Source organism: Pauljensenia sp. C0254C2 (assembly GCF_056583835.1).
The window spans coordinates 115,344-230,686 of sequence record NZ_JBWPJO010000003.1 but is presented as its reverse complement, the minus strand read 5'-3'; the positions used below and the strand labels follow the sequence as shown (position 1 = coordinate 230,686).

Below are 115,343 nucleotides of genomic sequence, written 5' to 3'. Positions count from 1 at the left end.
CGCCGCGCTCAGATGGCACAACACCTGGACAAAGCCCGAAACCTCAACCCCTCTCCTTCACAGCACCTGCTCATCGACGTGCTCAGTGACTTGGCAGATGATCTGCCCGGAGATGGATCTGACGCCGGCACACGCCTGACACGCTGGGTTAGAAACGTTCCCACGTCTCGCTTCCAGAGCGTCGCAGCCGTTTTGCTCTTCATTCAGGCGGTCGGAGACGTCGCACGCGCCGTGACTGCCCTCGTGTCGTACGCATCGGGACATGCCATGCTCGACCAGGTCGTTCCCGATGTGACACAAGACGGCTGGACGGGCACATTGTCAATCGCAGCTGTCATCGGCGGCGTTATCGCGGGTGCGCTTGCCGTGGTTGCAGGAGTCATGATGCTCCCGAAGCGCTCCTCCATCAAGATTCCATTCGGCATCGCCTTCGCGGCGGTAGGCATTGACCTCGTTGTGGTCAACTCGCTTGCCTCCTACACCAACCAATTCTTCATCCTGGCGATCGCCGCCTACCTATCGGTGTCAATGTCGGTGATCATCATGTGGCGTCGCTCGAATTCTGCCGATCGACTACTACAGTAGGAAATATGAGACTTGGAGTAGATTTCGGTACGACACGCACCACTGTTGCGGCAGCTGATCGAGGCAACTACCCTATTGTAGCTTTCAGTGACGCCGACGACGACGTGTGTGAATACATCCCCTCCCTCATGGCGCTTGACGGTGACCATCGCGTCTACGGCTTCGACGCGGTAGAACTGGCGCGCCAGGGTGCTCCGCATCTGCGCTCCTTCAAACGCCTGATCTCCGATCCAGCTGTCACGAGCGAAACAACGGTGCGAGTTGACCGCCGCGACATCAACGTCCTCACGCTCCTGACCGAGTTCCTCACCTACGTGGCCCACGAAATTCGCACGAACTCGTCAGTGAGTCAGATCCCAGACGAAGAACCACTGGAAGCCGTCATCGGTATTCCCGCCCACGCCTACTCGGCACAACGTTTCCTGACGCTGGAAGCATTCCGGGCAGCCGGCTTCACCACTCTTGCCATGATCAACGAGCCGTCAGCAGCAGGCTTCGAATACACCAGTCGACATCGCGCTTCGCTATCGACCAACCGGCAACAGATCCTCGTATATGACCTCGGTGGCGGAACCTTCGACGCCTCACTGGTCAGCGTGGAAGGAACCTCTCACGAGATCCTCGGATCACACGGCAATAACCTGCTCGGCGGGGACGACTTTGATCAAGTACTCGCCCAGTGCGCACTGGCCGCAGCCGGCGCAACCTCTGCCGATCTGTGCGACTCCGATATGGACGACCTGCTCGAACAGGCACGCGACGCAAAGGAAGCACTGACACCTCAGACCAGGCGAATCTCATTGACGGTGGGCGCACGCGATGTCACAGTGCCGGTCGCGGACTTCTATGCTCACTGCATCGACCTGATCGATTCCACCGTCGAAACAATGAAGCCGCTGCTCGCCATTGATTCAGAAGGCGGAGAGGAACTGGGACCCCACGTTGCGGGATTGTACGTCGTGGGTGGTGGGTCCCAACTGCCGCACGTCCTGCGCGAACTGCGACGCCGCTTCGGGCGACGTGTCCACCGCTCCCCTCACACCGCAGCATCAACCGCGATCGGCCTGGCCATCGCAGCTGATCCCGAGTCCGGCTTCACCCTGCGTGAACAGCTTTCACGTGGAGTCGGCGTATTCCGCGAAATGCAGTCAGGGCAGATGGTGTCGTTTGATCCTCTGCTGGATGCTCACCTGAGAGTCTCCACACAGGACTCCGTCAGCGTCACGCGTCGCTACCGTGCCGCTCACAATATCGGGTGGTTCCGCTTCGTTGAATACACTGCAACCGACGACCAAGGCGTGCCGCGAGGCGACGTCTTGCCGTATGGCGAGCTGATTTTCCCCTTCGCCCGCGAACTGCAGGATATGGGCGACGCCCTCGACCCCCATGCCGTGAGTGTGCGCCGCACGGAGGACGGACCCTTAATCGAAGAAAAGTACACGGTGGATCGGCACGGTATCGTTCACGTCGCCATCACCGACTGCGACACGGGTTACACTGTCTCGCAATCACTGGGAAGTAAATAACACTGCAGGAGCTCCTCAAACGTTAGACAATGTAATGTGTCTACTTTTCTGCGTCAGTTAGGTGCCGCCTGCGCGCGCCACGGGATCCGCACGCTCCTCGTGTGGATTGCCGTCCTGCTGATTGGCGGAATCGGGGTGTGGCAGGCAGGCCCGCAACTGTCCAATGATTTCAAGATTCCCGGCACAGAGGCCCAAGACGGCCTCGACATTATTTCGGAACGATTCCCCGAACTGGCCGGACTGACCGCACAGGTCATCGTGGAATCTCCTGATGACTACCCCATCGAGACACACCGCGACCAGGTGCAGCGCGTCGTCGATCAGTTGAGCGCCGTCCCTCACGTCACTCAGGCAGCCGACCCGTGGTCAGAATTGCTGCGCACTCCCACAATCAGTACGGACGGACGATTCGCCCTGATCAACGTCCAACTTGACCTGGCGCTCGGGCAAGATGACGACGGCGCACTGGACACTATCGAAACGGTCGCTGCCGACAGCACAAAGGCCGGGATGCCGGCATCGGTCGGAGGCCAGATCTACCAGATAACATCAGTGCCCCTCTCCCCTCTTGAACTGGTTGGTGTGGCCATTGCGCTCATCATCCTTGCGATCACCTTCCGCGCACTGCTGCCTGCAGTCCTGCCCGTGATCACCGGACTGCTCGGCGTGAGCATCGCGATGACAGGTGTACTCATTGTTGCGCAGTGGGTGGACATTTCCACCACTACTCCCACGCTGGCGATCATGATCGGTCTGGCGGTCGGCATTGACTACTGTCTTTTTATCGTCTCCCGCCATCGTTCCCAGCTGGCTCACGGCTGGAACGTCGTTGATTCCATTGCGATGGCCAATGCGACATCAGGTGGTGCCGTAATCTTCGCCGCCATCACCGTTGTGATCGCACTATGCGGTCTGATCGTCTCCGGCATCCCCTTCCTGGCAGTGATGGGTCTATGTGCCGCGGCCGCTGTGGCCGTGTCCGCTGTGATTGCGGTGACGGCCATCCCGGCTCTGATGGGTTTGATGGGTGAGCGACTGCGCCCACGCCACGCACGCGCATCGCGGCGCTCCGGTCAGGAAGAGACTCGCAGACATGCAGCGAAGCACTCGAAGCAGAGTGCTTCCCAATGGTGGGTATCAGTGATCACTGCCCGCCCGTGGATCACGATCGGTGTCGTCCTGGTTTTCCTGTCCGCCGTCGTCATTCCTGCCAAAGATCTGCGCCTGTCCCTTCCCGACAATGGAACCGAGCCGGTGGGCACTCCCGCACGGGACACATACGAGCTGGTGGCGAACGAATTCGGAGACGGAGCCAACGCTCCCCTGCTGATCATCGGTGGCATCATCCAGTCTGAGGACCCGCTCGGTCTGGTCGATGAACTTGCCGACCGGGTTGAACAGGTTGATGGCATCAGGTCAATTCAGATAGCCACCCCGAACAGGAACGCTGACCTTGCTGCCGTCATTGCGATCCCCGAGGCCGCGTCGAACGATCCTGCAACCGAAAAAGCACTGGAGAACCTGCGCGAAGCTGCCGACACGTGGGAGCGTGAACTGGGCGTCGAGGATATTCATGTGACCGGCATGGTTGCCGCCAGAATGGATGTGACCGCTCGCCTGACGGATGCGCTGGTGCCGTTTGCCTCACTGGTGGTGGGGCTGGCGTTGATTGTGCTGACAGTAGTCTTCAGGTCACTGTGGGTGCCGCTGACCGCAACGATCGGATACCTCCTGTCGATCGGCGCAGCATTCGGCGTTACGTCCATGATCTTTTCGTGGGGATGGTTCACCGGACCGCTGCGCATCTCCAATACCGGGCCGGTCATCTGCTTCATGCCGATCATGGCGTTGGGTGTGCTCTTCGGCCTGGCGATGGACTACCAGGTCTTCCTCGTCACCCGCATGCGCGAATACTGGACTCACGGCGAGGATGCACGGCAGGCAGTCAAGAAGGGATTCGCCTCTTCCGCACCTGTTGTGGTGGCTGCAGCGCTGATCATGGTGTCGGTTTTCCTCGGATTCATTCCCTCAGGTTCGTTCTACGTCCAGCCCATCGCACTGGCGCTGGCGGTTGGCGTTGCTATTGACGCATTCATCGTGCGCATGACGCTCATTCCAGCGGTCATGATGGTGCTTGGTAAGCGAGCCTGGTGTTTTCCGCGCGCACTGGACCGGGTGGTGCCTCACGTCGACGTCGAGGGCGTCGCTATGGATCACCTCAGCGATCACATGGAGTGGAAACGTGTCAACGGACCGGCAATCTTGCGCATGGAAGATGTCCGCATTGACGAGGGTGGCCAGACCGTGGCCTCGTGCGATGAGCTGATTGTCTGGCCCGGTGAGGTCATCCAACTGGACGGGCCACCCAGCCAGGTGCGCACACTCATGTGCGCGGCTGCGGGCCTTATCCGCGCTGACCAGGGAATTATCGTGGTGCGCGATAACGACGCGCGCGATCGATCCAGCTGGATGCGCGCTAACATTCCGATCATGTTGCGAGCCTCATGGGCCCACATGATTGCGTCGGATGCTAAAGAGTCGGACAAGAACCTGGTACTCGTGGACTGCCCGGTAACCGAACAGGTGCGAGACCAGCTCATCAGTGCGACAGTGGAACAAGAAGGTGCACTGATTGTGGGACCTCAGGCCGGCAACAGTGGCTTTGTGATCACACGGACCGTCAAGATTGGAGGCGACGCATAAATGCGATTACGAGATGCACGCCTATTGCTGGTCGCCGTCATCGTACCGATCTTGCTCGCCGCGTTGTCCATGTGGTCAATCGGTGGGAACAGTACAGGCTCGGACATTACACGCCTGAAAGCGGCGATCGTAAACCTGGACAAGGGCGCGGAAATGACGCTGCCCGACGGCTCAACCCAATTTGTCCCTTTCGGACGCCAACTGTCCGCCGAACTGCTCAAACCGCACGATGGAACCGCAACGTTCCAATGGGAGCTGATGCAGGTCAACAGTGCGCACGACGCAATTAAGAACGGTGACGTTGCTGCAATCGTGACCATTCCGGAAAACTTCTCGACAGCGGTGGCAACGATCGGGCAAACTGACGCAAATCCCGGCATTGTCTCACTGACCAGCTCTGATGCGACTGCACCTATGATGAACGAACTGGCCCATGCGGTGACGGAAGCCGCCGCGCGATCCTTGGGCCAGACGCTGGGCACGCAGGTTCTCAACGGTGTCTATCTGGGATTCGACCAGCTGAAAGACCAGCTGGGAGCAGCTGCAAACGGAGCCAGGCAACTCGATTCCGGTATCGGGTCCTTGGGACAGGGTGCCCATCAGCTGGCCGACGGTGTCCACCAGAGCACGGATGGCACCTATGAACTTGCCGGAGGACTTGCCCAACTTGCCGACGGCACGGCAGCACTGGAGAGCGGTGTGGCAGGATTTTCGGGCGGTATCGGACAGCTCCATGCCGGTGCGGAACAACTGTCAGGCGGCATCCACCAGATGCGCGACGGAATCGCCGGATCAGCCTCCTCCCCCGGTCTGACCGGCGGCGTCGACCAGCTGGCGGACGGCATCCTGGGAAACGGTACGACGCCGGGGCTGGCCAGTGGCTCACTCCAGCTGGCAGAAGGAACCGAACAGCTGGCCGACGGTATCGCGCGACTTGACAACGGGTTGGACACGATCCGTGCCCTCATTCCCGAGGATTTCGATCCTGCTGACCTGCCAACGATCACCATCGATCTTCAGCAAATTGTCGATGTGATGAAACAGGTGGCTCGGGATGCGCGCGATGTGCTCAGCAGGCTTGAACCAATCATGACCGATCAGGATGTCATTAACGAGCTACGTAGCTCGCTGCTCGGCCTTATCGATCGATGCCCCGCTGAAACGTTCCCACAATACTGTGCCGATATGAAGGAGTTTGGGCAGTTGATTGTGCCTTTCATTGATGGCCTGCCCACGGTTGCAACCGATTCCCTCGCTGCCCTCGACGATTTCCTGGCGAAGATTTCCAGTGACGAATTCGCGGACGGCCTTGCCGACGCGCAACATTTCGTTGACCACTACAACGAGTACATCGCCCAGATTGTCGGTCCGGATGGTTTACTCGCAGGGGTGAGCCAACTGGCCACAGGATCCCAACAGCTTGCCAGTGCAGCGCGTCAAATGGCGGATGGCATCAATGGAACAGACTCGACGATAGGCCTCGTTCAGGGCGTCACACAGCTACAGAACGGGGTGCATCAGCTCCAGGACGGATTTGACGGCACAGAAGGCCAGCCTGGACTCGTCACCGGAGCCGATCGCCTAGCCGACGGCTTGGCACAATTGTCGGCTGGAGTGGGCCGCTTCTCGGGTGGCATTAGCCAGCTCAACGAGGGAGCCCAGGGAGCGGCTGACGGCTCCAGCCAACTGGCAGACGGACTCGGACAGCTCGGAAACGGAGCCGATCAGCTTTCCACAGGCATCGACCAGCTACGCGACGGATCGTCCCAGCTCGCGGATGGCCTGGACGAGGGCGTCTCGCAAATCCCCGTCTATTCAGATGCGGAACGCACTCGGATTGTGTCCATGGCGATGCGTCCGGTGCAAACAGAGCAGGATGCCACGATGCAGAGCACCATCGGAACAGCTTTCCCGTTTACCGCTGCAGTCCTGATCTGGATCAGTGCGTTTGGTGCATTCTTGATGATGCCGGGCCTTCGCGGTCGCGTCTTGGCTCGTCCAGTCGGTGCAGTTCGGGCGGTCATTGATTCGCTGCGCGCCCCGTCCGGCGTAGTGGCAATCTCCGTGCTGGGCGTGATCTGTGTAGCGCTGCTGTTCAAGGTCTCCCCTGTCAGTCTCGCTGGTACAGGTGCACTGATCATAGTCGGCGCAATTGTGGCAGTCCTGGTCCACCAGATGCTATTGGCAGTGTGCGGTGCCCGGATCGGGCGTGTCGTCTCGCTCCTGTTCTTCACGTTGCAGGTCGTTGCCCTCATCGGGCTGATGCCCTACCAGGATTCACCTGACGCCTTATCTACAATGAACGCGCTGCTGCCGTTGGGAGAACTTGCCGGAGGCCTGCAGACCAGCGTTCTGGGTGTGGGATCCTCGTGGGTGCCCCCGCTCCTGTCGCTGATCGGATGGGGCCTGGTGAGCTTCATTGGTTCGGCGGTGGCGGTTACGCAGCGCCGAACGCTCTCGCCCGAGAAGGTTCGCGAAGCGTTGAACGTTGTTCCGATGTGAACTTAGGAAACGGAACGGTGCCTGCGGCGACGGCGTTCAGCTAGATCGTCAATAACCGTGTCATCTTCGTCGCGCCGCTCGACTGGCAGTTCAGCCAGGGAGCCTTCAACTTCGCGCCACACGCGCCCCACTGCGATACCGAACACGCCCTGTCCGCCTTGGAGCAAGTCAATCACCTCATCGGATGACGTGCATTCATACACGGATGCGCCGTCACTCATCAGCGTGATCGACGCGAGGTCATCGATTCCACGGTTACCGAGCTGCGTGACTGCCTGGCGGACTTGCTGGAGTGACACGCCGGCGTCAAGAAGCTTCCTGACGACTTTCAGGACGAGGATGTCGCGAAATGAGTACAAGCGCTGTGAACCGGATCCATGCGCAGCGCGCACCGACGGCTGGAGTAACCCTGTGCGAGCCCAGTAGTCGAGCTGACGGTAGGTGATGCCGGCCGCGGAGCACGCAACCGGGCCGCGATAGCCGGTTTCGTCTTCGTTGAGGCCTTCAAGAGGGTCGCCGAAGAGCATGGCCTGTCGTGGTTGTGGGGCTACTGAATCAGCCGGATTCGCGCTCACGTATGCTCCTAGGACTCTTAGCCACTGAATGGGCTCACTGTGTGTACTCTCTAACGCTAATTCCCGAACGGTCGTCGGTCAACAATTCAAACGGCGAGCCTCAAGTTCAACTTGAAGGTGAGTCGCCGTTGAGCCTCGACAATGAAATGCGCAATAGTTCCCGGTGCAGGTCAGCGAGCTTTTCACCAAATTCCATTGAGCGTGCGTGTGCACGCTCACGATCGGTGGCGCGTTGGCGTGACAGCTGTGAGGACACGACTTGATCAATCACATCCGCACTGCGCTCGGCACCTGTGCGCACAGAACGCAAGATCCTCGCATTCATGCCCTCAGCTTCAAGGGCCACCAGCAGGTGCACGACGTGAACCGTGCGAGATGGAAAATAGCCAGCAATGTCTGGAGCGATCAATCCGAGTGCAGTGTAGCGTTCAAGAGTCTCGACAGTGGCGCCTGTCAGATCAGCCAAGTCACGCGTGGAAATCGTTGACTGGTTCGCAGGGACAACTACTTCCCCATCGGAAGCAACAATGCGTGCGCTCGGAGCAGGATCCACGTCATGGCCGGCGTCCAATGCCCGCAGCTCATCGCGAATGGCATTGAGGGGCGAATAGGAATCGCGCTGGCGCCGCAGGATATAGCGCAGTCGCTCACGGTCGGACTCGGAAAACTTTCGGTAACCCGCACTCGTACGGCTCGGACAGATGAGTCCCTGATCCTCCAGAAAACGAATCTTTGACACTGAGACGGTGGGGAACTCTTTTTGCAGAGCTTCTGTGACCTGGCCGATGGCCATTGTCGGCTCTGCACTCAAGCCACGTGGCCACTGTCCCTGTTGTGGATTCTCCTCGAGTGCGTATGCGTGGGCAGTGTTCATGCCTGCTGCGGGGACGGCTGGTAGGTCATGCGGTACTTGCCGATCTGGACTTCATCGCCTTCTTGCAGATGTGCCTCATCGACACGTTCACGATTGACATAAGTGCCGTTCAGGGAGCCTGAATCGCGGACAATGTAGCCACCGTCCTGTGCGATGAACTGGCAATGTTTGCGGGACACAGTCACGTCGTCAAGAAAAATGTCCGACTTGGGTGAGCGTCCGGCGTTAGTTGTGCCTGGATCGAGCAGGAAGCGCGCACCGGAGTTCGGGCCACGCTGAACGATGAGCAGTGCGGAACCGGCAGGAAGGGCCTCGACTGCCTCGCGGTCGCGAGCAGACAACGGCAGCGGTTGAGCAGTTTCCTCTTCTTCCTCCGAGCCTGGCAGGCCGAAGACCGAGGTTGCCGTCGGGTCAAAGTCACTGTGATCTTCCATCATTTCCCTCTTCCGCGAGTACACCGGAATTCAGATGCACCCCAGTGTACGCAAAAAAGGTACGCCGGCGCATTGCTGTTTCATTGATAACAATTATGTCACGCCTCTATTTTTCTGTCGCATATTGAGGGATCGGAGTAGGAGCAACTTCATCGATCACGACTTGCTGGGATTTGATGATCTCCACGTCCGCATTCTTGGAACGCATCTGCCAAGCCGCACCTGCAGAAATCTCCAGTGCAGTGGCAATCGTGTCCGAATCTCCAATCACTTTCCACTGGTAGGGCGAGTGGATCACCTGACCGTTCATGATGATGCCCACATCCGACATGGAAAACCAGGTCTGCGCGTTGGCACGGATACCGTTGATGCTCACAGCTTCAGCTCCGGCGTTGCGCAGTTCCCCAAGGGTCATGACGAACTGGACTGCATTGACACCTCCCTGCGGATCGGTAACGATCATGGTGAGGCCTTCGCCTTCAACAGGGACCGTTCCGGCATTGATGCGTGCCTGCTCGACACTCTTGCGGGCCGCTTCGTCGGCAGCCTGCTGCTGGGAGACAGCATTCTCCAGGTCAGCCAGCTCAGACTCGAGCTCAGCCTTCTCGCCGCGCAGTGTTTCCTCGCGTCCAGACAGCTCATCGAGCAGCACCACCAGGTCTTGCTCGGTCATCTGGTCGAGCGGGTCGGCACGCTGGGCGCGCACCTGAGTTACCAATGCGATACCGAGCATCATGCAGATGACGACAAGAAGAATATGGATCGGCCTCGGACTGGCCAAAAGAGCCTCTCGCAGCCGTGAACCGCGCGATATCTGGGGTTTGTTCGCAGAATTACGTGCCATTGTCGTGCACCTACGCCTTGAAAATAAGACGACGGATGGACGCGGCGTTGGAGAAGATACGGATACCGAGAACGACGACGACAGCGGTCGTCATGGCGGATCCGACGCCGAGCTGCTGTCCTAGGAATACCAACAGACAGGCTACGAGGACATTCCAGAAGAACGACATGATGAAGACACGGTCGGAGAAGACACCTTCGAGCCACGCGCGCCCGGCGCCGAAAAGAGCGTCAAGCCCAGCGACAACGGCAACGGGAAGGAATGGCTGAATCCACACCGGGATCGTGGGATCGACCATGAATCCAATGACGATTCCTGCAATCAGTCCAAGGACAGCAATCATGTTTAGCCTCCAGCACCATCTCGAGTTTCAGCGTAGCGCGTCGAGCGCTGATCAACGCCCTGCATCTCAATGGAGTTTGCGGCCCGTGTCGTGATCTGTATACCTCGAGCTGACTGGGCGGTAGACAGATAATCACCGGTGCCGCCACGAACCAGTGCCACCGACAGATCCGACCCGTCTCCGATGGCATTGATGACGTAGGGAGACTGGATGGCCGTGGTGTTGACCAGGATCGTTGAACCTGCGGTGCGGATGAAGGTGCCCGACCCGATGCGAATGCCGTTGACGTCAATGGCTTCAGCTCCGCCCGCCCACATGGCATTGACCACCATTCGCAAGTCCTGATCGCGCACAACCGCCTGGGGTCGTTCAGTTTTGGAATCTGTGGCGTCGCTGAGGGCAACAGTCAGACCCGGTCCGTGCACGGAGTGAGCCGCACTGGCCATCGCCACGCTTGCCTCCAGTTGCGGTGCAGATGTCGGGGCGATATCGGCAGCTGAGCGCATCGTGGAGGACAGGTCGGACACTTCCTGGCTGAGCGAGTCAACCTGCGTCTGGACGGTTTCGATGCGCGAGGTCAATGAGTTTCGCACTGTCGTATCAGCGGGGGCGCGTAAGTATCGCACTGCGATTCCGGAGGCGATCCCCAGCGCGATCGCCATGATGATGACGAGGACGCGCATTGCCGGGCCGGATCGGCGGGCATTCGGATCGGCTGCGTATGCGTGGTAGGCAGCATCGAGCGGATTGCGAAGAAGCTGGTTGAGCTGCGACATCGATGCGGCAGGGTCCTTTCGGGGCGAGGCAGTGCTCATAGCGTCTCCTCCCAAAGTTCCTGGACGCGTTGAGCACGCTGAACGTCGTCAAAGTTCTCGATTACGAGCCGTCGCAGGGCAGCAGGTGCATCCGTATTGCCCTCCAGCCATTGTTCATATTCATTGACGAGGGTGGCTACCGCATCCGGATCATCGCAGTCGACGTGATGTGGAGCGCCAGCACGCACGAAGCGAATACCCATGCCGATGGAGTGGGTGGCCCAAAAATCAGCGAGGTGCGCGAAGAACTCACGGTCGAGCTCATCGCCCTCCCACGTGGACTCCGCCAGGCCGAAGAGGATCGCTGAGGTTTCCTCGTTGGAAATGTCCCCGGTGAGAACTCGTTTCCATGACTGTTCACGGATAGTGGCTGTGGGCAGAGCAGCCACAGCGCGAGCGTGGAAAATGGTAGTCTCCCCTGTGCGTTCGTTGTCCAGCCACTGGTCGAGGCGAGCGCGGTCGACATCGCCGCGCGCAGCAAGCGCGCGGCGTGCACGCCAGGCAAGTTCGGGACCGATTTCCAGTCCATGAATACTGTGCCGGCCCGCCACGGCTGTGATCGTGCTGGTCGCTGCAGGTGACAAGGGGCACCAGGGTGCTGAGCTGAGCAACGCTCCGAGCCACAGACGCTGGGGGTCCACGGTAGTGGTGTGTGAGAGGATGTCGAGTGCAGTGGCGACGACCTGTTCGTGCAATGCTGCTCGTTGTGAGCGCGGGCAGTAATGCGCGATGGCGTACTGAACACTGGACAGCAGTCTGTCCACAACCGCGTCGTGATCTTCGGTGAGTGCCTGCGTGAGTACTGCGCGAACATAGCGGTCTGCGCGCATGAGCCCATCGCGCACCATATTCCATAGGTTCGCCCACACAACGGCGCGCGTGAGCGGATCAGGGCAGGTTCCGATGTAAGCCAATGCCGTGTCCGCGCTGTGCGCATCAAACCTGCAGATCGCATACGTCAGATCGTGGTCGTTCAACACGATCAAATCGCATTCCCCGCGTGAAAGTGTGTCGTCTGTGATGCGGATACGGGCGGCCTCAGTATGCAGGCTATAGGTGTGGGTGCGCCTCAGGGCTCCCTCGTCAATCGCCCACGTGGATACCTCAAGTGTGTGTGGACGAACGAGGCGGTCCTGGACCAGGTCGAAGCGGGAAAGACGGCCCGAATGGTCGAATTGCACGTCGACGGAGAGCCTGGATGGGCCGCTGGTTTCCAGCCATAGCCTGCTCCACTCAGTCAGATCCTTCCCGGACGTTTCTTCCAGGGCTTTCAGAAGGTCGGTCAGCTTCGTCGCACCGTTGGCGTGGCGGGTGAAGTAGAGTCGTGCACCGGCAAAAAACGCGTCCTCACCAAGGGTGACGAACAGTTGCTTGAGGACGGCTGCACCCTTGGCGTAGGTGATGCCGTCGAAATTGTTCTTGGCTGCCTCCACGTCCGGGATATCTGCAGCGATGGGGTGGGTGGTTGGATACTGGTCCTGCTCGTAGGCCCAGGCTTTGCGGCCAATGGCGAATGACGTCCACTCCCCTGTGTAGGCGGTGGCGTGAGCAGCCGTGTTGGTGCCCTGGTGGTCAGCAAAGGATTCTTTGAGCCACAGGTCATCCCACCATGCGGGCGTGACGAGATCACCGAACCACATGTGGCACATTTCGTGAAGGATCGTGTTGGCACGGAGCTGACGCTGCGCGAATGTGGGGGTGTCGCGCGACAGGAGATGCTCGTTGAACGTGACGCACCCGGGATTCTCCATTGCGCCAAGGTTGTATTCAGGCACGAATACCTGATCGTAGGATCCCCACGGAAATGTCACACCGTAGTGCTGATGATAAAAGTTGAGGCCCTGTCGGGTGACAGTCAGAATATCGTCGTCGTCCATGAAAGGCGCGAGGGCGGCGCGACACATCAGACGCAGCGGGATTGCGACATGTGTGCCGTCGCCGGCTCCACCTTCCCAGGTACCGCCGTCAACTACGGCCCACTGGCCTGCAACAACTGCGGTGATGTAGGAGGACAGAGGTGGTGTGGTGAAAAAGTCGTGCCGAATGAAGGTGCCGGCATCCGTCGGTGTGTCGATGCCGTTGGACGTGACAGTCCATTCTTTCGGCGCGAGGACGTGGAAGGTCCAGCGCGGCTTGATATCGGGCTGATCCATACACGGCCAGGCCCTGCGCGCATCGGTGGGCTCAAACTGTGTGTACAGGTAGATGCGGTGATCTTCAGGATCGAGATAGCGGTGGAGCCCCTCCCCTGTGCGTGAAAAGCTGCAGTGGGCGCGCACGGTGAGCGTGATCGGACGTGATATTGGAAGGTCATCAAGGTCAAGGCGAGATCCGTCATGGTGGAACGCATGCGGAGCGTCATCGACCAGAACCTCGTCCACCGTTCCCACCACGTCAACAAATGTTGAGGGACGGTTGAGCGTCATTGTGAACACAGAGGTGACAGGATAATGTGTCTCGTCAAGATCACCTGCACGCGTCAGATCCACCGTCACGTCAATGTGGGACACTGAGACTGTCTGAGCACGCTGACGTGCCTGGGATCGCGTGAGGTTAAACATGTCTCGATTGTAAGAGCGCGCGCGAGTTGAGGCATTGGGGCGCGCCCGAGTAGTAAAGTGTGCGCCATGACTACCATTAATGAACTGCGTCCTCGCACATCAGCGATTACTTTTCGTGAACTGGTCCGCGACCTCGATGTTCATCAATGGGTGAATGAAGACAAGGCCACCTGTGCCGTCACTGGCGTGACGGTCTCTTCCAGCGACATTGATGCCGGATGGGTGTTCGTGGCAATCCCCGGATACTCCCACCACGGCGCCGAATTTGCCGCAGGTGCGCTTGAGGCTGGCGCGGCCGGCGTCATCACTGATGAGAAAGGTGCGCGGATCCTGCGTGACAGTGGCGCGAGCGTCCCTATTGCAGTTGTCGACGACCCTCGCCAGGCGGCAGCGTTCGTATCTGCACGAGTGGTCGGAAACCCCGATCAGTCACTGACGACCGCAGCAGTGACCGGCACAAACGGAAAGACCACCACAACCTATCTGGTCAGCGCCGCGTTGGGCGCCATACACGATGTTCCTGCGCTGTGCGGCACCGTGGAAACCCGCATCGGTGACATGACGATCTTGGCGACGCGCACCACGAACGAGGCACCGGTCCTGCATCGCTTTCTTGCCTGCGCACAGCAACAAGGCGCTGACAATGCGGTCATCGAAGTGTCCTCTCATGCATTGAGCTTGAATCGTGTTGACGGCATTGTCTTTGACGTCGCCATTTTTACGAATCTGCAGCACGATCACCTGGACTTCTATCACGACATGGAGCACTACTTCCAGGCCAAAGCATCCCTGTTCACGCCCGAGCATGCCCTGCGTGGAATCGTGTGCGTGGACGATGAATGGGGCCAGCGACTGGCACGTGAGGCCACGATCCCGATCACGACTGTTGCGGCCTTGAGCTCGCAACAGGCAGACTGGCACGTCAGTGATATTCATCCGGATCCGCAGACCGCACAAACCGTTTTCTCCCTGACCGATCCGGCGGGGCACACCCACCAGGTTCACAGCCCGGTGCTCGGTGAAGTGAACGTGCAAAACTGCGCTGTGGCAATCGCAGCGGCGACGGCAGTGGGTGCGGATCCAGATCAGGCGGTCACTGCCCTCGAGCGGGCACCGCAGGTTCCTGGGCGTATGGAGAAAATCAATCCGGACTGTGACGATCAGCCGCTCGTGATCGTTGATTACGCGCACACCCCCGAAGCTCTGGAATGGATTCTCAAGGATGCGCGCGAACTGGCTGGCGGCCGCGTCGTCCTGGTCTTTGGCACGGACGGTGACCGGGATGCCTCCAAACGCATACCGCTGGCTGAAGTTGCGGCGAGACACGCGGACGTGTTGTGGGTGACAGATGAGAACCCCCGAACCGAGGACGCGGCGGCAATTCGCGCCGAGCTGATGGAGGGAATCCGCAACGTGCGTCCCGACCTGACCAACGTCACGGAGGTTACAACGTGCCGCCGGGATGCGGTACGGTGCGCGATTCAGGACGCCAGTGCGAATGACATCGTCCTGATCACCGGGAAGGGTGCCGAGTGGTATCAGGAGATAGATCATGTCTATCACCGATACAATGACGTGCCGGTTGCACGCGAAGTGCTGGAATACAGTGAACCCCGCAAGCGAGGATGACAAACGTGAGCGAAGAGCAGGATATTGACACAGGTGAAGCCCGCGCACGCTCGATGCGGTCGTCACTGGACAACTATGAGCTCAGTGAATCCGACTTGCAGATCCTTGACGATCACGAGGGCGACCTGCCCTCCAGCACTGAGATGGACGGCTTACCGGTCCTTGCTGTGATCGGGCGACCCAACGTCGGCAAGTCCACGCTGGTGAACCGCATCCTGGGGCGCCGCGAAGCGGTTGTGCAGGATACGCCGGGTGTCACGCGTGACCGTGTCACCTACCAGGCAGAATGGGCTGGTCGCGAATTCCTCGTCGTTGACACGGGCGGCTGGGAAGTCGACGTGCGCGGACTGGATCGCAATGTGGCCGACCAGGCCGAGGTGGCGATCGACCTGTCAGATGCAGTGCTGCTGGTGGTCGACGCGACGGTGGGAATTACCACCACTGATGAACGTATCGTGGAGTTGCTGCGCCGCAGCGGCAAGCCGGTCATTCTGGCGGCTAACAAGGTGGATTCCGCCATGCAGGAAGCAGACGCTGCCTACCTGTGGGGTTTGGGTATGGGCGAACCATACGCCATCTCCGCTTTGCACGGTCGAGGCACGGGTGACCTGCTGGATCGAGTGCTGGCAGTTCTCCCTGAGCGCTCGGCACGAGCCGGTCAACCACGCGATCCCAACATTCGCCGCGTGGCTCTGGTGGGACGACCGAACGTCGGCAAGTCCTCACTGCTCAATGCGCTCGTTGGACATGAGCGCGTCGTCGTAGACTCAACAGCTGGCACTACGCGTGACCCGGTCGATGAGATCGTCACTTTGGGCGACCGCCAGTGGCAATTTGTGGATACGGCCGGTGTGCGCCGCAAAATGCACCGAACAACGGGAGCTGATTTCTACGCGTCGATCAGAACACAGGCTGCGATTGAAAAAGCCGAAGTCGCCCTCGTCCTTTTTGATGCCTCGGAAGTATTGACCGAGCAGGACGTGCGCGTCGTGCAGCAGGTTGTTGATGCCGGGCGGGCACTCGTGATCGTCAACAACAAGTGGGACCTGGTGGACGAGGAACGCCAAAAGGAACTCAAATCTGAACTCGAACGCGAACTCGTGCAGGTCGCGTGGGCGCCGCGCATCAATGTTTCGGCGGCAACGACGTGGCATACGAACAGAATCGTGCAGGCGTTGGATACGGCCCTGGCCGGGTGGGAAACACGAATTTCGACAGGTAAGCTGAACGCTTTTCTGGGGCAGCTTGTGGCCGCACACCCGCATCCGCTGCGCGGTGGCAAACAGCCCAGGATCCTGTTCGGAACGCAGGTGTCATCCGCTCCCCCACGCTTCGTGCTCTTCACGACCGGTTTCCTCGACCCCGGATATCGACGTTTCATTGAGAGGCGTCTGCGTGAGGACTTCGGTTTCGCCGGCTCCCCCGTTCAGATATCTGTGCGCGTGCGGGAGCGGCGCAGGAAATAAACTCAGGGCGATGCTCTATTTACTCTTGACTTCGGTCGAACAGGCGGATAACGTACCTTTCATTCGCTACTAGGTGAGGATGCCATGTCTCGACGCGAAAATTCGAATCAACTGCCCGTCGCGCCTCTCTTGGCGACGAAGAAGCTGCCACTGGGTGCGCAGGTTATATGGACGTTTGCGTTCGCCGCTTTTTGGGCTCTGATGGCCTACCTGACTTGGCGCTGGTTTGTCGTCCTGACTGTTGTTTTCGGCATGTATGGCATCTATCTGTCGATCTGCTATGTGCAGTGTCGTCACGCAACGCGCATGAAGGAGTGAATTGACGAGGGTGACCCGTGCGGGAGGCCGGTCGATGATACAGTCATGACCGGACAAGAACGGAGAGCCGACGTGAACGATACGCCCATGATGACACTGCCCGATGGGCCAATTGACATTCGACTGATCGCCAGCGACATGGACGGGACGCTGCTGGATGGCAACTCGAATCTACCGGACGAGTTCTGGCCGCTCATGCATGAACTGGCTGTACGTGACATTGCGTTCGTGCCCGCGTCAGGCCGTCAGCTCGCCACCCTCGACACCATGTTTTCCGGCACAGACGCCGGTCACTCCTACATTGCTGAAAATGGCTCCATCGTCACGTTCCACGGGCAGGTTGTGTCGACCACTTGCATCGACATGCCGACAGTCAATGAAATGATCGATGTGACGCGGCGTGTGAGCTCTGACGGAAGCTACAACCTCGGTCTGGTCGTGTGCGGGCAGAACAGCGCGTATGTTGAACGCACAGATGCCGAGTTTTACGCTGAAGCCCACAAATACTATGCACAACTGGAAGTCGTCGACGACTTGAAGCAGGCCGCGGCGCACGATAACGTCCTGAAACTCGCAACGTATGACTTCACGGATATTTCTGCCTTCGTTGATGATCAGGTTCCCCACTTGCGTCAATCGCATCAGGTGGCAGAATCTTCGCGCCACTGGGTCGATATGATGAATCCTGTGGCGAATAAAGGACGAGGGTTGACTGCCCTGCAGGAATCGCTGGGGATCGGTCCGGAGCACACGGTTGTGTTTGGCGACTTCCTGAACGACCTGGAGCTCTTCGACCATGCCGACTATTCGTACGCGATGGCTAACGCTCATCCGGATGTGACAGCACGAGCCCGATACCGCGCGCCGTCAAATATTGATCACGGTGTCATGACTGTGGTACGCGCGCTACTGGCGCTTTAACGGTGGGCCCGGCCGGTCTCGAACCGACGACCTCTGCGGTGTAAACGCAGCGCTCTGGCCAACTGAGCTACAGGCCCGACACGTGCCACTGACGTGGCACGAGGCATACTTTAACGCACACAGGTACGCAGACGCACTTGAGACGTGCGTGAGATGTCTTACCGGTGTGCGCGCGGACGAGCCGTGACGCAGATTCCGGTCCACGTGTCCCCCATTGAGAACGCGGACGTAGAATGCAGACCTGCCACACTGGCTGCTTCGGCAATGTCCGCCACGGGCACAGTGTTCGGATCAGAAGGCTTGGGGAAAAGAACCCAGATCATGCCGCCGTCGTCAAGGTTTGACGCAACATCGACCAGAACGTCACCGAGGTCTTCCTCTTCAGCGTCGTCAGCGCGCCACCATACCAGTGCGCCGTCGACAACGTCGCCATAATCGACATCGACCAGTTCGTGACCAGTCTCGCGTGCAACCGCATCGCGAACAGCTTCATCGCTGTCATCGTCTACGTAGAATTCCTGGACAACCTGATTTTGGGTGAATCCGAGGCTGATCGCCACGTTGTGTAACCACCTTCCACACGCGAACCCGCTGGGCTCGTGAACTATCTAACGGCACTATAGTAGAGCAGATCTGCACCTGGGAAGAATATTTGCGCCGAAAGTCGCCGCCGATGTGGCTTGACGGGACCTGCGAGTACGGGCGGAAGGCGTCACCCTCGTCAATGAATCAAAATTGAGGCGATTCTCATGGGTCTTAAGCCCTAAAGAAGTCGCAAATCTGGGACTTTCGGGTGAGAATAGAACCACCAGGACATTGGCGACCTACAGGTCTGTCAGCACGAGATAAAAAGGGGTATCTGTGAGCACAAACCAAAAGCATCCCGTCATCAACGGATTGCTCAGTCAAATTCCGGACAACGATCCTGACGAAACCCAGGAATGGATCGACTCGCTCACCAGCCTGATCGATGAAAAAGGCGGACCTCGCGCACGCTACATCCTGCTGCACATGATGGACGAGGCTCGCAAACGCGATGTGCAGCTGCCTCAGGAATACACCACGCCCTACGTCAACACGATCCCCGTTGACCAGGAACCCTACTTCCCCGGCGATGAAGCGATGGAGCGTCAGTACCGCCGCTGGATCAGGTGGAATGCCGCCGTTCAGGTCACGCGCGCTCAGCGCCCCGGTGTCGGAGTAGGCGGCCACATTTCCTCTTACGCATCAGTCGCTACCCTGTACGAAGTGGGTCTCAACCACTTTTTCCGCGGCAAAGACCACCCGGGCGGCGGCGACCACATCTTCTTCCAGGGACACGCCTCCCCCGGCCCTTACGCACGCGCATTCCTCGAAGGCCGCCTGACCGAAGAAGAGATGGACGGATTCCGTCAGCAGGTCAGTGTGGACGGCGGACTACCTTCCTACCCCCACCCACGCCAAATGCCCAACTTTTGGGAATACCCCACCGTGTCACTGGGACTTGGACCGGCCGAGGCAATCTACCAGGCGTGGTTTGACCGCTACCTGCAGTTGCGCGGCATTAAGGACACTTCTCAGCAGCACACCTGGGCATTCCTGGGTGACGGCGAAATGGACGAGCCGGAAGCGCGCGGCATGCTGCAGCTCGCCGCACAGCAGGGCCTGGATAACCTCACCTTCGTCGTCAACGCCAACTTGCAGCGCCTCGACGGGCCTGTACGTGGCAATGGCAAGATCATTCAGGAACTCGAAGCCTTCTTCAAGGGCGCCGGCTGGAACGTCATCAAGGTGATCTGGGGACGCGGCTGGGATCAGTTGCTGGCAGCAGATAAGGACAATGCCCTCGTTCACCTGATGGATGAGACCCTCGACGGTGACTACCAGACGTTCAAGGCCAAAGATGGTGCATACGTTCGTGAACACTTCTTCGGACGTGATCCGCGAACCAAGGCGCTCGTGAAGGACTGGACCGATGAGCAGATCTGGGCTCTGGGCCGAGGTGGCCATGACTACCGCAAGGTGTACGCCGCCTACAAGGCTGCGATGGAGCACACCGGACAGCCTACCGTCATCCTGGCGCACACCATTAAGGGATACGCGCTCGGCACGCATTTTGCAGGACGCAACTCGACGCACCAGATGAAGAAGCTGACTCTGGAGGATGCGAAGGCGCTGCGTGACCGTCTGCAGATCCCGATCAGCGACGAGGAGCTCGAGAAAGATCCGTACAAGCCGCCGTATTACATGCCACCGGCAGACGATCCTGCGTTGCTGTACATGAAGGAGCGTCGGGAGAAGCTGGGCGGATACCTGCCTGAGCGTCGTGCCCATGACGATGCACACCTGCCTGAACCTGCGATGAAGCCGTTCGAGGCTTTGTCGAAGGGCTCAGGAAAACTCGAAGTGGCCACGACAATGGCACTGGTCCGACTGCTCAAAGACCTGCTTCGTGATAAGAATATTGGTCGGCACATCGTGCCGATCATTCCCGATGAGGCACGCACGTTCGGTCTGGACGCTATCTTCCCGTCAGCCAGGATCTTCAACACGCACGGTCAGAATTACACTGCCGTGGACGCGGACATGATGCTGTCCTACAAGGAATCCGAACAGGGGCAGGTGATGCACACCGGTATTACCGAGGCTGGATCTGCGGCTGCCTTGCAGGTCGTGGGCACCTCGTATGCGACGCACAACCTGCCGATGATTCCGTTCTACATCTTCTACTCGATGTTCGGTTTCCAGCGCACCGGCGACCAGTTCTGGGCTGCTGCCGACCAGCTGACTCGTGGCTTCGTCGTGGGCGCGACAGCTGGACGTACCACCCTGACCGGCGAGGGTCTTCAGCATTTGGACGGCCATTCCCCGATCCTGGGTGCAGCCAACCACGGTTTCGTGCTGTACGACCCCGCCTACGCCTACGAAATCCGTTACATCATGTGGGATGGCATTAAGCGCATGTTCTGCGAGCACGATCCCTCGGATACGCGTGACCCGAATGTCATGTATTACCTGACGGTGTACAACGAGCCGATTCATCAGCCCGCAGAACCTGAAAATGTGGACGTGGACGGCATTATCAAGGGCATCTACAAGGTTGATGACCATACAGGGCAGGGCCCGAAGGCTCAGCTTTTGGCATCAGGTGTGGCGGTGCCGTGGGCACGTGAGGCCCGCAAGCTCCTGGCCGAGGACTGGGGCGTGGACGCCGCCGTGTGGTCGGTGACGTCATGGAACGAACTGCGTCGCGATGGCGTGGAAGCTGACGAGCACAACTTCCTGCATCCGAATGAGGATCCGCGCTACGCCTACCTGACAACCAAGTTGTCGGGCTCTGAAGGCCCCTTCATTGGCACGTCCGATTACGATGCCCTGATCATTGATCAGATCCGTCCGTGGGTTCCCGGCTACCTGTACACGTTGGGCGCAGACGGCTTCGGCATCTCCGACACGCGCCGCGCAGCACGACGCTACTTCCACATCGATGCAGAATCAATGGTGGTGCGCACGCTGCAGGCACTGGCCGATCAAAACCAGGTTGACCGCGCAGTCGTCGAACAGGCCATCGAGAAGTACCAGCTGCACAATGTGCGCATCGGTGCCGATGAGGCTGCAGCTTCAGACGAATAAGATGTGAACGCAGACGTGGAGACGCCCTCATCGCTACTCAGTGAGAGTGACGAGGGCGTCTTCGTGTGTCTGCAATTGGCAGAATTACGCGCTAGTGCTTACTTGACGCCTGCTTGGGGGTTTCAGGATCATCGCTGATCTTGGCGCCACGATACTGCGGGTTCGCCAGGTTCTCCGGAGACAGGATCTCATCGACCTGTTCCTGAGACAGGAAGCCCATCTCAACGATCAGATCACCGACGTTCTTGTTTTCTGCCGCAGCTCGTTTACCCACCACGTCACCGGCATGATGCCCGATGACATCGTTGAAATAGGTGACGATACCGATCGAATTCATCACCATGTTTCGGCAGTTTTCTTCGTTGACGGTGATACCGTCCACACACTTTTCACGCAGCGTGTCACATGCGTGGGTGAGCAACGTGGCCGATTCAAACATGCACTGGGCGATCACCGGTTCCATGACGTTGAGCTGAAGCTGGCCGGCCTCGGCTGCCATCGTGACCGTCACATCGTTGCCGATGACTTTGAAGCAGACTTGGTTGACCACCTCGGGTATCACCGGGTTGACCTTCGCGGGCATGATTGAGGATCCGGCAGCCCTTTGCGGAAGGTTGATCTCGTTCAAGCCGGCTCGCGGACCCGATGAGAGCAGACGCAGGTCGTTGCAGATCTTGGACAGCTTGCCAGCGGTGCGCTTCATCGTGGCATGCATGGAGATATACGCCCCGGCATCCGATGTCGCTTCGATCAAGTCTTCGGAGGCTGTCACGTCCAGGCCCGTGATCTCACGCAGATGAGCGACCACTGCCTTCTGGTAGCCCGGAGGCGTATTGAGCCCAGTGCCAATCGCAGTGGCGCCCAGGTTTGTTTCCAGAAGCAGGTTGGCTACGTTGACCAGACGTGGGTCCTCTTCACGCAAAGTCACGCCGAACGCGGTCATTTCCTGACCAATCGTCATGGGGACGGCATCCTGCAACTGTGTGCGCCCCATAGTGAGGACATGCTGATAGCGGGCACCGAGGCGCTCAAACGCGTCGGCCAGATCATTCACGGCGTGCCGCAGCTGGTCGACCTTCTCGTAGGCGGCCAGTCGAAAAGCTGTGGGATACGTGTCGTTGGTGGACTGGGAGTGGTTGACATCGTCGTTGGGATTAATCAGATCATAGCGCCCTCGCTCCTGACCGGTCATCTCGAGAGCGAGATTGGCGATCACCTCGTTGGCGTTCATATTCACCGATGTGCCCGCACCACCCTGGAACTGGTCGATCGGGAACTGGTCGAGGCACGCGCCCTCGTCGATGATGGCATCGCAGGCCTGCACAATTGCATCTGCCGTGGCGGGCTTGAGCACTCGCAAATCCTTATTCGCCAGCGCGGCGGCTTTCTTGACCTGAGCGAATGCCCGAATCAGCTCAGGCACTTCATTGATCGTCCTACCGGAAATCTGGTAGTTTTCCTGCGCGCGCAAGGAGTGGATACCCCAGTAGGCTTCCTGCGGAACGTCGCGACTTCCCAAAAGATCTTCTTCGGACCGATTTCCCACAATATCCTCCGTTCATGTCAGCCCATCGTCGGGCATCTCATCTCAATGTCTATAGTAGTGGTGCTTTAGCGAGGCTGAGGCCACCTCGACCATAGTGCCCTGAGACGTTCATGTGAGGCAACGGCAACAACGTCGAAAGGAATATTCGCAGGACACACTCTGATGCATTCGCCGTAGCCAGAACACGAGCCAAAGTACTGATCCATCGCCTCATTCATGCGCCGGGCACGCTCTGCCCGCTCCAACCCCGGAATGTTCAACGCTGCCAGGTGACCCATCCGTGCACCCGCATACAACGCGGCTGAGCCGTTCGGACACGCCGCAACACACGCGCCGCAGCCGATACACGCGGCCAGGTCAAGTGCACCTTCGGCATCTTGATGACGAATCGGAATCGCGTCCGCATCAGGAGCCAGACCGGTATCAACGGAAGCAAATCCTCCCGCCATCGTGATCCGGTCGAGGACACTGCGATCTACCACAAGGTCACGGATCACTGGAAAGGCGCCCGATCGCAACGGTTCCAGGCGCACATGCGTGCCATCGGCATGAGCGCCGACCCTCTGCATGCAAGCCGGCAGATTCTCACTGAATCCGTGGGGCCTTCCATCAACTTGAATGCCGCATGCACCGCAGATTCCTTCGCGGCAATCCGAATCAAACGCAACCGGCTCGACGCCGCGGGAACTCAGGTTGCGGTTGAGGTGATCGAGGAGCTCCAGAATCGACATGCGTTCATCGCACCCGTCCAGTTCGTAGGAGTGGAATGTTCCGACAGCTTCCGGGGCTTTCTGCCGCCACACGTCGACGATCAGTTTCATTGGTAGTTCCTCGTTGCCAGGGGGACGGTAGTAAACGTCAGCTCTTCGGCGTGGTGAGTGCAGGTAATTGCCAAGGGAGCTGCGCCATCTGTCCTCAGGTCATGCCACCCGTCAGTGGTCCAGGCGGATACGTTCATCCACTGGTCGTCGCGGCGCTGCGCCTCCCCCTGCTCCGTCTGGTATTCACTTCTGAAGTGCGCGCCGCAGGATTCCTCGCGATGCCACGCGTCCACACACATGAGTGTGGCCATCTGAATGCTGTCCTGAAGCCTGGCAGCTGCAACCAAGTCGGTGTTGAAGTGTCCTGTCTCGCCACTGACACGCAGGTCGGCACCCATGCGCTGTTGGAGTGCGTCGATGTCGCTGAGCGCAGCCTCCAGGCTCTCCTTACTGCGCACAACGCCGCACCCCTGGTACATGATATCGCCCAACTTGCGGGCAAAACTGTCCGTCGGAGTAGCTCCATCGATGTGGAGCAGGCCCTGCAGTCGCGATTCGACCCCCTCACGGGCAGCGATCACGCGGGAATCATCGACGGAGAGCAACTCCTGGCCTAAAATGCCTGCCAAATAGTCGGGTACTGTGCGCGGGATTGTGAAAGCACCATCGACGCAGGCGGCAAGCAAGGAATTGGCTCCCAGACGGTTGGCCCCGTGGTAGGCCGCGTTCGCCTCGCCGGCTGCAAACAGTCCCGGGATGGTGGTCATGAGGCGGAAGTCGACCCACAAGCCACCCATTGTGAAATGCGCGCCGGGAGCGATGCGCATGGGGCGAGTGTAGGGGTCCTCCCCTGTTGCATCGAGGTACATGTCAAGGAGGTTGCCGTAGCGCTCAGCGATGACGCGTCGGCCCACCCGCTCCAGTGCGTCCCTAAAATCCAGGTACACGCTGTTTCGTTCGGGACCGACCCCATGCCCCGATTCGATCTGCTCGCGCGCAGCGCGAGAGGCAATGTCGCGAGGCGTGAGGTTTCCAAACGCGGGGTACTTGCGCTCCAGGTAGTAGTCGCGTTCCTCTTCGGGAATGGCGTTCGGGTCTCGGTCATCGCCAGGGCTGCGTGGCACCCAGATGCGTCCGTCGTTACGCAGAGATTCGCTCATGAGCGTGGTCTTGGATTGCCACGGGAATGAGACAGGTAATGCGGTGGGGTGGAACTGGATCATGCTCGGTGAAGCGAGGGCGGCGCCGGCACGGTGAGCTCGCCATATGCCTGTTGTCGAGCAGTTCTTTGCCAGCGTCGAATAGTAGTAGACGTTGCCGTATCCGCCTGTGGCAATCACAACTGCGTGTGCGGGATGGAAGCGGGTGCGTCCGGTGATCATGTCACGCGTGATCACACCGGCGGCCCGGCCGTCAGCAACGACGACGTCGAGCATTTCGTGGCGCACCCATAACGTCACGCGGCCTGCAGCCACCTGACGCATGAGGGACGAGGACGCTGCCACCTGAAGTTGCTGGCCCGTCTGCCCTCGCGAGTAGTACGTTCGCGAAACCTGCACGCCGCCAAATGATCGTGTGGATAACGATCCGCCATATTCTCGGGCGAACGGCACACCCAGCGCGTTCATGTGGTCGATGACGCGCGCCGATTCAATACCCAGTCTCCATACTTCAGACTCTCTGGCGCGGAAATCACCGCCCTTAATCGTGTCGGTGACGAACCGCTGCACGCTGTCCGAGTCGACTCGTCGTGCCCGCGCCGCATTGATACCGCCTTGAGCTGCCACTGAATGGGAGCGTCGCGGCGTATCCAGAGTTGTGATCGCATCTACCCCAAAGCCCAGTTCAGCCAGAGCCGCTGCGGCACTGGCGCCCGCCAGACCGGTCCCCACAACAACCACCCTGAATGTACGCCTGTTCCCGGGTGAGACGAGGCGCGCGTGGGAGACAAATTCGTCCCACATGCGTTCGGGTTCGACTTCAGGTTCATGGGCGTCAACAGGGGCGCCCTCGTCAATGCGCAGATGCGTGCGTCCGGCAGCGAGCGGAAGCGCGAGGGCGACGCTGATCGCTCCCATGTGCGAAGCGGCGATGACGGTGAGGTCTCCGATCACAACTGCCAAAGCGATCGCATAGCCAGCGATGCGCACAACGGTGCCGATACGTGGTGAGCGCCCACCGAGATCCTGCCAGGCTCGCTCAATGCCGTGGCTGAGGTGAAGGCCTATCGCAATAAGGGCGATGACATATGCCGCGAACATGACAGGCCTGCTCATCGATGCCACCACATTGGCAGCGGCGTAGAAACGAGAGTCGGGATGGCGGAAAGCGGCCGATTCGACCACTGTGCCAATGGTGAGGTCAAGGATATGGATCACGATAAAGGCAATGAGGACAAGTCCGGTCGGAAGCATGAGCTTTGCAGCCCAGCCGCGATGCTTCAGCCTGCGCACACCGGGCGTGTGGGTCAACGCGCCGCGGCGCCACAAGATGAGTGCGCCACAGATATGCAGCAGAACACACGACAGTAAGATCACGCGCAGGATCCACAAAACGGACCCATACGGAAGAGCCGGTTCACCGATCGTGCGCAGCCACTGCGCATAGTGATCCATCTGAGCAGGATCGGTCAGGATCTTGACGTTGCCGACCATGTGGATGAAGACGAACGCCGCCATGATCAGGCCTGTGATTGCCATGACGACTTTGCACACCCATGTTGGAATCGTGACGCGCCGCGCGGTGGGCGTCAACGTGCCGTTGATCGTCATGTCCGATCCTCCTCATATCCAGCCTATCGGGTTCGGGAGGGCTCGTGTGCGGTTCAGGACGTCGAGCGAGCTAGGTTGAGCAGGTCCTCGACCGTTGTGAGTGCATCCACGTCCCGGTCGATCAAGGTGATGCCGAGTTCGTGCTCGATTTGGCTGATCACAGAGTAGCGTCCGAGGGTGTCCAGGTCGAGGTCACCTTCGAGTGTCAGGTCTGCGCGCATCCGGTCTGGTTCGATGGAGGTTTCTTCCAGCAGTGCGTTCATGACGGCTTCACCGACCGTATCGTTGTCCTCCTGATCGCTCTGAGGCGGTTCGTCCATGTCGAGGAGTTCGGTCAAGTCGATGCCAAGCTGGTCGCCGATCGATCCCATGTCTTACCCCACGCGGTTGAGCCAGCGCACCGGAGCTCCGGCACCGGCATAGCGGAATGGTTCGAGCTCATCATCCCACGCCTGTCCGAGCGCAAGATTGAGTTTGTCGATCATCTCTGTCGGGGAATGTGATTCGTCGAGGGCTGCGCGAATCCTTCCTTCCGGCACGACAACGTTGCCTGCCGTGTCCATTTGGGCGTGGAAGATGCCCAGTGACGGCGTGTGAGACCAGCGGCCACCGTCAGTGATCGCGGTGGCTTCCTCGGTGACTTCGTAACGCAGGTGTTCCCAGCCGCGAAGTGCCGACGCGAGTCGGGCGCCAGACCCGGTCTGGCCTACCCATGAGAATTCGGAGCGTACCATCCCGGGTGCAGCATCCTGATCAGTCCACTGCAGGTGCACTTCCTGTCCGAGCGCTGTTCCAACGGCCCACTCGATGTGTGGACACAGCGCTGGCGGAGTTGAGTGCACGAAAAGTACACCACGGGTGTAAGACCTACTCATCGTGACCTCCATTTCGCGTGAGAATCGTCTTCCCCTACGTTCTCAACCGGAAACAGACACGCTGATTCGTGGCGTTACACCCATTATGACGCGTCTACGCCGACTATTCCAGTGCCACGCCGTGAAAGCCTGTTAGCATCGTAGTGTCCCCACTGCGCAGACGGCGCGGCTCCATTTTGTGTGGAGACATGGGTCGAGGAAAGAAAAGAATAGATGGACGACTTTTTCAGAGGTGTCGAAAGCCCCGGCATGATCGATTGGCCGAGCATGCCGACCTACAACACGTTAATGGCAGTCGCAGCCGGTGCAGCGCTCATCGGGCTTGCGATGTTCTTCAGGGAAGTTCGCTCGAACTCCGGCAAGACTGCCGTGCGGGTCGACGGATACGCCATGGCGTTCGGTGCTCTTGGCTTGATCTTGACAACCACCGGCTTGCACATGACGACGACGTGGCCGCTGGCCGCTGGCGGTTTCGCCTACGACAATGTGATCTTCGGTGAAACCTGCCTGGGCTTTGGATCACTCTTACTGTTCGCGTGCTTCTATCTCTGGAAGCAGCGTGACCACATTGCCCGTTCACAGAAGGCTCTGAGCGAACTGCTCCACGCCGCAAAGCCGCTGTCGATTTTCGCCGGCGGACTGGGATTGGGACTGTGGGGCATCGCCTTCGCCGGCGTGATGTACCGACTCTTCACCGCTCCCCCGCAGGAGCCCATTTCCGGTTGGTTTGCACAGTGGCCGTGGTTCGAAGCGATCTTCATGTCACTGTTCTTCTTTGTCATCGGTTTGGGCTGCGTCCTGTTCCCAATCGGCGTGTTCCGCGCTGATAAAGAAGGCACATCTGAATCGCGTGGAGGCGGCATTCTTAACGCTGTCATGTGGCTGTGGCTGGCATGCGGCGTTGCAATCGGCCTATTCGGATGCCTGAACTTCTACACGCACATCGGTCTGATCGTCAACACGATGTGAGATCTGCAGTTGCCACGATTCTGAATGACAGAGGAAGGGCACATGTCGGTGCGGATTCCGGTAGCTTCCAGCTGCTGGGTCCGCACCGTTTCATATCGGGCGACATCGGGAAGAATAACTCATCAATCTCGTCAAGGCGTTTAACAAAGACGCCCTCGTCACTGAGCGCATTGACAATCTGCCCAAGTGAGTGGTTCCACTCCACCGTCGCGTTCTTGCCTGGGGTCACAGAAGAGCCTGCGTAGTCGGCTTCGCTTGAGTCGTCGTCCCATGTGATTCCCTCACGGGTTTCAAAGTACGGGAAATGAAGTTCGAGGGCGTCACATTGCACCGGGTCCTTCAACGTTCCCACAAGAGGATGCACGTCACGTACAACCAGAGTGCCGCCTGGTTTCAGCAAGGAAGCGACAACATGAGCCCACCGGCGTATGTCAGGCACCCATGCAAGGGCACCCTCCGAGGTGTACACAATGTCGAAGCGTTCCTCTACCGCCTCATGGGCAGACAAAACATCCGAGCACACGTAGTCGATGTGGAGGCCTGCTCGGTCGGCAATGCCGCGTGCAATCTCCAGGGATTCTTCGGAAAAATCAAGGCCAACCAGACGGTGCGCCCCCAAGCGTGCCAGTCCCACAGTGTCGGTGCCGATATGGCATTGAAGGTGGATGACGTCGCCGCCCTCGATGCCAGCGCCCTCCAGGTACGGTCGATCCAAGCGTATCGCCTCAGGAATCTTCGCGCGATCGTTCACCAGAGTGTCAACGTCGTAAAACGGTGACTGAGCGTGACGTGATGCCTGCTCCTGCCAGAAGGCGTGATTGAGGCAGAGTGCGTCACCGTGCTCACGCATCAGCTACAGACCCATCTTGCGGATCGCGCGCATCGCTTCCTTACGGTTCTTGCGGTCAAGGCGATCAATGTAAATCTTGCCGTCCAGGTGGTCGCATTCGTGTTGAATACACCGACCCATCAGCTCCTCGCCTTCGACGACAACCGGCTTGCCATCCAGGTCAATCCCCTCGGCACGGGCATACCAGGCACGCTCAGTTGGGAAGAACAAGTCAGGAACTGACAGACAACCCTCATCGCCATCCTGATATTCGTCTTTGGACAACTCGACGATCCGGGGGTTCAGGATGTAGCCCACTTCCCCATCGATGTTCCACGAGAACGCACGCAGACCAACGCCGATCTGGTTGGCCGCGAGACCCGCACGCCCCTCCATATCAACGCCCTCAAGCAAATCTTCGACCAGCATCTTCACGTGGTCATCAATCGTCGTGATCTCCTCGCACGGCGTACGCAGGATGGGATCTCCGATTATGCGAATGTCACGAATTGCCATTATTGCCCCTGATTCATTAGGTCTTGATGAAGTTCACTGACACGCATGAGCGCTTCGTCCACGGGAACTTCATGGCGCTCACCTGTCGCTCTCGTACGGATTTCCACGACACCGTCAGTCAGGCCACGCCCAACGACGAGGGTGATCGGAATGCCGATCAACTCACTGTCAGCAAACTTGACACCTGCCGACATCTTCGGACGGTCATCGTAGAGCACATCGAGACCTGCAGCATCCAACTGAGTGGCCAAATCGCGCGCCGTCGTGAAGATCTCCTCGCCCTTACCCGTAGCGAGGACATGAACATCGAAGGGTGCGATGTGTGCGGGCCATGACAAGCCCTTCTCATCGCTGGTCGATTCAGCCAAGGCCGCCATCACGCGAGACACGCCGATACCGTAGGAGCCCATCGTGACGATGCGGGATTTGCCGTTCTCATCCAGAACGGTCAGGCCCAACGCCTCGGCGTACTTGCGTCCCAACTGGAAAATATGGCCGATTTCGATGCCGCGTTCCAGGTGCAACGGACCGGAGCCGTCAGGTGCGGGGTCGCCCTCGCGTACCTCGGCCGCTTCGATCCAGCCATCTGCAGTAAAGTCACGCCCCTTGACAAGGCCAAAGACGTGCCGTTCGACCTCATTGGCGCCTGTGATCCACGACGTGCCATCCACGATGCGCGGATCGAGCAGGTAGCGCACAGGGTGTTCAATGCCCCGCGCATTGGGGCCCAGGACGTCAGGGCCGATGTAACCGGCGACCAGCTCCGGATGCTGCGCCAGATCCTCGCCGGTCGCGATCTCAACACGCGCCGGTGAAACAGCGGCCTCTAGGCGCTTCATATCGACTTCTCGGTCACCTGGCACACCGATCACCACGACTTCACGCGTGTCGTCAGGATGCGTCAACGCCACTACCACGTTCTTCAATGTGTCGGATGCTTCCCACGGGCGATCCTCACGCGGATGCTCGTCGTTCGCGAACGTCACGAGTGCGTCGATCGTCGTGGAATCCGGCGTCGGATAGACAACTGCCTGGCGCTGACCTTCGATTGGCAGCGGGTCCGGTGCCGGTGTCTTGACAGCTTCCGCGTTGGCCGCATACCCACCTGCAGAGCGAACAAATGTATCTTCGCCAATCGTGCACGGATGCAGGAACTCTTCAGAGCGTGATCCGCCCATTGCGCCGGACATTGCCGAACAGATGACGTATTCAAGGTCCAGACGTTTGAAGATCGCTTCGTATGCCGAACGTTCCAGGTCGTAGGAGGCATCCAGCCCGTCATCGTCAAGGTCGAAAGAGTAGGCATCTTTCATGATAAATTCGCGTCCGCGGATCAGACCGGCGCGAGGACGAGCCTCGTCACGGTACTTGGTCTGAATCTGGTACAGCGTGACGGGAAGATCTTTGTACGAGGAGTACATATCCTTGACCAGCAGGGTAAACATCTCTTCATGAGTGGGGGCAAGCAGATAGTCCCCCTCTTTGCGGTCACGCAGCTTGAAGAGCGTAGGGCCGTATTCCTCCCAGCGGTGGGACTGCTTGTACGGGTCGGCTGGAAGCAGAGCTGGGAACAGCACTTCCTGCGCACCGATCCTGTCCATTTCCTCACGCACAACCTGCTCCACCTTGCGCACCACTCGCAGGCCCAACGGGAGCCACGTGTAGATACCGGGTGCGGCACGACGAATGTAACCAGCGCGCACCAGGAGCTTATGAGAGGTGACTTCCGCGTCGGCGGGATCTTCACGCAACGTGCGGACAAAGAAAGATGACATAGTTTTCAGCACGTCTTCCAGATTAGTTCACCACTGCGCTTCCTGTCAGATCCTGTCCCTGAGATGTCGGAATCCAAGCGAGGCGACCAGCAGCACGAGACAATAGAACCATGATGAATTTTCTTCCAACCGGTACTCCCTGGCTGCCTTCGACGGACCGTTATTCGACCATGCCGACCGCGCGTTGCGCGGACTCAGGTTTGCAGCTCCCTCGCATTGCACTGGGACTGTGGCACAACTTCGGTGATGACCGCCCGTTCCAGACACAGCGTGACATTATTCGCTTCGCATTCGATCACGGTATTTACCACTTCGACATAGCCAATAACTACGGTCCGCCAGCGGGGAGCACGGAAGAGAACTTCGGGAGGATCTTCGCGAAGGATTTGCGGGCACATCGCCACGAGCTCGTCATTTCAACGAAAGCGGGATGGGAGATGTGGGAAGGTCCCTATGGCCAGGGCGGCTCCCGCAACTACTTGTTGTCATCTCTGGATGAGTCATTGACCCGTATGGGGCTCGATTACGTGGACATCTTCTACCACCATCGTCCTGAAGGCGAAACGCGCTTGGAAGAATCGATGATGGCGCTGCGTGATGCTGTGGCATCGGGCAAAGCACGCTACGTCGGGATTTCGTCCTACAGCGCGCACGCAACCATTCAGGCGCAGTCGATCATGCGTGAACTCGGCGTTCCCCTCGTGATTCATCAGCCGTCGTATTCGATGCTGAACAGATGGGTTGAAGAAGGCGAGCCCTCGCTGCTGGATACTGCCGCTGAACAGAAGATGGGCGTCATCGCGTTTTCTCCTCTGGCGCAGGGAATGCTCACCGACAAGTACCTGGACGGCATTCCTGAGAATTCACGGCTCGGCGTGGGTAAAGTTTCGCGCGAATTCTTCACCGATGAGACGCTCGATCACATTCGCGCCCTCAACGATATAGCTCATGAGCGTGGACAGGATCTGGCTCAAATGGCTATCGCGTGGGTGCTGCGAGATCAGGGAGCGCGCACCGTGACCACCGCATTGGTCGGAGCTTCCAGCGTGGAGCAATTGTCGAATTCTCTCGGAGCACTCGATGCCACTGACTTCAGCGACGAGGAACTGCAGGCCATCGACGTGCATGCGGTGGATTCAGGCATCAACCAATGGTGGGGCGCAACTGAAACGCGGCCGTGAGGCACCGACTGCCTCACGGCCGCGCAAGCGGTAGACGTCTTATTCGCCGTTCATGGCGGCGTTCGCCTTCTCGTCCGCTGTCTTCATACCCTCAGCGACGGGAACGCGTCCCTGAAAGACCTCGTTAAGGACTTCGGTGTACGCGGCTGACGCGGCCGTGAAGTTGTCGCCTACAGGCGGATCAATGGTGGGCGCACCATCGGCGACAACGTCGAAGAACGGTTGAATGTCGATCCCCTTGTCCTTCCAAAAATCGAAGTAGACCTGCTGCGCCGCTGTGACCGCAGGCAGATTCGTGCCGTTCTTTCCGATATATTCGTTGCCTTCCTGGGAACCGAGCCACTCCAGAACCTCGGCAACAGCCTCGGGGTTCTCACTCTTCGCATTGCCCGCAACGACGATGCCGTTGGTGACAGAGACACGGCCTGCGGGACCCTCCGGCAGAAGCGCTGTCCCCCACTCAAAATCGGCACTTTCCGCAATGGTGGCCAAGTTGTACAGGCCGGACTGGAAGATCGCCATGTTGCCCTGGAGGAACTGGTTACGAGTGAATTCTCCGTCCATGTTCGTATCGGCTGCCGAGGGAGCCACGTGTTCCTTGGTAATCAGGTCGACAACGTACTGCATGGCCTGTGTGGTCCTGGCGTCAGAGAAGGTGAATTGGTCACCGTTCTGGAACGTGCCGCCGTTGGAGCCAATAAAGGGCAGCATGATTGCCTGGAGATCCTGAGCCGCGTTGTAGCCGTACTGGCTGATCGAATCTGCGTTGAAGTCGGTTGAATCAGCAGTATTGCCGCTGTCATCCTTCGTGAGCTTCTTGAGCAGGTTGATCAGCGTGTCGTCGCCGCCCTGCGGTGACCATTTCGCATTGGCGAGGTCGTCCGGTGTCACGCCAGCTTCATCGAGGAGAGTCTTGTTGTAGTACAGCGCAATTCCAGCGTCCGACAGCTGCGGCACGCCCCACAATGTGTCATCGAGGGTGAAGGCCTTGACAACATTGGCATCCCACTGGTCGCGCGCTTCGGCGCCCAATGCCTCGTCGATATTGACCATGTTGCCGCTCTTGGCGTAGGACGTGTAGGACGAGTTGTTAATCCAGAACAGGTCATCCATCGAGCCGGCAGCGATATCCGTGCGCAACTTGGTGAAGTAGTCGCTCCACGGGACGACGGAAATCTCCACAGCTATGTCAGGATTCTGTTCGTGAAATGCAGCGAGTGATTCTTCGTAGGCGCCGGCGGCCCCCTCGTCCCACAGCCTCAAGGTCACAGTGGTGGCAGCTCCTGAATTCGAAGCGGTCCCCCCGCTTTCGCCGCTTTGACCGGATCCTCCTGAGCTGCAGGCAGCCAGAGCCAATGCCATGCCCAGAATTCCTGCAAGAAGCGGCTTTCGCAGATGTGTCATCGCTTCATCCTTTCGTGTTGTGGTGGGGTCTACTTAAAGCTCGTGATCGCAATGGAATCGACAATACGACGATTGAAGAGCGCAAATATGAGGATCAACGGTGCCATTGCAATCGTGGTGGCAGCCATGACCAGCGTCCAGTTATTGGTGTATTGGGACTGCAGGCTCGAGGTCGCCACGGTGATCACTGCCCAGTCCTGGCCGGTTGTCACAATCAACGGCCACATGAAGTTGTTCCAGTGCGTCACTACCGTGATCAACGCAAGAGTTGCGATAATCGGGCGGGACATAGGCACGACAATCCGAGTCAATACTCGGATAGTTCCAGCACCATCGAGGCGCGCTGCGTCGATCAGGTCCTGAGGAATGGAGCGGAAATACTCACGAAGCAGGAAGATCGCATACGGGGAGCCGAAGACATACGGCAGCACCAATGCCCAGAACGTATTGCGCAGCCCACTTTGCGCCATCATCAGATACAGCGGAACGATCGTGACGACCTGCGGCACCATGAGCGTAGCCAGATACACCCAGAAGACGGCGTCACGACCAGGAAAACTGATACGCGCGAAAGCATAGGCGGCCATGATGGAAAAAAGAAGTTGGCCCACAAGGACAACTATCACGACGGCGAACGTTACGCCGAAGGCGCGGCTGAAGTCGACCTTCGTTCCACCTGCAAACAGGTTCGTGAAGTTGTCCAGAGTCGGCGGTGCGGGAGGTTCAAGAGGCGACGAGGTAGCGAACTGCCTTGGTGTCTTCAACGACGTCATGACAGACAACGCGAACGGTGCCAGAACCAGAACCGCACCGATGACCAAGATTGCGTAGACAAGGGTGTTCGTCCACACCGCGGCAACGCCACGCTTCCTAGGAGTACTCATAGGTCATCCTCCGGGAAAAGTAGCGATTCTGAATCAGCGTGATTGCCACCAGGATGACGAAGAGAACCAACGCCGTCACCGACGCTCTGCCCAGATCAAAGTTCGTGAACGCCAGGTTGTAGATCCGGTAGGACAGTACCTCTGTCCGCTTGGCCGGGCCGCCCTCGGTCAGCGCGAAAATCTGGTCGAACATTTGGAAGACGGAAATGGTGGACGTAACCAGTACGAAGAACATCGTCGGGCGGATGAGGGGCACCTTGATTGACCAGAAGATGCGCGTGTCGGATGCTCCATCGACGCGCGCTGCCTCAATGATGTCTTCTGGTATCGCTGCCAGACCGGCCATAAAAAACAGGGCGACGTAGCCGACCTGGGACCAGATGGATACGAATGCGACTGCTGGCAGGGCTAATGTCGGATCGGTCAGCCATTCGACCCGGGCGCCGATCAGTGCGTTCAGGGCACCGCCGGTGGGGGCAAAAATCCACTTCCACACGATGCCCAGAGCCAGTGGCGCACACACCCACGGGATGACGTAGATAACGCGGAACACTCCCGAGCCTGGTAGTCCTTTCACCATGAGAGCAGCCATCAGCAGGCCGAGGAGTGTCTGAATGGGAATTACCAACAGCACCAGGAGTGCAGTGACGATCAGGGAGTTCACCAGGTCAGGTCCGGTAAGGACAGATACCCAGTTGTCGAATCCGACGAATTGGCGCGGTGCGATCAAATCCCAGCGCTGAAAGCTCAGCCAGATCACAATGCCGATGGGTGCCAGAAGGAAAACGAGCACACCGATCAAACTGGGCACCAAGAGCGCATAACCTGTCACGGTTCGACCCAGGCGATTACTACCCACGAGCCGCTCCCTTCCGCACTTCCAGGCTATCTTTCAACGGTACACAATATCCCCGCTCGACGCGCACCTCACGGTGATCACCGTGCTCCGGCAGGGATGACCTCGACGTGACCGTCGCCTTCTTCAAGGCCCATTTCTTCGGCGAGCAGGTTTGCGCGGCGAATCAGTGTTTCAACAATCTGATCTTCCGGCACTGTTTCGACCACTTCACCCTTGATGAAGATCTTGCCTTTCCCGTTGCCGGATGCCACACCCAGGTCGGCTTCGCGTGCTTCACCTGGTCCGTTCACGACGCATCCCATGACGGCGACGCGCAGGGGAACCGTCAAATCCTTCAGCCCCTCCGTCACACTGTTAGCCAGGGAATACACATCGACCTGCGCGCGGCCGCATGACGGGCATGACACGATTTCCAGTGTGCGCTCGCGCAGCCCCATTGACTGCAGAATTTGAATGCCAACCTTGACTTCCTCGACGGGCGGTGCCGACAAGGACACGCGGATCGTGTCACCGATGCCCTCACGCAACAGGGCGCCAAAGGCGGTAGCCGACTTGATGGTGCCCTGGAAGGCCGGTCCAGCTTCCGTGACACCCAAGTGGAGCGGCCAGTCCCCTCGTTCGGACAAGAGCTCATAGGCACGGATCATCGTGACAGGATCGTGGTGCTTGACAGAAATCTTGAAGTCGTGGAAGTCGTATTGCTCAAACAGCGAGGCTTCCCAGACAGCTGATTCAGCCAAAGCTTCAGCGGTTGGGCCGCCGAACTTTTCATACATACGTTTGTCCAGCGAGCCGGCGTTGACACCGATGCGGATCGAGGTCCCGTGTTTAGTAGCAGCCTGAGTGATGGCCTCGATCTGATCGTCGAACCGACGAATATTGCCTGGATTGACACGTACTGCCCCACATCCCGCCTCGATTGCCGCGAACACGTACTTGGGCTGGAAATGGATGTCCGCAATAACAGGGATGGTGGATTGCTGCGCGATTACTTTGAGCGCAGCAGCGTCCTTATCAGTCGGACATGCCACACGCACAATGTCGCACCCAGCTGCAGTCAGCTCCGCGATCTGCTGAAGTGTCGCCCCGATGTCATGCGTCTTCGTGGTGGTCATGGACTGAACAGAAATCGGCGCGCCGCCCCCCACAGGGACTGACCCTACGTGGATGCGACGAGTCTTCTTCCGAGGAAATCCCACATCCGCAGTGGAGGGCATTCCCAATGCAATTGGCTGGCTCATGGGCTCATTATCTCCCGAAGCATGGCAGTTGGCAGCGATTAACGACGATCTCACAGGGGCAACGTGACAGGGACAACAATGTCGGCAATCACCAGCACAATCGTCATAACCACCAGAATCAGCATCACAGCGTAGGTCACAGGCAGCATACGCGCCGTGTCAACCGGTCCGGGATCTGGACGATTGCGAAGGCGCGCCCACATGCGACGGGTCCCCTCGAACAGGGCGCCTGCGATGTGGCCGCCGTCGAGCGGTAGCAGCGGAATCAGATTGAACACGAACAACGCCATATTCAGTGAAGCAAGCAGCATCAGCAGCGTTCCGGCAGCACCGGCAAAATCCGTTCCACCTGATTGTGCGTCGTGCGCTGCGCTGGAGGAGACTTCAGCCGCGACGCGACCCACCCCCACAACAGACATGACAGAGTCCTCGCCACGGTCCTTGCCCGTGACAAGAGACTCCACGACATTCCACACTGCCACAGGGAGCTTGACCACAATTGCCGCTGTGCCGATACCCATCTGTGCCCACACACTGCCCACGGTTGAAACCTGAGCTGAGCGTCGCTCCACCCCGGCAACAATTCCGGTGATATACGAGCCATCAGACACCTGGTGGGCCGTCACGGTCATCGTCTGCTCCACGCCGTCGCGTTCAATTGTCACGGCGGTGGGTTCAGATCCTGTGTGCGTGATCGCGCCGACCAGATCATCCCACTGGTGAACCGACGTGTCACCCCAGGAACGCACCGTGTCGCCTGCGCGGATCCCGGCCTGATAGGCAGGGCCGGGGAATTCTTCCCCGTCGCGCATCGTGATGGTCTGTGGCGCGTCCGCCAGTGTCAGGGATGCGGTCGGAATGCCAATTCCCATCAGTGCCACTGCCGTCAGAACAGCACTGATCAGCAGGTTCATAACCGGTCCGCCCATCATGACAGTGATTTTCTGCTGCACAGACAGCTGATAGAACGGAATGCCGGTTGCACCCTCGTCAATCATTTCCTCGGCGGACTGGCGACGTGCCTGTTCGGCCAAAGTAAGCTTCGAGCCGCGGTGCGTGCGTGTGCCAGGCCGCGCGGGAGGCAGCATGCCCAGGATGCGCACGTAGCCTCCCAGCAGAATCCACCGAATCACGTAGCGCGTACCGCGCCAAGTGCGTTGAGCGATTACCGGCCCGAAACCAACGGAATACTCACTGACGGCAGCTCCAAAGCGTTTGGCTGGCACCATGTGACCGATCTCGTGCAATGCAACCGAGAGCAGAAGCCCAATGATGACGACGATAATGCCAACGGCTCCCGCCACTAGTGGTCCCCTCGTTCAGATCCCAGACCCGCTACGGCACGGGCACGGTCAGCAGCCCACCGTTCGGCCTCATGGATATCATCCAGTGTTGGATCGCTGACGCCCTCGTGCGCGTCAAGGACAGCCCCAACAGTGTCCACAATGTCGAGCCACCGCACCTGGCCGCGCAAGAATGCATCGACCATGACTTCATTGGCGGCGTTTAATACGGCCGGGTGCGTCGGTGAAGCGGCCACGGCCTGGCGAGCCAGGTCAAGAGCGGGGAACGTATCAGAATCAACGGGTTCAAAGGTCCACGACTGCGATGCTGACCACGTCAGCGGCTGGGCGATGTCGCCTAGCCTTTCCGGGTACGACAGTGCCCAGCCGATCGGCAGGCGCATATCAGGCGGACTGGCCTGAGCAATGGTGGCGCCATCACGCCACGTCACCATCGAGTGCACGATCGACTGTGGGTGAACGACGGGAATAATGCTTTCAGGCGCTATATCGAAGAGCAGATGCGCCTCAATCAGCTCCAGCCCCTTGTTCATCAAGGTTGATGAGTTAATCGTCACCACCGGCCCCATTGCCCACGTCGGGTGAGCCAGAGCCTGCTGCGCGGTGACGTGTGCCAGTTCAGCGCGGGTGCGCCCGCGGAATGGGCCTCCTGAGGCGGTGAGCACCAGTTCGGCAACTTCGCTTCGGCCGGTCACTCGCGGCGCCGTCAGACCCTTCTCATGGATCCCCGAGCTGAGGGCCTGTGCGATCGCGCAATGCTCCGAGTCGACGGGAATGATCTGCCCGGGGCGCTGCATTGCTTTCCGGACGAGGGAGCCACCGACAACGAGGGACTCTTTGTTAGCCAGTGCCAACGTGGATCCGGCGGTCAGCGCGGCCAGTGTGGATTCCAGGCCGGCTTGGCCTGTGATCCCGTTGAGGACTGTGGCCTTCGGGTAAGCTCCGGCAAGCTGTGCGACGGCGTCGGCGCCCTCGGCAATGTCTGGACGCGCAGTACCCATCTCGTCCAAGGCAGCGGCAAGCTGGTGTGCTACGGGCTGGGCGAGGGCGACGCGTTCGGGGCGAAAATACCTGATTTGACGGGCGAACAGGTCAATGTTGCTGCCACCTGCTGCCAGCGCGCGCACCCGGAACGCCTCTTCGTGGCGTTCGATGACATCAAGGGCCTGCGTGCCGATCGACCCGGTGGACCCGAGGATTACGACATCGCGCACAAAAGGATCGGTGTGCATCAGTTGACAGCGAGGAGGATCTCAACGGCGCGCCCCAGGTAGGCATCCACAGGCCCTTCAGAATAGGCCTTCGTGCCTTTTGCATCACGGAACGTTGCCAGGCGTACGTCCGCGACAGTGACTTCACCGCGGTCATCGAAATAGTCAGCCAAGCGGTCCAGAAGATCATCCACTTCCTGTGCGTTGTAGCCTCGGCCGGATGCAGGATGGGAGAAGCGCTCCCCTCGTGGGCGAAGCATGCGGGGGTACAGAGTCGTTGCACGGTCTGCCACGCGTTCATACCAAGCGGATTCGCCGTTGACGGCAATATGGTCGGCACGGTCACGCTGAATGAACGCATCTTCCAGACGGCTCATCGCAGCATCCACTGCTTCACACGCGTATCCGCCGCGTTTGAGCAGGAAGGTCGCCTGGCGGACTTGCTCGGCGCTGAATTGTTCTGCAGGAACACCGCCCTCGTAAGCACTGCGCGCTTCGGTGAAGAATTCGTCAACGAGCTTCGGGTCGTAGCCGCGCTTGAAGACACTCACTTTCGGAAAAGAGTCACTCATTCTCACTCCTGCGTTCGATGTGAACCGGGACGGGCCGCTTCTTACGAGATGAGCTTACCTTCTCAACGGCGGTTGCGAGTTGACCACACGCCCCATCAATGTCGGATCCACGTGTATCACGTATCGTGGTCGAAATCCCTGCACGACGTAACGTGTCAACAAATTCATCTTGGGCGGATTGTGTCGATGCCGTCCAGATGGACCCTGGCGTGGGGTTAAGCGGAATGGGATTGACATGGGCCCACGTGCGCCCTCGTTTATTGAGCTCATCAGCGAGGAGCTGCGCGCGCCACGGCTGATCGTTCATATCGCGAATCAACGCGTATTCGATTGACACGCGCCTGCCGGTCGTCATGAAATACCGCCTCGCAGCATCCAGGAGTTCACCGACCTTCCAGCGTGAATTAATCGGAATGAGGTCATCGCGCAGGTCATCGTCGGGTGCATGCAGGGACACTGCCAGTGTCACCGGGATTCCCAAGCCTGACAGCTTGTCGATCGCAGGAACCAGGCCGACAGTTGAGACGGTGATGTTACGGGCGGACATGCCGAATCCCTCAGGCACATCGCGCACGAGTCGGTGCAGCGTGCCCACCAGGTGACGCCAGTTGGCAAGCGGCTCCCCCATCCCCATGAAAACGACGTTAGTCAGGTGTGTCGGCCCATCACCAATGTCGCCTCGGGCACATGCCAAGCGGGCGACGCGCACCTGTTCGACCATCTCACCGGTGGATAGGTTGCGTGTCAGCCCCATCTGCCCGGTCGCGCAGAACGGGCACGCCATCCCGCAGCCGGCCTGAGAAGACAGGCACAGCGTCGTGCGGTGAGGGTAGCGCATGAGAACCGATTCGACGCGGGCGCCGTCGAAAAGCTCCCACAGGGTCTTAATCGTCTGGCCCTTGTCAGCGTGCTGCGCTGTGATTTCCGTCAGGAGCTTCGGGAAGAGTTCCTCCCCCAGCTTCGGGCGCAGTGATGCAGGAAGATCCGTCATCTGCGCAGTGTCACCGAGCATGTGCTCAAAATAGTGGCGCGACAGCTGATCGGCTCTGAACGCAGGAATACCAACCGCTGCCACAGCTTCCTTACGTTCAGCAAGGTCCAGGTCAACGAGGTGACGCGGCGCCTTGCCGCGACGGCGTGCGGTGAAAGACAGGACCGGCTTGGCATCAGGATGCGTCGCGCCTTCCGGTGCCTGATCGGTGGGGCGTACTTCTCGGGTGCTCATAGCAGTGTCCCCGGCAATGCATAGCTGACAATGAACGTGAAGACCGGGGCGCACATCAGCACTGAATCGAGGCGATCCATCATTCCGCCGTGGCCTGGCAGGATACCCGACATATCCTTCAGTCCCACGTCGCGTTTGAGCATGGATTCGGTCAGATCACCCACGGTGGCAGCCACGGCAATGAGCGGACCCACAACCAGACCCCACCACCAGCGTCCGCCGAGAGGCACAATGAAACACGCTGCCACAGCCATACACATGGCCACTGAACCAATAAAACCTTCCCACGACTTCTTCGGAGAGATGCGCGGAGCCATCGGGTGACGGCCGACGAGAACACCGCAGGCCCAGCCGCCCAGATCGTTTGAGCAGGTCACCGCCAGATACATCACCAGAACCCAGCGCCACGACTGACCCGAGATCATTGTGGCAACGAATGAGGCAAAGAACGGTACGTATACGGCGATAAAAGCCGTGTAGACGAGGTCTCGTCCGTGCGGGCGGTCACCGTCGGGGTCGAGCAGACGCCATGCGCTGGCGATGGCAACAGTGAGAGCCAGAATTCCGGCGCTTACTCCAATCCCGCCCTGGCGGGCGCAGACGATCATCGCAACGGCACCGACATACAGGGGAGCAGTCGGGACGATAATGCCGTCACGGCGCACAGCAGCGGCCAGTTCCCAGATGGCGACCAAGGACATCACGCATACGACTGCGGCGACGGCCCACCGGCCAATAGCGACAGCTACGCCGACAATCGTGATGAGGACGATTGCCGTCGCGATCGCAGCTGGAAGGTTACGTCCAGCGCGTCCGGACACTGACAGAGGTTTGTGATCCTGGGTGGGCCCTGGACGAAAAACCTGTGTGATGATGGTGCGTGTCGAGGCGTGTGCCATCAGATCGTCAGCAGTTCGCTTTCCTTCGATTCGAGAAGCTCGTCGATCTGGCTGACGTGTTCGCGGGTCGTGTTTTCCAAAGACTTTTCCGCGCGTTCGATCTCGTCTTCCCCAGCGTCTCCGTCTTTCTTCATCTTGTTGAGCTGATCCATGGCTTTGCGTCGCACGGCGCGCACGGACACGCGAGCTTCTTCAGCCTTGGTCTTGGCCTGCTTGACATAGTCGCGGCGACGCTCCTCGGTGAGCGATGGCAGCACCACACGGATGACGTTGCCGTCGTCCGAGGGGTTGACACCCAGGTCAGATTCGCGGATAGCGCGCATGATCTCTGCGGTCGAATTGCGATCGTAAGGAGAGATCAGGACGGTGCGCGCCTCGGGAATCTGGAACGAGGCCAGCTGTTGCATCGGTGTGGGTGCGCCGTAATAGTCCACCATGATCTGCTGGAACATGCCGACGTTGGCGCGTCCAGTGCGAATATTGCCGAAGTCTTCCTTCGCCACTTCGATGGCGCTGTCCATTTTGTCTTCTGCTTCGAGCAGAACATCATCAATCACGTTTACTCCTCGTCATCTGAAGGTGTTGCAGTCACTAGCGTACCGATTGATTCGCCCATCAGTGCCTTAGTGATGTTTCCTGGTTCGGACATTCCAAACACGCGCATGGTCAGTCCGTTGTCACGACTCAGAGCAAATGCGGCAGCATCTACAACTTTCAAGCCGCGAGCCAATGCATCCGAGTATGTCAGAAAATCGAAGCGACGGGCATTCGGATTGGAACGCGGGTCGTCATCGTAAACACCGTCGACCCCATTCTTCGCGACGAGTAGTTCGTCGCAGTGGGTTTCCAGTGCGCGCTGAGCGGAGACAGTGTCGGTCGAAAAGTACGGCATTCCGGCACCAGCACCGAAGACGACCACGCGGCTCTTTTCCATGTGACGAATGGCGCGCAGCGGAATATAGGGCTCAGCGACCTGTTGCATGGAGATGGCGGTCTGCACACGACTGGGGACGCCAGCCTGTTCGATGAAGTCCTGCAATGCCAGGGCATTCATGACAGTACCGAGCATCCCCATATAGTCGGCGCGTGCACGGTCCAGTCCAGAGCGTGACAATTCGGCACCTCGGAAGAAGTTGCCCCCGCCCACCACAATGGCGACCTGGATGCCCTGGTGAACTGCCTGCGCGACCTGTTCGGCAATCTGTCTGACGACGGTAGGGTCGAGACCTACTTTGCCACCGCCGAATGCTTCTCCTGACAGTTTCAGTAATACTCGGCGCTGAGACATCGCCATGCACTCTCCTTATTGTGATGATGGCCCCGTCCGTGTGGGCGGGGCCATCATGGCTACTGTTTAAGCTCCGACGTGGAGACGAACGAAGTCGGTCAGAGTTGCGCCGGCTTCCTTGAGAACCTGTCCAACGGTCTTGGAGGGGTCACGAGCGTACTCCTGGTCGACCAGGCAGTTGTCCTTGAAGTATGCGTTCAGGCGGCCTTCAACGATCTTGGGCACGATGTTCTCAGGTTTGCCTTCCTGCAGCGTGATCTTCTCGAGAGTCGAGCGCTCCTGTGCCAGTACATCGGCCGGAACGTGGTCGCGATCAAGGTACGTCGGCTGGTAGGCAGCGATGTGCATAGCAACGTCGTGTGCAATCTCGCGGCCAGCTTCGTCAGTGGAGACGAGAACGCCGACCTGCGCAGGTAGGTCAGGGCTGGTCTGGTGCAGGTACAGGGTGACCAGTTCGCCTTCGAGACGGACGATACGGCGAATCTCAAGCTTTTCGCCGATCACGGCGCCCATCGTGTTGAGCGCATCCTGCACGGTTCCTTCCTCATGGGAAGCTGCCAAAAGATCCTCGAGGGTGGCTGCGCCGGAGTTGACTGCCGATTCGAGAACCGAATGGGCGAAGTCAATGAACTTCTGGTTCTTGGCAACGAAGTCGGTCTCAGAGTTGACCTCAACCAGGATGCCGGCCTTGTCATCGACAACGGTGCCGACAAGCAGTCCAGCCGAGGCAACACGGTCTTCGCGCTTGGACAGGGACTTGAGGCCCTTGAGTCGGATGATTTCAAGAGCTTTGGCCTGGTCGCCGTCAGCTTCGGTCAGTGCCTTCTTGACGTCCATCATGCCTGCGCCGGTCTGTTCACGCAGAGCCTTGACGTCAGCAGCGGTGAAATTCGCCATTGCTGTCAGTCCTTTCGCAAAAAGTGTAGTGGTCTGCTGAAGCTCTCACTGAGCGTCAGCTGAGGTTTCTTTCTCGGATGCTTCTTCTGACGCGGGTGCGGCTTTTTCAGCCTTTTCTTCGGCCTTTTCTTCAGCCTTGTCCTTGGTTGCTTCTTCAGCAGCCTTGTTGCCCTCAAGCAGCTCGCGTTCCCATTCTGCCAGTGGTTCGGACTGTTCGCCTTCGGTGCTGTCGTCAGCTTCAGCATCCTTCTGGCGGCGCGAGTTGCGTGCGAGGAGGCCTTCGGCTGCTGCATCAGCAATTACGCGGGTCAGCAGGGACACGGCGCGGATCGCATCATCGTTACCGGGGATGCGGTAGTCGACCTCGTCAGGATCAGCGTTGGTGTCGAGGATGGCAACGATCGGGATGTTGAGCTTCTGAGCCTCTGCCACTGCCAGGTGCTCCTTGGTGGGATCAACGATCCACAGCGCTGACGGCAGGGAGGACATGTCGCGGATACCACCAAGGGTACGGGCAAGCTTGTCCTTTTCGCGGCTCATCATGAGCAGCTCGCGCTTGGTGTGTCCGGAGGATGCGACATCCTCGAAATCGATTTGCTCGAGTTCCTTCAGACGCTGCAGTCGCTTGGAAACGGTGGAGAAGTTGGTCAGCATACCGCCGAGCCAACGGTGGTTGACATACGGCATGCCAACACGTGAGGCCTGCTCTGCAATGGCTTCCTGGCCCTGCTTCTTCGTGCCGACGAACAAAATGTTGCCTCCATGAGCAACGGTTTCCTTCACGAAGTCGTATGCAATGTCGATGTCAGCGATTGTCTGCTGAAGGTCAATGATGTAGATGCCGTTGCGTTCCGTGAGGATGAAGCGCTTCATCTTCGGGTTCCAGCGACGGGTCTGATGGCCAAAGTGAACGCCAGATTCCAACAGCTGGCGCATGGTGACGACTGCCATGATCGTCCTTTCTGCGCAATGCGCAGGTCGGGGCACGCAGATGCGTACCGGTTCTCGGTTGTTATCGGCATTATGCCGATCCTGGTGCCATGACCGGATGCCGCCCCGTAGGGACCGTGGCATCCGTGCCCCGCCCTCGTCAATTTTCGTGTGAAAACTCGAGTGCGGAAATGACACGCGAAGTCGCCCGCTGATGCGGACGCTCCCCACATTGTAGTCCACGTGGTGGGCATCTCCGCCTTCCGGAACTGTGAAGCCCGTCCCTAAACGTCCGTTTCAGAACGTGTCCACAGGTAGATGCGTCGCGTCGACGTGTCCACAGGAGCGCGGCAAGCGATTGCGTACAAAGCACAGGTAGGTGACAGTGTCGGCATGAGAGTAAGAGGTCAAAGCGCGGGTCGGGTGCTATGCATGCTCGCAGGGGCGCTATCCGTATCGGTCGCCGCGTGGGCGGGTGCAGCGCAGCCACTGCGCGATGCGCGCGAGCCGTGGTTATGGCCCAGTGGAGATCCTGTGCCGGTCGCACGCGCTTTCGACGACCTTGAGCACAATTGGCTGCCGGGGCATCGAGGGGTCGATCTGGATGTGCTGGTCGGCTCACCGGTTTACGCGCCAGCGGACGGCACAGTTGTGGTGGCAGGCGTCATTGTCGATCGGCCGGTGGTCTCTGTGTCGCACGGATCGGTGCGTTCAACGTTCGAGCCGGTTGAAGCCACGGTCACGCCCGGCGATGAGGTTCGCAAGGGTGATGTGATCGGCCATGTTGCCAGTGGCCACTCCCCCGGCGCTTTGCATTGGGGCGTGAAGTCTGGCCCCCGGACCTACCATGACCCGCTCAGATTCCTCGTTGGACCGATTGTCTTGAAGCCGTGGGAGTGACGCTAGGGGTCACGCACGCGGATGTGCCTGACGGTAGATCGCCGACAGACGCGCAGCATCGACATGCGTGTAGCGCTGCGTGGTCTGCAATGATGAGTGCCCCAGGATCTCCTGAACAACGCGCAGGTCGGCGCCGCCTTCAAGAAGATGCGTGGCGGCGCTGTGGCGCAACGCGTGCGGCGCAACGTCCCGCACACCTGCCCTGGCTGCCAGTCGATGCAGGCGAGCTCGAACAACACGCGGGTCGATACGTTTGCCGTGCTCACCCAAAAATGCGGCGTTCGTTGTCACGCGCGCATCGACGAGGGCGACGCGACCACGATCCAACCACATATGCAGTGCCTGAGCTGCCGGATCGCCCAGGGGAACAACGCGTTCCTTGTCGCCCTTGCCGAGCACTCTCAGGCATTGCCGGTCGAATGCGAAGGACCCCAGATCCAAACCGCATAGCTCGGAGACGCGTATGCCGGTTGAATAGAGCGTTTCCACCATTGCCCAGTCACGGATATGGACCGGATCGCCGTCGCGCGCTTCCTGACGTGCATAGTCCATGAGTGCGCGCGCCGCCTGAATGTCGAGGACATGTGGTAGGCGCTGGTCACGCGAAGGTGCGGTGACGAGGAGGGCGGGGTCTGCGCTCAGATGCCCGTGATGGTGCGCCCAGCTGGTGAATCCGCGGATGGAGGCGATGCGCCGAGCCAGGGTCGCCCGACTCATCCCATCATTGGCCATGTGGGCGAGCCACTGACGAATCGAGCTGGTGGTCACTGCGTGATCCAGTGTGGTGCCGTTTGCGATGCGCTGGTCCAGAAAATCTGCAAACTCATTCAGGTCAGTTCGATAGGCGCGCGCAGTGTTGGCTGACAGGCCACGCGAGTGCGCGAGCTCATCAATCCACACGTCGATGAGCTCCCGTACCGGTTGTGTCCTAGCATCACTCACGCGCCTATTTTACGCGGTGCGCTTCCACCGACCGTGTGTGTGCGCTGCGAGCCCTGCAAGCTCGAGAGCGCCCAATGCGCTCATCACATCCTCTATGCTCATCCCTGCCGTGACGGTTATGGCATCCACGCTGGAAGCGGCGCGCCTAGGCAGCGCTTCCCACACTCTGCGCTGGTGGCAAGGCAGGGCGTCGATGCCGTGGTCGGGTGATTGAGGCTGGTCGAAGAGCGGTTCTGTGTTTCCGATGTTCAGGTCAAGGGTGCTGACCATCTCAATAACATCTGCGCTGTCGCGGATCAGCGTGCCGCCCTCACGAATCAACCGATGGCAGCCTCGTGACATTGCTGATGTAACAGGGCCTGGAACAGCTCCGACGTGCCGTCCCAGCTCCATGGCGCGCCGCGCTGTTGCCAGCGCCCCGGATCGCTGATCGGCTTCAACGACGATGGTCGCTTGTGCCAACGCCGCGATAACGCGGTTACGCGTGAGAAAACGCCAGCGTGCAGGGCGCCACCGTGGCGGTACCTCACTCATCAGCGCACCCGCCTCATGGCTGACTATCTCGTCAAAAAGTTGACGGTGTGCTACGGGATACGGTCGTTCGAGTCCGCCAGCCATCACGGCAATAGTGGGGCCCGGAGGCGAGGCGAGTGCTCCCCTATGTGCTGCGATGTCAATGCCGAACGCGCCTCCGGACACCACGCACATACCTTTGGACGCCAGCTCGTATCCCATGTCGGCAGCAATCTTCTCACCAACCCGGGTGCAGGCTCGTGATCCGACAATGGCGACGGTAGGGCGATCGAGCAGGTGGCCTCGCACCCATAGGCACACCGGCCGCTCGTGTTCCAAGTCGTTCAAAGCCTCAGGCCATTTGCTATCGCTCGGAATCAGCAGCTGACCACCGACGCGTTCAATCCATTCAAGGTCCCCGGCCGGGTTGGCGACCACGGCTCGTGGATGCCAACGCTTCCAGACAGTCTCCCAATCCCGAGGAATTCCCTGCGCAGTTCGCTCAAGTGCAAGTGGCAAGCTGCCCGGCGTGTCTGCACACACCCAGGCGATCGCCTCATCATCGTCCAGAGCGAGGCGAAGCGCATGGGCGTACACGTCACCCGGTTCGATCACACTGGACCACCAGGCAGCAATATGATGCTCATCGGGCAGTAGGGGGATCGTCATAATCTTCTCCTGTTCGAAGTGAATACGCCATCGTGAAGTCATTCATGGTGGGATGGTTGTGACCTGCCAGATCAGCGATCGTCCATGCCACTCGCAGGACTTTGTCCGCGCCGCGCATTGACAGTGAGCCGCAATCCACTGCGCGCGACATTGCGCATGCGATTGCCTCGTCGGGCATGAAATCCCGCCGCAGGACGGAGCCAGGAACTTCTCGGTTGAGTCTCCAGGGTGTCCCCTCGAAGCGGCGGCGTTGTCGCTGGCGGGCCTCCTCCACACGCTCGCGAACGCATGCCGAAGTCTCCCCCGTATCCATCGCGAAGTCTCCCGCGGTAGGTCTGGACACATTCAATTGAATGTCGACACGATCAAGAAGCGGTCCAGACAGGCGCGACAAGTAGCGGCGCTGCTGCATGGAGGTACATGTGCATCGAGCATGCTTGGAGTTCCGGTTACCACAGGGGCACGGGTTGGTCGCCAAGACGAGCTGAAAAGATGCCGGGAACGTGACGGTGGCGCGCGAGCGGTGAATCGTCATCACACCGTTTTCCAACGGTTCACGTAAGGCATCCATCACTGAGGGGGCAAACTCAGCAGCTTCATCAAGAAACAGCACTCCCCCATGTGCAAGGGAGATGGCGCCTGGTCGCCCCACTGATTGTCCCCCACCCACGAGGGCCGGCATCGATGCCGAGTGGTGTGGAGCTTCGATCGGAGGCTGAGTGATCAGTCCGTGCTCTGCGCTCCACGCCTGCGCCAGACAATGCAGCGCGGTCGTCGTGAGTGATGTGTCAGTATCCAAAGGTGGCAGGATGGTCGGCAACGCGCGCGCAAGCATGGTCTTTCCGGCTCCTGGCTCCCCTATCAGCATGATGTGGTGTCCCCCTGCTGCGGCGATCTCAAGGCCTGTCCGGGCATAAGACTGGCCTCGTACATCGCTCAAATCAAGTAAGGACGGACACTGCGCGCTGGAACTGTAGTGATCGCACTCGCCCTCGGAAGGATGGGAGAAGCCTACGCTTCCGCTGCGCTGGGCAATGCCGCCAACAGATTCGACTAAATCCGCCAGATGCTCGTAGCCGTGGACGGATACACCCGGCACCAGCGCCGCCTGAGCGACACTTGCTGCTGGGACCACGATATCCGTGGTACCGCCTCGTGCAGCACCTATGACAGCTGCGAGAAGGCCAGGCGGAGGCCGCAGCGACCCATCCAGCCCCAGTTCGCCCAAGAAAAGCGTGTCCACCACAGCGTCGGGCGGGATCTGTCCACTGGCCAGCAGAACAGACAGTGCGATCGCCAAATCAAACCCTGATCCTGACTTGGGTAGGCCGGCCGGTGACAGGTTGACGGTGACGCGCTGGTTGGGAAGGCCCAGCCCGCAGGCACTGAGTGCGGAGCGCACACGGTCCTTGGATTCACGCAAAGACGCGTCCGGTAAACCGACCAGAGTAAATGAGACCACACCGTTCGCGACAGATGTCTCCACATTGACTATGTGACCATCCATGCCGATCAACGCAATCGTGCGGATCGAGGCCGTCTGCCCGCTCATAGCTGAATGCCCTGACACCAGGTGATATCCGCATTGCGACGCAGCCATTGAGCGCCGTGGCCGCTCTCAAGTGCGCGACTCAAGCATGCTGCCTGGCTGGGGCTGACCTCGATTGAGACCACATCAAATCTGATCGGCGCTTCCGGCCGGTTGGCCGCGCACCATGCGGCCGCTGCCTGCGCGATGCGCGTGAACTTAACGTGTGTCACGGCTTCGAGGCCACTGCCGAACCTGTCACCAATACGCGTTTTCACCTCAATAAAGGTGGTCATCCTTGTGCTGCTACGCGCAATGAGGTCAATCTCGCCGCGAGTCCCGTTTCTCCAGTTACGTGCGAGGACCTCGTATCCACACTCCTGTACGACGCGGGAAGCGCAGTCTTCTCCGGCGCGGCCCAGTGTACCTCGCCAGTCGATGCGTTCGTCGGTTGCTGTCATAGTGCAACCGTGCCAACGAGGTCGAGTCAGTGGCTATCGCGGCTTCAGTATCTGTGGATGCGATGCCTGTACACACGGCATCTGTGGAAGGATCTCTTCCGGGAAGTATCCTGTGGATAGAGCTATTTGAACAGGCTACAGGGCCTATGGGATGTCAAGCTCAGGCTTCGACAGCTCTTCGACGTTGACATCCTTATACGTAATGACCCGCACTGACTTCACGAAGCGAGAAGAGCGGTAAATGTCCCACACCCATGCATCAGTCAACGTCAGCTCGAAGAAAACGTCGCCGCCCATCGGTCGGGCCTGCACATCAACCTTGTTGCACAGATAGAAGCGTCGCTCGGTTTCCACCACGTACGAAAACAGACCGATCACGTCGCGGTATTCACGAAACAGGTCAAGTTCGAGGCTATTCTCGTAGCCTTCCAGATCATCTGCGCTCACGGTATCATCATGCCCTGTTCGTCAAATTCGTGCTGGGCTCCACGCCGGGAAGTTTCCACGAACGCCGATGCTGGTCACACGCACCCATGCGGCTCAGGGCGTCAATATGGGTGCGCGACGCGTACCCTTTATTGTGAATCCAGTCGTATCCTGGATCCTCCAGCGAGCACATCAATCTGTCTCGCTCCACCTTCGCCAGAACGGACGCAGCGGCAATGACTGCACATTCTGCATCTCCATGCACGCGCGTCATGATGGAAACGTCAGTGCCGACGGGAGAAACACCCAGAAGATCTGCAGCGAGCCAGTTATGAACACCATCAAGTAAAGTCACCCCGATAGTGGCACCATCCCCTCTCACCGCTTCAATCGCCCGCGATGCTGCCAATCTTAGAGCGCCGATGATGCCACCCTCGTCAATTTCTGCGGGGCTGGCCATGCCGACTGCCGAGGCGGCGACCCACTGGTGAATAGGGTCAACGAGCTCTTCTCGAGCGCGTGCAGAGAGCATCTTTGAGTCTGCAAGTCCAACAGGAGCAGGTCCCGATTTTTCAGTCACGAGGGCGACTCCCACGGCAACGGGACCAGCAATTGCGCCGCGTCCCACTTCGTCCACACCTAAAACGGTGGGATATGACTGCAGCAATTCGCACTCGACGTCACGTGTGGCAAAGCGGCGAAGCTGACGCATCACGAATCTTTCACGGCTGAGAAAACATCACGATCGCCTAGCCAGCTCCAGTGACCGAGGGGCCACAGCACCATCGTTGCGCGGCCGACGATCTCGTCAGTGTCAATGAATGCATTCTCGAGCGGGTCCATATGGAAACGTGAGTCAGCGGAATTCGGGCGATTGTCCCCCATCACCCACACTGATCCTTCGGGGACGGTGACGTCGAATTCCATACGCGATGCTGGTTCGCCTGCAGGAATGTACGGTTCGGTGATCTCCTGGCCATTGACGGTGAGTGCGCCGTTCGCGGTGCAGCATTGGACACGGTCTCCGCCTACTCCGATGACGCGCTTGACCAGCGTCTGTTCGCCGTTAGCTGGGAGGATGCCGATAAATTCTCCCACCGAACGCAGGATTCTCCCTGCACCTTCTGATTCTGCGCGAGGAAGCCATCCCTTTGCATCGTTGAACACGATCACGTCACCGCGCTCGATATCGCCTCGGAAGGTCGAAATTCGTGAGACGACGATGCGGTCATTTTCGACGAGCGTGGAACGCATCGAGGGCGAGGGAATCCAGAACATCTGGAAAATAAAAGCGCGAATGACGGTGGACAGGACGAGTGCGCCCACCACGATGATGGCGCACTCTTTCAACCATGAGAAACCGCTTGGCTTCTTCTGCAAAGAGTCATCCTGGTCGGAGTCGTGGTAGCGCTTTCTGTGCTGGATCGGTTGGTAGTTCACGCGTCGACTTCCTCTGAAACTGAGGCCCGGTACCGTGGAGGTACCGGGCGCTCGTGAGTCTCGTTCACTCAGTGAACTCGCGGTGCTCGCGCACACGCGCCGCCTTGCCATGACGATCACGCAGGTAGTACAGCTTCGCGCGGCGCACATTACCGCGGGAAGTGACCTCAATGTGGTCAATGGTAGGCGTGTGGATCGGGAAGGTACGCTCAACGCCGACACCGAATGAGATCTTTCGGACGGTGAACGTCTCGGACACGCCGTGACCACGGCGTGCAATAACGATCCCCTGGAAGACCTGAATACGGCTACGGTTACCTTCAACGACTCGTACGTGAACCTTCACCGAGTCTCCAGCACGGAAAACCGGAATGTTATCGCGCAATGACGGTGCATCAACAGCATCCAGTTTCTGCATTTTTACTCCTCAACGTTTCTGCCGCAGGTCAGTCCCGTTTATACGGCGGATCTTGGTCCGCAATTCTTGAGCAGATCGTGCTTTCTGGCGCTCCCCCCGCGGCAGGCTACGCCCAGCTGATCTGACGTTCTAGTGTGCCACAAGAATCGGGTGCTTCCCAAGTCCTGTGAGCTATTCGTGGCGTGATCGCGGCGTGATGTTACGCACGAATACGTCATCGATATTGGCTTTCTCCCCCACCATGAACGTGCGCCTGCCGGCCACTGAGAAACCATGACGCTTGTAGAACGTCTGAGCGCGTTTATTGGCGATCGAGGTTCCCAGGGCAATCTGTGAGTTGCGCCCCTGAGCTTCCACATCTGCGACCGCACGCTCGATCATCGCTCCGGCCACACCTGACCCCTGCCAGAATTCTCTCACGTAGCATTTGGACAGATATGCCGCCCCTAGCTCAAGCTTCCCAGGCCGCACCATCTGGGTAGGCATTCCGTCGGGCCCGGACAGAATAGTCAGGGTGTAGCCGATCAGCTCCGATGAAGCACCGCGCAACTGCGCGACCAGGATCCGGTAGACGGACGGGGACGCGAGCATGCGTTCAAATTCGCTGGGAGACAGGCTTTCCTCAATGAAGGCTGCAATATCGTCCTGACTGACGTAGTCCGGACATGCCAGTGGGAACGTGTTGGCTGCAAGCTCAGAAAGAGCCTCTGCTTCCCCTTCACGCGCCAGCCGTATCATGACATCGCGTCGCTTGGGGGTGATGATCGTGCCGGCACCGGCCAGCACTTCCTTGTCGCGGGTTGACAGGCATTGTGCATCGAGCCGATCAATGAGGTCGGGCCGACGGTGAGCAGTTCTGACCAGTGATCGATCACGGCGCCACCGGTCAATGTCGGCGTGGTTGCCGCTGGTGAGCACGTCGGGCACGTCAATGCCGCGCCACGATCTGGGCCTGGTATACACGGGATATTCGATCAGGCCATCGGGCCCATAGGATTCTTCGTCAAGAGATTCAGGATTGCCGAGGACACCCTCGAGCAGTCGTGACACGGATTCGACAAGGACGAGTGCTGCGGCCTCGCCGCCATTGAGGATGTAGTCGCCGATGGAGTATTCGAGGACTTCCACTTCCTGCTCGCGATAGAAGTCGGCAACGCGTTGATCGATACCTTCATATCGTCCGCAGGCAAGGATGATCTGGTCGACTTCCGCTAGTTTTTCCACACGGCGCTGATCCAGCGGCGTGCCGGACGGGGTCGGAATCGCGAGGACTCTTCGGGCGGAGTCAGAGTGGGAATCATCCAGGTCGACGCTCAGAACCTGGTCGATGCCGCGGCCCCACACGTCGGGCCGCATCACCATTCCTGCTCCCCCGCCGTACGGCGCGTCATCGACAGTGCGATGACGATCCGTTGTCCATTGACGCAGATCATGGGTGTGAATGTCGAGTAGATCCGCGTCCTGGGCCTTGCCCAGAAGGGACAGGTCCAAGACGTCAAAGTAGTGCGGGAAGATGGTGAGCAGATCAATTCGCACGCCGCTATTCTCCGTCCATGTCGTAGTTATCGTCGAACAGACCCGGGATCGGATCAATCGTCATGGTTCCCTCGTCCACGTTGACTTCCGGTACCAGGGCGCTGACAAATGGCACCAGTACTTCCCGGCCATCGGCATCGACAATGATAAGATCCTGCGCAGCTCCGGGCTGCATACCGGTGACTGTTCCCAGGTGTTCGCCCAGCAAAGTGACGGCTTCCAGTCCGGTGAGCTGGTGGGGATACCACGCGTCATCCTCATCGAGGGCATCCACCATTAATTCCGTGCCGCGCAGGTCCTCAGCCTGTTCGCGGGTGGAAATTTCTTCGAAGCCCGCCAGGACGCGGTCTTTGTGTGCACGCAAAGATCGCATCGTCAAAGTGCTGTATTCGCTGTGAGAGGTGTGCACAGTGGTGCCGGGAGCCAGCGCCTGGGGCCGGTCCGTCGTGACTGTCACGTACACTTCGCCCTTCAGGCCGTGGGCCGTCCCCACCACTGCCGCTCTGAGCTGCATCTTTGCTCCTCACGGTGTTGTGGGGTCCGGCTCATGTTGAGCGGACCCCACACCTATGCCATATACAGCCTTGGCGCTGTTACTCCTGGTCAGTATCAATCACGTCAACCCTGACGGAGCCGCGAGTCGACAGGCCGTTCATTACGGCGCGCAGTGCGCGTGCGGTGCGACCCGACCGGCCGATCACGCGACCCAGATCATCCGGGTTAACCCGAACTTCCAGCAGCTGCCCGCGCCGGATCGACCGCCGCGTGACACGCACATCGTCAGGATTGTCAACAATTCCGCTGACAAGGTGTTCCAAGGCATCGGCCAGCATTACTCAGCGTCCTTTTCCTCAGCTGGAGCCTCGGCTGCCTCGGCAGCCGGTTCTTCTGCGGATTCTTCGGCTGGGGCGTCGGTTTCAGCTTCGGCTGCCTCGGCTGCTTCAGCCTCAGCCTGAGCCTTGGCTTCAGCCTCGGCCTTTTCCTTTTCAGCTGCAACCTTGGCCTTACGCTTTTCAGCATCTTCCTCAGCGGCCTTAATGGCCTTTTCGGCTTCTGCTGACTGATCGGTCTCAGCGACCTTGACGCGCGAGACGGCGTCCTTCTTGCCGTTGAACTTGGCAATGTCACCGGTCAGCACGAGCAGGTTACGCACCGTGTTCGAGGGCTGCGCACCCACTGAAAGCCAGTACTGCGCGCGCTCGGAGTCGATCTTAATGATGGAGGGGTCGCGGGTCGGATCATAGATGCCGACCTCTTCAATGACCTGACCATCGCGCTTCTTACGCTGGTCAACGACAACGACGCGGTAGAAGGGCGCATGGATCCTACCAATGCGCTTCAAACGAATACGAACTGCCACTTGTGTGGTCACTCCTGTTTCTAACTCGGGTTGGATCGCACATGGTATCGGTGGGAAACACGATGTCACGATAGATCCTGGACACAGTCTCGAGTGGTGAGAGGGACCAACCCTCGACCGGGTACAGCACTCCATTGTGCCACGCATCGGTCTCAATTCCCAGATCTTGTTCCTCTCATCCTCTGTTTCCTGGCGTGTGATCGATCACGACGAGGGCTCACGAGAAGTGGAAATTCAGTGGGCGAAACACCACAATAGCCTTATGAGCACACATGGTGACGTCACGAATGATGATGAGCGCATTGCTCACGACCTGGCGATCCTGGCGGGGGCTGCAGCGCGCGCCGTGGCCAGCTATCTGCGGCGCGCTGTCAGCCACGTTGAATCCGTTGACTTCAAAGCTGACCACCACGATCCAGTCACTGTACATGACAAGCGCGTGGAATCTGCGCTGCATGTTCTCCTGGGCTATTTTGTTCCGGGCTCACGCGTACTGGGTGAGGAAACTGGTGAACGCACCCTGCCCCGAAAATTCGACGGGCCGACCGAGGAGTTCACCGAGCACTTCGAATTTCCCACATCCCCCCTAGTTCAGGGTGCCAGGCGCCGCTGTACGTCGCTGGCTGAGCGCGTCAGGTGGATCGTCGACCCCATCGACGGGACGGCGAATTTCGCAGCCGGAATGCCTTATTTCAACACGTCAATCGCTGCTGAGCTGGACGGCGCAGTCGTTGCTGGCGCAATCAATGCTCCGATCATGGATCACCTGTTCCTCGCTGATCTCACTCATGCGTGGCTGCGCACTGACGAGGAAGACATCGACATTCACGCCCAGGGTCCCACGAGCGAGCGAGACGCGGTCGTGCTGTCATATCACCCGTCACTGCATTCATTCATTGACGATCCTGCCGGTTCAGCTGAAGAATACGCTCGCCTGGCGTCAACGTATCAGGCTGTTCGTCGGCCAGGTGCCGCAGCCCTCGACCTGGCGATGGTCGCGTCTGGAAGGGCTGGTGCAATGCTGGCCGGGACGATGAAGCCGTGGGATGTGGCAGCCGGTATCCACATGGTCAAAGTGGCAGGCGGGAACGTCGTGAATGCCCCGATGGGCACTGATCTTCCCGACGGAGTGCGTCCAGGCGTGGCAGCGTGGGTCGGCTCGATGGAGGCCCCCGTCCTCCAGGAGCTTCTTCACCAGGCTGACAGCCGGCGCTCAGGCGACGCGCGTCCCGCCCAAGATGACGGCGACCGGTCGTGACAGTTCGGTAATGTCTGCACGAGGATCGGCCTCGTAGACCACGCAGTCAGCTGGCGCACCATCGTACAGACTGGGATAGCCGAGGGCGTCGCGAGCCTGCCAGGTCGCGATGTCGAGAATCTTGGCTGGCGGCAAGCCTGCCGCGTGCCATCGGGCAAGTTCTGCTGGAAGGGATCCGTGATCCTGGTAGCCGCCGGCATCTGTTCCGGGAAGCAGGTGGACTCCTGAATCGAAGAGGCGCTCATAATGGTCGTGTCGTCCCTCGTAAAGCGTGCGCATGGTCTGCGCGTAGCGCGCGAACTTGCCGTCGGCAGCCTGCGCGAAGGATTCGAAGAGTTCGATTTGGCAGAGCGTGGGTGTGATGACAACACCTTGCCGTCTGGCCTCACTGAGCTGATCATCGTCCATACCGGAACCGTGTTCGATTCCGTCGACGCCGGCTGCCAGCAGATCGTCGATTGCTGCGTGAGAAAACGTGTGAACGGTCAGGCGCGCGCCAGATTCGTGCGCGGCGGCAACTGCGTCACGCAGGACCTCACCTGGCCACAGGGGGCGCAGATCCGATTCTGATCCTTCACTGCGGTCGATCCAGTCCCCCACGATTTTGACCCATCCATCCGAGCGGGCCGCTTCCTGTGCGACCGCTTCAGGCAGTTGCGAGGGCGTGGCCAGTTCGCGCGAAATGCCACGAATGTAGCGTTTAGGGCGTGACAGGTGTGTGCCGCAGCGGATCAAGTGCGGCAATGTGGGATCGTGTTGAATATGCGACGTATCGACAGGACTGCCGCAGTCACGCATGAGCAGAACTCCGCTGTCACGGTCTGCTTGAGCCTGCCGAATCTGTGTTTCCTGATCGACAGGACCGTGAGGACCCAGGCCAATGTGACAATGCACGTCAACGAGGCCGGGAATGATCCACCCGGTCAGTTCCTCTTCATCCGCGGCCCGAGGCTGTGCGGCCGTGGAGATTCTGCCGTCACAAATCGACCAGGAGCCTTGCGTCCATGCGGCGGGCTGCGACCCGTCTGAGGAGGGACGCCACAGAGCTGTTCCTGTCAGGCGCATGATATCCGTCAGAATCCGTTGAGCATGCGCTGAATATCCTCGGGCAGTTGGTCCATAGAGGGGCGTTGGGCAGCGCCCTGGCCCTGACCAATGCCGAATGCGCTACCCGACGAGGACGCATTGTTCCTGCGTTCACTGGCTGGAAGCATTGCTTCGAGTTCCTGCTGGCGACGCTTGGCTGGGTTTCCTGAACGCGCCTTCTTCTTCACGCGCGCACGCTGAGCCTTGGCACGGCGTGCATCTTCACGCTGTTTGGCGCGGCCACCATGTCCCGGCATATTCCCCATTCCGGGGAAGCCGCCGGCAGCGCCCATTTGACCCATCATCTCGCGGGCTGCTTCGAAGCGCTTGACCAGTGCGTTGACTTCCGTCACCGTGGTACCTGAACCGCGGGCAATACGGGCACGGCGCGATCCGTTGAGAATCTTGACGTCGTTGCGTTCGGCGGGCGTCATGGAACGGACGATTGCTTCGACACGGTTGACTTCTGACTCATCGAAGTTGGCGAGCTGGTCCTTCATCTGCGCCATTCCCGGAATCATTCCGAGAACCTTGCGCATGGATCCGAGTTTGCGGACCTGCTGGAGCTGGTTGAGAAAGTCTTCGAGGGTGAGCTGGCCACTCATGGCCTTCTCAGCGACCTTCTCGGCTTCCTCCTGATCCATCTTCTTTTCGGCCTGCTCGATCAGGGTCAGAACGTCACCCATATCAAGAATTCGGCCGGCCATGCGGTCTGCGTGGAATCGTTCAAAATCGTCGAGGCCTTCGCCCGTTGAGGCAAAGAGGATCGGCGCACCGGTCACGCCGCGTACGGACAGCGCAGCGCCGCCTCGGGCATCGCCGTCAAGTTTCGACAAGACGACACCGGTAAAGCCGACGCCATCCCTGAACGCGGTCGATGTCTGCACGGCATCCTGGCCAACCATTGCGTCCAGGACGAACATGATTTCGTGCGGATTGACGGCGTCACGAATCGCGATTGCCTGATCCATCATTTCCCGGTCAACACCGAGGCGCCCAGCGGTATCGACGATTGCCACGTCGAAACCATTGTTGATGGCGTAGTTGACGCCGGTTCGCGCCACGTAGACAGGATCACCGACTCCGTTCCCCGGCTCCGGTGCCCACACCTTGACTCCGGCACGCTCGCCCAGAACTTGCAGCTGCTGGACGGCATTTGGGCGCTGAAGGTCCGATGCAATCAGCATGACCTTCTTGCCTTCTTCCGTCAGCCACTTGCCGAGCTTGCCGGCAAGGGTTGTCTTACCGGCACCCTGAAGGCCGGCCAGCATGAACACGGTCGGCCCCCGGTCAGCGAAGTGGAGTTCACGCGTTTCGCCGCCGAGGGTTTCGACCAGCTGGTCGCGCACGATACGCACAACCTGCTGACTGGGGTTCAGACCCTGTGAGCGGGTCGCTCCGTAAGCGCGTTCACGCACTGCGGCGGTAAATTCGCGGACGACAGGAAGGGCAACGTCAGCGTCAATCAGGGCGCGTCGGATCTGACTGACTGTTTCATCAACGTCAGATTCGCTGAGAATACCGTGCCCGCGAAGTTGTTTGAACGACTCAGTGAGACGATCTGACAGGTTGGAGAACACTGGATCCCTTCCTTCTCCGATGTGGACGCAATGGTCTTACACTAGCGCACCCACGGCGCCGTGTGCTTACGTGGCAGGCTGTCCCACAATTGCCTGAATGAATGACTCGGCATCGAAGGGCGCCAGATCGTCGACGCCCTCTCCCAGCCCCACCAGCTTGACAGGAACTCCGAGTTCCCTTTGGACCGACACCACGATTCCGCCCTTTGCGGTGCCATCCAGCTTCGTCAGGACGATTCCTGTCACTCCAGCCACTTCTGCGAAAATTTCCGCCTGGCGCATACCGTTTTGGCCGGTCGTCGCATCGAGGACCAGGAGGACCTCGTCAACGGGACTGACACGTTCCATGACACGCTTGACTTTCCCGAGCTCATCCATCAGACCTGACTTGTTCTGCAGTCGGCCCGCCGTGTCCACAATCACGACGTCAACGCCGTCGTCGACACCGCGGTGTACGGCATCAAAAGCGACGGATGCGGGATCGGCGCCTTCACGGTCGGATCGGACCACGTCAACCCCCACGCGGTTGCCCCACGTCTCCAGCTGGTCAGCCGCTGCGGCGCGGAATGTATCAGCAGCACCGAGCAGGACTGTCTTGTCCTGTGCAACAAGCAACCGGGCCAGTTTGCCAATCGTCGTCGTCTTACCTGTTCCATTGACGCCGATCACCAGCACCGACGCACTGACCTTGGTGCCGTTTTCATCAATGTGCGGCTCGCAATGCAGGGAACGATCCATAGTCGGGTCGACCAGTGCCAGAAGCTCGTCGCGTACAATCGTGCGGGCTGACTCGGCATCTGAATGTCCTTCAACCTTGACGCGGGTGCGCAGCCGCTCCATGAGCTCTTCGGTGGCCGGCAATCCCAGGTCGGCCATCAGAAGTGAATCTTCGATCTCTTCCCAGTCTGCCGCGTTGAGCTGCGCGCGCGAGAGAACTGAAAGGAGCGCATGTCCGATAGCGCCAGACTGCGCGAGGCGTCCGCGCAGACGCTGCATGCGGGAGGGAACGGATTCAGGAGTTTCGGTACGCGGTTGCGTCTCAACGTCAGGAGCCGCAGTGGTCTGACCGCTCTCAATAGTGGGTGTGCGGCGTTCTTCAAGTTCGGGGCTGGACTGTCGTCCTCGTACGCCCCACCAGATTCCCACGCCCACAAGGGCAACGAGAATCAACAGGCATACCAGACCGATCGGGCTTGTCACAAAATCGGTGAAAGTGTTCATAGTCCTATCATGGCCTATTTAATGCGTGAGTTGCATTTTACGCACGCGTCCGCGCCGCGATGCAGCCTCCATGCGTGTGGCCGCCTCTTCGACACGTACTGCTGCATCCTCGAGGCGTTCATATCCAGGCAGGTCGGTCGCATCGACATACGCCGAGCCGTCTCGCCCATTGCTCCGGAGCATCGTGTCCAGGCTGACAAGCTGAGGATCGATATCCGCGTCCTCATCTGTTCGCGCCGGGTCAGCCCAGCGTCTCGACTGGTCTTTCCAAAGAGACTGCCATGATTGGGCGCCTCGGCGTGACAAGGCCAAGCTTGCCAGGACGCCTCCTGCCAGAGCCACAACAACCAACGTTGTCAGCATGATGACCACAACAGAACCAAACATGTCTTCATTGTCATGTGTGACGCCAGCGAGAGCCACAGTAAACGCCGCACATGCTCAATTTGTTATCTGTGATCTCCTAAGCATCTGCCAGGCGCTGCGAGACGACGGTTGTGACCCCGTCACGCATCGTCACGCCGTAGAGCGCATCAGCGATTTCCATCGTGCGTTTCTGGTGGGTGATAACAATCAGCTGGCTTTCTTCCTGCAGCTCCCGGAAGATTTTGAGCAATCGCGTCAGGTTCACATCGTCGAGGGCGGCCTCAACCTCGTCCATGACATAGAACGGTGAGGGACGCGCCTTGAAGATGGCGATGAGGAATGCCAGAGCTGCCAGGGAGCGTTCTCCGCCGGACAGCAGTGACAGGCGCTTGACCTTCTTGCCCGCCGGCCTGGCTTCGATCTCGATGCCCGTTGTCAGCATCGAATCTGGATCCGTCAGCGTCAGGTTGCCCTCGCCGTTGGGGAAAAGGACCTCGAAGGTGTGGGCAAACTGTTCGCGCGTGTCGTTAAACGCGGTGGTGAATGCTTCTTCGACCAGGCGATCGACGTCGTCAATGATATGCAGCAAATCGGCTTTCGACGATTTCAGATCATTGACCTGGGAAACCAGGAATTCGTGGCGCTTGGACAGTGCTTCGTGTTCCTCCAGAGCCAGCGGGTTCACGCGGCCAAGTTTTGCCAGGTCACGTTCAGCAGCCGCCAGTGCCTTTTCCTGTTCGGGGCGCGAAAAGGCAGTCGGGTCGCCCTCGCCTGAAAAATCCGGCACGAGGTTATGGGGGCCGAATTCTTCGATGAGCTGGTCAGCTTCCAGGCTGAGTTCCTCCATCGACCGGGCGGTCGCCTGTTCCAGGCGCATCATGGTCTGTGCACGTGCGATTTCGTCCTGGTGCGCCAGGCCGGTGATCTCGGCAATTTCAGCATTCACGGCATCGAGCGCGGCGCGCAATTCGATGCGCTCATGGCTTGACTGCTGACGCAGTGATTCAGCTTCGGCGCGCAGCTGTTCCCAGTGCTCAACGATTCGAGCGGCAACGTCCACGCCGTACTGAGCCTGTTCGGCAACGCGTTGGGCAATGAGCAGCTTGCGCCGGCGCTGGTCCTCACGTTGGGCGTATCGGCTGCGCTCCTCACGGCTGCGCGCTGCTGCCTGCCTGAGAGCTCGAGCCCTTCCTCCGCTTTGTCTCGACCGTTCTTCATTGGTGCGAAGTTCCAGACGCGTGGCCGTCTCATGTTCGCGAGCTTCGCGGGCTATGCGCGCGGCTTCGCCTGCTCTCTGTTGAGCCGGCTCAGCGTCGGGAGCCGGTTCCATGTCTTTGGAGGTGCTCAACCGCTCGTCGGCGGTATCCACCTGGCTGCGTGCCCATTGAACATGCTTGGCGACTTTACGTGCGGTCGCCTCGCACCTTTGTGTCTCTGCCTGAGCAGCCTTGGCTGCCGACTGGGCGCGCGCGTATGCTTCAGCGAGCTTTGCGCGCTGCGAGTCCTGGGCACGCAAGGCTTTGAGCGCTTCGTTGGCAGCGCGGATCGCCTGATCGAGTACCTCATTTGCGTGAACCAGCTGTTCAGAGGCCTTCTGTTCGTCATCGAGGGCGTGGCGCGCTCCCTCAACGGCCTGTTCGTACTGAGCGCGCACACTCAACACCGAGGAAGTGGAGTGGCCAGATCCGATCAGTGACTCCCCCGTGACAACATCACCGTTGGACGTAACCACTGTTCGAACGCCGGGATGCTCCAGCAGGTCCTGCACTTCGTCGAGATCCCGGCACACGACGACGCTTTCGAGCAGCTTCGTGACGCTGCGCGAAACCGAGTGCGCGTGGGTGATGACGTCCAGCGCCCAGCGCGCTCCAGACGGAAGGGGGCCACGTGGCTGCTGTTCCACCTCGTTATTGCCGTCGCCGTCACCGGCGCGCATCATGCGCATCTGTCCTTGTTGGTGTTCGCGGGCGTGACGCAGGCAATCTATTCCGTTCGCCGTTCCGTCGACGATCGCGGCATCAGCCAGCGGGAACAGTGCTGCGGCAATGGCATCTTCCCAGCCCGGCTCAATGGTCAAGGCTTCAGGGACCGTTCCGAGGACACCGGAGCGGCCTGCCAATGTCGAAGTTGCGTCGTCGGGTGCGAGCTGCTCAGCCAACGTGTCACGGCGCGACTCCCACCTGGCTCGCTCGGCGCGTGCTTCCCGCTCACGCGCCACCAAAGCGTCAACCTGACTTCGGGCTTCATCGCGTTTGACGGAAGCCTGCGAGTGGTTGCGCGCAGCAGTGTCTTCGCTACCCTCGCCATCGGGAGCAGGCGTCTTTTGGAGGGCTTTCTCGGCTTCCTCCTGACGTTTGCGCGCGGCGCGCACCAGTTCTTCTGCTCGATTTTCCTCAGCTTCGGCAGCTACGAGGCGTGAGCGCGCAGATTCGACGTCGCCTGTCAGACGTGCGATCTTCTCACGTCGATCCGCTATCTGGCGCGTGATGCCGGACAGCCTCCCGTGGGCTTCTTCATCACGCTGCTCCGCCTCCTCACGAGCACTGATAGCCTCCTGCAGGCGCCGTCGGCACTCTTCTACTGTGCGCAGAAGCTCAGCGTCCTCGGCACTGGCCTCATCGGCACGCCTGTCCAGTTCGTCAGGATCGTCACCGGAGGGCGCATCAAGTGGACGTTCGAGGGAGGCAATCTTGTCGCGGGTCATTAGAACTGTTGCGCGCAAGGACTCCCCGATCGCAGTAAGGTCACGCCAAGCGGTATTCGCCTCAGTCAAACGCGGATCGGCTTCGCGTTCGCGCTGTTCACAAAGTTGAATACTTTCTGTCAGCTCGCGCGCTTGAACACGCAATTCCTGAGTTTTCTGGGTACGCATCTGGTCGGATTCGTCGTGCGCATTCAGGCGGTCGCGCAGGTCAACGATCTCATCTGCAATCAGGCGTGCCTTTGCGTCACGAACACGAGCCTGTATCGATTGTGCACGGCGGGCCGTTGCAGCCTGGCGTGCCAGTGGGCCAAGCTGGCGGTGGATTTCCTGCGTGAGGTCGAGGACCCTCACCAGATTCCGATCCATTTGCTCAAGCTTGCGCAGGGCGCGTTCCTTACGTCGGCGATGCTTGAGAACACCGGCGGCCTCTTCGATGAAACCTCGACGCTCCTCAGGTGTTGACGAGAGGATCTGATCGAGTTGTCCCTGACCCACGATGACATGCATCTGTCTGCCCATACCCGTGTCGGACAGGAGTTCCTGAACATCGAGCAGGCGCGCTGGGGTGCCGTTGATGGCATATTCTGATCCCCCACCGCGGAACAATGTGCGCGAGATCGTCACTTCTGAGTAGTCGATGGGCAGAGCCCGATCGGTGTTGTCGATGGTCAGATCAACTTGAGCACGCCCCAACGGTGCTCGCGAGGATGTTCCGGCGAAGATGATGTCCGCCATCTGTCCACCGCGCAACGTTTTGGCACCTTGTTCGCCCATGACCCAGGCAAGAGCATCGACGACGTTCGATTTGCCCGACCCGTTCGGGCCGACTACACACGTGATGCCGGGTTCTAGACGCAGCGTTGTCGCCGAAGCAAAGGATTTAAAGCCTCGTAACGTTAAATTTTTCAGGTGCACGTCTTTAAGAATACGTAAAAAGGCAGTTAAGCGTGCATTGCATCTTCGGCAAGCTCCGGGAACCACAGGGCAATCTCGCGTTGGGCAGAGTGCGGCGAATCTGATCCGTGCACGATATTTTCCGCGGTTGCGCGTCCCCACGCGCGGCCCAAGTCGCCACGAATTGTTCCTGGCTCGGCGTCAGTCGGGTCGGTTGAGCCGATTAGTCGGCGCACTCCGTCGACAACGCGTGTCCCTTCGACAACGGCAGCCACGAGCGGTCCAGACGACATGAATTCGATTAATGCAGGGTAGAAATGGCGATGGCGGTGTTCATGGTAATGTTCCTGAAGCAATTCTTCAGAGGCTTGCTGAACTTTCAGACCAACCAGCTTGTATCCCTTTGATTCAATCCGTCGCAGCACTTCGCCTGTCAACCCTCGCCTGTATCCATCAGGCTTGACCAGCACCAGTGTGCGTTCATGGGAGCCGTCTGTGCGTTCGTGTGCCGACATAGCATTCCCCCTCGTAGATGATCGTGCACTTCATGCAGCCTTTCGGCCACTAGGTCAAAAGACCTACATTATTATGCAGTCACTCTTCGAGCTTGTCGACCAGTGCATCTATTGCTTCCTGTGCCTGCGGTCCTGTGGCACGCAGCTGCACAATGTCACCCTGACGCACTCCCAGCGCCATCACTTCCAACGCTGACCCTGCATCGGCTCCGTTGACGAATACTTCTGCATCGAATGAGCCAGCTAAGCGAGCCAACAATGCAGCCGGACGCGCATGGAGCCCTACCGGGTCGGCCACTCGCGCAGTTGCCGTCACAACGTGGTCAGCGGTGTCTTCGTTTTCGTGAATCACGACGCGTCCCACCGGGGAGGCGGCAGAACGCGGCGTGTCAGGAGCGCCAGCCCGTTCAGCTGCGGCGCGCACCTCACTGCGACTACTGCCTGATTGCGCACTGATCGCAGCAGCAATGGTGCCTTCAACGAGTGGAGCATGCGCGTGTTCCAACGCCTCGAAGTCTTCCATTTCCTGGACGGATTCCACGGTCAGATCTGCTGAGCCCATGTCGGTCAGACACACGACGCCTGCACCGTCATGGCCGGTCTCGATTGCTCCGAGTGCGCGGGTAATCGCAGAGGCAACCTTGTCGTAGGAGGTGCCCAGCGAGCCGTCCTGCATTCCCCCCGCGCATTCGATGTGCACGTCGGGTGCCATCTGCTCTGCTACTTCCCGCACGCCCCTCGCCAGGAGGTCACTGTGGGACACGATTACGAGGGCGACTTTTGAGCTCATCGGTTATCCACCGACTTTGCGCCCTTAGCCGCAGCTCGGATAATCATCGCTGAGGAGGCGGCTCCAGGATCGCGGTGGCCTGCTGAGCGCGGCCCCAGATATGATGCGCGCCCCTTCGTGGCCTGCATGTCGATCGTGGCTTCAACGCCTTCTTCGGCAGCGCGCGCGGCGGCCTCGAGAATCTCGCAGATCGGGCGCTCCGCTTTGGCAGCATCATGAGCGGCGCGAGCGGCCGGTGCCCACGCATCGACCATCGTCTTTTCGCATTCTTCTGCCTTGCCTCGGGCCTGAATGCCTTCCAATGCTGCGTCGAACATGGCCACCACGTCCCGGGCGGAGATTTCCTGTCCTGTCAGTGCCTGTGATGCGCGCAGGAACGCTGTGCCATACAGTGGGCCGGCAGCTCCGCCAACCGTGGACATCAGGGTCTTCGCAACTGTTTTGAGCAGGGCCGCTGCAGCTTCGTGCGCATGGTCATCGGACTCCATCGCGTCGCGAACGGCACTGAAACCGCGATCCATATTCTCACCGTGGTCGCCATCCCCGATGTGTCGATCCAGGTCAATCAGATATTCTCTGTTGTCTGCGATCGTGTGCACAGCAGTCATCATCCATTCGCGGATCCACTGCTCGTTTAGCGTCTCACTCATCTATGCTCCTGATGTCATTTCCAGGCCGGCGTGCATACGGGAGCATCGAAAAGCTCCACGATGTCGTTGTCCGCCCGTAATAGGGTAACTGAAACACCCGGCATTTCCAGTGACGTCACGTAGTCACCCACCAGGCTGCGTGCCATGTTAATTCCGTCACGCTGCAGCAATTCGGCCACGTGACGGTACACAATGTACAGCTCACTGAGTGGGGTTCCACCCATGCCGTTGACCAGCGCGATCACGGATTCGTCTGCTTCGAGGGCCAATTCAAAGCGAACCTTTTCGTAGAGCTCTTCAGTCAGCGTGTCCGCAGTCTCCATCTGGCCGCGCCGATATCCGGGTTCGCCGTGGATTCCGATCCCCAGTTCAATCTCGTTGTCACCCAGTTCAAAGGACGGGCGTCCTGCATGTGGCACGGTGCAGGGCCCCAGTGCCAATCCCATCGATCGGACGTTGTCGATCACGTGCTGAGCGATGCGGGTGACAGTATGCAGATCGTCTCCACGTTCGGCTGCTGCGCCAGCGATTTTCTCCACTAAAACCGTGCCCGCCACGCCCCGTCGTCCGGCTGTATAGAGCGAGTCCTCCACTGCGACATCATCATTGACGGTAACAGTGGCAACGTCGATGTCGTCCATCTGCACCAGTTCGGCAGCGGTTTCAAAGTTGAGCACATCGCCCGTGTAGTTCTTGACGATGAACAGCACGCCCGCCCCGCGTTCGACAGCCAGTGCTGCCTGCGCGATCGGGTCAGGTGTCGGTGACGTGAACACGGCACCGGGCACAGCGGCATCCAGCATGCCTTTCCCAACGTATCCCGCATGCAATGGTTCGTGGCCCGACCCACCACCGGAGACGATGGCAACCTTCCCCTGATCTTTTGCGTGTGCGCGAATGATATAGGCTGGATTCGTATGGACGGTGACAAGGTCGGAGTACACGCCACCGAAGCCTTGCAGAGCCTGCTCAACTACTTGATGAACGTCGTTGACCAGTTTTTTCACCAGTGCCTCCTTGAACCATTCGGTCTCACATCCATGGTGCCATCCTTCAAGGATTTTGACCACGGAAATGGCGACATTCGTGGAAGTCAGCGGCCGTTAGCCTGGGAGACGATCTGTGTGGCCTGCCCTGCCAGTACAATCGAACCGAACACGATGACGGCCACATTTTCACCCGGCTCGGCGCGTGTTTCCACACGGGTGGCAGCTTCCGCTATTGCTTCGGCGATGTCAGGGATCCGGCTCACCCTCGTGTCATCAAAGACATCCTCAGCAATGGCCTGCACGTCGTCCAGTTCCATCGCCCGCACAGAATCCATCTGAGTGACGATCAGCTCGTCCATCACGGGTTCAACTTCGCCCAGCATTGTGTCCACGTCCTTATCCGACATCGCGGCGAAGACACCAACCACGTGAGCCAGACCAAGATCCTCGATGGCGGCGCGAACGGTACGCGCACCTGCCGGGTTGTGGGCTCCATCCACGATGATCATGGGTGAGCGTCGCACGACCTGCAGCCTGCCCGGTGATGTCACTGCACCGAATGCCTGCTCGACCACCTGCGCGTCCAATGCGCGCTCACCGATGAACGCTTCCACACCTGTCAAAGCGGCCGCAGCATTGTGGGCCTGGTGTTCGCCATGAAGGGGAAGGAAAATATCGGTGTACATCGCATGCGGAGTGCGCAGTGACATGAGCTGCCCGCCTACTGCCCTTTCACGAGCCACGACCTCAAAGTCTGTGCCCTCCACCAGGAGGCGCGCACCCACCTGGTCGGCGCGCTCGCGCAGAATCTCGAGCACCTCGTCATGCTGGTGGGCAACAACAGTGATCTGGCCGGGTTTGATGATGCCGGCCTTTTCATGGGCAATGTCCGTGACCGTGTTGCCCAGCCACTTTTGGTGATCAACGTCGATCGGCATAATGACACCGACCTGACCGTCCACCACGTTGGTGGAATCCCACGTGCCTCCCATACCGACTTCCACCACGGCCGCGTCGACCGGATAGTCTGCGAATGCAGCCAACGCCATGACAGTGAAAACTTCGAAGAACGACAGTGTCGGGCCACCCTGCTCAATCGAGCTGTGGTCAACCATGTCGATATAGGGCTGCACATCGTGGTAGGCATCAATGAAGGCCCGGTGCGAGATGGGCTCACCGTCCAGGCAGATACGTTCGCGAACGTCCAGCAGGTGCGGCGACGTGAAACGGCCCGTGCGCAGGCCCAGCGCTCCCAGCAGGGCATCCATCATGCGTGCAGTTGTCGTTTTGCCGTTCGTGCCCGTGATATGCACGCTCGGGTAAGACGTGTGGGGATCGCCCAGAATATCCATCACGCTCCGCACGCGCTCCAGGCTGGGTTGGACTTTGTGTTCCGGGGCGCGCGCCACAATTGATTCGTAGATGCGTGCCACTTCCGCGCGTTCCTGGGCAGCCTGCTGCGCGTCGTCGAGCATGCGTTCGTGATCTTCTTCGTTCGAGGGTGTCCCGTCCTCGTCCTCATCTGATTCGATTTCAGCCAGGATCGACGGATCGGGTCCGAGCAGGAGCGAATTCTCTACCAGTGCACGCAATGCCTCGGCTCGCTCCCGGTCTGCCCGATCCGCCGCTTCTTCGGCTTCCTGACGAGCCTGTTCGGCCTGACGGTCTGCCTCAGATGGCTCATCTGCAGCCTCAAGGTAGGGCAGCAAATCCGCAGGAATGCCGCTGGGTTCCTCGTCGGAGCCAAAGAAGGCGGGATGGTCACTCATGGAACAGGGTTCTCCTTCAGTTATCTGCGTGCACGCTGACGTGCGCTGCCAGCGTATCGCCTGGAACGATGGAAACGGACAGCGACAGTGTTTCGTGCGCGATCATGTCTCGATGCGTTTCCGCATCCGCCACGTGTTCCTCTGGCACGGTCAGCTCCAGGTCGATGCGGTCTGAAATATTCAGATCCTCTCGCTTGCGCTCATCCTGTACGATGCGGATGACGTCGCGCGCGTATCCCTCGGCAGCAAGTTCGGCGGTGATGTCCGTGTCGAGGACGACCACTGTGCCGTCAGCCAGAACGGATGCAACCTCACCTTCTGATGCTTCGACGGTAGTCGACACAGAGAACTGTCCCTCGCCCAGTTGAACGGGCTGCCCGCCCACCTCGACGTTGGGGAACGTCACAGTCTGACCTGATTCGTCCAGCTCCCACTGCCCCTGCTTGTGGGCTGCGAAAAGCTGGGAGGTGACCTTACGGACCTCGGGGGCGAATTCGCGAGGATTCAATGCCAGTTGCGTCGTCACTTTCAGACCCGAGTGATCCGGATCCACTAAAGTGACGTTCTTGACGTTCACTTCACTGGCAATGAGGGAAGCGAAGGGTTCAAGGGAGGGCGCCGCCTCCGAGACGACGGAAAGCTGACGCAGAGGCTGGCGCACGCGCAGATTATGCGTCTTGCGCAATGCGTGAGCACCTGATACGGCCTGACGCACTGCATCCATCACGGCGACCAGTTCGTCGTTGCGCACTGCCTCGGGCATTGTCGGCCAGTCCTGCAAGTGGACCGATTCTCCACCTGTGAGTGCCCGCCAGATTTCCTCGGTCAGCAGGGGCAACAACGGGGCGGTAACCTCGCACAGGGTTACCAGGGCTGATGACAATGTGTCACATGCGCGCGCATCTTCATCCCAGAAGCGCTGACGCTGAGTGCGCACATACCAGTTCGTCAGAACATCCATATGATCCTGAACCAGTGAACACGCCGTGCCGATATCGTACGCATCCAAAGCGGTGCGAACAGCGTCAGCCAGTGACTGGGTGCGTGCCAGCAGGTAGCGATCCATGACGTCGAGGCCGCCAAGCACTTTCGGATCGTCCAAGGCCAGCGGCTCAGCCACATATCCATTGCCATGATCGGACGCACCTGCGTACAGGGCGAGGAAGTGGTAGGCATTCCACAGGGGAAGCAGGATCTGGCGCACCGTGTCGCGGATGCCACCCTCGTGAACAATGAGGTTACCGCCGCGCACAACCGGTGAGCTCATGAGGAACCACCGCATCGCGTCGGACCCGTACTCATCGAAGACGCGGTTGACGTCCGGGAAGTTGCGCAAGGACTTGCTCATCTTACGGCCATCGTCGCCCAGCACGATTCCGTGGGAGACGCAGTGCGTGAATGCGGGCCGGTCAAACAGTGCGGTGGCCAGAACATGAAGTGTGTAGAACCAGCCGCGGGTCTGCCCGATGTACTCGACAATAAAGTCGCCCGGGTAGTGGCTTTCGAACCAGTCGCGGTTTTCAAACGGGTAGTGCACCTGGGCGTACGGCATGGAGCCCGACTCGAACCAGCAGTCGAACACATCGCTGATGCGGTGCATTGTGGATGTGCCGGTCGGGTCGTCGGGGTTTGGTCGCGTCAGCGTGTCGATGAATGGGCGGTGCAGATCGGTGACCTCGACCCCAAAATCAGCTTCGAGGTCCGCAATCGAGCCGTAGACGTCAACGCGGGGGTATTCCGGATTATCTGAGACCCACACGGGGATCGGCGCACCCCAGAAGCGGTTACGCGAAATGGACCAGTCGCGGGCGCCGGCCAGCCAGTTTCCGAAGATCCCGTCCTTGGTGTGCTCAGGTACCCATGTGATCTGCTGGTTGAGCTCCACCATTCGGTCACGGAAAGCACTGACCTTGACGAACCATGAACTGACCGCCTTGTAGATCAACGGTTTACGGCAGCGCCAGCAGTGTGGGTAGGAATGGGTGAATGAGGATTGACGCACCATCTTCGCACGCACCTCTTCAGGGCGACGTGCGATGGGCCCTGATTGTTCGCGCAGGTGAGCCAGCACGAGTTTGTTCGCGTCGAACACCTGCACGCCTTCGTAGTCGGGCACCTCGGAGGTGAAGCATCCTGCCTCATCGACAGGGACGACAGGCCTGATGCCGACTTCCTGACAGGCGATCATGTCGTCTTCACCAAATGCCGGTGCTGTGTGCACCAGGCCAGTGCCGTCCTCAGTGGTGACGAAGTCGCCAGCGATGATGGTCCATGCGTTCGGTCCGGGCGTCTGGCCTTCAGCGCGGCGTTCATCGGTATCGAAGTAGTCAAAAATCGGTGCATAGCGCCGTCCGACCAGCTCAGAGCCAGGATAGGTGGCTTCGATCGTCGGACCTTCGCCCAGTTCCTTGCTGTAGGACGCCAGCAAGTCATGCGCGATGATGACGCGTTCACCCGCCAGTTCGCCTTCCTGAGGAACAACCGTAACGTATTCGATGTCCGGCCCAACAGTGATGGCGAGATTGGAAGGCAGTGTCCACGGGGTTGTTGTCCAGATCAGGGCCAGCTCGCCGCTTTCCATGCGTAAGCCGACGGTGACTGACTGGTCGGTGCGGTCCTGATAGACGTCGTCATCCATCTTCAGTTCGTGGTTCGACAGCGGGGTGCGATCGTGCCAGCAGTACGGCAGCACGCGGTATCCCTCATATGCCAAACCCTTGTCATACAGCGTCTTGAACGCCCACAGCACCGATTCCATGTAGGTGATGTCAAGAGTCTTGTAGTCGTCGTCGAAGTCGACCCAGCGTGCCTGGCGCGTCACGTAGTCCTGCCATTCATCCGTGTAGCGCAGGACGGAGGATCGGCATTCAGCGTTGAACTTTTCGATGCCCAGTCCGCCTGGTTTGGTGATTTCGGAGACGTCGTCGATACCGAGCAGGCGCTGTGCTTCCAGTTCGGCGGGCAGGCCGTGTGTATCCCATCCGAAGCGTCGCTCCACTCGATGCCCCAGCATCGTCTGGTAGCGGCCGACGATGTCCTTGATGTAGCCGGTCAACAGGTGGCCGTAGTGTGGCAGGCCGTTGGCAAAGGGCGGACCATCATAGAAGACGAATTCATTGTCGCCGCGATTGCCCGCAGCACGCTCATTGACGGACTTGGCGAAAATATCGTGCTCATCCCAGTACTTGAGAGTCGCCTCTTCCATATCTGGGAAAGAGGGGTTACCGGTTGGATGGGTGTTCCCGTTCAGAGGGTAATGTCCCTGCGCCATGATGGTCCTCGTTTCGTCTCCTGCGTAGCAATACAGGGACGGATCCTGGCGTCGCCAGCTTCCGCGGTACCACCCCGTTTGACGCTCGCGCTCCGTTATCAGGATCCCCGAGCGACCACTCGTTTGGGGCTGTGTCGGGCCCACCCGTCCGGTTCTACTGAAGGCCGAAGCCTCGTTCTTCCAGAAGACTCCCCGCTGATATCCCGGAACTTCCGGGTCGGATCATCGTCACTGTCAATAGTAGCCGACTTGAGACCCACGGCTCATGCGCGTCCATGTGGCGTTTGCCCTAGTTCGACTCATCTGTTTCACGGGCGACAAGCGTGTTGCTGGCTTGGGCGCGCGGACGAATAATCATCGAATCGATGTTGACATGGGAGGGCCTGGTCAGGGTCCATACAATCGCATCTGCAATGTCAGCAGCTGTCAGTGGCTCCGCAACCCCCTCGTACACCGAATCGGCGGCTTCCTGTGACTCCAGGCGACGCAGGGAGAATTCCTCCGTTTTGACCATGCCAGGTGCGATCTCAATGATCCGTACCGGCTCGCCTACTAATTCAATGCGCAGAGTATTGGCAATGATACGTTCGGCGTGTTTGGCGGCCACATAGCCTCCCCCGCCGGGATAGGTGTCATGGGCGGCTGTCGATGTCAGGAAGACGATGTCACCGCCGCGCTCACGCATCTGTGGCAGCAGTGCCCGGGTCAGTTGCAGCGTGGTCTTCACATTGATGTCGAACATGTGCTGCCACTTGTCCACAACGGCGTCAGCGATCGTTTCAACCCCTCTGGCCCCTCCAGCACAATTGACGAGGGCATCCACCGCACCTTTCTCGTCAGCGAACCTGGCCAGAGCGTCAACCTGGCCTTCATCCACCAGGTCTGCAGCGAATGGAATACATCCGCATTCGTGTGCAAGATCTTTCAGACGATCACCGCGTCTGGCAACAGCAATGATCTCCCAGTTACGGTCACGAAGCTGGCGAACTGTTTCCTGTCCGATGCCACTGGATGCGCCCGTCACGATCGCGCGTCGCGTGGGCTGGCCTGCAGATGGTGAAGTTGTCATAACTCCATTATGGTCTCTTCGGACACGGAAGGAGGTCCGATGGCATCGCGTCAATTCAGTGAGCGGACCACTGTGCGCGCCTGTTACACGGGGTACGTTGTTTAGGCGGTCATCAACAACCTGGCTCCCCTGCTCTTTGTCATCTTCAACGAGCAGCCCGATATTTCCGTCGCACAACTGGGAATCCTGTCATCGTTTAACTTCTGCATCCAATTGCTCATTGATTTCATCGCGATGTTCATCGTGGACAAGGTCGGCTACAGGCCGCCTAAGGTATGCGCCCACGCGGCAGCTACGGTCGGCCTTGTGCTACTGGCGGTACTCCCCCAGGTTGCGTCCGATCCGTACGACAGCTCTCATCTCGCTTATCGGCACGCAGTAGTAGTCACTGCTGCCACTGCTGTGGGCGGTCATTCCTGCCGTGAATCTTCTGCTCTTTCTGCGTGTCCCCTTGCCGCCCACTGTGGCCGACGACGATCGCACACCCGTGAAATCACTACTCGGGATGCCCGTTTTCCTCATTGCATTGGTGTTGATGATGATAGGCGGACCTGCTGAGCTGACGATGGTGCAGTGGTCTTCTTTCTTTGCCGAGCAAGGTGTCGGTGTGCCCAAAGGGACATTAGCCTCGTCCGGTTTCTTCGAGCCGGTCGCGCGGATTTTACCTGACGATGGCGGGTCAGGACTGCGTGCTGCCCTATTGATCAGCGCGGTCGTGCCACTGGTCTTTGCCCTGTGCGTCCCGCTGGTTGCGCCTCGTAGTTGGCCTGTTCATAGCGGCAGTGAGCTAGAATAGAGCCAACCTTCAAAGGGTCTTCCTGTAGCTCGCTATACTGAATAAGAATACTTTTTAGAATCAACGGGATAGGACGCTCCGTGAGTGCTTTATATCAACGGGTCTACGATGACATTCGGAACCGCATCGTCCGTGGTGATCTGAAGATCGGCTCACGCCTTCCCCGCGAGGCTCAGCTGCGCGAACACTATTCCGTCAGTTCCATCACCATTCGCCGCGCACTGGACATGCTGCGCGAGGACGGCTTCATCACGCGTCAGCCTCGCATCGGGACCACGGTCGTGTCGAATACTCCAACCCGTCCTCGCGAAGGGCAGAAAGAACCGCTGATCGGCCTGATTGTCACGAATTTCGACGAAGCGTTCGGTGCGCATATTCTGACCGGAGCATTTGAGGCGTCTTTTGGGACCGCGAATCTGATCGTCAAATTGACGCGAGGCGAAGCTGGCCGCGAAACCGAAGCGATTCAATCAGTGATCCGGGCCGGCGTGCAGGGCATTATCCTGATGCCGCTCATTTCCGAGATGATCAATCCGGTTGTCCTCAAGCTTATCGGAGAGCATTTCCCGTTAACGATCCTTGACCGCCATTACCAGACGATTCCGGTAGCTGCGGTGAGTTCGGACCACGAGGCAGGCGCTATTACTGCAACGGAGTATCTCTTTGATGCAGGTCACCGCCATGTTGCCATTATCGGTGCGCCGCGAACAGTTACATCCAATGCCGATCGCCACTCCGGCTGGGTTAAGGCACACGCACTGCGCCATATCAGCTTGGATCAGTCACTGTCCTATCACGAGATTCGTTCGACCACACCGGGCACGAACGTGTCGGTGGAAGACGATCAGGTCCAGCTGCGCGCCTTTATTGAGCAGCACCCGGAAGTCACTGCGTTCGTCGCGTGCGAATACAATATTGCGCTTATCCTGCGTGACACCCTCGACGACATGGGTCTGCGTATTCCCGAGGATAAGTCCATTATCTGCTTTGATCACCGTCCAGCGGGTTTCGACCACACGCTGTCACACTTCACGCATATGAAGCAGGAGCAGGAGGAACTGGGCCGACTGGCTGTTGAAACGACGATCCAGCAGATTCGCGAAGGTGCATCCACAGAGAAGATATCTTTACCGTTGACGCTGGTGGAAGGCGAGACAGTCGCTCACTTGAACGACTAATTCTCAACGCGGCAATTTTGCCGACGCCCTTGACATGCCGCAGGATCAGTGTCACTGTATATTGTACATATTTCGATCAATCATCATGATCTCCAAATACGCATTGATTCGAGGATGAACAATGAGAATACGCAAGATCGCCCGCTTCCTGACCGCACCGATTATCGCAGCGCTTCTCGCCGTTTTCTGCGTGAGTGCGCCTACGCAGGCTGCGCCGTCAATCCCCGACAAGGCCACGAAAATGTGGAACGCCTTTGTCGACAAATACTGGGATCCAGAAGCCCAGTACTTCTATACCTATTCAGACCACCACGTTCACGCCGGACACCATGCCGGCCCCAGGAACGGTCTGTACACCGATTACTGGTGGGAAGCTCAGCTGTGGAACACCGTGATGGATCGTTACGAGCGGGTGGGCGATGACCAGTCGCGACAGATGATTGATCAGGTCTTTGACGGCTGGCGAGCCTTCTACCCTGACTTTTCACGCAACGATTACAACGACGACATGGGCTGGTGGGCACAGGGTGCCCTCCGCGCATGGAAACTCACCGGTGATGACAAATATCTGACAGAAGCCGTATCGATCTTCGACTTCATCTCGCAGTTCGAAGATGACCATTTCGGAGGCGGCATCTGGTGGAAGAACACCAATGTCGGCAACCCCTACCGCAATGAGAAGAACGTTGCAACCAATGGAACTGCTGCCTGGATTGCAGCTGAACTGTACATGGCCACTGGTGACAGCGCGTACAAGGACACTGCACAGCGTCTGATCGCTTTCCTTGAAGAAATCTTCTTTAACGGCGGACACCTGAAAGACAACATCAAAGAGGACGGCGTCGTCAACTCCTGGGACTTCACCTACAACAACGGCGCTTTTGCTGGAGCGGCTACCCGCCTGTACCAGATCACCAATGATGAAAAATACCTCAACGAGGCTCGCGCAGCATTTGACTGGGCAATCGAGAATCTGACCATTGGCGGCATCTTCACCGGCGAGCGGGGCGGCGACGGCCAGGCGTTCAAGGCGATTTTCACCCGCCACCTGCGGGACTACATCAACGTCACCGGCGATGACTCCTATGAGGACTTCCTCAGTGTCAACGCCAGGGCCGCGGCTCAAAACACTGGCCTGAACTCGATCGGATGGACAGACTGGGCCTTCAAGGCTCCCCTGCTCACCACGGAAGCACGCGCGTCAGTGAGCGCCGCATCTGCAGTGTCCATCGTCCATCAAGCGCAACCTGGTTTCACTCACGTTCCGTTTCCTGAAGTCGGAACACTTGAAATTGAAAACGGCGCCCACGATGGCATCGACACTGAGGCCAATGGTGAATACACAGGCCGCGCTTATCTGGCCGGATGGAACTCGGTCGACACATCAGCCACAGTTGCCTTCCAGTCGAAGTGGGGCGGACTGCACCGCCTGAATATTCGCTATGCAGCAGGAAATGGCGATGCTGCACGAGCTGTTCTGGTCAACGGTTTCCCCGCGGTCAGTGCACACATGCCTGCCACCGACGGATGGCAGGACTGGCAGACCGTCTCGATCCCCGTACTGCTGGTACCCGGGACAAATACTGTCGAGCTGAAGTTTGATCGGCTCGTTGCAACGAACTATGCCAACATCGACTCGATCACGATCGAGAAGAGCTAGTCAACGCAAAATTACGGCAGGCTGGTGACGGCGTTCTTCGCGCGTCACCGGCCTGTCACCATTCGTGAAGGGAGCGCGCAGCAGTGCTGTATCAACGCGTCTATGACGATCTACGGGCCGCAATTGAAAGCGGAGAGATTCCCATAGGTTCCACGCTTCCACGAGAATCGGCGCTGCGCGACAAGTACGAAGTTTCCTCCATTACGATTCGGCGCGCTCTCAGCATGCTTCGAGATGATGGCTTTGTTCGTCGACGCCCGCGCGTCGGCACGACGGTCATCGCACAATCACCTCAGCAGGTCTCCCCCGCCTCCAAAGATCCCGTCGTGGCTCTCATTATGACCAGCTTCAACGATGCATTCGGCACCCGCATTGTCGAGGGTGTCCTCGACCGCGCTCAGGACCGTGCGCACATCATGTTGATGCGGACCGGCGGCGACACCAAGAAAGAGCGCGAGGCGATTAAACGCGCGCTGGGCATAGGAGCCCGTGGCCTGATCCTGCTGCCATCCAGCTCGCAGATGATTGATTCATCGGTACTCAAACTTGTCAGCGCCGAATATCCGCTGACCATCATCGACCGACGCTACGACTCGATCCCTGTAGCCGCAGTCACATCAGATCACATGAATGCCGGCATCCAGGCCACCACATGTCTGATTGAAGCCGGGCACCGCCACATAGCTCTCTTTGGTGCCAGCAGGTCACTGACCTCGAATGCCGACCGTCACCACGGGTGGGTGGCTGCCCATGCCATCAACGATGTCGCTTTGGATGAATCGCTTGCATGCGATCAGATCACGTCCACGACGCCAGGCAACGCAGGAACACGGAAGGACGATATCAAGCGTATCGGGTCGTTCCTTCGCAACCACCCTGAAGTCACATCTGCGGTTGCATGTGAATTCGCTATCGCGGTGCTCCTTGAAGAAGCGTTAGCCAACCTCGGCAAGTCCATTCCCCGCGACCTGTCGCTCGTGTGCTTTGACGAGCAGCCTTTCGAAACTCTGGGCTCCACGCTACAGCTGACACACATTGCTCAGCAGCAAGAAGAGATCGGGGCGCGCGCCCTGGACGTGACGTTGCAGCAAATCGATAGCGGGGCAACTGCTGACAAGATTGTGCTCCCTACCACTCTCGTACCGGGCAACTCTGTTCGTCCGATCTAATTGAACCGGCGCCACGCACAAAACAAAGAAAAAGAAAGAGCCTCCGGAGCGAACTCCGGAGGCTCTTATCTTGTGACGTTTACTGACCGCCAGTTTCGATGAACTGGTTGACGCCGTCAACGTATTCGGACACTTCCTCGATTGGCTTTTCACCCTTGAGGATCGGTGTCCACACCTGTACTGCCAGGTCACCAGCCTGCGATGCCCACGTGGTTGTCAGGCGAACGCCTGTGGTGTTCTCAACGCCCAGTGAGTACTCCAGGGTGTCTGAGATCGTCGAGCCGGCAAGATCCTTGATCGAATCCAGATAGCCCTGACGTCCGGGCTCGTATGCCGGAGGTGCAACGGGTGTTTGTGCCATAACTTCCGGAATCACTTCAGTTTCGAGGAACTTGGCAACTTCCCAGGTATCATCAGCGTTGGCCGTGCTCTGAGGTGTGCACATGCCGATTGCATCGTAGAACGTGGCAGGAGTGGACTGGCTGGGTAGCGGCGCCCATCCCCACTCAAAGCCCTTCGCATCGTTACCGAATGACTGAGCCAACCACTGGCCGCTCGACATCATCGGCTGCGAGCCTGCAGCAAACAGTGAGGTGGAGTTGTCCAGGTTGAAGTCTGGAGGATTCACCAGGCCGTCTCCAATGGCCTTCACCAGCTTGTCGAGGCCCTCCATGAATTTGTCATCGGCCACGGCTTTCGTCGGATTGTTGACATCGTCAACAAACGGTTGGCCACCTGCTGACATCGCGTACTGTCCCATCGCTACCGGGCCACTCGTGCTGGTCAGGCCATCAAGGAGCAGCGGGTAGGTTGACCCGCCGGCACCCTTCAAAGCGGCGGCAGCTGAGTAGAGGTCATCCCACGTCCAGTCCTGCGTGGGCAGAGGAACGTTGTTTTCTTCAAACAGCGTCTGGTTGTACCAGATACCTGTGACGTTAATCAGTGAGGGCAGGCCGCCAATACCGTTCTCGGGAGTCTCCCACGTATCGAGGAAGCCCAGCTCGCCTTCCTTAAAGTCGGACGCAATCTTGTCGGTCCAGTCTGTCAGGATTCCCATCTTGGTGTACTGCTGCTCAGTATCGTTACCGCACCAGAAGATATCGGGCAGTTTCTGGGCCTGAGCCAGTGAACCGAGTTTCTGCGAGTAGTCGCCGGAAGGCGCGTCAACACGGTTGATAGTGATGTCCGGGTTGTCCCACTTTTCTGCCACAATCTTGTCGAACAAGTTGTTGGTTTCGATGGATTCCCACGTCATGTAGTTGACGGTGCCTTCAGCTGATGCAGGCGGTTCACCGCTTTCGCCGGATTCACTGCCTCCTGAGCTGCAGGCAACCATGGTGAGTGGAAGAGCGATGGCTGTGCCGACAGCGGCCATCCTCCGTCCTGTGCGTCGGATTGTCATCGTCGACTCCTTTCATATTTCCTGTGATTGGACTTCTACTTTTGAGATGTGTTTCCGAGGGCGCTCAAGCCTTCAATGAAGTAACGCTGAGCGAAGAGGAAGATCAGAAGAGGTGGAAGCATGTACAACAGGTTGGTTGCCATGTACTTCGACCAGTCCGGAGCTTCACTTGCGAAACCGGACACGAATGATGACATGCCCAGCGCCAGTGTCCACTTGTCAGTGGAGTTCAGGTAAATGAGTGGATTGAGATAATCGTTCCATGCTCCCTGGAAGGCCATGATGACCATTGCGATCCACGCCGGCTTCGTCATGGGCAACATGATCGAAAAGAAGATTCGAATGTGTCCTGCTCCATCGACCTTTGCAGATTCATCAATCTGCATGGGAATCGCTAGGAAGTACTGGCGAGCCAGGAAGATGAAGAGTGGGTTACCACCCAGGAATGCAGGCACGATCAGCGGGAACCACGTGTCATACCATCCGATGTCCCTGAACAGCTGGAACAGGGGGATGATGCCAACAATTCCGGGCAGCAGCATGGAACCAACAAAGATGTAGAAGAACACTCTGCGGCCCTTGAAGCGCAGGCGTGCCAGCGCGTAGCCAGCCATCATCGAGGTCAGAACGCCGCCGAAGGTGCTGAGCAGGGAAATGATCAGCGTATTGACGAACAGGCGTGGGAACTTGATGATTCGTGGGCCTTCGATGAAGTTGGACCAGACCCATTCATCCGGGAGGAATGAGGGCGGAACTTCGAAGACGGTGGAATTCGACTTCAACGAGATCGTGATCATCCACAGCAACGGAAGCAGCATCGTGGAGCACGCGACAATTGCGCATGCATACCACATCACCGCACGCCCTGGACGCTTCTTCAAATGTGTGCGCCGAGGCTTCTTCGCCACACTTGTCACGAGTTCAGGTGCTTCAACCAGCTCAGACTTGGACATCGTCGTACCTCCAGGCTTTGGTGAATCGAGCTGCGAAAGCCAGGCAGATAATGATCAGGAAGAACAGAATCCACACCTGAGCGGTCGCGTATCCCAGTTCCGGAACTCGTCCCAGCGGCGGGAAACCGTGGTTGTAGATCGACAGCATGAGCGTATTCGTCGCCCAGCTGGGGCCACCGCCGGTGAGGATCTGCGGCTGAACGAAGGTCTGCATAGCACCGTTCATCTGCATGACGAACTGGAGAATCAGGATCGGGACAATCGACGGCAGAGTGATCGAAAAGAAGATGCGGAATGGTCCCGCACCATCAACTTTGGCTGCCTCGTAGATTTCGTTGGGCACTGCCTGCAATGCTGCGAGCAGGATGATCATTGTTGACCCTACCCCCCACAGCATGACGATCACAATCGACGGCATCGCTGTGTGCTCATTACTCAGCCATGCAATTGGTGGAATTCCGAAGAATCCCAGCACCTGGTTAGCCAGACCGACCTGCGGGTCAAAGATGAATTTCCACAGCGTGACCGTGGCGACGATGGGAAGAACTGCCGGCAAGTACAAGATGGTTCGGATCACCGATACGGCTGGGAGCCTGACGTTGACAAAGACAGCCAGCGCAAGTCCGAGTGCCATCGATGCGGGTACGTAGAGAAGAACCAGATATCCAGTTGCCGACAGCGTCTTCAGGAACGACGGATCAGCGGTGAACATTCGGATAAAGTTCTTCAGACCCACAAATTTCGGCGGGGTGATTCCGTTGTACCGTGTCAGTGATAAATAGGCTGCGCTGATGAGCGGGTAGACAACAAAAATGCTGAAACCGCAGATTGCGGGAGCCATGAACGCCAAAGCAGCTTTGAGATCGCGATTGGCTCCTCTGTCCTTCTTCTTGCGCGTCGGCGCGTCTTCTTTGGCAGAAACGGTTGCCTGCGTTGTCTGAGCCTCATCCATTGCTTGCCTCCTTTCTCGAAATATCGTTCGACTGGGTAAGCGAGCAGTAGGCCAGAACCAACTCGCAGAACATGGCGTTTGCCCACGAGAACCACTCACGGGTAAACAGGGCATCGTCATCCTTATGGAAAGATTCATGCATCAGGCCAGTTCCGCCCGTCGTGTGAATCAGAGTGTCGATTATCTGGTCAACTTCGTGAGCTGACGTACTTGTCAGTGCCTGCACCGCCAATGCGATTGGCCAGATGTACTCGTGCGGCGTGTGAGGGCTGCCAATTCCCTGCGCACGCGACCCGTTGAAGTAGAACGGGTTGGTATCGGAGAGCACCATGGCTCGAGTGTTGAGGTAAATTGGATCATCCGCTTCGAGGAAGCCAATATACGGAAGCGACAACAAGCTGGGCATGTTGGCGTCATCCATGGTCAAAGTCTGTCCCAGACCATCTACTTCATAGGCAAATACCTTCCCCCACTGCGGATGATCAATGACGCCGTGCTCGTAGATACCGGCGCTGATCTGGTCTGCAAGGTCACGAGCCCGAGAAATAACCGGGCTTGAAGTGGCGCCAGTTGCAGCATTCATCTGTTCAAGAACCCTGGCCGCCGTTCGCAGAACAACCACAGCAAATGCATTGCCCGGAACGTTATATCCGTAGCTGTTCGCATCGTCACTGGGACGGAATCCGCTCCACGTCATTCCGGTGTATCCCACCGGAGCGCCTTTTCCACCGTGAGACAGAGTCTCGGTCGCTACCTGAGCGCCGGGGCGTTCAAAACGGTAGTCAGATGTTTCGTGACGTTGTTCGCGTGCAAAGACATCGACGACTGTTTCCAGAGCCTTCTCCAGGCCACCCAGATGCGCGTCCTCATGGGTTCGGTCCCACAGATGACCAGCCAGGAACAAGGGAGCGCTCAAAGAGTCAACCTCGTACTTGCGTTCCCAGATCCACGGGCTCATCTCGGTGAGATCGTCATGGTGGCCGGCGCCGTTGGGCTCGGCATTGAAGGCGTTTGCGTACGGATCCATATCGATATACATCAACTGACGTTGAAGCACCCCACCGATCAGCTCGGCAATCTCGGGGTAATCACCGGAGAAATGCACGTACGGAATCATCTGCCATGTGGAATCGCGCAACCACATCGCCGGAATGTCACCGGTCAGAACGAATGCGCTGCCGTCGTCGTAACGCTCAATTGTCGAACTGATGGTGTTGACGAAACAGTCCTCAAAAACCTCGCCAACGCGCGCATCAACGCGCTCCTTCACGGTGGCAATGATGTGCTCCATCCACGTCGAATCTGCTCGAGCCACTATGCTCTCCCTCACTTGTGTGATGACATCAATCAGTATAGAGCTAATACCATTATGAACACAAGTTATGTATTGCATATACTTATTTAATGGGCGCAGCAGCTTCTGCCACTGGATCATCACACTGTCGGCACGTACAGTGTCAGACATGACTGAACTTCTTGCACACGTCCTCGACCAGTCCCTGACCGATCCCAGCGTTCGCCCGCAGGATGACTTCTACGGCCATGTGAATGGAGCCTGGCTCGCGGACCACAACATTCCAGCTGACCGCCCCATCGATGGCGCCTTCTACACGCTGCGCGATCTGTCGGAAAAACGTGGACGCGCAATTGTTGAGGATGCGCTGGCCGGACGCATCGACGATCCGGAAGCTCACAAGATCGCCATCATGTACCGCCAATTCATGGATGAGGACAGCATTGAGGAACAGGGCGCCTCCCCCATCATTCCACTGCTCGAGGCGGTAGCCGCCACGACATCCCACGACGAGCTCGCCACACTCAGCGGCCAGCTCATGCGCGGAGGCATCTCCACGTTTTTTGTGCCTTACGTCAACACCGACACCGATGACACCTCACGCTACATGCTGTACTTCCAGCAGGCCGGTTTGGGTCTTCCGGACGAATCCTTCTATCGCGAAGACCAGTACGAGCCAATCCGCCAGGCCTACTGCTCTCACATTGAGCGCCTGTTTACCCTCGCCCACATTGGCGACGACGAGGGCGACGCTGCTTCATGCGCTCAGCGCGTCATGGACTGGGAGACACGCTTAGCCGCACACCACTGGGATTCCGTCACAAACCGAGATCCTCACAAGACAACCAACCATCGCACCACCTCGGAGCTCATTGACGACAATCCCGGTTTCGATTGGCGAAGCTGGGCACAACAGGTTGGCCTTCAACTCGAATCAATTGCGAATGTGAACGTCAATCAGCCCGATTATCTGGCAACCGCGGCGTCGATGTGGGCATCGGAGGACCTGCGCACGCTCAAACTGTGGCAGAGCCGCAAGATCATCAGCGCCCACGCTTCACTGCTGTCACACGAGTTCGTTGAAGCCAATTTCGATTTCTACTCACGCACGCTTGCCGGCACCGAAGAACTCCGACAGCGATGGAAGCGCGGTTTGGGCCTGGTGGAGGGCACACTGGGTGACGCCCTGGGACGCCTGTATATTCAGCGACACTTCCCCGCTGACTATAAGGAACAGATGGAAGCACTCGTCCAACGCCTGTTGGAGGCCTATCGTACGTCTATTTCCACACTGAGCTGGATGAGCGAGGAGACGCGCACCAAGGCGCTGGCAAAGCTCGATACCTTCAATCCCAAGATTGCCTACCCCGACACATGGCGTGACTATTCAGGTCTCGATCTTGATGAGAATGCGTCACTGGTGGACAACGTGCGCAAGGCAGACGCATATGAACTGGACTATGAATGGGCCAAGCTGTCACGGCCGGTGGACCGCGACGAATGGTTTATGACGCCTCAAACGGTGAACGCCTACTACAACCCGTCACTCAACGAGATCGTATTCCCCGCCGCTATCCTGCAGCCTCCCTTCTTTGATCCAGATGCTGATGCCGCAGTGAACTTCGGTGCAATCGGTGCCGTCATTGGCCACGAAATCGGACATGGTTTCGATGACCAGGGATCGCGCTACGACGCAGACGGCGCACTGCGTAACTGGTGGACTGATGAAGATCGCAACGAATTTGAATCGCGCACGCACCACCTCATCGAACAATACGAGGCTCTTGTCCCCCGCCAGCTAGAAGCAGCTCCCGCCGAGGTACACGTCAACGGCGCCTTAACCATCGGTGAAAATATCGGAGATCTGGGTGGTCTGGCAATCGCGTGGAGGGCGTGGTGTGCTTCGCTTCGCGACCAGGGCATCGATCGCCCTCACGATGCGCCCGTAATCGACGGCTTGACCGGGCCGCAGCGATTCTTCTACTCATGGGCTCGAATCTGGCGATCCAAGTCGCGCGACGAGTTCGCCCAGCAGATGCTCGTTATTGACCCTCATTCGCCGGCAGAATTTCGATGCAACCAGGTGCTTCGCAATTTTCCGGAATTTGCGACAACATTCGATGTCACGGAGTCGGACGGCATGTGGTTAGATCCGAGTCAGAGGGTGGAAATCTGGTCGTAGCAGCCCCCTGAAATGTAACCTCTTACGCATTCGACGCCATTTGTGGCCTCTCACTTAGGCGTTTGGGTCCAATTAGTGAAAGACTAAGAAGTGTCATATGCGCTTGTTGCGCTATCCCTGAGTTACATGAGAAAGGCTACTCAATGCCGGGTCTTAACCTCACGCGTGATGAAGCGGCTGAGCGGGCACGCATAATCTCAGTTCACCACTATGACGTTGAACTGGATTTGACGTGCGGTGACACTGACTTCCGCTCCCGCACCACCTTGACCTTTGATGCCACTGAAGGCGCCTCAACGTTCGTTGATCTGGTCTCCAACAATGTCCATTCCATCACGCTGAATGGACGCGACGTGTCAGTCGGAGCACATCAGGACAACCGCATCGACCTGCAGGAACTGGCTCAGTCCAATACGCTCATCGTCGACGCGGACTGCCAGTACATGCACACCGGCGAGGGACTGCACCGCTTTGTTGACCCCGCTGATAACAAGGCGTACTGCTACTCGCAGTTTGAAGTTCCCGATGCCCGACGAGTTTTCGCAACCTTCGAGCAGCCCGATCTCAAGGCAACATTTACCTTCACCGTGACAGTTCCGCAAGGGTGGAAGGTGTTCTCCAACTCCGTCACACCCTCACCGGAAGAACGCGATGGAAAATGGACCTATCACTTTGAGGAAACTCAGCGTATTTCCACCTACATCACGGCGATCATTGCCGGACCGTACGAGGGTGTCACTGATTCACTGACCAGCAGTGATGGGCGCGAGATTCCGCTCGGTGTGTGGTGCCGCGCCTCGTTGCGCGAATTCCTGGACGCCGACCGCGTCATCGACGTCACCCGCAAGGGCTTTGCATTCTATGAAGCCAACTACGGTATCCCCTACCCCTTCACCAAGTACGACCAGATTTTCGTTCCCGAATACAATGCAGGCGCGATGGAAAATGCCGGATGCATTACCTTCCGCGATCAGTACATCTTCCGTGCACGCCCCACCCACGATGACCTGGAGAAGCGTGCCAATACGATCCTGCACGAACTGGCTCATATGTGGTTCGGTGATCTGGTCACCATGAAGTGGTGGAATGACCTGTGGCTCAACGAGTCTTTCGCTGAGTTCATGTCTCACTACTGCCTGGCAGAAGGAACCGAATACACCGACGCCTGGACCGGCTTTATGTCCCGTAAAGACTGGGGTATGCGTCAAGACCAGATGCCCACGACCCACCCGATCAAGGCTGAGATTCGTGACCTTGCTGACGTGGAAGTGAACTTCGATGGCATCACTTACGCCAAGGGTGCATCCGTTCTTCGTCAGCTAGTCTCCTACGTCGGCCGTGACGAGTTCTTCGCCGGGCTGCACGAGTATTTGACCAAGCACTCCTACGACAATGCAACGCTGGATGACCTTTTGGGCGAACTCGAAGCAGCATCCGGACGCGACCTTGACCATTGGTCCCGCGTATGGCTCGAAGAAGCGGGCATCACCACGTTGAGCACGGTCGTCGAAACAGATGACGAGGACCGCATGACCCGACTGGCAATCCGCCAAGAGCCGTTCACGCCGGGTTCCTCGCTGCGTCCTCACCGCCTGGCAGTGGCAGGCTATTCGCGTTCTGCCGCACAGGATGATTCCGGCTCGAACCGAACGACACCTGTTGAGCAGGTTTTCCACGAGGAGCTCGATGTCGACGGTGAGCTGACCGAGGTCAGCAGTGTCGTCGGCCAGCCTCGCCCCGACCTCATTGTTATTAATGATGGCGATCTGGCTTATGCGAAGATCCGCCTCGATGATCGTTCCCTTGCGTTCGCCACCGAAAATATCACGCGCTGCGCTGATTCTCTGCTGCGCAATGTGATCCTGGCTTCTGCATGGGATATGACGCGCGATGCCAAGATGCCTGCGCGCGCTTTCATCGACCTGGCGCTTGCTGCACTGCCCGTTGAGGACAATATGTCGATGCTCCGTCTGACGTTGGCACACATTGCCACCGCAGTGTCGAGCTATGTTGCTCCTGCTGATCGTGCCGACGCGCAGGCGATGGTCGGCAGCCGCCTGCTCCTGCAGGCCCGTTCGGCAGCGTCCGGCAGTGACCAGCAGCAGATCCTGATCCAGGCGGCGGCCCGCCACGCAGTGACCGACGATCAGGTGGGTGCTGTCAAGGCTCTGTACACAGGCGAGCAGACCTTGTCTGGCCTTGATCTCGATGTCGATGTGATGTGGGATTTGCTTATCGCTCAGGTCCGAGCTGGCCACGCATCAGAGGCAGATATTGCCGAACGTGAGCAGGCGGATGACACGATGACAGGCCGGCAGCGCGCAGCTCAGGCTCGCGCGGCGGTTGCAGATCCGCAAGTGAAGGCTCGCGTATGGGACGAAGTCATGCACAACGTGTCAATCGCGAACGATACGCGCTGGGCAATGGTCTCCGGTTTCTGGGCTCAGGCACACACTGCACCGGATACTTACACCGGCTTTGTCGACGATTATTTCGCCTCGATCGAAAAGGTCTGGTCAGAGTTCACCTTCCACATGGCCGAAGACATCGTCACATTGATGTTCCCGACCGCCTTGGCAGGCTACGTTGATGGGCTCGACTTGGCTGAACGCGGTCGCCAGTGGATGAACGATCATCCTGATGTCTCTGCCGCACTCACGCGTATTATTCGTGAACGCGTCGCGGTTGTTGAGCGCATGATGGCGGCACAGAAAGCGGACATTTAACCCTTCCTCTTCCGGATTGAACGACCGAGTGTCGGTAGGGCTCCATCATGAGCCCTACCGACATTTTGTCTGCATAGCGGCCAGTTGCCCGGCCGTAAACAGCTGGTGCGTGTTAATCTTCGAGTAAGGGCATCAGTACACAGGACGTTCAGAGGAGTTCCCCATGGGCCAGGCAGAACAAATACTGGGAGCATTAGGCGGTTGGGACAATATCAAGGATCTCGAAGCCTGCATTACCCGCATCCGTGTTTCGGTTGGTGACGAAGAACTCGTGGATGAGGATGCCCTGAAGAATGCGGGCGCCTTTGGTGTCGTGTCGGTGGGAACGTCCATCCAGGTTGTCATGGGGCCGCAGGCTGACAGCATCGTTGAGGAGATTGAGAAACTCAAGTGACCCGTGTACTTGCTCCACTTGCTGGGCAAGTGATTCCCTTATCTGACGTGAATGACCCCGTCTTCGCAGAGAAAATCGTCGGCTCAGGTCTGGCAATTATTCCCGATACCTTGACCGCGCATGGGCACTCAGACGTGGTCAGTCCGATCGCGGGAACAATCATTAAGGCTCTCCCCCACGCATTTGTCGTCCGGTCAGCCGACGGCCCCGCTGTTCTGGTTCACGTGGGGCTCGATACCGTCAAGGCCGACACCTCGTCATTCATGGTCGTCGAGGGTGACCACAGCACTGTAGAGACCGCTCAGCCAGTTGTTTCATGGAGGCCCGCGCATCTTGTCGACGGTGGTTTCGACCTGACCACCCCCGTCATTGTCATGGACAGTTCGGACGCGATGATCGGGTCACACGCTGAATATGGAACGCACGTCCAAGCGGGAGATTTCCTGTTTGAAATTCTCCCCGCCTGAACGTGCGGTGATGAGCGCCTGTTACGTTACTTCTCGATCGCGGCGCGCAGGAACCACGCCTGCTTTTCGAGTCCGCGTGCAGCACCGACCAGGATGTCGCCACTGAGTGAATCGGCATCATCGACCTTTTCAAGATCCGACTTGATGCGCTCGGATGCAGCCATCAGCTTGCTTTCCATCTGCTTGTAGGCGTCGGCAACCGAAATGGTGCCTTCAGCCACGTCACCGATTCCGGAGTCCCTGGCAACCGTGGCGGCGCGGCCATCGGGAGTACCACCCAGGGTCGAAATACGTTCGGCAACCTCGTCGAGGTCTTCACGTACCTGATCGACGATCTCATCGAGCGCCAGGTGAAGAGCGCGGAAACGATCGCCTTGAATATTCCAGTGGTACTGCTTTGCCTGCAATGACAGGTCGGTCAGGTCCACCAGTGCGCGCTGGAGCGCATCGATCACGAGTTGTTCTGCCATTTTGGAGTCCTTTCTACTCAGTGATTCTTCTAACATACAAGGGCGCACCCTCATTTGAAAGACTTCCGCTGCCACGTTCGCTGCCAGACAAAGACGGTACGAACGCGAACGCTCCTACTTGGGCAACGCCTCGTTGACCACATCGAACAGTTCAGTCATGTGATGGTCGGATGCCAGGCGCTCAGTACTGACTTCCCTGCCCGAACCATCGCACAGCGGGACACACCAGTTCGGGTATTCCGTATTGGTGCCCGGTAGATTCTGAGGGCGGATATCTCCCACAGCGTCCACCAATGCCACACCCACCAGACGCGAAGGTGTCATCGTAATGAAGCGATGCAAAGCTGTCACGATTTCTTCCTTGCTGGGCTCTGGCGAGTCCAGCAATCCGTATTCGCGCAGACGCACCAGCATGCGTTCGCGCTCGATTTCCTCCCCCGCGCGCACCACATCAACAGGATCGACCAGTAAGCCCAACTGGTCACGCAGCGTGGTCTGCACGCCGTCAAGGTATCCCGAAGTGGGTGGCAGATCATGAGTGTTCACTGTCGCAAGAACGTCGCGCCGGTATTGATCCGCATGCAGCGGCCAGCCAGAGTCCTCCTTTTCGAACCACAGCACCGATGTTCCCAGGATTCCTCGATCATTGAGGTAGCCGCGCACCCACGGTTCAACCGTGCCAAGGTCCTCACCGATCAGCACTGCTCCGGCGCGCTGGGCTTCAAGCAACAGCACACCAACCATCGCTTCATGGTCGCAGGACACGTATGTTCCATGCGACGCTGGTTCTCCCTCGGGAATCCACCACAGTCTGAACAATCCCATGATGTGGTCAATGCGCACTGCTCCGGCGTGGGACAGCACGGTTCGAATCATGTCGCGCAGAGGCCGGTACCCGCACCGCGCCAGTTCACGTGGTGACCACGGAGGCTGCGACCAGTTCTGGCCTTGCTGAGAATACATATCCGGGGGTGCTCCCACCGTCATTCCCGGTGCAAACAACGTGGGCGTGGCCCACACGTCGGAGCCTTTCGGGTGAACGCCAACGGCCAGGTCAGCCATAATGCCGATGCTCATGCCCAGTTCTGTGGCCAGGGCCTGCGTATCTCGCAACTGTTCGAGGGCGACCCACTGACACCATGAATAAAAGTCGATGCGATCGGCCAGTTCAACTCGTGCGCGTTCAATCTGATCAGTATCAGTGAGCATTTCAGGAATCAAGGGCTGATCGTCGCGTTCCAGATTGCCTGCCACAGACGACCCGGACGCTTCGATGAGCGCGCACCACAAGGAAAAGTCCGCCAGCGCATCGCCTCCTTCGTTCGTGAAACGGAGGAACTGTGCGCGGCGCGATGGGCGCATGGGTTGCGCATGGAGGATTGCGAGTGCCTGAACCTTCGCCCGCCAGGAAGTGTCACGGTCAATCAGATCCGTGCGTGATGCGCCCCAAGACTCCTCGCGCAGAGCATCAACTCGGCTGCGGTCCCGTTCAGACAACTGCGCATATTCCGGCAGCGATTCAGGATGAATGTACAGCGGGTTCACCCACCTGCGTGTCACCGGCAGGTAGGGCGAGTTCTCCAATGGCGAGATGGGCGCACACGCGTGAACGGGGTTAATCAGCACAAACTGCGCACCGCGCGCAGCACTGACCGACACGATGTCCTGCAGATCCGCGGTGTCGCCGATACCCCACGAGGAGGCAGAACGTACCGAATAAAACTGCGCGGAGGTGCCCCACTGCTGATCGGACTGCGTCAGCGCAGGTGGATCGATTCGGTCGGGAACGACGATCAGCGGCGCGGAAAACACTGTTCCGCCCTCAACGGTTGCGACAAGGCGGTGCCATCCCAATGGCAGTGAGGCTGGGATTTCGAACGTTGCACGTCCCACTAGCTGATCGCCAATCTGACGTGGCGGCACCCATCGGTCGAGCTGGGGGCACTGTCCCCCCTCGCCACTTTCGAGTTCGTAGCTGACTGTCACCCTGCGGCCGTGCGGCACGTGGACGGGTACGTCGCGGGCGCAATGCTCGCGCACAACGGTGCAGTCAGGCAGGGTCGTGGACCATTGTTGATCCTCGGTGAATTCAATGGCGCGTTGAAGGTCATGGACAGTGGAATCCTCATCGAGAGGCAATCCCAGTGCGTGGAGAACCTTCAGCAAAGATGCGGCTTCGACGTCAACAAGGTTGCCATACCAATCCCAAAAGTGCGTCGCCACTCCATTGGCTTCGGCCACCGAGCGCAACAGGTCAATCTCGGTGTGTGCTGGTGCAGCTAGATCCATGAAGGTCTCCGACTCATCTCATCCACAGCGGTACTGCTACCGATCGTACACGTCATGAACACAGTTGACGCAGTTCGCCCATCACACGTTCCGCATCTATTCCAGTGACCAGCTGCACGACATCGCCTGAGCGCACCACCGCGATAACCGGCGGTTGTCTCAGTAGGTGTTCATCGATGCTATCTTGGTCGCGGACCTGCACGCGGATTCTCAATGCGCACGGTTCAAGATCGACAACGTTGTCGCATCCGCCCAGCCCCTGAAGTATTTCCCGGCATCGTTGCGGCAAGGATGGCTCAGCTGTCCATTCGCGATCCACGCCTGCCTGACGATTTTTGTGCACCATGTGTCCATCGTAGAAGATTGCCCACGATGCGCACCTGCTGTGCACAAAATGCCGCATGAACGGACAATAGAATTATGACGACACCGATCGACGTACCGTTGACCACCGATGAGCCCGTGGCATCTGTCCTGCGTATTCTGCGATTGACCGAAGATGCCGAGCACGAGGACACCTTCACTGCTCACTCCCTGCCGCAGGTGAGGCGCGTATACGGAGGACAGGTCATCGCACAGTCGTTGCTGGCGTCAATGGCCACCATTGACCAGGACGATCGGCTTCCCCACTCCTTCCATGCCTACTTTCTGCGCGGCGGCGACCCGCAAGCTCCATTTACACTGCACGTCAACCGTTTGCGCAATGGCCGTTCCTTTTCGTCGCGTTCCGTGACATGCAGGCAGTCTGAACGCGAAATTCTCACACTCGCCGCATCCTTCCAGAGCCCTGAATCCAGTCTGACATACGAGATTGAAGCGCCGGATGTGCCCGGCCCCGATTCCTGCGACTCAGCATTGGAGCTCTTCCGCATGATGAATCACCCGGTGGGCCGATTCCTCGGCAAGACTGCTGCATTCGATGTTCGTCATGTCCAGGACAGTTTGTATGTCAAACCCGACCCTCACCCCACGAATCGCCAGCAGCTTTGGATGCGTCCGCGCTCTCCGATCCCCTCCCAGGTCAGTCAGCTCATTCACCGCGCGCTTCTGGCATACGTCGTCGACCAAGTCATGTTGGAACCAGCCATGCGCGCCACCTCATTGTGCTGGATGACTCCAGGTTTGTCGGCCGCTTCCCTGGACCACGCCATGTGGTTCCATCACGATGTTGATATCAACGACTGGCTGCTTTTTGACGGCACGTGCACCAGTGTCAATAACGGTAGAGTCCTGACCCATATGCAGATTTTCTCCTCCAACGGCAGGCTCGTTGCCGATGCCAACCAGCAGGGCATGATGCGTGTGCCACGCGGCGGTGTGCATGGCTCAGGCCGATGGGAGTTCATGGATGGCGACACGGCCACGGTCGCACCTGCTTAAGAAATGGAGTCCAATATGAGCATCTCTGCCCTGACCATTGCGGTCGCCACGCCGCTGCCCTCTGACCTGGTTGAACCACTCATGCAGTGCGATCCGCGCCTGCTGGTGGATTACCGCCCCCATTTGCTGCTGCCTCAGCGCTGGGTCGGTGACTGGGGTGGCGACACGAGCGTGACCCGCACCGACCAGGAGCACGCCGAGTACGTCCAGATGCTCACCCACGCTGACATTCTTCTGGGTATTCCTGATTCCTCCGCTCGCCTGCTGCGCGAGGTCGTCGAACACAACCCGAGACTTCGCTGGGTGCACACAATGGCTGCCGGAGGCGGCGCACAAGTCAAGTCTGCCGGCCTGTCTGTAGATGACCTCCAGCGCGTCACCTTCACCACCAGCGCGGGTGTCCACGGCACGACGCTCGCTGAGTTCGCACTGTTTGGCCTTCTCGCCGGCGCGAAAGATCTGCCCCGGCTGCACTCTGATCAACGCGCGCACCACTGGCCTGACCGCTACCCGATGCGCCACTTATCTGAAATGACCGTTCTGATCATGGGCACAGGTGGCATCGGCCGCGTTGTCGCGCACCGCCTTCACGCTCTCGGTGCGACCGTATGGGCAACCTCGCGTTCGGGCACACCGGTCGAGGGCGTGGATCGGCTCATCGCGATGGATGACCTGCACGATGCTCTGGGTCAGTGCGATGGCCTGGTGATCACTCTGCCTGGCACATCAGCCACCCGCCATATGATTGATGCCGCCGCGTTCGCGTCAATGAAACCGGGGATGATCCTGGTCAATGTGGGTCGAGGAACGGTGATTGACGAGGGCGCCCTCGTCGATGCCCTGGATGGGCAGCGCGTAGCTTTTGCTGCACTTGACGTAACGGAGACCGAACCTCTTCAGGATGACTCTGCCCTGTGGGATCATCCCCGTGTCCTGATCAGTCCTCACACGGCTGCGCTCTCAGCGCATGAAGGAGAGCGTATCATTGAACTCTTCATGGACAATGCGGTGCGCTTCCTGGATGGTCGTCCGCTCCGCAACGTTGTCAACACCATCGAGTTTTACTAGCACCTCGACCCATGCACGCCGCTCCACCACGTAGGCCCCGGACTTTCACGGCTCTGGGCCGTCAGGCCATCGCTTTGATAGCACGCCAGATGGTGCGCGAGGGGCGCCGTACTGTCATTGTTCCGACCTATGCCTGCCTGACGATGATCGTGCCGTGGCAATTGGAAGGCATGCGCATCGAACAGGTGGCGTGCGATCCGGTGATGATGGATCCCGCAGACCTTGAACGAGCCCTTGCCAGGTGCTCAGCTGACGAAACAGTGGTGTTCTACTGCGAGACTTTCGGCTGTCAGCCCTCGCGCGCGCTCAGCGATGTACTCGGTGAAACACGCGGGCGCGGTGTCCGAGTTGTTGCAGACAGAACCCACAGTGTGCTGTGCGATTCGGTGTGCGCCGCTGACATGGAGGTTGTTTCTGCTCGCAAGCTCCTGTCGATTCCGGAGATCGCGTGGGTCGATGGCAAGGTCGACCAGCCCTCTCGACGAAGCGAGGCTGACAATGCGCTGACGCGAGCTCGCCAACAGTTTCTTTCCACTCCGTCGGTTGCAACGTTTGAAGCCGTTGAGGATCTGGCAGATGAGCTGTGGACGCCGGTGTCGCCGTCTCAGGACGCTATGACGGCGCTGGAAGCGGTCGATATGGCCGGGCTCCGTGCAGATGTGCGCCGCACGCGCACACGAGTGGAAGTGGGTCTGCCACCGGGGTGCACAGTAGTCAACGAGGGCGTGTGCGCTCCCCTCGTTGTGCGCACCAATCACGCCGACAAGGCGGCCGACGCACTGTATTCGCGCGGCATTGTCGGACCAATTCATTGGGATCGCCCCGCCAGCAGCCGGCTGGAGTGGCCGAGCGACCTGCTGTGCCTACCGCTGGTGATGACGCCTGACCAGTGCGATCAGTGCATCGAAGTCCTGACCGCTATTCACTCCTGAGTGCTTCGACCGGGTCCTTACGTGAGGCTGCTGAGGACGGGATCAAGCCTGCAATGAAGGTCAGGAACATGGAGATCGCCACCAGTATCGCTGCCGCACCCACCGGCAGGATCGCCACATTATAGATCCCGAAGTTCGCTCCCACAATGAGGTTGGCCGGTATGGTCAGCAGCGCGGAGATGCCGATACCCAGCAGGCCCGCAACCAGACCCACGATCAGGGTTTCCGCATTGAATACGCGACGAATATCCCGCTTGGATGCGCCGATGGCGCGCAGAATGCCGATCTCTTTCTTGCGTTCGAGCACCGAAATATAGGTGATCACGCCGATCATGATGGACGAGACAATCAGTGAAATCGCCACAAATGCGATCAGCACGTAACTCACCACGTTGATGATGGTGGTCACCGATGACATAAGCGTGCCAACCAGGTCACTGTAGTGGATGACCTTTTCCTCATGCCCGTCGGCTCGTTGCTGCTCGTTGTAGCTATCCAGAATGGTGATGATTTCACCCTTGGATTCAAAATCCGCCGGGAAAATGTCGATACGTGAGGGACTGGCCGGATCGGCATACCCCATCTTCGACAGATTCGCGTCGTATGAGGTTGGCTCGGTCATCATCATTTGAGCGATCAGCTCGCTCAGTTCCTTCTCATCCATGTTGAAGTTAAAGGCGCGAGCTAGAGCGTCCTCGTCAATTCCCATCGCTGCCGACATGTTCTGACTGAGCTGGCTCATCTGGTTGGAGATGGCAGTGCCAATTGAATTTTCGAGGATGGAGCCCACCTGCGCTGAAATCTGGTCCGACACAGCCGTCATGGCGTCGTTCATGTAGGCACTCATGGCGGCATTCATCTGCTCAGCGAGAGCCGGGCCTTGAGCTGCCATCTGTTCGTCCATCTGTTGCCCGATCGACTCGCTGATCTGCCCAATGGCCAAGTCCGCCACGCCGCTCAGATCGGCCTGTGTTCCGTTCAGGTTGTCCTCGTTCTGGGCGAGCAATGCCTTTCCCTCCTCCGAGTCGAGGAAGACGGCGAAGTTCGTTGCCACGTCGCTGGCGTCGAGCCCATGCACCATGCAGTACTGGAAGTAGCCTGTCATCACCTGCTCGACCAGTGAGTTCAAGCGTTCAGGCTCGATCGCACTAGCCGCATCCATGCCCAGGTTCTGCCAGTCCACGCTGGCCATCGCGCGCTCAATGTCAATACCGTCCATCAGTGAGCTCATGTCCACTGATCCGAGCATGTCCTCGATACTGAGAGTCGGCAGCATCGACGGGTCAATAGTCAGTCCCGGCATATTCAGGTTCAGGTTCAGTGCCGACGGATCGATTGCCAGCTGCGATTCGTCAAATGTGAACGCCTCGGCCAGGGCGTCCTGGTCCACGCTGATCAATGACTTGAAATCCACCCCGCTGTTGCGCGGATTGTTCTGTTCATCGGCAAAGGTACGCCCCGTGAGAATATTGACTGACTGCTGGTCCAGTTGTGCGGCGACCACGTCGGAGCCGGCCGCCTCGTCCATCAGGTCCCTGACCAGGCTCGACGTGTAGTAGATGCCGGGTTGCAGGGCTGTGGCCGTGACTGATTCAGCGGGCTGCACGATGCCGACAACTCGCAGATCCTTCCCCTTGTCGACCAGACCGGACACAAAATCCTGATCCTTGCGCTTATCGGTCCACACCTTGTGCGTCTCGTCATAGACGTAGTAGTCGGCAGCATTCACAACCTTGAACGCGACACCCATGATGTCGTCGTAGCTGACGTCGATTGAGTCATCAGGGGCATCAATGTCTTCCTGGTTGACGAATTGTGCCACCATTGTCTTGAGTTCTTCCGGATCGCGCAGTCCGAGCGCGTACAGCGCGAAGTCGCTCATCTTTCCTGAGGGAGTGAGGACGGCCAGCGCCTCGTTCGATTCCGTTGGCCAGTGACCGGCAACCATGTCGTACTGTTGCTCGATGAGGGAGAGGTCGTCGCCCAGTTCGTTGAATACGTCAGTGTTCATCGCCTGGTTCATGAAGGCATTCGAGGTGGTGCCTGCGCCGATGCCGAGGGAAGCGAAAGTTGTGTCCGGGTTGACCTGGCGTGGCCCCGATTCCATATCGTCCGCAAAAATCTGAGGCCTGACGTTGTAGCGATACTCGATGGAGCGGGCGTACTGATCGAGGTTGTCTGGATCGGAATCCAGGTATCTCTTGAGCGTGGTCAGATCATTTGAGTCAACCGTTTTGAACATGTTGGTCACCATCGGCATTTCGCCCACGTGTCCACTCTGCACACTGTCCGCGCTGTCTGATTTTTCTGACATTTCCGCGGACGCCTCGAGCATGGACGACATGTTCAGTCCCTGGTTGAAGATCTGGAGAGGATAGACGGAGAGCGTGTCTTCCTCGACGTTCTTGATATAACTGTTCACGCCGTTGGCAAGAGCCAAAATCAATGCAATCCCAATGATGCCGATACTGCCGGCGAAGGATGTCATCAGGGTACGGCCCTTCTTGGTCATCAAGTTGTTGAAGGACAGTCCCAGAGCGGTGAGGAACCCCATCGAGGTCTTCGCATTCTCGCTACTTTGAGTGATCTGACTGCGAGTATGCTCCTCAATCGGGTTGGAGTCGTCCGATACTGTGCCGTCCTTGAGTGTCACGATGCGGGTTGCGTATCGGTCAGCAAGGTCGGGATTGTGCGTCACCATAATCACCAGGCGGTCTTGTGCAATGCCGGTGAGCAGATGCATGATCTGTTCGCTCGTCACCGAGTCCAGGGCGCCTGTCGGCTCGTCAGCCAGAACAATCTCCGGGTCGTTGACCAATGCACGGGCGATGGCCACGCGCTGCATCTGGCCGCCTGACAGCTGGTTGGGGCGTTTGTGGGCGTGCTCCTCGAGGCCGACATCGCGAAGCGCTGCCAAAGCGCGTTGACGCCGATCGGAACGGGAGACACCGGACAGGGTCAACGCCAACTCCACGTTAGCGAGCACGCTCTGGTGTGTGATGAGGTTGTAGCTTTGAAAAACGAAGCCGATCCGGTTATTGCGGTACGTGTCCCAGTCGTGGTCGGAATAGGTGGAAGTGTCAACGTCGTCGACGATGATGGAGCCACTGTCGTAATGATCCAGGCCGCCGACAATGTTGAGTAGCGTCGTCTTGCCTGAACCCGACGGACCCAGGATCGCGACAAATTCGTTGTCGCGGAACTCAATTGAGACATCGTCGAGCGCCTGTTGCGTCAAGTCGCCTGTCGTGTAGGACTTGGTGACGTTATTGAGCTGAAGCATTGTCTGCCTCCTGGGGCATCAGGCCGGTGCTGACCAATTCGAGCCAGCGCGAGCGGATGGAGTGGTCGAAAGCGATGGGGGCGCTGCACAGCAGGATGCCGAAATCCTTGACCATGAAGTCGGTACGCAGCGAGTGGTCGCGGCGCCCGGCGTCAATGATTTCAGTGAGGTTGTGAACAATTCTTTCACGTGTGTGGGCGATTTCCCGATCGCGTAGATCTGAAAAAGATTGGAGATATTCGGCAACTGCCTGCCGGTTGGCGCCGTTGCCGGCCGCCTCAGTCACAATCACAGAGAGCAGATGGGACAGGGCGTCTCCCCCACGGACCTGACCATCTGCGACACGCTTGGCAGTCTCAGTGAAGAGATCACATAGATGGGTCAGAGCCTGCACTGCAACGGCGCGGACAAGCGCCTCTTTTGTCGGGAAATGCCGGTAAAGCGTTCCAACTGCCACTCCGGCTTCCCTCGCGATCTGTTTCATGGAAACACCTGGACCGTGTTTCTTGATCTGTTCACCGGCCGTTGACAAGATGCGCTGCAGATTCAGGCGCGCATCCGAACGGGTCGGGCCGCCCTCGTCAATAGTTAACGCTGCCGTGTGCATGGTGTCATTTCTCTCCCATGTCGTGATCATTTCGGTGAACGTGAATCTAGGTTCATGTTATGAGTGCCGCGCGCTTCACGCATTGTGAGCGTTCCGGATGTGGGCAGCCTCTCCTTGCAGGCTCGTTTATCCGCACGCGCGACGCGCACTGCATAGACTGAACGAATGACTCCCCCTGTCGATACACGCAATCATGAAATCACCGCTCCAGGACCGCTGCTTGTGCCTGGCGGAACGTTGAGGGAACCTGGCTGGGCACGCTCCCCTCTGCTGGACTACGACCGGCAGGCAATCACTGCTCCCCGGTGGCGCATCAAGGAATGGGACTACTACATTGCGCTCACAGATACCACCGCCCTTGCCTTCACTGTGTGCGACGGCGGCTACTTCGGTATGGTGTCGGTGTCGTGGGTGGATCTGACTGCTCCAAGTGAACACACTGAAACCGTTCTGATACCTCTGCCCATGGGACGGCTCAAACTTCCCCGCTCCTCCACTGCAGGGGTAAGCCAGTTTGTCAATTCTCGCGTCCGGATACGCTTCGAGACGACTTCTACAGGTCGAAAGATTCGCTGCCACATGAAGAACTTCAGCGAGAGTGAGGACTTCAAGTGCGTGCTGACCATGGAGCAACTGGGCATGGATTCACTGGTGATTGCCACGCCCTGGGCTGAAGATCCCCGTGCCTTCTACTACAACCAGAAGGTCAACTGTATGCCGGTTCGTGGAAGCGCAACATGGGGTTCGCGCCGCGTCGACTTCGATGCGGCGACGGATTTTTGCACCCTTGACTGGGGGCGCGGGGTGTGGACCTACGACAATCGCTGGTACTGGGGTTCAGGGAATGCACGCATCGACGGCGTTCCCTTCGGATTCAACATCGGTTATGGTTTCGGCGATACCTCGGCCGCCAGCGAAAACGTCATATTTTATGATGGCGTCGCGCACAAACTTGATGACGTGTTATTCCAGATACCTCATTCCTACACCGATCCGTGGCAATTCACGTCTAGCGACCACCGCTTCGAAACAGTCTTTGAGCCGATCATCGATCGCAGCGCGAGCATGTCGGTTGGCCCTGTCGCCACCGAGCAGCACCAGGTTTTCGGACGCATGAGCGGACACGTCGTACTCGACGACGGCACAGACCTCGAACTGCGCGATATCGTGTGTTTTGCCGAGGACGTCCACAACCGCTACTGACTCATTCGTCGATCTAGGCCAGTCGGTCAGTTCACCGATCCTTACTGATCAAAAGCATTCTCGCACCAAGCGGCTCTTATTCCACGTTAGTGGCTCGGAGCCCATTGACGCACGTATGAGCACAATCCACGACAAGAAAAAAACCCGGAAACCTGCAATTTCCGGGAAAAATCGTCGGGCTGGCGGGATTTGAACCCACGACCCCTTGACCCCCAGTCAAGTGCGCTACCAAGCTGCGCCACAGCCCGAAGTTCGCCGTCACGGCGACCTGACTACTTTAGCTCACGAAAGCAGTCCTTTCCAAGTTGACCGACTTGATGCCGATCACATCGCGCGGTGTCTTGTTCAGCCCCGCACCGTTCGATAGGCTCCACTCATGTCATCGCCAGATTACTTTGCCAACGATTCGCGTACGAACCGCCAGCGTATGCTTGATGAAGACTTCTATATCGGCGACGATCCGGAGAACGCTCGAATCGCCCAGAAAGCCATTGAGCTATCTGAGCAGTATCGCCTCGCGATCATTGCGGGCAACGCGCAGGCACGTGAGATTTTGTGCGAATTACTCGGCTCGTTTGGCGCACGTTCCTACATTAGGCCGCCTCTGAGCGTCGACTATGGTGAGAACCTGCATGTCGGTGACCGCACATTCATCAATATGAATCTGGTTGCCCTTGACGTTGCCGCCATCTACATCGGTGATGACTGTCAGATTGGCCCGAACGTTCAACTCCTGACGCCCATTCACCCACTGGCACCCATTCCTCGGCGCGACAAACTAGAGGCCGCGCGCTCCATCCGACTGGGCGACAATGTCTGGCTCGGAGGCGGTGTCATCGTGTGTCCAGGAGTGACAATTGGCGATAACACAGTTGTTGGTGCCGGTTCGGTTGTGACGCGAGATCTGCCGGCGAATGTCGTCGCAGTGGGGACACCTGCACGCGTAGTGAAAGACCTCGATCCGGAGGATACCCGCCTGGAATAGACCCCATATTTCCAGCGCAAACGATCTGTACATCACATGTCGACGCGCGCCCTGCCAATTCGCCGCTGTTGTCCCTAGACTCCATAGCGGGAATGGTCGCGCGTCTTGGCTTGAGGAGTCCACTGGCATGAACAAGGTTGGCATCGGAGTGTCCTTATTGGCATCCGTCACGTTCGCCGCTTTCACGTATATTGCCAAATTTACGCCGCCATTGAGCGGCACACAGTTGTGGGGCTGGCGCATCATGCTGACAGTACCCGGAATCATCCTCACTTTCATCGTGACCGGTCGCGGACGCTCCCTCGTTCGTGAAATACAGACCGTACGGGAAAATCCATCCCGACTGCTCAGCTACGCCTTTTGCGCGCCCATGCTGGCAGTGCAAATGCTGCTTTTTGGGTGGGCACCACAAATGGGCAGGACGCTTGAACTGGCACTGGGATACTTCCTCATGCCGGTCGTTATGGTGTTGGCGGGGCGTTTCGTGTACAAGGAACGCATGAGTCCCCTCTCGGCTCTTGCGGCTGTACTGGCCGGATGCGCCGTCATCTATCAGGTCGCCTCGACAGGGCAGCTCGGGTGGGTCGCTCTCATCGTCGCTCTGGGATACCCCCTGTACTTCATGGTTCATAAGTATTTCCATACCGAGGGTGTCTCCGCGCTCACGTGGGAAATGATCCTCGCCTCTCCACTGGCACTGTGGTTCGCACTGGCACGCGGTGGCGTCAATGTCCCACGAGAAAATCCCCGACTGATCTGGATCATTCTGCTGATCGGCGCTGTCTCAGTGGTCGCCATGATCGTGTACGCATTGTCTGCGCGGATGCTGCCGTACAGTGTGTTCGGGTTGATGACCTACGTCGAACCCGTCCTGGTCTCCCTGCTCGCTATGGCAGCTGGAGAGCGCATCAGTCCTGGCGAAATCATCTTGTATATCGGAATCTACACCGCTGTTGGCCTGTTGGGTGTGGACGGCCTGTTGGCAATTGTGCACCGTGAACGCTGGCGTGCCTTCCCAGCTCGTCCATGGATCAAACGTCGCCGCAGAAAGTCGCCGCGTTCCCGTCACTTCAGGCGCGATCGCACATCCCGGTCGATCAACTCCACCAACTGATCGACCACTTGATCAATTGTCAGATCAGAGGTGTCGATCGGCGTCACACCGGCCGCCGGTGTCATGAACTCCGACACTGTTGAATCCGCGGCGTCGCGCCCCTGGACCTGTGCACGCGTTGCTTCCAAAGCCTCGGCATCCACACGACCATACAGTTCCAGTGTCCGCCTGCGCAGCCGTGCTTCGGGGTCGGCACTCAGCAGCACCCTGACATCGGCATCCGGGCACACCACCGTTGTGATGTCACGGCCTTCAGCGACCATACCGTGACCGTTTGCGCGTGCTTCCATCATGCGGCGGCGCTGCTCACGCGCCATCCAGTGACGCACTTCCATATTGGTTGCCACCTGGGACACCACGCCAGAGATCCGGGGCGTGCGGATATCGAGGGTAATCTCCCGTTCCCCCATGAAGAAGTGGGGATCCTGTGGATCAGAGTCCATACGAAGCGGCATTTGGTCTGCTGCAGCCGTGACTGCGTGATGGTCAGCCAGGTCCACCCCAGATTCCAGGGCGAACCACGTGAGCGCACGATACATCGCACCCGTGTCGAGGTATCCGATGCCCACGCGCGACGCCACGCGTCTGGAGACAGTTGATTTTCCAGACCCTGCGCTGCCGTCGATGGCAACCGTGACGCCGACACGTTCAATTCCCTCACGCAACGCTGCATCGAAATCTGTAACAACTGGTGCGTCCTGGTCGCCCATCACACTGCTCCTACTCTGTACTCGCATGCGCAATAATGCGCCATCCGCGTTTAACCAACTCGACCTCCGCCTCACGCGCACGCGTCGGATCCACCATGATGCGAGCCACACCAACCCGCTGGCGGGCAGCATGGTCAACCGTGAAGTCTTCAATGTTCACGCCGATCGACCCCAGTTCCGTAAACAGGTGCCCAAGCTCGCCAGGCTCATCTGGCACCAGAACCTCAACCTCGGCGAAATGGACAGGAACGCCACCGTGCTTGCCCGGAATACGTTCGACTCCACGGTTGCCTGCTTCCATGACGCGGTTTACCGCACCGACCGATCCACCCGTCAGCGGACCGCCTTGGGCGGCGCGATGCAGATGCTCGCGAAGGGCGTTTAAATCGTCACTGAGTGCATCCAAAACCTGCGTGATTGGACCAGCGTTGCCAGCCAGGATGACGGTCCACAACCGAGGGTCCGACGCTGCAATCCTGGTCGTATCACGCAATCCCTGGCCAGCCAGGGACAATGCTTCACTGGGCGCGTCCGCCAAGCGCGCGGCAAGCAGCGAGGACACCAATTGCGGCACATGAGACACCAGAGCAACTGCATGATCATGGGTGGAAGCATCCAGCTGCACAACAACCGCCCCAACATCCGTCGCCAACGTGCGGACCGCGACGATCGCCTTGTTCGATGAGGCCTCGTGCGCGACCACCACCCAGGGCCTGCCGATAAACAGGTCGGGATCTGCCGCCCCCGCGCCGGAGCGTTCACGACCTGCCATCGGGTGCGAACCAACGTATCGCGCTGCCAACGTGGCATCACCTGTGGATGTGGCCAGCTCCAGGACCTCCTGCTGCACAGCGCTCTTAACGGACGCCACGTCCGTGACAACGGCTTCAGGGTAGTCCTGCAAAGCGCGCACCACGCACTCCCCTGCCACGTCAGGTGGGGTCGCCACGACGACAAGGAGCGGCTCGACGGTCCTCACCGTCTGCAGGGCTCGGCCCGCTCCCATGTCAACGGCAAGCTGCTCAGAGGTGGGAGATGCATCGCTGAGAAATACGTCGATCCCTCCCCTGCTCAACGCGAGGCCGAGGGAGGCGCCCAACAGACCAGATCCAATAATCAGAACTGGGCCATGCGTCCCGACTGCGCCTGCCATTACAGGCCTACGCAGGAGTACAGGCCGACGAGCATGTTCCCCTTCACGCGGCGCGTCGTGCCTGGTTGCAGGCGCTCGAGGCGAATAGGGCCGAACTCGGTGCGTACCAGTTCGCGCACTGGGAAGCCGACCGCATCCATGAGTCGACGCACCAGACGGTTGCGCCCCTCGTGCACGCGGATCTCAACAGCCGTGATGTCGCCGAAGGTTTCAACAACCCTGAAACCGTCAACGGCAATCGGACCGTCTTCGAGTTCAATTCCCTTGAGCAGCTGCTTGCGCACCTGAGGCTTGACCTCACCGTGGACGCGCGCCACGTATGTCTTGGGCACCTCATAGCTCGGATGTGTCAAACGGTTGGCCAACTCACCGTCATTGGTCAACAGCAACAGTCCTGACGTATCAATGTCCAGGCGTCCGACGTGATAGAGGCGCTCCGGGTAGTCTCCAATGATGTCGGTCAGACAGGGACGCCCCTCAGGGTCATCCATCGTTGAGACCATGCCGACCGGCTTGTTCAGCGCCATGACGATGTGTTTCGACTCGTCTGTGATCACCAGATCGCCGTCTACGTGGATAACCTGATGGCCGGGGTCGACACGCGTGCCCATCGCAGTTACTACATGGCCGTCCACGCTCACGCGTCCCTCGCGGATCAGCTCTTCGGCAGCGCGCCGCGAGGCGATTCCTGCTTGAGACAAGACCTTTTGCAGCCGAATTCCACCTTGTACGTGTGGATCGTTTCTCACAGTGTCTCCTCCATGTCATGAGCCAATTCGTCAAGCTCGTCGCTTTCGGGCAGGTAGGGTGCCAAGGGCACCAGCTCGTCCAGAGAGTTCATCCCCATGCGCTCCAGGAACATGTCAGTTGTCCCGTACATTCGGGCACCTGACGGCGCCAGCCCCACTTCTTCAATCAACCCGCGTGCCACCAGCGTACGCACAACCGAGTCAACATTCACGCCTCGAATGTGTGAGATTCGCGCCCGCGTCACCGGCTGGCGGTATGCCACCACCGCCAGTGTTTCCAATGCGGCCTGACTGAGTTTGGATGATTCGGAGCCGACGATGAAGCGGCCCACCATGGATGCCCACTGAGATGAGGAATAGATGCGCCACCCTCCAGCGGCGTGGCGCAGTTCGAATCCACGCGCCCTCGTGCCGGGGATTCGGCCCGCATACTCGTGGGCGAGGTGTTCCAGCGCGGTGGTCACATCATCTTCATCAGTGTCTAACGCATCAGCGAGTTGAGCGGCACTGACGGGTGCGTCGGCGACCATCAAGATCGCTTCCAGTGCGCAGTACAGCGCGTCGGACGGCTCACTCATTGTTCCTCCATTGACGAGGGCGTCTCCCCCTCGTAGTCATCGATCGGCACCTCGTCCAATGTGGTTCCGTTCCATTTCACCGTCAGTTCGCCCAGTGCTTCGGCCTGATCAAACTCAATAATAGTGCGGCGGAAAAGTTCCAGGACCGCCAGAAACCGCGACACCACGACAGCTGTGCTCTCAGCATCTGCGATGAGCGCGTGGAACGTCATCACCGGCTGGGCGCGCAGTTTATTCATGAGGATCGGAACCTGCGTGGCGACCGGGATCACCGGGTCGTGCAGGTGGGCGATCTGCACAGCAGGTGGGCGGTTGCTGAGCGCATCGGCCGCTAGGCGCGCAAGATCTTCGGCACTAATGGTCCACACCAGTTCAGGCAGCAGTGCAGCGAAATGCGGTTCCAGTGCGACGTCCCGGGCGTATGACCCGTCGAAATCTCCCAGTCGTGAAGCGATGCTACCGGCGGCCATTTTGAATGCCCGGTATTGCAGCAGGCGCGAAAACAGCAGGTCGCGTGCTTCCAGATCTTCCAGGTCGACATCTGTTTCATCGACGTCACGCGGAAGAAGGTGTGCCGCCTTCATGTTAAGCAGCGTGGCCGCCACGACGAGGAATTCCGTGGTGCGTGACAGGTCCGGGAATGCGCTCATGTGAGCGATGAACTCGTCGGTCACTTCTGCCAAGGCGACCTCGGTAATGTCGAGGCGCTTGCGTGAAATCAGCTGCAGCAGCAGATCAAAGGGACCTTCGAATACGTCCAGTGTGACTCGAAATTGATCGATGGTCCCTTCGTCAATGATCTCAGGCGACGCCACCACGAGCAACCACTTCTCGAGCCAGGCGGCGGTACGCTTGCGCTCCAGGATGCGTTGGTGCATACGTGGTGATCGGTTCAGTCGCCACCGACGCGTCAGGGAATTTCACCGTGCGACGGATCCTGGTCGAAAACACCAGGTCACCGAATGCTTCACTGAGCCGCTCCAGGACTTCACGCGTGTGCAGCGTGCGGGTATCGACCATCGTGGCCACGATTCCGTCAATGTTCAGCCGCGGGTTGATCCGGTCACGCACCGTCTCGATGGTCTCGACCAGTAGCGCCACACCTCGCAGGGCAAAAAACTCAGCCTCTACCGGCACGATCACGCCGTGGGAAGCGCTCAACGCGTTCACGGTCAGCAGGCCCAGTGACGGCTGGCAGTCAATGAGGATGACGTCGTATTCATCAGCCACCGAACGCAGCACACGTGCAAGAGCGGATTCGCGCGCCACTTCGTTGACCAGTTGGACTTCCGCAGCAGACAGGTCGATATTCGCCGGCAGGACGTCAAGATTGTCCACCGCCGTGGGCACGATGGCCGTATGCGCATCCGGTTTGGACGCCATCAGCAGCGTGTAAATCGTCTGGTCCAGTTCCAGGGCATTGATGCCCAGACCCACCGATGCGGCACCTTGCGGATCGAAGTCGACGATCAGCACACGCCTGCCGTATTCAGCAAGCGCGGCACCCAGGTTGATGGTCGTCGTGGTCTTGCCGACGCCGCCCTTCTGGTTGCACATGGCAATAATGCGTGCAGGGCCGTGCCCTTTGAGCGGCTCAGGAACAGGGAAATCTTCTTCCTCGTTGGTGGTGCCACCCAAATCCGTTACCAATGCAGGTTGATCATCATGAGTCACGCTCTTAGCCTAGTTCATTGTGCCGCGTCAGTTGCGCAGCTGGGCACGTGGATGAGCGGATCGGTACACTTCACGCAGCGTCGTCGCCGTCAACCGGGTATAGATCTGCGTGGTCTGAACGCTGGCATGTCCGAGCAGTTCCTGCACGTCACGCACGCTCGCTCCACCCTCCAGCAGATGCGTGGCAAAGGAATGACGCAGAGTGTGGGGCGATACTTTCGATTCCAGGCCGGCCTCACAGGCTACCCGTTGAATCGATTCCCACGCCGATTGGCGCGACATGGGTCGCCCTCGTAAATTCAGGAACAAATGCGAATCGCCTCGTCCTCGGGAGGCAAGCTCCGGGCGAGCACGCACCAGATAATTGCCCACTGCCTGACGTGCAGCGTGTCCCACCGGCACCAGGCGTTCCTTACGTCCCTTGCCGAACAGACGCACGACCGGTAGCTCCTCATCCAGGTCGATGTCATCGACAGCCATTGCCAAAGCCTCTGACACGCGTGCCCCGGTGGCGTAGAGGACTTCGAGCAGCGCATGGTCTCGAATGCCGCGCGCCGAGTCGTCGCGCGCCGCCATATCCAGCAGGCGTGTCACCTCGTCAATACTGAGAGCCTTGGGCAGGCGCTCCCCCATTTTCGGTGAGTGCACATCCTGCGTGGGGTCGACCGTACCGTATCTTTCACGGATCGCGAAACGATGAAACCCTCGGATCGCTGCCAGTGCGCGCGCAATTGACGAGGGAGCCTTCGGCGCCGTTTCACCGTGAGGATGGGACAGGGTGGACAGATAATCTGCGACATTGTCGGGGGTGACCGCCGTCAGATCCGTGACCCCACGTTGATGCAAGGCCTGAATATAGCCCCCGATGTCCCGGCGATAATTCGTCACCGTGTGCACCGATGCGCCTTTTTCCACCTGCAGGTAGCTCAGCCACTCCTCGGCAATGCTGTCCAAAGCGTCCACGTGTGAATGCTAGACGATCGGGCCCAGGTGCGCGGCTGAAAGTCCTCGTCAGGGGTCGCAGTATTCACGTAGACTAATCCTGCAGCCAATATCAGTGTTGTTCTGACCTGCGTCGCTCAACGTTGGGGCGCAGAAATTCTGGAGGATGTTGTGACATTGAAGTGGGACTCAATCGATGATCGAGCAGTTGCGACTGCCCGCGTGCTAGCCGCCGATGCCGTGGAGAAAGTGGGCAATGGCCACCCAGGCACCGCTATTTCGCTGGCACCTGCCGCGTATCTGCTCTACCAGCGCCATATGAAGTTTGATCCAACTGATGAGCATTGGCTGGGCCGCGACCGTTTCGTCCTGTCAGCAGGCCATTCATCGCTGACACAGTACGTGCAGCTGTATCTGGCTGGCATGGACTTGGAACTGGAGGACCTGAAGTCACTGCGCACGTTCAAGTCAAAGACGCCCGGTCACCCCGAATTCAAGCACACCAAGGGCGTGGAAGTGACCACTGGACCGCTGGGTACCGGCATCGGTGCAGCCGTCGGTTTCGCCATGTCGGCTCGCCGCAGCCACGGCCTGTATGATCCGGAAACACCGATGGGTGAATCCGTCTTCGATCACAACGTGTACGTCATTGCAGGTGACGGTTGCATGCAGGAAGGCGTCCAGTCTGAGGCCGCCTCATTGGCCGGAACGCAGCGTCTGGGCAACCTGACGGTTATTTACGACGACAACCACATCTCAATTGAAGACGACACGAATATCGCGTTCAACGAGGACGTTCTGGCGCGCTACGAATCCTACGGCTGGCATGTCCAGCGCGTTGACTGGCTCAAGGATGACGGCTCCTACGTCGAAGACATCCAGGCCCTGGATCATGCACTGAATGAAGCTGAGAAGGTCACCGACCGTCCCTCCATCATTGCGCTGCGCACCATCATCGGCTGGCCAACTCCGAAGAAGCAGAACACCGGCGGGATCCACGGATCCAAGCTGGGGGATGAAGCGCTGCGCGGCCTGAAGGAAGCGCTCGGCTTTGATCCAGAGGCGATGTTTGCCGCCGATGAAGAAGCTGTCAAGGCAGTGCGGGAAGCCACCGCGAAGCGCGCACGTGAGGCACGTGAGCAGTGGGATGAGCGTTTCAACGCGTGGCGTGAGGCCCAGCCTGAACGCGCAGCGATGCTGGACCGTGTCCTGGCGGGCGGTCTTCCGGATGGGTGGGAATCAGCCCTGCCCGTGTTCGAAGAAGACAAAGCACTGGCCACCCGCGCAGCCTCCGGTCAGGTACTCAACGCCATCAAGGACGTTTTGCCTGAACTGTGGGGCGGTTCCGCTGATCTGGCAGGATCGAACAACACCTACATGGACGGCTACCCGTCATTCCTTCCCGAGGATCGCTCCTCTGAGAAGTTCCCGGGCAACCCGTTTGGCCGTAACCTGCACTTCGGTGTACGCGAGTTCGGCATGGGTGCCGTGATGAACGGTATTGCCGCCGATCACCTCACCCGCGTGTACGGTGCGACATTCTTCGTCTTTTCGGATTTCATGCGCGGTGCGGTGCGCCTGGCGTCCATCATGGATCTGCCTGTGACCTACGTGTGGACCCACGATTCGATCGGTGTGGGCGAAGACGGCCCGACGCACCAGCCCATCGAGCATCTGGCAGCCTGCCGCGCGATCCCGAACCTCGCGGTTGTGCGCCCGGCGGATGCTGCAGAAACGGCTCAGGCATGGAAATCGATCCTGGAACGTCAGCACCCCGCCGCGCTGGTCTTGTCGCGTCAGGGTCTGCCAAACCCTGCCCGCGGCGACGAGGCCGGCCTGGCCGCTGCGGAGGGCCTGGATCGCGGCGCCTATGTGCTGAGCTGTGACGGCGATCCGGATGTCATCCTCCTGGCATCGGGTTCTGAGGTGTCAATCGCGCTTGACGCTGCTGCCACGTTGCGCGAAGAAGGTCGCAGCGTGCGCGTCGTGTCGGTTCCCTGCATGGAATGGTTCGACGAGCAGGACGAGGATTACAAGGAATCGGTCCTACCCAGCAGTGTGCGTGCCCGCGTCTCCGTCGAGGCTGGCATTGCGATGCCGTGGCACCGCTGGATCGGCGACGCAGGCCGAGCCGTGTGCATCGAGCACTTCGGTGAGTCCGCTGATGGCGCCCGCCTGTTCGAGGAGTTCGGCTTCACTGCTGAGGCAGTGGTGAGCGCTGCTCACGAATCACTGGATGCTGCAGCGAAGTAACACTGCTTTCTGCTGACATGAGGTATCGGCGCGGGGTGACGGCACATGGCCGAAGCCCCGCGTCGATCACGTCGTGGGCATGACAAGCTGAATCACGGCGATCTCGATACGATGGTGGCCTGACACATGATCGATTGAGGAGTGTGCATGGACCCTTCATCGGATGACGCGACGATGCAGATACGAAGCTCCATGGATCGGAGGCTGCCTCGAATTGCGCCTCCTTGCGGCCTGGTCGTTTTCGGCATTACCGGCGATCTGGCGCGCACGAAGTTGCTGCCCGCTATCTACGACCTGGCACACCGCGGCCTCCTCAACCCTGCGTTCGCGCTGACCGGTTTCGGCAGACGTGAGTGGGATCGTGAAGATTTTGAAGATTTCGTGCGCACCTCCATTGAGCAGCACTCTCGAACAGGGTTCGACGAGGGAACGTGGAAGCATTTTGCATCCGGCTTGCGCTTCGTGTCCGGCTCATTCGACGACACTGACGCATACGAGGAGTTGGCGCAGACGGTGCGTGAACTCGATGAATCGCGCGGCACCGGCGGCAATCACGCTTTCTACTTGTCCATTCCCCCAAAGTGGTTCCCGGTTGTCTGTCAGCACCTGGCGAATACCGGTCTGAACGAGCGTCGGGATAGTGAGTGGCGCCGGGTGATCATCGAGAAGCCGTTCGGTCACGACCTTGAATCTGCCCGCGAACTGTCGGACGCCGTCTCGCGCGTCTTCGATGAGCAGGACGTGTTCCGTATCGACCACTATTTGGGCAAGGAAACCGTTCAGAACATTCTGGCGATGCGTTTCGCCAACACGATGTTCGAACCACTGTGGAATGCGCATTATGTGGATCACGTGCAGATCACGATGGCGGAGGATATCGGCATCGGTACTCGCGCCGGCTATTACGACGGTATTGGCGCGGCCAGGGACGTCATCCAGAACCATCTGCTTCAGCTCGTGGCGCTCACCGCGATGGAGGAGCCCATCAACTTGTCGCCTGAGGCGCTCAGGGCCGAAAAGCTGAAGGTCCTGTCCGCTATTCGTCTGCCCGAGGATCTGGCGACCTCAACAGCACGCGGTCAATACCAGTCAGGTTGGCAAGCCGGTCAATTTGTCAAGGGGTATCTCGACGAGGACAATATTCCGGCCGATTCGCACACCGAAACATATGCCGCATTGACATTGCACGTCGATACACGCCGGTGGGCTGGTGTTCCGTTCTATCTGCGTACGGGCAAGCGCCTGGGCAAACGTGTCACGGAGATTGCAGTTGTCTTCAAACGTGCCTCGCACGTCCCGTTCCAGCACTTTGAGATGGGAGAAACCGGGCACAACGTCCTCGTCATCCGTATCCAGCCCGATGAGGGAATGACGATTCGTTTCGGTGCGAAGGTTCCCGCAACAGAGATGCAAGTGCGCGACGTGACGATGGATTTTGGCTACGGCCATGCGTTCACTGAGGATTCCCCGGAATCCTACGAGCGCCTCATCCTTGATGCGCTGGTCGGCTCCGCGCCACTGTTCCCCGATCAGGATGAGGTTGAGGCCTCGTGGAAAATCCTCGATCCGGTGCTGGATTTCTGGGCACAGCAGGGCCCTCCCGACCAGTATCGTCCCGGAACATGGGGACCTGAATCAGCTCACCAGATGCTGGCTCGCTCCAGCCGCGCTTGGAGGTTGCCGTGATTATCACCCTCAACGACACATCAGCCCTCGATATCGCCTCGCAGCTTCTGCAGATCCGTCAGGAACAGGGGGCTTCGGCGCTGGGCCGCGTGTTGACGCTGATCGTCGTGGTTGACGACCGGATCGACGTTGACCATGCGATTGAAATTTCGCAGGCTGCTTCTCACGAGCATCCTTGCCGCGTCATCGTGGTGGTGGAGCCGGTGCAGGCAGAACGCTCCAGCTCCCCGCGGGTCAATGCACAGATTCGCATGGGCAAGGACGAGGGGCCGTCTGAAGTCATCGTCCTGGAGCCTCGCGGCGACGCTGGTCAGGATCTGGATACCCTGGTTATGCCGCTGTTACTGGCCGATACGCCGGTGGTGACGTTCTGGCCCAGCATACCGCCTGAAAATCCTGCCGAGCATCCGCTGGGGCGACTGGCCGTGCGTCGCATTTCGGATTCACGGGAGACCGATACGCCCATCGATACACTGTTGCGCCTGTCCGAGGTGTACACCCCTGGGGACACTGACTTGGCGTGGTCCGGCGTCACGTTGTGGCGCGCACTGATCGCCACAATGGTCGAGGGGTTCAAGTCGGTACCCACCGCCGTGACCGTTCGCGGCCACCACACTCATCCGTCGTCGTATCTAGTGGCAGCGTGGCTTGCCGATGTGATGGGTATTCCTGCACGCGTCGACACCGATCCGACAGCTCAAACCATTACGGGTGTGCACTTCACGTTTGATGATGCCGAGGAAGCCTCGTTAACGCGCCCTGCCGGCTCGTCTGTCGCGCATGTCAAGCGTTCGGGTCTTGATCCTGTCGCGGTTAATCTTCCGCGGCGCAGTATTCAGGACTGCGTGATGGAAGAACTCAGACGCTTAGATCCTGACCTCATGTATCAGCACGTGATCGGCAATTTCCTGCACGACGTTCGTCGCGATTGCAAGGACCAGTCATGACTTCTTCTCCCCTGCCCCGTATCGTCACCGCTTCTGACCGTAAGAATCTGGCCAGCGCTGTTGCGCGCGAATTGTTGCCAATCCTCGTGCAGGACGCGCGTGAACACAGCGCTGACCGTCCCTTCCAGTGGGCTATCGCAGGCGGCGTCGTGCACGACGTTCTCGCCGATCTCGCTTCGATCATCGCTGACGAGGACGACCTCGATGCCGACTGGTCGCATATTCGAGTGTGGTGGGTCGATGAACGCTTCGTTCAGGCCACCCACTCCGAGCGTAATGACCAGCAGGCCGTATCCGCGCTGTTCGCGCAACTGCCCGGCATTCAGCTGCGCCCCATGCCCTCCGACCGCGGTCAGGGACTCGATCAGGCGGCTGAGGACTATGCAGATCTGTGGCGCTCAGATATCGGTGACGGGGTGCTTGACTTTGCGCTGATCGGGATGGGACCGGATGGGCACATTGCCTCCCTCTTCCCGGGCCGCGCGCACGAAGCTGATGGCGCGCCTGTTCTGGTAGTGCGCGATTCACCGAAAATGCCGCCGTTGAGGCTGTCGCTGCCGATGTCGACTATTGCCAGTGCCCGTGATATCTGGGTTGTCGCGCCCGGTGATTCGAAGGCTGACGCACTGGCGGAGGCACTGGTGTTGGGCGCGCATGAGCAGGATCGACCGATTGCCGGTCTTCCACGCGATCGAACCACGTTCTGGCTTGATACGGATTCGGCGCGCGGCCTGGAAGTTCGCTGAATCACCGGGTCGTGGTCTCAGCCCACTGCGCGCACAGTCAATAGAGAAATCGCACGTGGGACGTTCACGTCTCACGTGCGATTACCGAAAGCTTGAGCGTAAGGCCGTATCTTAGCTGGCGACCGTGATCTTGGTCAGGAGCGCGTAGGCTACGATGCACACCACCCACACGATCAGAATTGCCAAGGTAATGCGATTCAGGTTACGTTCTGCCACGCCTGATGATCCCGCAGTGGTGGAAATGCCGCCGCCGAACATATCTGACAGGCCGCCGCCGCGCCCTTTGTGCATCAGCACTGTCAATACAAGCAGGATGCTGGCCAAAACGGTCAGTACGACAAGGATTATTTTCAGAGCAGTCACTGGTTTTCCATTCACATGCTGGGGATAACAGTAGGCAGTGTAGTGGTATAAGGCCGTCCAACACCAGTTGGACGCGCGGCGCGTTACCTCACATCTCTGCCGCAGTTCGCCTGGCCGTCCTGAGTAGGGCGCGCCAGGCGAACTGTCAGAAGACCGGCGCGAGCCGATCAGGCGTTCTTGTACAGAGCGATCTTCGAGAACTCCTCCGCCTTCAGAGAGGCGCCGCCGACCAGTCCGCCGTCAACATCAGGCTGAGCCATAATGTCAGCAACGTTCGTCGACTTCACGGAGCCGCCGTACAGAACGCGGACGCTGTCAGCCAGTTCCGGTGTGTACAGCTCTGCCAGACGTGCGCGGATCGCACCGCACACCTCCTGGGCATCTTCAGGTGTCGCAACCTCGCCGGTGCCGATCGCCCAGATGGGCTCGTAGGCAATGACGATCTTGGCAGCCTGCTCGGCGTCCATCCCATCGAGTGCACCGTCGATCTGAGCCAGGACGTGCTCGACGTGACGGCCTTCCTTGCGGACCTCGAGGCCCTCACCGCAGCAGATGATCGGGGTCATCCCGGCTGCCAGTGCAACGCGGGCCTTCTCGCCCACCAATGCATCGCTTTCGCCGTGGTATTCGCGACGTTCGGAGTGGCCGACGACAACATAGCTGACACCCAGCTTGGCGAGCATTTCAGCTGACACTTCACCGGTGTATGCGCCGGATTCGTGCGTTGAGATGTCCTGCGCGCCGTACTTGATCTTGAGGTTGTCACCCTCAACGACAGTCTGAACGGAGCGGATATCGGTAAACGGTGGGATGACCACAACTTCAACGTCGCCATAGGTGAAATTCGCGTCATCCAACGCCATTGCGAGGCCCTGGACCAAATGAACAGCCTCAAGGTGGTTGAGGTTCATCTTCCAGTTTCCGGCCATCAAAGGTGTACGTGCCATGTTTCAGTCCTCCAGAACTGCGATACCGGGCAGAGTCTTGCCTTCGAGGAGTTCGAGGGACGCTCCACCGCCTGTGGAAATGTGAGAGAAA

General features: G+C 58.9%; 103 protein-coding genes and 2 tRNA genes (2 of these 105 cut by a window edge). 31 read left to right on the top strand and 74 right to left on the bottom strand.

The window, feature by feature from the left end:
- The 4 genes in view from AC1DA5_RS03975 to AC1DA5_RS03960 are tightly spaced (at most 36 nt apart) and all read left to right on the top strand, a layout consistent with a single transcriptional unit that may run on beyond the window.
- Positions 1–585, top strand: the 3' portion of a protein-coding gene (locus AC1DA5_RS03975) for a hypothetical protein (protein ID WP_480289302.1). It extends 534 nt beyond the left edge of the window; the window shows 585 of its 1,119 coding nt (coding positions 535–1,119); its start codon lies off the left edge, out of view; it ends in the stop codon at positions 583–585.
- Positions 586–590: 5 nt separating this feature from the next.
- Positions 591–2,111: an Hsp70 family protein gene (locus tag AC1DA5_RS03970; RefSeq protein WP_480289301.1), complete on the top strand. Its 1,521-nt coding sequence runs from the start codon at positions 591–593 to the stop codon at positions 2,109–2,111.
- A 36-nt stretch (positions 2,112–2,147) separates the two neighbouring features.
- On the top strand, positions 2,148–4,814 hold the full coding sequence (locus tag AC1DA5_RS03965) for an MMPL family transporter (protein ID WP_480289299.1): 2,667 nt from the start codon (positions 2,148–2,150) through the stop codon (positions 4,812–4,814).
- Complete coding sequence (locus AC1DA5_RS03960; RefSeq protein WP_480289297.1) at positions 4,815–7,316, top strand: YhgE/Pip domain-containing protein; 2,502 nt, start codon at positions 4,815–4,817, stop codon at positions 7,314–7,316.
- A 2-nt stretch (positions 7,317–7,318) separates the two neighbouring features.
- Here AC1DA5_RS03960 and AC1DA5_RS03955 read toward each other — a convergent pair whose 3' ends face one another.
- The 7 genes from AC1DA5_RS03955 to pepN (AC1DA5_RS03925) all read right to left on the bottom strand — a co-directional run bounded on the left by AC1DA5_RS03955 (position 7,319) and on the right by pepN (AC1DA5_RS03925) (position 13,762).
- A complete protein-coding gene (locus AC1DA5_RS03955; protein WP_480289311.1) occupies positions 7,319–7,843 on the bottom strand; it encodes a MerR family transcriptional regulator in 525 nt (174 codons plus the stop codon).
- Positions 7,844–7,997: 154 nt separating this feature from the next.
- Positions 7,998–8,765 (bottom strand): transcriptional regulator FtsR, encoded by a 768-nt coding sequence (gene ftsR, locus AC1DA5_RS03950; protein ID WP_058236750.1) that lies wholly within the window; start codon positions 8,763–8,765, stop codon positions 7,998–8,000.
- A complete protein-coding gene (locus AC1DA5_RS03945) occupies positions 8,762–9,199 on the bottom strand; it encodes an FHA domain-containing protein (protein ID WP_058236910.1) in 438 nt (145 codons plus the stop codon). Before AC1DA5_RS03945 ends, ftsR begins: the two co-directional genes overlap by 4 nt.
- 106 nt (positions 9,200–9,305) lie before the next feature.
- A complete protein-coding gene (locus AC1DA5_RS03940; RefSeq protein ID WP_092648608.1) occupies positions 9,306–10,043 on the bottom strand; it encodes a DUF881 domain-containing protein in 738 nt (245 codons plus the stop codon).
- 10 nt (positions 10,044–10,053) lie between these two features.
- Positions 10,054–10,386, bottom strand: coding sequence for a small basic family protein (locus AC1DA5_RS03935; RefSeq protein ID WP_058236748.1), 333 nt, complete (start codon positions 10,384–10,386; stop codon positions 10,054–10,056).
- A gap of 2 nt (positions 10,387–10,388) precedes the next feature.
- Positions 10,389–11,201: a DUF881 domain-containing protein gene (locus AC1DA5_RS03930; protein WP_058236747.1), complete on the bottom strand. Its 813-nt coding sequence runs from the start codon at positions 11,199–11,201 to the stop codon at positions 10,389–10,391.
- Complete coding sequence (gene pepN / locus AC1DA5_RS03925; protein WP_480289295.1) at positions 11,198–13,762, bottom strand: aminopeptidase N; 2,565 nt, start codon at positions 13,760–13,762, stop codon at positions 11,198–11,200. The genes AC1DA5_RS03930 and pepN (AC1DA5_RS03925) overlap by 4 nt, the downstream gene beginning before the upstream one ends.
- 66 nt (positions 13,763–13,828) lie before the next feature.
- On the opposite strand from pepN (AC1DA5_RS03925), the gene AC1DA5_RS03920 reads away from it, so the two are divergent.
- The 4 genes from AC1DA5_RS03920 to AC1DA5_RS03905 all read left to right on the top strand — a co-directional run bounded on the left by AC1DA5_RS03920 (position 13,829) and on the right by AC1DA5_RS03905 (position 18,096).
- Positions 13,829–15,391, top strand: coding sequence for a UDP-N-acetylmuramoyl-L-alanyl-D-glutamate--2,6-diaminopimelate ligase (locus AC1DA5_RS03920; RefSeq protein ID WP_480289294.1), 1,563 nt, complete (start codon positions 13,829–13,831; stop codon positions 15,389–15,391).
- A 5-nt stretch (positions 15,392–15,396) separates the two neighbouring features.
- Positions 15,397–16,857: a ribosome biogenesis GTPase Der gene (gene der / locus AC1DA5_RS03915; RefSeq protein WP_480289292.1), complete on the top strand. Its 1,461-nt coding sequence runs from the start codon at positions 15,397–15,399 to the stop codon at positions 16,855–16,857.
- Between the two features lie 84 nt (positions 16,858–16,941).
- A complete protein-coding gene (locus AC1DA5_RS03910) occupies positions 16,942–17,175 on the top strand; it encodes a hypothetical protein (RefSeq protein ID WP_092648605.1) in 234 nt (77 codons plus the stop codon).
- Between the two features lie 45 nt (positions 17,176–17,220).
- Positions 17,221–18,096 (top strand): Cof-type HAD-IIB family hydrolase, encoded by an 876-nt coding sequence (locus AC1DA5_RS03905; RefSeq protein ID WP_227469359.1) that lies wholly within the window; start codon positions 17,221–17,223, stop codon positions 18,094–18,096.
- Between the two features lie 3 nt (positions 18,097–18,099).
- Here the strand turns inward: AC1DA5_RS03905 and AC1DA5_RS03900 are convergent.
- Positions 18,100–18,173, bottom strand: a tRNA-Val gene (locus AC1DA5_RS03900).
- An 81-nt stretch (positions 18,174–18,254) separates the two neighbouring features.
- Positions 18,255–18,656, bottom strand: coding sequence for a DUF3052 family protein (locus AC1DA5_RS03895; protein WP_058236741.1), 402 nt, complete (start codon positions 18,654–18,656; stop codon positions 18,255–18,257).
- Positions 18,657–18,957: 301 nt separating this feature from the next.
- Between AC1DA5_RS03895 and aceE the strand changes: the two genes are divergently transcribed.
- Entirely contained in the window at positions 18,958–21,708 is a 2,751-nt protein-coding gene (gene aceE / locus AC1DA5_RS03890) for a pyruvate dehydrogenase (acetyl-transferring), homodimeric type (protein WP_070727254.1), read from the top strand.
- A gap of 91 nt (positions 21,709–21,799) precedes the next feature.
- Here aceE and aspA read toward each other — a convergent pair whose 3' ends face one another.
- The 5 genes from aspA to AC1DA5_RS03865 all read right to left on the bottom strand — a co-directional run bounded on the left by aspA (position 21,800) and on the right by AC1DA5_RS03865 (position 27,661).
- On the bottom strand, positions 21,800–23,257 hold the full coding sequence (gene aspA / locus AC1DA5_RS03885; protein WP_227469364.1) for an aspartate ammonia-lyase: 1,458 nt from the start codon (positions 23,255–23,257) through the stop codon (positions 21,800–21,802).
- A 62-nt stretch (positions 23,258–23,319) separates the two neighbouring features.
- Complete coding sequence (locus tag AC1DA5_RS03880; RefSeq protein WP_058236738.1) at positions 23,320–24,075, bottom strand: succinate dehydrogenase/fumarate reductase iron-sulfur subunit; 756 nt, start codon at positions 24,073–24,075, stop codon at positions 23,320–23,322.
- Positions 24,072–26,786: a fumarate reductase/succinate dehydrogenase flavoprotein subunit gene (locus tag AC1DA5_RS03875; RefSeq protein WP_480289291.1), complete on the bottom strand. Its 2,715-nt coding sequence runs from the start codon at positions 26,784–26,786 to the stop codon at positions 24,072–24,074. Before AC1DA5_RS03875 ends, AC1DA5_RS03880 begins: the two co-directional genes overlap by 4 nt.
- 53 nt (positions 26,787–26,839) lie before the next feature.
- Positions 26,840–27,157, bottom strand: a complete 318-nt coding sequence (locus tag AC1DA5_RS03870; protein ID WP_058236737.1) for an acyl carrier protein — start codon at positions 27,155–27,157, stop codon at positions 26,840–26,842.
- Positions 27,158–27,160: 3 nt separating this feature from the next.
- Complete coding sequence (locus AC1DA5_RS03865; RefSeq protein ID WP_058236736.1) at positions 27,161–27,661, bottom strand: DUF3145 domain-containing protein; 501 nt, start codon at positions 27,659–27,661, stop codon at positions 27,161–27,163.
- 213 nt (positions 27,662–27,874) lie between these two features.
- Here AC1DA5_RS03865 and AC1DA5_RS03860 point away from each other — a divergent pair, with 213 nt between their 5' ends.
- A complete protein-coding gene (locus AC1DA5_RS03860) occupies positions 27,875–28,630 on the top strand; it encodes a DUF981 family protein (protein ID WP_058236735.1) in 756 nt (251 codons plus the stop codon).
- Here the strand turns inward: AC1DA5_RS03860 and AC1DA5_RS03855 are convergent.
- The 3 genes from AC1DA5_RS03855 to AC1DA5_RS03845 are packed head-to-tail and all read right to left on the bottom strand — an operon-like array spanning position 28,617 to position 31,750.
- The gene (locus tag AC1DA5_RS03855; RefSeq protein WP_285014065.1) at positions 28,617–29,480 is read right to left on the bottom strand and encodes a class I SAM-dependent methyltransferase; all 864 of its coding nucleotides are present in this window, start codon (positions 29,478–29,480) and stop codon (positions 28,617–28,619) included. The two genes, AC1DA5_RS03860 and AC1DA5_RS03855, sit on opposite strands and share 14 nt — an antisense overlap.
- Positions 29,481–29,483: 3 nt before the next feature.
- Positions 29,484–29,975 carry a peptide deformylase gene (def, locus tag AC1DA5_RS03850; protein ID WP_070727246.1) on the bottom strand — a complete coding sequence of 164 codons (492 nt, stop codon included), beginning with the start codon at positions 29,973–29,975 and terminating at the stop codon, positions 29,484–29,486.
- Entirely contained in the window at positions 29,975–31,750 is a 1,776-nt protein-coding gene (locus AC1DA5_RS03845) for a proline--tRNA ligase (RefSeq protein WP_371935765.1), read from the bottom strand. The genes def and AC1DA5_RS03845 overlap by 1 nt, the downstream gene beginning before the upstream one ends.
- Positions 31,751–31,860: 110 nt before the next feature.
- On the opposite strand from AC1DA5_RS03845, the gene AC1DA5_RS03840 reads away from it, so the two are divergent.
- Positions 31,861–32,931 carry an aldo/keto reductase gene (locus tag AC1DA5_RS03840; RefSeq protein ID WP_058236731.1) on the top strand — a complete coding sequence of 357 codons (1,071 nt, stop codon included), beginning with the start codon at positions 31,861–31,863 and terminating at the stop codon, positions 32,929–32,931.
- A 39-nt stretch (positions 32,932–32,970) separates the two neighbouring features.
- On the opposite strand, the gene AC1DA5_RS03835 is transcribed toward AC1DA5_RS03840, so the two are convergent.
- From AC1DA5_RS03835 to rpsB, 13 genes are all read right to left on the bottom strand, one after another.
- A complete protein-coding gene (locus tag AC1DA5_RS03835; RefSeq protein ID WP_070727242.1) occupies positions 32,971–34,335 on the bottom strand; it encodes an ABC transporter substrate-binding protein in 1,365 nt (454 codons plus the stop codon).
- A gap of 29 nt (positions 34,336–34,364) precedes the next feature.
- A complete protein-coding gene (locus tag AC1DA5_RS03830; protein ID WP_058236730.1) occupies positions 34,365–35,219 on the bottom strand; it encodes a carbohydrate ABC transporter permease in 855 nt (284 codons plus the stop codon).
- Complete coding sequence (locus tag AC1DA5_RS03825) at positions 35,206–36,078, bottom strand: carbohydrate ABC transporter permease (protein ID WP_058236729.1); 873 nt, start codon at positions 36,076–36,078, stop codon at positions 35,206–35,208. The genes AC1DA5_RS03830 and AC1DA5_RS03825 overlap by 14 nt, the downstream gene beginning before the upstream one ends.
- Positions 36,079–36,155: 77 nt before the next feature.
- Positions 36,156–37,319: a flavodoxin-dependent (E)-4-hydroxy-3-methylbut-2-enyl-diphosphate synthase gene (gene ispG / locus AC1DA5_RS03820; protein ID WP_480289289.1), complete on the bottom strand. Its 1,164-nt coding sequence runs from the start codon at positions 37,317–37,319 to the stop codon at positions 36,156–36,158.
- Positions 37,320–37,369: 50 nt separating this feature from the next.
- Positions 37,370–38,623: a M50 family metallopeptidase gene (locus AC1DA5_RS03815; protein WP_480289288.1), complete on the bottom strand. Its 1,254-nt coding sequence runs from the start codon at positions 38,621–38,623 to the stop codon at positions 37,370–37,372.
- Positions 38,623–39,855 (bottom strand): 1-deoxy-D-xylulose-5-phosphate reductoisomerase, encoded by a 1,233-nt coding sequence (gene dxr / locus AC1DA5_RS03810; RefSeq protein ID WP_480289287.1) that lies wholly within the window; start codon positions 39,853–39,855, stop codon positions 38,623–38,625. The genes AC1DA5_RS03815 and dxr overlap by 1 nt, the downstream gene beginning before the upstream one ends.
- Complete coding sequence (locus tag AC1DA5_RS03805) at positions 39,855–40,406, bottom strand: DivIVA domain-containing protein (protein ID WP_480289285.1); 552 nt, start codon at positions 40,404–40,406, stop codon at positions 39,855–39,857. The genes dxr and AC1DA5_RS03805 overlap by 1 nt, the downstream gene beginning before the upstream one ends.
- Positions 40,399–41,631, bottom strand: coding sequence for a dual-specificity RNA methyltransferase RlmN (rlmN, locus tag AC1DA5_RS03800; protein WP_480289284.1), 1,233 nt, complete (start codon positions 41,629–41,631; stop codon positions 40,399–40,401). Before rlmN ends, AC1DA5_RS03805 begins: the two co-directional genes overlap by 8 nt.
- Complete coding sequence (locus AC1DA5_RS03795; RefSeq protein WP_480289282.1) at positions 41,628–42,452, bottom strand: phosphatidate cytidylyltransferase; 825 nt, start codon at positions 42,450–42,452, stop codon at positions 41,628–41,630. The genes rlmN and AC1DA5_RS03795 overlap by 4 nt, the downstream gene beginning before the upstream one ends.
- Positions 42,453–42,529: 77 nt before the next feature.
- Positions 42,530–43,087: a ribosome recycling factor gene (gene frr, locus AC1DA5_RS03790; RefSeq protein ID WP_058236723.1), complete on the bottom strand. Its 558-nt coding sequence runs from the start codon at positions 43,085–43,087 to the stop codon at positions 42,530–42,532.
- Positions 43,088–43,089: 2 nt separating this feature from the next.
- Positions 43,090–43,824, bottom strand: coding sequence for a UMP kinase (gene pyrH, locus AC1DA5_RS03785; protein ID WP_480289280.1), 735 nt, complete (start codon positions 43,822–43,824; stop codon positions 43,090–43,092).
- A gap of 60 nt (positions 43,825–43,884) precedes the next feature.
- Complete coding sequence (tsf, locus tag AC1DA5_RS03780) at positions 43,885–44,715, bottom strand: translation elongation factor Ts (protein ID WP_058236722.1); 831 nt, start codon at positions 44,713–44,715, stop codon at positions 43,885–43,887.
- 45 nt (positions 44,716–44,760) lie between these two features.
- A complete protein-coding gene (rpsB, locus tag AC1DA5_RS03775) occupies positions 44,761–45,666 on the bottom strand; it encodes a 30S ribosomal protein S2 (RefSeq protein ID WP_480289278.1) in 906 nt (301 codons plus the stop codon).
- A gap of 372 nt (positions 45,667–46,038) precedes the next feature.
- Here rpsB and AC1DA5_RS03770 point away from each other — a divergent pair, with 372 nt between their 5' ends.
- Positions 46,039–46,545 (top strand): M23 family metallopeptidase, encoded by a 507-nt coding sequence (locus AC1DA5_RS03770; protein WP_070727394.1) that lies wholly within the window; start codon positions 46,039–46,041, stop codon positions 46,543–46,545.
- Positions 46,546–46,554: 9 nt separating this feature from the next.
- On the opposite strand, the gene AC1DA5_RS03765 is transcribed toward AC1DA5_RS03770, so the two are convergent.
- The 12 genes from AC1DA5_RS03765 to rpsP form a co-directional block, all read right to left on the bottom strand.
- Complete coding sequence (locus AC1DA5_RS03765; protein WP_070727225.1) at positions 46,555–47,487, bottom strand: tyrosine recombinase XerC; 933 nt, start codon at positions 47,485–47,487, stop codon at positions 46,555–46,557.
- Between the two features lie 9 nt (positions 47,488–47,496).
- Complete coding sequence (gene dprA, locus AC1DA5_RS03760) at positions 47,497–48,669, bottom strand: DNA-processing protein DprA (protein ID WP_480289275.1); 1,173 nt, start codon at positions 48,667–48,669, stop codon at positions 47,497–47,499.
- Positions 48,644–50,221 (bottom strand): YifB family Mg chelatase-like AAA ATPase, encoded by a 1,578-nt coding sequence (locus AC1DA5_RS03755; RefSeq protein WP_058236718.1) that lies wholly within the window; start codon positions 50,219–50,221, stop codon positions 48,644–48,646. Before AC1DA5_RS03755 ends, dprA begins: the two co-directional genes overlap by 26 nt.
- Positions 50,218–50,658 (bottom strand): YraN family protein, encoded by a 441-nt coding sequence (locus AC1DA5_RS03750; protein ID WP_070727221.1) that lies wholly within the window; start codon positions 50,656–50,658, stop codon positions 50,218–50,220. Before AC1DA5_RS03750 ends, AC1DA5_RS03755 begins: the two co-directional genes overlap by 4 nt.
- A gap of 144 nt (positions 50,659–50,802) precedes the next feature.
- Entirely contained in the window at positions 50,803–51,105 is a 303-nt protein-coding gene (locus AC1DA5_RS03745; protein WP_058236717.1) for a DUF2469 domain-containing protein, read from the bottom strand.
- Between the two features lie 7 nt (positions 51,106–51,112).
- The gene (locus AC1DA5_RS03740; protein WP_058236716.1) at positions 51,113–51,796 is read right to left on the bottom strand and encodes a ribonuclease HII; all 684 of its coding nucleotides are present in this window, start codon (positions 51,794–51,796) and stop codon (positions 51,113–51,115) included.
- A complete protein-coding gene (gene lepB, locus AC1DA5_RS03735) occupies positions 51,796–52,524 on the bottom strand; it encodes a signal peptidase I (RefSeq protein WP_227469358.1) in 729 nt (242 codons plus the stop codon). The genes AC1DA5_RS03740 and lepB overlap by 1 nt, the downstream gene beginning before the upstream one ends.
- A gap of 64 nt (positions 52,525–52,588) precedes the next feature.
- Positions 52,589–52,942 (bottom strand): 50S ribosomal protein L19, encoded by a 354-nt coding sequence (rplS, locus tag AC1DA5_RS03730; RefSeq protein ID WP_058236715.1) that lies wholly within the window; start codon positions 52,940–52,942, stop codon positions 52,589–52,591.
- A 171-nt stretch (positions 52,943–53,113) separates the two neighbouring features.
- Entirely contained in the window at positions 53,114–54,478 is a 1,365-nt protein-coding gene (trmD, locus tag AC1DA5_RS03725) for a tRNA (guanosine(37)-N1)-methyltransferase TrmD (RefSeq protein WP_092648591.1), read from the bottom strand.
- Between the two features lie 4 nt (positions 54,479–54,482).
- Positions 54,483–54,992, bottom strand: coding sequence for a ribosome maturation factor RimM (rimM, locus tag AC1DA5_RS03720; RefSeq protein WP_058236713.1), 510 nt, complete (start codon positions 54,990–54,992; stop codon positions 54,483–54,485).
- Positions 54,993–55,071: 79 nt separating this feature from the next.
- Complete coding sequence (locus AC1DA5_RS03715) at positions 55,072–55,311, bottom strand: RNA-binding protein (protein WP_058236712.1); 240 nt, start codon at positions 55,309–55,311, stop codon at positions 55,072–55,074.
- Positions 55,311–55,838, bottom strand: a complete 528-nt coding sequence (rpsP, locus tag AC1DA5_RS03710) for a 30S ribosomal protein S16 (protein WP_070727214.1) — start codon at positions 55,836–55,838, stop codon at positions 55,311–55,313. Before rpsP ends, AC1DA5_RS03715 begins: the two co-directional genes overlap by 1 nt.
- Positions 55,839–56,100: 262 nt before the next feature.
- Between rpsP and AC1DA5_RS03705 the strand changes: the two genes are divergently transcribed.
- On the top strand, positions 56,101–57,096 hold the full coding sequence (locus AC1DA5_RS03705) for an inositol monophosphatase family protein (RefSeq protein WP_141757400.1): 996 nt from the start codon (positions 56,101–56,103) through the stop codon (positions 57,094–57,096).
- On the opposite strand, the gene AC1DA5_RS03700 is transcribed toward AC1DA5_RS03705, so the two are convergent.
- From AC1DA5_RS03700 to AC1DA5_RS03645, 12 genes are all read right to left on the bottom strand, one after another.
- Positions 57,052–58,161 (bottom strand): amidohydrolase family protein, encoded by a 1,110-nt coding sequence (locus AC1DA5_RS03700; protein WP_092648590.1) that lies wholly within the window; start codon positions 58,159–58,161, stop codon positions 57,052–57,054. The two genes, AC1DA5_RS03705 and AC1DA5_RS03700, sit on opposite strands and share 45 nt — an antisense overlap.
- Positions 58,162–58,169: 8 nt before the next feature.
- Positions 58,170–59,762, bottom strand: coding sequence for a signal recognition particle protein (ffh, locus tag AC1DA5_RS03695; protein WP_058236708.1), 1,593 nt, complete (start codon positions 59,760–59,762; stop codon positions 58,170–58,172).
- Between the two features lie 66 nt (positions 59,763–59,828).
- Complete coding sequence (gene ftsY / locus AC1DA5_RS03690; protein ID WP_480289269.1) at positions 59,829–60,983, bottom strand: signal recognition particle-docking protein FtsY; 1,155 nt, start codon at positions 60,981–60,983, stop codon at positions 59,829–59,831.
- Between the two features lie 18 nt (positions 60,984–61,001).
- Positions 61,002–61,370 (bottom strand): hypothetical protein, encoded by a 369-nt coding sequence (locus tag AC1DA5_RS03685; protein WP_480289267.1) that lies wholly within the window; start codon positions 61,368–61,370, stop codon positions 61,002–61,004.
- A gap of 76 nt (positions 61,371–61,446) precedes the next feature.
- The gene (gene smc, locus AC1DA5_RS03680) at positions 61,447–64,968 is read right to left on the bottom strand and encodes a chromosome segregation protein SMC (RefSeq protein WP_480289265.1); all 3,522 of its coding nucleotides are present in this window, start codon (positions 64,966–64,968) and stop codon (positions 61,447–61,449) included.
- A 26-nt stretch (positions 64,969–64,994) separates the two neighbouring features.
- Complete coding sequence (gene ndk, locus AC1DA5_RS03675) at positions 64,995–65,462, bottom strand: nucleoside-diphosphate kinase (protein ID WP_070727201.1); 468 nt, start codon at positions 65,460–65,462, stop codon at positions 64,995–64,997.
- A gap of 79 nt (positions 65,463–65,541) precedes the next feature.
- Complete coding sequence (gene dhaM / locus AC1DA5_RS03670; RefSeq protein WP_070727199.1) at positions 65,542–66,252, bottom strand: dihydroxyacetone kinase phosphoryl donor subunit DhaM; 711 nt, start codon at positions 66,250–66,252, stop codon at positions 65,542–65,544.
- Positions 66,249–66,902 (bottom strand): dihydroxyacetone kinase subunit DhaL, encoded by a 654-nt coding sequence (gene dhaL, locus AC1DA5_RS03665; RefSeq protein ID WP_480289262.1) that lies wholly within the window; start codon positions 66,900–66,902, stop codon positions 66,249–66,251. Before dhaL ends, dhaM begins: the two co-directional genes overlap by 4 nt.
- 14 nt (positions 66,903–66,916) lie before the next feature.
- A complete protein-coding gene (gene dhaK, locus AC1DA5_RS03660; RefSeq protein ID WP_480289260.1) occupies positions 66,917–67,909 on the bottom strand; it encodes a dihydroxyacetone kinase subunit DhaK in 993 nt (330 codons plus the stop codon).
- An 86-nt stretch (positions 67,910–67,995) separates the two neighbouring features.
- Entirely contained in the window at positions 67,996–69,660 is a 1,665-nt protein-coding gene (locus AC1DA5_RS03655; RefSeq protein WP_480289258.1) for a bifunctional folylpolyglutamate synthase/dihydrofolate synthase, read from the bottom strand.
- 16 nt (positions 69,661–69,676) lie between these two features.
- A complete protein-coding gene (gene ileS, locus AC1DA5_RS03650; RefSeq protein WP_480289257.1) occupies positions 69,677–72,931 on the bottom strand; it encodes an isoleucine--tRNA ligase in 3,255 nt (1,084 codons plus the stop codon).
- 289 nt (positions 72,932–73,220) lie between these two features.
- Positions 73,221–74,000 (bottom strand): SDR family oxidoreductase, encoded by a 780-nt coding sequence (locus tag AC1DA5_RS03645; RefSeq protein WP_480289255.1) that lies wholly within the window; start codon positions 73,998–74,000, stop codon positions 73,221–73,223.
- A gap of 487 nt (positions 74,001–74,487) precedes the next feature.
- On the opposite strand from AC1DA5_RS03645, the gene AC1DA5_RS03640 reads away from it, so the two are divergent.
- The 4 genes from AC1DA5_RS03640 (at position 74,488) to AC1DA5_RS03625 (ending at position 78,803) form a co-directional block, all read left to right on the top strand.
- Complete coding sequence (locus tag AC1DA5_RS03640) at positions 74,488–74,796, top strand: hypothetical protein (protein WP_141757399.1); 309 nt, start codon at positions 74,488–74,490, stop codon at positions 74,794–74,796.
- 80 nt (positions 74,797–74,876) lie between these two features.
- Entirely contained in the window at positions 74,877–75,974 is a 1,098-nt protein-coding gene (locus AC1DA5_RS03635; protein ID WP_070727187.1) for a GntR family transcriptional regulator, read from the top strand.
- A gap of 121 nt (positions 75,975–76,095) precedes the next feature.
- On the top strand, positions 76,096–77,634 hold the full coding sequence (locus tag AC1DA5_RS03630; RefSeq protein ID WP_480289252.1) for a glycoside hydrolase family 76 protein: 1,539 nt from the start codon (positions 76,096–76,098) through the stop codon (positions 77,632–77,634).
- Between the two features lie 83 nt (positions 77,635–77,717).
- Entirely contained in the window at positions 77,718–78,803 is a 1,086-nt protein-coding gene (locus AC1DA5_RS03625; protein WP_480289250.1) for a LacI family DNA-binding transcriptional regulator, read from the top strand.
- A 79-nt stretch (positions 78,804–78,882) separates the two neighbouring features.
- Here the strand turns inward: AC1DA5_RS03625 and AC1DA5_RS03620 are convergent, their stop codons facing one another.
- Genes AC1DA5_RS03620 through AC1DA5_RS03605 form a run of 4 tightly spaced genes read right to left on the bottom strand, consistent with a single transcriptional unit; the run spans position 78,883 to position 83,425 of the window.
- Positions 78,883–80,205 (bottom strand): ABC transporter substrate-binding protein, encoded by a 1,323-nt coding sequence (locus tag AC1DA5_RS03620; protein ID WP_480289248.1) that lies wholly within the window; start codon positions 80,203–80,205, stop codon positions 78,883–78,885.
- A 35-nt stretch (positions 80,206–80,240) separates the two neighbouring features.
- The gene (locus AC1DA5_RS03615; protein ID WP_083314503.1) at positions 80,241–81,158 is read right to left on the bottom strand and encodes a carbohydrate ABC transporter permease; all 918 of its coding nucleotides are present in this window, start codon (positions 81,156–81,158) and stop codon (positions 80,241–80,243) included.
- Entirely contained in the window at positions 81,145–82,110 is a 966-nt protein-coding gene (locus AC1DA5_RS03610) for a carbohydrate ABC transporter permease (protein ID WP_082628517.1), read from the bottom strand. The genes AC1DA5_RS03615 and AC1DA5_RS03610 overlap by 14 nt, the downstream gene beginning before the upstream one ends.
- On the bottom strand, positions 82,103–83,425 hold the full coding sequence (locus AC1DA5_RS03605; protein ID WP_227469357.1) for a glycoside hydrolase family 125 protein: 1,323 nt from the start codon (positions 83,423–83,425) through the stop codon (positions 82,103–82,105). The genes AC1DA5_RS03610 and AC1DA5_RS03605 overlap by 8 nt, the downstream gene beginning before the upstream one ends.
- 148 nt (positions 83,426–83,573) lie before the next feature.
- Here AC1DA5_RS03605 and AC1DA5_RS03600 point away from each other — a divergent pair, with 148 nt between their 5' ends.
- The 4 genes from AC1DA5_RS03600 (at position 83,574) to AC1DA5_RS03585 (ending at position 89,173) form a co-directional block, all read left to right on the top strand.
- On the top strand, positions 83,574–85,586 hold the full coding sequence (locus AC1DA5_RS03600) for a M13 family metallopeptidase (RefSeq protein ID WP_480289245.1): 2,013 nt from the start codon (positions 83,574–83,576) through the stop codon (positions 85,584–85,586).
- A gap of 143 nt (positions 85,587–85,729) precedes the next feature.
- Positions 85,730–88,312: an aminopeptidase N gene (gene pepN / locus AC1DA5_RS03595; RefSeq protein WP_480289243.1), complete on the top strand. Its 2,583-nt coding sequence runs from the start codon at positions 85,730–85,732 to the stop codon at positions 88,310–88,312.
- A gap of 163 nt (positions 88,313–88,475) precedes the next feature.
- Complete coding sequence (locus AC1DA5_RS03590; RefSeq protein WP_058236691.1) at positions 88,476–88,706, top strand: PTS sugar transporter subunit IIB; 231 nt, start codon at positions 88,476–88,478, stop codon at positions 88,704–88,706.
- Positions 88,703–89,173, top strand: a complete 471-nt coding sequence (locus AC1DA5_RS03585) for a PTS sugar transporter subunit IIA (RefSeq protein ID WP_058236690.1) — start codon at positions 88,703–88,705, stop codon at positions 89,171–89,173. The genes AC1DA5_RS03590 and AC1DA5_RS03585 overlap by 4 nt, the downstream gene beginning before the upstream one ends.
- 26 nt (positions 89,174–89,199) lie before the next feature.
- Here the strand turns inward: AC1DA5_RS03585 and AC1DA5_RS03580 are convergent, their stop codons facing one another.
- From AC1DA5_RS03580 to AC1DA5_RS03570, 3 genes are all read right to left on the bottom strand, one after another.
- The gene (locus tag AC1DA5_RS03580) at positions 89,200–89,643 is read right to left on the bottom strand and encodes a Dps family protein (RefSeq protein WP_058236689.1); all 444 of its coding nucleotides are present in this window, start codon (positions 89,641–89,643) and stop codon (positions 89,200–89,202) included.
- Positions 89,644–89,757: 114 nt separating this feature from the next.
- Complete coding sequence (gene malQ / locus AC1DA5_RS03575) at positions 89,758–91,932, bottom strand: 4-alpha-glucanotransferase (protein WP_070727174.1); 2,175 nt, start codon at positions 91,930–91,932, stop codon at positions 89,758–89,760.
- 52 nt (positions 91,933–91,984) lie between these two features.
- Positions 91,985–92,278 carry a PTS sugar transporter subunit IIB gene (locus tag AC1DA5_RS03570; protein ID WP_082628516.1) on the bottom strand — a complete coding sequence of 98 codons (294 nt, stop codon included), beginning with the start codon at positions 92,276–92,278 and terminating at the stop codon, positions 91,985–91,987.
- 74 nt (positions 92,279–92,352) lie between these two features.
- Here AC1DA5_RS03570 and AC1DA5_RS03565 point away from each other — a divergent pair, with 74 nt between their 5' ends.
- From AC1DA5_RS03565 to AC1DA5_RS03555, 3 genes are read left to right on the top strand one after another with little or no spacing between them, the layout of a single operon-like run.
- Positions 92,353–93,312 (top strand): acyl-CoA thioesterase, encoded by a 960-nt coding sequence (locus AC1DA5_RS03565; protein ID WP_285014091.1) that lies wholly within the window; start codon positions 92,353–92,355, stop codon positions 93,310–93,312.
- A gap of 15 nt (positions 93,313–93,327) precedes the next feature.
- A complete protein-coding gene (locus tag AC1DA5_RS03560) occupies positions 93,328–94,380 on the top strand; it encodes a D-2-hydroxyacid dehydrogenase (protein ID WP_480289240.1) in 1,053 nt (350 codons plus the stop codon).
- A gap of 11 nt (positions 94,381–94,391) precedes the next feature.
- Positions 94,392–95,312, top strand: coding sequence for a hypothetical protein (locus tag AC1DA5_RS03555; protein WP_070727171.1), 921 nt, complete (start codon positions 94,392–94,394; stop codon positions 95,310–95,312).
- On the opposite strand, the gene AC1DA5_RS03550 is transcribed toward AC1DA5_RS03555, so the two are convergent.
- The gene (locus tag AC1DA5_RS03550) at positions 95,299–98,595 is read right to left on the bottom strand and encodes an ABC transporter ATP-binding protein/permease (RefSeq protein ID WP_480289238.1); all 3,297 of its coding nucleotides are present in this window, start codon (positions 98,593–98,595) and stop codon (positions 95,299–95,301) included. The genes AC1DA5_RS03555 and AC1DA5_RS03550 overlap by 14 nt on opposite strands.
- Positions 98,579–99,232, bottom strand: a complete 654-nt coding sequence (locus AC1DA5_RS03545) for a TetR/AcrR family transcriptional regulator (protein WP_070727167.1) — start codon at positions 99,230–99,232, stop codon at positions 98,579–98,581. The genes AC1DA5_RS03550 and AC1DA5_RS03545 overlap by 17 nt, the downstream gene beginning before the upstream one ends.
- A gap of 135 nt (positions 99,233–99,367) precedes the next feature.
- Here AC1DA5_RS03545 and AC1DA5_RS03540 point away from each other — a divergent pair, with 135 nt between their 5' ends.
- Positions 99,368–100,405 carry a DUF2804 domain-containing protein gene (locus AC1DA5_RS03540; protein ID WP_070727163.1) on the top strand — a complete coding sequence of 346 codons (1,038 nt, stop codon included), beginning with the start codon at positions 99,368–99,370 and terminating at the stop codon, positions 100,403–100,405.
- A 174-nt stretch (positions 100,406–100,579) separates the two neighbouring features.
- Here the strand turns inward: AC1DA5_RS03540 and AC1DA5_RS03535 are convergent.
- A tRNA-Pro gene (locus AC1DA5_RS03535) sits at positions 100,580–100,653 on the bottom strand.
- A 128-nt stretch (positions 100,654–100,781) separates the two neighbouring features.
- Between AC1DA5_RS03535 and AC1DA5_RS03530 the strand changes: the two genes are divergently transcribed.
- Together AC1DA5_RS03530 and rarD are read left to right on the top strand one after the other, a co-directional pair.
- Entirely contained in the window at positions 100,782–101,390 is a 609-nt protein-coding gene (locus tag AC1DA5_RS03530) for a sugar O-acetyltransferase (protein WP_480289236.1), read from the top strand.
- 127 nt (positions 101,391–101,517) lie between these two features.
- The gene (gene rarD, locus AC1DA5_RS03525) at positions 101,518–102,504 is read left to right on the top strand and encodes an EamA family transporter RarD (protein WP_092648581.1); all 987 of its coding nucleotides are present in this window, start codon (positions 101,518–101,520) and stop codon (positions 102,502–102,504) included.
- Here rarD and cmk read toward each other — a convergent pair.
- From cmk to xerD, 7 genes are read right to left on the bottom strand one after another with little or no spacing between them, the layout of a single operon-like run.
- Entirely contained in the window at positions 102,456–103,214 is a 759-nt protein-coding gene (cmk, locus tag AC1DA5_RS03520; protein ID WP_092648580.1) for a (d)CMP kinase, read from the bottom strand. The two genes, rarD and cmk, sit on opposite strands and share 49 nt — an antisense overlap.
- 10 nt (positions 103,215–103,224) lie before the next feature.
- Positions 103,225–104,367 (bottom strand): prephenate dehydrogenase, encoded by a 1,143-nt coding sequence (locus AC1DA5_RS03515; RefSeq protein ID WP_092648579.1) that lies wholly within the window; start codon positions 104,365–104,367, stop codon positions 103,225–103,227.
- Positions 104,367–105,116: a pseudouridine synthase gene (locus tag AC1DA5_RS03510; RefSeq protein WP_058236677.1), complete on the bottom strand. Its 750-nt coding sequence runs from the start codon at positions 105,114–105,116 to the stop codon at positions 104,367–104,369. Before AC1DA5_RS03510 ends, AC1DA5_RS03515 begins: the two co-directional genes overlap by 1 nt.
- Positions 105,113–105,694: an SMC-Scp complex subunit ScpB gene (gene scpB, locus AC1DA5_RS03505; protein ID WP_058236676.1), complete on the bottom strand. Its 582-nt coding sequence runs from the start codon at positions 105,692–105,694 to the stop codon at positions 105,113–105,115. The genes AC1DA5_RS03510 and scpB overlap by 4 nt, the downstream gene beginning before the upstream one ends.
- On the bottom strand, positions 105,691–106,512 hold the full coding sequence (locus AC1DA5_RS03500) for a segregation and condensation protein A (RefSeq protein ID WP_371935805.1): 822 nt from the start codon (positions 106,510–106,512) through the stop codon (positions 105,691–105,693). The genes scpB and AC1DA5_RS03500 overlap by 4 nt, the downstream gene beginning before the upstream one ends.
- Positions 106,496–107,368 carry a ParA family protein gene (locus AC1DA5_RS03495; RefSeq protein WP_193600039.1) on the bottom strand — a complete coding sequence of 291 codons (873 nt, stop codon included), beginning with the start codon at positions 107,366–107,368 and terminating at the stop codon, positions 106,496–106,498. Before AC1DA5_RS03495 ends, AC1DA5_RS03500 begins: the two co-directional genes overlap by 17 nt.
- 27 nt (positions 107,369–107,395) lie before the next feature.
- Positions 107,396–108,331 carry a site-specific tyrosine recombinase XerD gene (xerD, locus tag AC1DA5_RS03490; RefSeq protein WP_480289232.1) on the bottom strand — a complete coding sequence of 312 codons (936 nt, stop codon included), beginning with the start codon at positions 108,329–108,331 and terminating at the stop codon, positions 107,396–107,398.
- Between the two features lie 150 nt (positions 108,332–108,481).
- On the opposite strand from xerD, the gene tkt reads away from it, so the two are divergent.
- The 4 genes from tkt (at position 108,482) to pgl (ending at position 113,942) form a co-directional block, all read left to right on the top strand.
- On the top strand, positions 108,482–110,563 hold the full coding sequence (gene tkt, locus AC1DA5_RS03485; RefSeq protein ID WP_480289230.1) for a transketolase: 2,082 nt from the start codon (positions 108,482–108,484) through the stop codon (positions 110,561–110,563).
- Positions 110,564–110,710: 147 nt separating this feature from the next.
- Entirely contained in the window at positions 110,711–112,249 is a 1,539-nt protein-coding gene (gene zwf / locus AC1DA5_RS03480; protein ID WP_480289229.1) for a glucose-6-phosphate dehydrogenase, read from the top strand.
- Complete coding sequence (locus tag AC1DA5_RS03475; RefSeq protein ID WP_285014103.1) at positions 112,246–113,196, top strand: glucose-6-phosphate dehydrogenase assembly protein OpcA; 951 nt, start codon at positions 112,246–112,248, stop codon at positions 113,194–113,196. The genes zwf and AC1DA5_RS03475 overlap by 4 nt, the downstream gene beginning before the upstream one ends.
- Positions 113,193–113,942, top strand: coding sequence for a 6-phosphogluconolactonase (gene pgl / locus AC1DA5_RS03470; RefSeq protein ID WP_070727158.1), 750 nt, complete (start codon positions 113,193–113,195; stop codon positions 113,940–113,942). The genes AC1DA5_RS03475 and pgl overlap by 4 nt, the downstream gene beginning before the upstream one ends.
- 111 nt (positions 113,943–114,053) lie before the next feature.
- Here the strand turns inward: pgl and secG are convergent, their stop codons facing one another.
- The 3 genes from secG to AC1DA5_RS03455 form a co-directional block, all read right to left on the bottom strand.
- On the bottom strand, positions 114,054–114,305 hold the full coding sequence (gene secG / locus AC1DA5_RS03465; RefSeq protein ID WP_058236672.1) for a preprotein translocase subunit SecG: 252 nt from the start codon (positions 114,303–114,305) through the stop codon (positions 114,054–114,056).
- 167 nt (positions 114,306–114,472) lie between these two features.
- Entirely contained in the window at positions 114,473–115,252 is a 780-nt protein-coding gene (tpiA, locus tag AC1DA5_RS03460; protein ID WP_480289227.1) for a triose-phosphate isomerase, read from the bottom strand.
- A gap of 3 nt (positions 115,253–115,255) precedes the next feature.
- Positions 115,256–115,343 carry the final stretch of a phosphoglycerate kinase gene (locus AC1DA5_RS03455; protein WP_058236670.1) on the bottom strand. It continues 1,103 nt past the right edge of the window, so 88 of the gene's 1,191 nt are visible here — the last part of the coding sequence; its start codon lies off the right edge, out of view — the gene reads right to left on this strand; its stop codon occupies positions 115,256–115,258.

What these genes read in the sequence shown, in the direction of transcription:
- rlmN (WP_480289284.1), bottom strand. Translation starts at nt 41,631, where the DNA reads ATGAGCACCCGAGAAGTACGCCCCACCGATCAGGCACCGGAAGGCGCG.
- def (WP_070727246.1), bottom strand. Translation starts at nt 29,975, where the DNA reads ATGGCAATTCGTGACATTCGCATAATCGGAGATCCCATCCTGCGTACG.
- AC1DA5_RS03930 (WP_058236747.1), bottom strand. Translation starts at nt 11,201, where the DNA reads ATGAGCACTGCCTCGCCCCGAAAGGACCCTGCCGCATCGATGTCGCAG.
- AC1DA5_RS03840 (WP_058236731.1), top strand. Translation starts at nt 31,861, where the DNA reads ATGATGAATTTTCTTCCAACCGGTACTCCCTGGCTGCCTTCGACGGAC.
- AC1DA5_RS03615 (WP_083314503.1), bottom strand. Translation starts at nt 81,158, where the DNA reads ATGTCCAAGTCTGAGCTGGTTGAAGCACCTGAACTCGTGACAAGTGTG.
- AC1DA5_RS03610 (WP_082628517.1), bottom strand. Translation starts at nt 82,110, where the DNA reads ATGGATGAGGCTCAGACAACGCAGGCAACCGTTTCTGCCAAAGAAGAC.
- AC1DA5_RS03655 (WP_480289258.1), bottom strand. Translation starts at nt 69,660, where the DNA reads ATGAGTGACCATCCCGCCTTCTTTGGCTCCGACGAGGAACCCAGCGGC.
- AC1DA5_RS03685 (WP_480289267.1), bottom strand. Translation starts at nt 61,370, where the DNA reads ATGTTTGGTTCTGTTGTGGTCATCATGCTGACAACGTTGGTTGTTGTG.
- AC1DA5_RS03860 (WP_058236735.1), top strand. Translation starts at nt 27,875, where the DNA reads ATGGACGACTTTTTCAGAGGTGTCGAAAGCCCCGGCATGATCGATTGG.
- dhaL (WP_480289262.1), bottom strand. Translation starts at nt 66,902, where the DNA reads ATGAGTGAGACGCTAAACGAGCAGTGGATCCGCGAATGGATGATGACT.
- AC1DA5_RS03880 (WP_058236738.1), bottom strand. Translation starts at nt 24,075, where the DNA reads ATGAAACTGATCGTCGACGTGTGGCGGCAGAAAGCCCCGGAAGCTGTC.
- AC1DA5_RS03750 (WP_070727221.1), bottom strand. Translation starts at nt 50,658, where the DNA reads ATGACAGCAACCGACGAACGCATCGACTGGCGAGGTACACTGGGCCGC.
- AC1DA5_RS03645 (WP_480289255.1), bottom strand. Translation starts at nt 74,000, where the DNA reads ATGACAACTTCACCATCTGCAGGCCAGCCCACGCGACGCGCGATCGTG.
- dhaM (WP_070727199.1), bottom strand. Translation starts at nt 66,252, where the DNA reads ATGAGCTCAAAAGTCGCCCTCGTAATCGTGTCCCACAGTGACCTCCTG.
- AC1DA5_RS03530 (WP_480289236.1), top strand. Translation starts at nt 100,782, where the DNA reads ATGTCATCGCCAGATTACTTTGCCAACGATTCGCGTACGAACCGCCAG.
- dprA (WP_480289275.1), bottom strand. Translation starts at nt 48,669, where the DNA reads ATGACGATCCCCCTACTGCCCGATGAGCATCATATTGCTGCCTGGTGG.
- AC1DA5_RS03905 (WP_227469359.1), top strand. Translation starts at nt 17,221, where the DNA reads ATGACCGGACAAGAACGGAGAGCCGACGTGAACGATACGCCCATGATG.
- AC1DA5_RS03920 (WP_480289294.1), top strand. Translation starts at nt 13,829, where the DNA reads ATGACTACCATTAATGAACTGCGTCCTCGCACATCAGCGATTACTTTT.
- dxr (WP_480289287.1), bottom strand. Translation starts at nt 39,855, where the DNA reads ATGCACACCGATCCTTTTGTGCGCGATGTCGTAATCCTCGGGTCCACC.
- AC1DA5_RS03855 (WP_285014065.1), bottom strand. Translation starts at nt 29,480, where the DNA reads ATGCGTGAGCACGGTGACGCACTCTGCCTCAATCACGCCTTCTGGCAG.
- scpB (WP_058236676.1), bottom strand. Translation starts at nt 105,694, where the DNA reads ATGAGTGAGCCGTCCGACGCGCTGTACTGCGCACTGGAAGCGATCTTG.
- AC1DA5_RS03805 (WP_480289285.1), bottom strand. Translation starts at nt 40,406, where the DNA reads ATGAGTGACTCTTTTCCGAAAGTGAGTGTCTTCAAGCGCGGCTACGAC.
- AC1DA5_RS03630 (WP_480289252.1), top strand. Translation starts at nt 76,096, where the DNA reads ATGAGAATACGCAAGATCGCCCGCTTCCTGACCGCACCGATTATCGCA.
- AC1DA5_RS03910 (WP_092648605.1), top strand. Translation starts at nt 16,942, where the DNA reads ATGTCTCGACGCGAAAATTCGAATCAACTGCCCGTCGCGCCTCTCTTG.
- AC1DA5_RS03540 (WP_070727163.1), top strand. Translation starts at nt 99,368, where the DNA reads ATGACTCCCCCTGTCGATACACGCAATCATGAAATCACCGCTCCAGGA.
- AC1DA5_RS03835 (WP_070727242.1), bottom strand. Translation starts at nt 34,335, where the DNA reads ATGACACATCTGCGAAAGCCGCTTCTTGCAGGAATTCTGGGCATGGCA.
- AC1DA5_RS03715 (WP_058236712.1), bottom strand. Translation starts at nt 55,311, where the DNA reads ATGCTGGCCGATGCCTTGGAACACCTTGTCAGCGGAATTGTTGACAAT.
- AC1DA5_RS03580 (WP_058236689.1), bottom strand. Translation starts at nt 89,643, where the DNA reads ATGGCAGAACAACTCGTGATCGATGCGCTCCAGCGCGCACTGGTGGAC.
- ftsY (WP_480289269.1), bottom strand. Translation starts at nt 60,983, where the DNA reads ATGAACACTTTCACCGATTTTGTGACAAGCCCGATCGGTCTGGTATGC.
- AC1DA5_RS03740 (WP_058236716.1), bottom strand. Translation starts at nt 51,796, where the DNA reads ATGCGTCAGCTTCGCCGCTTTGCCACACGTGACGTCGAGTGCGAATTG.
- pyrH (WP_480289280.1), bottom strand. Translation starts at nt 43,824, where the DNA reads ATGGCGATGTCTCAGCGCCGAGTATTACTGAAACTGTCAGGAGAAGCA.
- ftsR (WP_058236750.1), bottom strand. Translation starts at nt 8,765, where the DNA reads ATGAACACTGCCCACGCATACGCACTCGAGGAGAATCCACAACAGGGA.
- ileS (WP_480289257.1), bottom strand. Translation starts at nt 72,931, where the DNA reads ATGGCGCAGGGACATTACCCTCTGAACGGGAACACCCATCCAACCGGT.
- AC1DA5_RS03970 (WP_480289301.1), top strand. Translation starts at nt 591, where the DNA reads ATGAGACTTGGAGTAGATTTCGGTACGACACGCACCACTGTTGCGGCA.
- AC1DA5_RS03875 (WP_480289291.1), bottom strand. Translation starts at nt 26,786, where the DNA reads ATGACGATCAACGGCACGTTGACGCCCACCGCGCGGCGCGTCACGATT.
- pepN (WP_480289243.1), top strand. Translation starts at nt 85,730, where the DNA reads ATGCCGGGTCTTAACCTCACGCGTGATGAAGCGGCTGAGCGGGCACGC.
- AC1DA5_RS03565 (WP_285014091.1), top strand. Translation starts at nt 92,353, where the DNA reads ATGACGACACCGATCGACGTACCGTTGACCACCGATGAGCCCGTGGCA.
- AC1DA5_RS03600 (WP_480289245.1), top strand. Translation starts at nt 83,574, where the DNA reads ATGACTGAACTTCTTGCACACGTCCTCGACCAGTCCCTGACCGATCCC.
- pgl (WP_070727158.1), top strand. Translation starts at nt 113,193, where the DNA reads ATGACTTCTTCTCCCCTGCCCCGTATCGTCACCGCTTCTGACCGTAAG.
- AC1DA5_RS03955 (WP_480289311.1), bottom strand. Translation starts at nt 7,843, where the DNA reads ATGCTCTTCGGCGACCCTCTTGAAGGCCTCAACGAAGACGAAACCGGC.
- AC1DA5_RS03870 (WP_058236737.1), bottom strand. Translation starts at nt 27,157, where the DNA reads ATGGGATCGATCGGCGACCAGCTTGGCATCGACTTGACCGAACTCCTC.
- AC1DA5_RS03590 (WP_058236691.1), top strand. Translation starts at nt 88,476, where the DNA reads ATGGGCCAGGCAGAACAAATACTGGGAGCATTAGGCGGTTGGGACAAT.
- AC1DA5_RS03770 (WP_070727394.1), top strand. Translation starts at nt 46,039, where the DNA reads ATGAGAGTAAGAGGTCAAAGCGCGGGTCGGGTGCTATGCATGCTCGCA.
- tsf (WP_058236722.1), bottom strand. Translation starts at nt 44,715, where the DNA reads ATGGCGAATTTCACCGCTGCTGACGTCAAGGCTCTGCGTGAACAGACC.
- AC1DA5_RS03545 (WP_070727167.1), bottom strand. Translation starts at nt 99,232, where the DNA reads ATGATCACGACATGGGAGAGAAATGACACCATGCACACGGCAGCGTTA.
- malQ (WP_070727174.1), bottom strand. Translation starts at nt 91,932, where the DNA reads ATGGATCTAGCTGCACCAGCACACACCGAGATTGACCTGTTGCGCTCG.
- AC1DA5_RS03960 (WP_480289297.1), top strand. Translation starts at nt 4,815, where the DNA reads ATGCGATTACGAGATGCACGCCTATTGCTGGTCGCCGTCATCGTACCG.
- AC1DA5_RS03620 (WP_480289248.1), bottom strand. Translation starts at nt 80,205, where the DNA reads ATGACAATCCGACGCACAGGACGGAGGATGGCCGCTGTCGGCACAGCC.
- pepN (WP_480289295.1), bottom strand. Translation starts at nt 13,762, where the DNA reads ATGTTTAACCTCACGCGATCCCAGGCACGTCAGCGTGCTCAGACAGTC.
- AC1DA5_RS03560 (WP_480289240.1), top strand. Translation starts at nt 93,328, where the DNA reads ATGAGCATCTCTGCCCTGACCATTGCGGTCGCCACGCCGCTGCCCTCT.
- AC1DA5_RS03945 (WP_058236910.1), bottom strand. Translation starts at nt 9,199, where the DNA reads ATGGAAGATCACAGTGACTTTGACCCGACGGCAACCTCGGTCTTCGGC.
- rimM (WP_058236713.1), bottom strand. Translation starts at nt 54,992, where the DNA reads ATGCAGCTCAGAGCGGCAGTGGTGGGGACGGCCCACGGCCTGAAGGGC.
- AC1DA5_RS03845 (WP_371935765.1), bottom strand. Translation starts at nt 31,750, where the DNA reads ATGTCATCTTTCTTTGTCCGCACGTTGCGTGAAGATCCCGCCGACGCG.
- AC1DA5_RS03515 (WP_092648579.1), bottom strand. Translation starts at nt 104,367, where the DNA reads ATGGCAGGCGCAGTCGGGACGCATGGCCCAGTTCTGATTATTGGATCT.
- ndk (WP_070727201.1), bottom strand. Translation starts at nt 65,462, where the DNA reads ATGTCGGCACACGAACGCACAGACGGCTCCCATGAACGCACACTGGTG.
- cmk (WP_092648580.1), bottom strand. Translation starts at nt 103,214, where the DNA reads ATGGGCGACCAGGACGCACCAGTTGTTACAGATTTCGATGCAGCGTTG.
- AC1DA5_RS03755 (WP_058236718.1), bottom strand. Translation starts at nt 50,221, where the DNA reads ATGAGCGGGCAGACGGCCTCGATCCGCACGATTGCGTTGATCGGCATG.
- AC1DA5_RS03550 (WP_480289238.1), bottom strand. Translation starts at nt 98,595, where the DNA reads ATGCTTCAGCTCAATAACGTCACCAAGTCCTACACGACAGGCGACTTG.
- AC1DA5_RS03865 (WP_058236736.1), bottom strand. Translation starts at nt 27,661, where the DNA reads ATGAGTAGGTCTTACACCCGTGGTGTACTTTTCGTGCACTCAACTCCG.
- AC1DA5_RS03570 (WP_082628516.1), bottom strand. Translation starts at nt 92,278, where the DNA reads ATGGTGCACAAAAATCGTCAGGCAGGCGTGGATCGCGAATGGACAGCT.
- AC1DA5_RS03940 (WP_092648608.1), bottom strand. Translation starts at nt 10,043, where the DNA reads ATGGCACGTAATTCTGCGAACAAACCCCAGATATCGCGCGGTTCACGG.
- rpsB (WP_480289278.1), bottom strand. Translation starts at nt 45,666, where the DNA reads ATGGCAGTCGTCACCATGCGCCAGCTGTTGGAATCTGGCGTTCACTTT.
- rplS (WP_058236715.1), bottom strand. Translation starts at nt 52,942, where the DNA reads ATGCAGAAACTGGATGCTGTTGATGCACCGTCATTGCGCGATAACATT.
- zwf (WP_480289229.1), top strand. Translation starts at nt 110,711, where the DNA reads ATGGACCCTTCATCGGATGACGCGACGATGCAGATACGAAGCTCCATG.
- ispG (WP_480289289.1), bottom strand. Translation starts at nt 37,319, where the DNA reads ATGAGCCAGCCAATTGCATTGGGAATGCCCTCCACTGCGGATGTGGGA.
- AC1DA5_RS03705 (WP_141757400.1), top strand. Translation starts at nt 56,101, where the DNA reads ATGAGCACACATGGTGACGTCACGAATGATGATGAGCGCATTGCTCAC.
- AC1DA5_RS03555 (WP_070727171.1), top strand. Translation starts at nt 94,392, where the DNA reads ATGCACGCCGCTCCACCACGTAGGCCCCGGACTTTCACGGCTCTGGGC.
- AC1DA5_RS03830 (WP_058236730.1), bottom strand. Translation starts at nt 35,219, where the DNA reads ATGAGTACTCCTAGGAAGCGTGGCGTTGCCGCGGTGTGGACGAACACC.
- tpiA (WP_480289227.1), bottom strand. Translation starts at nt 115,252, where the DNA reads ATGGCACGTACACCTTTGATGGCCGGAAACTGGAAGATGAACCTCAAC.
- rarD (WP_092648581.1), top strand. Translation starts at nt 101,518, where the DNA reads ATGAACAAGGTTGGCATCGGAGTGTCCTTATTGGCATCCGTCACGTTC.
- AC1DA5_RS03935 (WP_058236748.1), bottom strand. Translation starts at nt 10,386, where the DNA reads ATGATTGCTGTCCTTGGACTGATTGCAGGAATCGTCATTGGATTCATG.
- AC1DA5_RS03700 (WP_092648590.1), bottom strand. Translation starts at nt 58,161, where the DNA reads ATGCGCCTGACAGGAACAGCTCTGTGGCGTCCCTCCTCAGACGGGTCG.